This is a genomic window from Chryseobacterium angstadtii (assembly GCF_001045465.1).
GTDB lineage: Bacteria > Bacteroidota > Bacteroidia > Flavobacteriales > Weeksellaceae > Chryseobacterium > Chryseobacterium angstadtii.
In genome coordinates, this window is sequence record NZ_LFND01000002.1 from 403,701 (window position 1) to 518,598 (window position 114,898).

The following is a 114,898-nucleotide window of genomic DNA, read 5'->3' on the forward strand; positions in this document are numbered from 1 at the left end:
ACGAGAAATTAAGGATTATGAAAAATATGAAAGCCTGAGTCTGGAAAAAACCATTGAACTGGCCAAAGCAGAAAAGCTACAGTTTGAACCCGGGACCAATACACTTTATTCCAATGTAGGGTACTTCATTCTTCATTATATCATTGATAAATCTGCTGAAAAGGGTTACCAACACTTCATTGAAAATGAGATTATAAAAAAATACCAACTCAAAAATACGGGAGAATTCAATTCTGCCCATTCGCTATCCAATTTTGCTTACGGGTTTGATCGTGAGGCAGGAAAAATAATACCGATCTCCCAGACCAGTATTAACAGGTTTGAAACGGGTAATTACTATTCCACAACCGCTGATCTTTATTCTTTCAGTAAAAAGCTTCTTTCAGGGGAAAATATGAAGAAGGAACAGGCGCTGAAAATGTTTAAAGACGGTCTTCTTATTCAGGCTGGCGGAAGGCCGGGCTACAGAGCCTATTATTATCAGAACTTAAAATCTAAAATCACTTTTATTTTTACCAGTAATTTTAGTGACATGCCTTTTCAGAAAGTGACAGAAGATGTAATCAGTCTTTTGGAAGACAAACCCTACACTGTTCCTAAAGAAATTAATAAAAAGGCAATAACAGTTTCTGATGATATTTTGAAAAAGTATACCGGACAGTTTACGCTAGATCTTGATCAATCCCAGACATTCACGGTCACTTTAGAAAATCATTTTCTTTACATTACAGATAAAGGTGGAGAAAAAACAAAAATTTACCCTGAATCAGAAACTTCTTTTTTCGATACTCCGGATTCTGAAGACAGTTATACATTTTCCTTGCAAAGCAACGGAACATATGCTCTCACCATTATTTCAACAGGCATTCCCCTAAAAACTACCCGGACAAAATAAGTCATAAAACATTACCGGAAATTGCAAGACAGACAGTAACTTCCAGCCTCTCTCTTCCATTTCCCTGCCCTTCTTAGATTATTTTTTTTTACCAATCACTACAAAGTATAACATAGTAATAATAAATATTTATATCTTTGCATAACAAAATAATAATTATGATTACTCAAAAAACTTCTGTTGCACTGTTATCTATACTCTTTTTTTGCTGTGTTATCAATGCTCAGTCTTATGAAAAGAAAATGGACAGTTTAATTAAAACCGAATTTAATGATCCCGCCGGACCCGGAGGCGTATTTATGGTTTCTCATAAAGGAAAGAATATGTACCGGAAAGCTTTCGGAAAAGCCAATCTTGAACTGGATGCGGCAATGACTCCTGAAAATGTTTTTCAGATCGGATCCATGACCAAACAATTTACGGCAGTTGCCATCCTTATGCTGGAACAACAGGGAAAGCTCAATGTAAACGATCCTATTTCAAAATACATCAAAGATTATCCCTCTGGCGATAAAATAACGATTCATCAATTGCTGACCCATACTTCGGGGATCAAAGATTTTACAAAAATGAAAACCATATCCACCATCGCCCAGAAAGAAATGAAACCGGAAATGATGGTTGATTTTTTCAAAAATGAGCCTGTCGATTTTTCGCCGGGAGACAAATTTGAATACAATAATTCCGGATATGTGGTATTGGGCTACATCATTGAACTGGCTTCCGGACAGACTTATGAAGATTTCATCAAAAAGAATATATTTGAAAAAGCAGGAATGAGCCACTCTTATTATGCTACTGACCGTCAAATTATTCCCAAGAGAGCCTATGGATACCACCAGAAAGAACATGGATTTGTTAATAAAACAGTGATTAGTTTCAGTGTTCCCTTCTCATCCGGTTCTTTAATGTCAACAGCAGATGATATGTTAAAATGGCAGAAGGCTCTGAACCAAAATACCCTTCTTAATCCGGCGGAAACCCAAAAAGCTTTCCGGAAGTATCCATTAAATAACGGAGAAGAATTCAACTACGGTTACGGATGGCACCTGAAAGACATCAATGGAATTCCGGACAGGGAACATGGCGGAAGTATTTTTGGATTTAAAAGTATGGGTGTTTATATTCCAAGCGAAGATATTTACGTTATAGGATTGAGCAACTGCGACTGCCACTCTCCTACAGAAATTGTCAGAAAGTTGGCGAAGATCACATTGGAATCCGTAAAAAAATAATACAGGGAATGAAAATTATAACGCCAAAGGAACGAGCTTTTGAGTTCAGACCGTATGCCGAAATGTGGCAAAGCCTGGAGAATACATCAGAGGTGGGTCTGTCTGAAACCGACAGAACTCCTGTTTTCGCATTTGAAGATTATTTTTACAAAGAATATTCTGGTTCCATAGATTTTGAAGCGTCTCTCGCGCAATTCATTGATCTTTATATTGATAACCGGCAAAGCATTATTACTGAAACGAAAAAAGCTGTTGATCCTCTTATAGAACATAATCATGACTTCGGCCGTAAAGAAATGAATTACATCAATTATTATGTTGAAATTTCAAATCTTAACTCTTATGAATTCAAAATTCATTTTGTATTTATGCACGGCTATGTTTATTATGAGGTTTCGTATCGTTTCCTGTCACCTGAGAATTATCTTATTACAAAAATAGAACGTATTTTAACCAATTAGTTTTTTAATGTGGAAGTTGCTGAAGCTTTTCAGGAATGTATTTTTGGAAAAACGCAAAGGCGCAATTGATCTAAAAAATACGTTTTTAAGGCGCGAAGATTTTATCTCTGATAAAATTGAATACAGGCTATTTCGGAGTAAACTCTTAGCTGAAAATCTTTGATTTTCTTGCGCCTTAAATAATTATATAGCTTAAAGAAACTCTGGAAACAGTAATAGAACAGCATTTGAAATAGTATTGAATTTCAAAAATTAATAACTTACATCTCTCATCTATTACTCCTAAGATTCAAAAACTTTCCGTTTTGTAATGGGAAGGGTATGCTCCGGAATTTTTGCAATAGAAAATAGCACCACAAAAAGACAGATCATATTGACAGCTAATGCCACAGAAAACGCATGATGATAATTTTGGGGTGAAGGTTTTACTCCCAGAGTGTAATAAAAAACACTTCCTACCAAGATAATTCCAACAATGGCTGCTGCCTGCTGAAACGTATTGTACACTCCGGAAGCATTTCCTGCAAGCGTCTGTGGCAACCCGGAAAGAGCAATATTGGCCAACGAGGGAATAATAGATCCCACTCCTAATCCGTGAAAAAAAAGCAAAAGACACAACACAAAAAAGGGAGTTTCCTTATCAAATAAAATGATCTGCAGAATCAGAACAGTCATAATCAACACTAATCCGGTCATTAAAAAACGTTTACCATATCTCAAAATACACTTCGCAGAAAACACAGAAGCCAGAATAAAACCGATCCCTTGAAAAACAATAATTTCTCCTGCTGCCATTGTGCCAATCTGCAACCCATCCTGGAAAAAAAGGGAGAGAATATAGAAGTAAGAATCCAGCATAATAAAGAAAAAGGAAACAGCCAGTATTCCAACATTGAAATTTTTATGGCTGAATAAAGTGAAATCCATCAGATAAGATTTTCCTCGCTTTACCCTTATCTTTTGATTTTTGACAAAATAGATTAACAGAAGGATTGAAATTATGGTCAATGCTATATTTTTGATTTGAATTCCCTGATGTTCAGACATGGTAAGTGAATAGGTAAAACAGAAAAGTCCGGCAGCCAGAATAATCACTCCAAAGAAGTCAAATCTTTTTTTTTCTGCCGAAACTTTAGATTCATTCAATATTTTTTTACTGAAAAACAACGCTGGCAGACCTATCGGAATATTGATCAGAAAAATAAGCCGCCATGATTCTTCCATCCAGGTTACAGATGAAAAATATCCTCCCAAAAACTGCCCCAAAACAGTTCCTAATCCAATGGTTATTCCGTACCAGCCCATTGCCTTTGCCCGTTCTTCATGGGCTGCAAAGAGAATCTGTATCATCGACAGGACCTGAGGAGACATCATCGCCGCACTGATTCCCTGAATGAACCGGGAAACAACAAGCAGGGCTGCTCCGGATGAAATTCCACAGGCCACTGAACTCAGTATAAAAAAAGTGAGTCCGGTCATGAAAACCTTTTTCCTTCCGTACAGATCTCCCAGCCTTCCGCCGGTAATCAGAAACGAAGCAAATCCAATAAGATAGGAAGCAATCATCAGCTGCATTTTGCCATTGGAAGCCGAAAGATCACGCTGAATGGAAGGAATGGACACATTAATAATGAAAATATCCATGATTGTAAGGAATTGACCGGACAATATCACCATCAATTTCAAGTATTTATCATTCATTTTTATATAGACATATCTATTTTTTAAATTTCAAAAAAAATTAAGACATTTGAGTCTCAATCATTTTTTGGATCCTATCAAAAGAATCTGCATTTTTATTGATTGTGGAAGTAACTACAGCTCCTTCTATCAAAAGAAAAATTTGTTCTGTCATTATTTCCGGATCCATATTTTTTATGTTTCCGGCATGTTCATTCACTAATACTCTGATCATTTCTTTCTGCTTTTCTTTGTGATGCTTTGCAAAATCAGAAACTGCCTGACTACTGTCTCCTACTTCTGCAATAATTTTAATGAAAGGACAGCCCCCAAATTTTAAAGATTGCTGAAGCTTTCTCCGATAACTGATGAGAGAAATTATTTTATTTCCGGGTTCTGAAATTTTGGCAGAATGGTCTTCGAATCCTTTAAACCATTCCTGTTCCTGCTTAATGAGATAAGCCATGAGAAGGTCATTTTTAGATGAAAAATGATTGTACAGCGAACCTATGGCAATATCTGCCTCAGCAATAATCTGATTGATCCCAGTTGAATTGAAACCCTGTCTGTAAAACAAATCAGAAGCTACCCTGATAATCCGGTCTCCTACTTTTTCTTTTTTCACCGTAAATTTTTTTACAAATGTATCAAAAAAATAGATAAGTCTATCTATTTATTGGTTTTTTACTTTGCGTATATTTATTCAAAATTAAATAATCAGATCATGGATGCTCTTCGGGGAAATGTAAAATGTATAACGAAATATGGTTCGGGAATCATTCAGAATGAAACCCGGTATTCAGCAGATGGTAATGTTTCCGAAATTAAATTATACAAAAAAGGAGCACTTGTCAGTATTCAGAAAATGTATGAAAAAGACGGCTGGAATATCCGGGAAATCCGGCGTTTGGGAGGCAATACTCCACAAATGATCATCTATCATTATTCGGATTCTTATGGGAACCGCAACAAAACAGAGTTTTATGACGCTGATCATCATCTTCTGGAAAAAAAAGAATTTGGGAAAACCTCCATGGAATACAATGATAAAGGCAAGCTGATCACCTTTTCAAAAAACGGAATTATTCTTTTTCAAAAACAGTTTAACAAAGATAACCGGGCCATTGAAGAGCTCTCATTTTCAGACTCCGGAGATTTAATATATACTGTTAAATGTATCCATCATGGAAATGTAACGGTAAGAAAATCATTTGATGCAGAAAAGCGGTTAGTCAAACTAAGGCATTTGGTTACCGATGAAAAAAACAGGGTTTTACAGAGCTTCAAATTTTCCAGATATCGTATTGAAAATGATTATGATGACTACCATCAGACATTTGATCTGGAATCCTGTTCAAGAATCAAAGAAGAACATCTGAAGAATATTACTTCCGACAGTCTCCCCGGTATTGAAGATTTTCCGCTGGATGAAAATTTTGCTTATATCAGTGAAATTAAAAACCTCCTCAATGAATTCAGGTATGATGAAAATGGCGATCTGATGCCCGGACATTCGTCGATTGATTTTTTTAATGAACTTACAGAGACAAAATATGATCATGCTGGCCGGGAAATATCTAATGAGAAATATGCGTACCAAAGGGATTTCAATGAAAACCTATTAACCATTTTAGAGTACAGCAGCCATGAATACGACAGTAAAAATCTCTTAATATCACATACCTATGGGAAAACTGAAAGAGATCATGATTTTGGCGGAAGTTACACCTACACGTATGAATTCGATTCGGAAAACAGAATTATAAAAAAAATAACAACCGGAGACAGAGAAAGTATTACCCGTATTTCCTATGAAGATGAAAACCGGACTGAAGTTGAAGAATCTGAAAATGAAGATCAGAAACGGACACACATTTATGACAAATACAATAATTTGATTTATTATGAAGACGCTTCAGACAGCAAAAGCTGGAAATGGTCAGAATCTTATGATATTACCTATTATTAAATAAATCTCCGTAATTTTCATATCCATTATTATATTGAATGATGAAAAAAATACTAATCAAAACCAGGAAAACTCTCTTCATCCATTGCTTTTATTTCTTCCTTATATCATTATTAATCATATCTTGTTCACAACCTGAAAAACCCATGAAAACTTACAATCCCGTAGTCTATTTTGAAATTCCTGTTACTGATATGAAGCGTGCAGAACAGTTTTATACCGGCGTCTTCAATTTCAGTTTTGAAAAAGAGGCGATTGACGGTTATGAAATGGCTCTGTTCCCGTTTGAAGAAAAAAACAGCGGAATTACCGGGGCTTTGGCGAAAGGAGATGTATACAAACCCACGAAAGAAGGAATTATTATTTATTTCAAAACAGATGATATTGATAAAACGCTTGCCAAAGTTCTTCAGTATGGCGGAAAAATACTCTATCCCAAAAAGACAGATCAAAAATACGGCTTTGCAGTCGCGGAATTTGAAGACTCAGAAGGAAACAGAATCGCTCTTCATGAAACATTAAAAGATCAATAATGCCAGTTGCTAAGGTTAAATGCTTATTAATTCTGGTTTTTCTGTGCCCTGCAAATTTCTTTTCACAGGTGAATGATGATAAGATCAGAAGTCAGGTTCTTCAAAGAAATATTGTAGGAAAGGAATATACTTTTGGACAATGGTCTGAAAAAGGAGGAACAGAAACCCATTTAAGGTACCTCGGTAAAGTAATAACCGGCAGCGGGACTTATAAAATACTAAATTCAACCTGGATATGGGGACTTTCGCACCGCGCTACGAACCGGATTCTGGTTTTCGATCATGATAATAAATATCTGGGAAATTATTACGTAACTACGGATATGGATCTTCCTGCTGAGCTGAGAAAAGGTTTCTTAATTTTTAAAAATACAGACCGGGACTGTGATTCTAAAATCGTAACCAAAATAGACATGAAAAACGGAATTCCGGCTCAGTTTTTCCGTAAATGCCGGGCAGACTCCGGAGATATTTACAGTTTCAGTAGAATAAATTAATTATCAGTATCAAATCATGTAAAATTTTTCTTTACCTTCGTTAAGAGAAAAGCCCTCCATTTTCTTAAAACAAAGCGTATACAGAGCATTATGGCAGAAGAACTTTATTTCATTAAAACCAATCCTACTATTGCCAAAATCAATTTGTACAATAAACTCACCCGCGAGGAGGAAAAGGTGATTCCTTTTTTGCAGGAAGATTCCAAAGTAAGTCTGGAAATCATTAAAAATAAAGTAAAAGACTCTGTGGAAGAGCTTTCCAGAGAAGAACTGTCTAGCATTTTCACCTGGTTCAGCAATACGTACCCAACCGATAGTGAAGAAGTGAAAACCCAGCTGTTCATCAACGGACTGGATATTTTTTACGAAATCCCCAAAGAACAGAATATACAGTCTTTCAAGGATATTCTTTCTGACTATGAAAAATATGCTCAGCAGCATCTGGACTTCATGGTGAACGCCCAAAATTTCAATCAGTTTCTGGTGTATGGCCTGTTCTTTACAGATATTGCGCTGGAAGAAAAAGGAAGCTGTACGGTACTTTCCCATTATTTAAAGGCTGATCATGCCTCTTTGTATGATCTTGCTGAAGAACATTTCCGAAATAAGGGTTCGGACAGGAATATTGCCTTCGAATTGCAACATTATTTCGGAGAACTTTATGATCTGACAAAGTTTTATAAAGGATCTATTATTCAGCTGTATAGTTGAACTGTCTTAAAAAATAATAATAACCATGCTTTCACGAAAAATAGTCATCCAAAGTGCGTTAATCTGTTCGGCATTCCTGTTTTTTTCCTGCCACAAAAATAACGATCCCGCTTTCTTCAACGGAGAATGGATTTCCGATTCATTGGTTACCCGGCAAAATGATCACTGGAGAGAATTTCTCTATTTTGAGAATGGGCGTGCAGCCCGTACCACTTCATGGGGTAAGAATTATCTGCTCAATAAAAACCTTAGCATAAAAGGATTGGAAATATATGACCGGGACAGTTTATTGTTCCAGATTAAAGTGATAGATTCCAACAAAATCATGGTAAAAGGAAAAGACTATTATGGAAGCTTTTTCAGAGAAGGTTTTGAAAAAAATGAAATGAAAACAGCTGTTTCTATCGCAGAGAAAACAGAGAAACAAAGAAAAAAACTGATAGGAGCCTGGAAGGTGATTACCCATAAAACCATTCCTTTGTCAGCATCACCTGAATCAAAAATGATGGCAGAATATCTTCAAGATGAAAAAATGGCAAATGTACCCTTACAGGATATTAAGTCTATAAGCTTTAATGATAACGAATTCTCTTTTGATTACAATAATAAAACGATTGCTTTTGGATATACTGCAGAACCTGACAAAATAAGCTTCGGATCCGGATGCATTATTTACTCAATGAATTATTATTTTCAGGATGAGAAACTCTTCATTGAATATCAGAGAACTCCGGGCTTTCTACACCGTCTCATTTTTGAAAAGGCCCGGTAATCCGGTTCTCAAAAAGTAATACATCACACCTCCCGTAGAATAAGCGGCTACATCTAAAATATCTCCTGTAAATCTTTCTGAAAACATAGGACATACTACTTCAAACAGCAACGATATATATAAAACGGAGGATAAAATGAATTTAAAATCCGGTTTCCAATAATATCGCAATACACTATTCATTATATATTCTATCAGATAAGCATACATGGGAATGGTGATAAAGTCTGTAACATGATTGCTGATGACAGGGATGAAAATTCCCTTGTGTCTAAGAATAACCATACCTATCCAGACAGCCAGCCCTGCCAAAAACCATAGTGAAATTTTATTTTTCATTACATATGAAGTATAGCCATCACAAGTCCTATAATAACCTGCAGGATTTTCACTAAAGTTTCCTGTATATCATTTCCCTTTTCAGACTCCTTGTTTCCGGCGGTTTCATAATTAAACATTTTTTTTCCTTCCATCCTGAAAATTTTGATAAAGCAAATATACAAAAATTAGAACAATTGTTCTAATTTTGAAATATGATTTAAGTTCGCTTATATTTGAACCATGAAAACCAAAGATAAAATATTATCAAAAGCATTGGAACTCTTTAATGAAAAGGGCTATAATAATGTCACCACCAGGCATATTGCAGCCGACCTGAAGATCAGTCCGGGAAATCTGCACTATCATTATAAACATTCCGAAGACATCATCAAAATTCTTTTTACCGACCTGATTCTTAAAATGGATGTTTTGCTGAATGATCTCCAAAAAAAAGAAAATAAAACTCTTGAAGACCTCTATCATTTTACTTTTTCAACCTATGAAGTCTTCTATTCTTTCCGGTTTATTTTCGTGAATTTCTTTGATATCTTAAAACATATTCCCGTCATAGAAGCTCAGTATGAATCTATCAATATCACCAGAAAAGATGAATTTCAGATTATTTTTAAAGGTTTTCAGGAAAATCATATTTTCAGAAATGATGTTCCGGATTTTATTCTGGAAAGCCTTACCACCCAGCTATTCATCATTGCAGATAACTGGATTATTCACAACAGTCTCTCTTTTAAACTTCCTAAAGATAAGGCGGTAAAACATTATGCACTGATCCAGATGAACCTGTTCTATCCGCTATTGACAAAGGAACAGCAAAAAATCTATGAATCAAAATACATCCATTCATCATGATCATCAGAAAGGGTAACCTCAATGATGTGGCAGAAATACGCAGACTCTTTGCGGATACCATTACTGAAGTCTGCAAAAATGATTACAGTAGCGATCAGATCAATGTCTGGAAATCCGGCGCCGAAAATGAAGAAAGATGGCTGAAAGTCATAGAAAAACAGATCGTATTGATCGCAGAGATCAATGGAAAAACGGTAGGATTCTGCACGCTTGATCAGGGAAATTATATTGATCTGCTGTTTGTTCATCATGATTTTCAACAACAGGGTATTGCACGGAAATTGTATGTTTTAATTGAACAGGAAGCCAGAAATCAGGGAAAAAAGGGACTGAGTGCCGATGTAAGTAGAACAGCCAGATCTTTCTTTGAAAAAATGGGGTTTACCATCATTCAGGAACAGACCGTGAATGTAAAAGGAACTGATCTCATCAATTACAAAATGGAGAAAAAAATAGTTTAAAAAGCATCCAATGCAGGAATTACATCCGGAATACCGCCAGCTTAAAATTTCAGTTCCTCAGGAATTTGAAAACGTATTCACACATTTCTATTATGCGGAAAACGGTTCTCCCGATCCTGTCACTAAAACGCTGCTCCCTTCTTACCAAACCATTATGCTATTCTGTTTTGGAAACTCTGCTTTTATGACCACTCAGAAAGAAAATACGGTTGAAGTAGATCAGTGCATTGTTTTAGGACCTGTACGCCGGGCATTTGATTACACCCTTCCCGCGGGAACTTCTATTTTGGCAGCCAATTTCAAAGACAATGCCTTTTACCGCTTCTTCGGAAAAGCTATGATTTCCAGTCAGGGAACCCATCCCGATAAGCTTTTACAGGAAAACTGCTTTACGGAACTCTGGCATCAGCTCTCAGACTTCGCTTCTGCGCAGGAAAAAACCGATCACATTCTCAAACTTTGTCAGCCTTATCTTCAGGATCAGGATGAAACAAGCCGCCTGCTAAGCAATTTTGACAATAAAAACCTGAACCCTGTTAAAACCATTGCAGAACAGACCCGACAGAGTGAAAGAAATATTCAGCTTAAACAGAAAGAACAGTTTGGCTATTCTTCCAAAGAACTTGCCCGCTACAGCCGTTTTCTACAAGCAATCACCCTTATTGAAAAAGAAATTGAGAATAACAAAAAAGTGGAATGGTTCAGTATTATTGATGAATGCGGTTATTATGACCAAAGCCAGCTTATTAACGATTTTAAACATTTTATGGCTATTTCTCCTTCCCAATATGTAAAATTTCAGGAGGATATATGCCGCTCAGGATCTGACTAGCCGATTTCGTTTTCTTACAATTTTTGCCTTTTCTGCTACTCTACATTTGTCTTATTAATTTAAACAATAAAAACGATGAGACATTTAATCATTTATGCACATCCTAATGAAAACAGTCTGAATCACCATCTGCTTCAAACTGTTATTGAAAGCCTTCAGAAAGAAAATCATGAAATAGAAATAAGAGATCTTAACAAAATAGGTTTCGATCCTGTTTTTTCACTGGAAGACATGCAGGGACAGTATGCAGGAAAAGTTGCTGAGGAAATACAAACGGAACAGGATTATATCTCCCGGGCTGAACACATCACTTTTATTTACCCGATTTGGTGGACCGGAATGCCGGCCATTATGAAAGGGTATATTGACCGGGTTTTCAGTTACGGTTTTGCCTACCGCTGCGATCAGGGTGTTCAGAAGGGACTTTTAAAAGGAAAAAAAGCGGTTATCATCAATACCCACGGAAAATCTCACGAAGAATATGAACGTATGGGAATGGATAGAGCTCTTAGTCTTACTTCTGACAACGGAATTTTTCTGTACAGCGGTTTTGAAATCATACAGCATTTCTTTTTTGACAAAGCCGACAGAGCTTCCCGGGAAGACGTAGAGATCTGGAAAGAACAGATCAGAAATACTTATTCCCATCCTATTCTTAATCTTAATGCAGAAACCCGATAGATTCCTGAAAAATGGGTGATATATCCCGCCGCCATTACAAGTTATAAAAAGGCAACATATATCCATTATTTATAACAATTCTTTATTAAGCATATAAAAAAAAGTGGCATAGAATTAGCTGCAAGAGTGATAAGTAAAATTGTTTTGAAACCTTTATTTTAAACCATTAAGATTAACAAACTGTTAAGAACAGTAAGTTTTTTTTGATAAATCTTTACTGATGTGGAACTTTACAGCCTGCTTAATGGTTTAAATATCGGAACAGAATTCATTTTTTTATACTTTTATCATCAATGAAACATCTCAACAGCATATTGCGTCTTCCTTTTTTCAATGAATATTACTCCCCGGCGAGCCGTTCGGGAAGACTTTCTATATCTGTAATCTAACAAAGAATAACAAACCTACATATAGAGCCCGGACAGCATTGTCCGGGTTTTTTTGTGCTTAAAATCCAATAATTATGATCAGTACATTACACGAAAATGCAGCCATCATTCTTCCGGAAAACGGTCTGGAGCAAAAACTGAAGCAGGCTGAAGAAGAAAAAAGAACATTAACAATCAAGCTCGGATTTGATCCTACGGCGCCGGATCTGCATCTGGGCCATGCTGTTGTGCTTAAAAAACTGAAACAGTTTCAGGATCTGGGTCATCAGATTGTGATTGTAGTCGGAAGTTTTACCGCAAGAATTGGCGATCCTACCGGAAAAAACAAAGCCAGAAAACCTTTGACAGCGGAAGATGTGAATCATAATGCACAGACTTATATCAATCAGCTTTCAAAAATCATTGATGTGGAAAAGACAAAAATTGTGTTTAATTCTGATTGGCTGGATACTCTCGATTTTTCAGAAGTGATTCAGCTGATGTCTAAAGTCACGGTAGCCCAGCTGATGCACAGAAATGATTTCAACAAAAGGTTTACGGAAAATACACCGATTGCGATGCATGAACTGGTGTACCCTATTCTGCAGGGCTTCGATTCTGTACAGATTGCCTGTGATATTGAGATGGGTGGAACAGATCAGCTTTTCAACTGCACAATGGGAAGACAGCTTCAGGAGGCTCACCAAATGCCGCCTCAAGTCGTGATGTGCATGCCTTTACTGAAAGGGCTGGACGGTAAGGAAAAAATGAGCAAATCTCTGAATAATATTATCGGCTTGACCGATGAACCGGATGAAATGTTCGGAAAAACCATGTCTATTCCGGACAGCCTTATTGATGAATTTATTGAGCTGACCTCTGATTTCTCTATTGAAGAAAAGAATGACTTACAATTTAAATTACAAAATGGTGAAAACCCGATGAATATTAAAAAGCTGATCGCTAAAAACATCATTGTTCAATACCATGATCATGAAGCGGCTGAACTGGCAGAAGCTTTTTTCAGTAATCAGTTTCAGAACAGAAATTCAGGGAACAAGGTTTATGAATCTGTTTCTTTGGAGTCTTTTCTTCACGAGGAAAACCGAATCACCTTATTGGAACTTTGCAGTACATTAAAAAATGACCTCAGCAAATCAGCCGTGCGAAGAATGATCCAAAGCGGAGGCATTCAGATCAACAGCATCAAAATAACAGATCCTGATCAGGAAATTGAACTTTTGAAGGAAACCAAAATCAAAATCGGGAAAAGAGATTTTTTTGAACTTGTATAAAATCCCAAGATCAGATGTGTCAATTTTATTTATCTTCGTTCCATTAAAGAAAACCAATGAGCTATTTTATGGTCGATATCGAGTCGGATGGCCCGATTCCCGGAGATTTTTCGATGATCTGTTTTGGAGCCGTTCTTGTGAATGAAGAGCTGGATACTACGTTTTATGGAAAACTGAAACCTATTTCGGAAAAATTCAATCCGGATGCTCTGGCTGTTTCAGGCTTCAGCAGGGAAGAAACGATGCAGTTCGATGATCCGAAAGAGGTTATGCTTGAATTTAACGAATGGATTGAGAAGAACTCTAAAGGAAGACCTATTTTCATCAGTGACAATAATGGCTTCGACTGGATGTTTATCTGCTGGTATTTTCATCATTTCACAGGAAACAATCCATTCGGGTATTCATCAAGAAGACTGTCTGATCTGTATTGCGGACTGGAAAAGGACACGTTTGCCCAATGGAAACATCTCCGTAAAACAGAACATACACATAATCCCGTAGATGATGCCAAAGGAAATGCGGAAGTGCTGCTTCATATGAAAAAGGAAATGGGACTGAAAATAGGGCTGAAATAGGTTAAAACAGAATTACGTGGGAAGAAATACCGAAATTTATATGTTCAATAAGGAAAAGGCTGCGGTTCGTCTTTATGAGGATCTGCAGCACAAAACATTCCATACCAGAACATTTAAAGTCTATCTTCAGGACCGGAAAAAAGAAATAGGCACCTATGATATCACCTTTGAAAAAGTGTTGGAAAAGGTTAAAAATGACATCAATACCCTAACCGCCGATGAACTGTTTGAAATCAATCTTTTTTTCAGTGAAGAGATCCACTCAGCATTTACGGGACGGGATTATTCTGCAAGGGAAAAATATCTCGAGGATTTATATGACCACTATGGAATTATTCTGCTGTATGAACTTCCTACCTCAACAGTCTGTACCAGCTATATGTTTCAATACGCAAACTATACTCATTATTTCCCCATTTACGAGTTAGAAAACTTTGGATTAGAGCATAGTGATGGCGGCATTAATATAGATTCAAAAGATTTTTTAAGATTTAATGACTACATGATCCTGTTGATGAAAATGATTCTGGATAAAAAAATGGATGGTTATGAGTATGAGTTTACAAAAAGTGAGGAGGACATCATCCGGCATATAACGGCAGACAATGAAAATAATCTGATCCTGTTTAAAGAAATTGAAAGTGAATGTGATTTTATCAAAGAGTCTTCATCTGATGAGAAAGGTCCGTATGCACAAACCATCTATTATGCCTACGCTTTTTTTAAACAGTCCATCGAAATGAAACTGAGAATTGACGTAGAAAAAAATCCAAAAATCGTTATCTTAGATTCCTATTAATCCCAAGTGGTTAAAAACAATCCGGATCTCACCAAGAACCTATGAACACCAGCATCACCTATAAAAAAGCTTCTGAAAACGACATGGATTATCTTCTTGATCTAAGAACAAAAACCATGAATCCGCATTACGCTGAATCACATCTTCCGACGGATAGGGAAACAATGCTTCAGAGAATTCTTTACCAGTTTGATAAAGCCCATATCATTCTTTTAAATGATGAACCGGTCGGATTGCTGAAGATCAACAAAACCGGGGATAAAACTGAAGTTCTCCAACTTCAGATTGATCCCGCTCAGCAAGGAAAAGGGCTGGGAAAAACGATCCTCAATGATATTCTGAAGGAATCCTCTGCTGAAGGAAAAACAGTATCGTTAAGCGTCTTAAAAACCAATAAAGCCCAAAATCTGTATTCGGGTTTAGGTTTTAAAATTGTGGATGAGGATGAGTATTCTTTTTTTATGGAATGGCAAGGTGACTTCGGGAGCCTCAGCCACCTTTAGAGGGCACTTATTTTATTATAGTAAAATTGCCCCGCTAAAATCTTTAAATACAAATTTTCCTGGTGGCTGACGGCCTCGAAGCCACCATTCTTAAAACTCTTTCAACCACAAAAGGCACAAAAGTTTTTGAACACTTTAGTTTTTTAAGTGACCTACTGTGTGAATAGAAGTACACATAAGTTTCTAAAAAAATCTATAGATTTCTACGACTGATTGGCCAAAGTAACAAAGACCAACCTTCCTCCTTCTTCCGCAGAAAGCAGGATTTTCTTACCGTCCGTCAGTTCCACCATAGATCCGGGCGGAATTTCTTTCTGCTCAGTGACATCTTTCATAGAGCTCAGACTCTGATTCACCAGTACCCATCTTCCATCGTGGAAAGTGAAATATCCTACAGGCATTTTATCCTGCATAGTCAGATTTTCATTTCTGATCACTTTTCTGGACACATGCCATTTGAATAAATACTGGTTGTTATACACCATCAGTCTGTGATTTTCCGGTTTCCAGACCTCATCGTCAAATTTATAGTACAGATCCAGAACGGGAGGCGTTCCCCGGTGTGAGGTTCCGCAGAAAGGACATTTCGGATGACTGCTGTTATCGAATACGTACCATTTTTCTGTACACTCGGGATTGTGGCAGGGTTGAATAAGATCGGCCGTTTTCAGCAACGCCGTTTCCCATTCATTTGCCGTGGGACGTCTTATAGGATCGTGAAGCCCGTCTATAAATGCTTTGTTAAAAAGCTCAGACAGATAAGGGCCTGAAGCCGTATACGGTATCTTTTGAGGATCGCCCCAGAAGGTATCCCATTTTCTGAGATGATCGGTTTTCACCTGATTGGAAGGATCCCTGAAATGCTCTATGAACAAAGCCTTTTCTCCCATAGAAATAATTTCATCTTTTTCAGAATCGAGATCCCATATTTTTCCTCCTCTCAACGGATGTCTTCTGAACAGATACATATAGATCAGCACTGCCAAAGCATGAAGATCGGTTTTCTGATTCGGCAGATTTCTCTGTGGATCCTGCATGCTCAGATGTTTGGTTTTCAAAACTTCGGGGGCAATAAAATCTGCTGTTCCAATAACTTCCGGCGGAAACAGTTTGGGAACCACCAATCCGTCTATATCAATGATACAGGCGGATTTCGTAACCGGGTCTATCAGAATATTATTATAGGAAAGATCTGAATGTGCCAGTCCCATCTGATGAAGCTTTTTAACCCCTCGGCTGATGTTGATGGTGATCTGAAAATAGCTCAACCAATCTCCCAGTTCTGAATGATCCAGCCTCAAAGGATACTGCTGGTTTCTGAACATCGGAGCGGTAAACCATTTTCCTACTTTATCCTGACCTTGGATATTATCTGAACCCACATAACCTTTCGCAAAAAAGAATTTATTATGGTAAACAGGAACCACAATGCCTGTCAGTTTATCTTTTTCTACAATATCGTAAGGCCATCTGAATATTTCGTTCAGAAAATAATCTGATGAATTTCCATTCTGTATATTTCCAAGATAAGTAGATACAATTCTCATGACACGTTCTTTCTGCCCGGCTTCCAAAGGAGTCCTGTAAAAGGCAACGACATAAGCTCTGTCCGGCGAAAAATAGACATCCTTCACACCGCCCCGAATCGGGCTTTCATCCACAAATTCATAAGATTTTGCCGGATCCAGAATGGAGGCAACTTTAACGTTTTTTTTCATGTTTAATAAATTATGGCAAGTGTTCTGTCATCATGGTTTCCACGGCTCCAGAAATCGGTCCAGGTAAGAAGCTGCGAGGCAATCTGTGAGTCATTGATAAAGTCTACTTTCGTCCGGTCGTCATTGTTTCCGGCCAGATCATCAAAAAAAGCTTTCCAGCTTTCTATATCTTCAAGTTTATTTTCTGTGATGAATTTAGGATCGTAAATGCCATCCGTCATAAGCACAAGGTAAGAGAAATCATTGACGCAGGTTATTCCGAACCGGGAAGCGGTGTCATCATTAAAAATCTCTTTCAATGTAATAAACCGGGTACCTCCGCTAAATTCGCCCACGTCCATTTGATTCAGAAGCTTCACTTCAGAAAAATCAGGATTGATCAGATTAACCGGACAGTCGCCTACTCCAAAAGTGAGAATGACATAACCGAAATCAAACTTTTTGGTTAAAGCAAAAATCAGTGTGGTATGCAGATCTTTTACAGAAAAAGAGTTTTCCGAAGCTGTTTTATCCAAAACATGATGAACATACAGAGCTCCTTCATTCAAAAGCTGAATGACCTTATCTCCGGCTTCGGACTGTCTGTCTTCTGAAGAATGTGAGACATCATAAATAATTTTAATATTTTCCTCAATTTCATTTAAAACATCCTCGCTATCAAAAAAACTATTTGCAGAAACGGCAGCCAATCTTGAACCTTCTCTGGCCATCATCGCAGAGCCTGCTCCATCTGACACGGAAACAATGCACCAATCCCGGGGAAGGGCATTTACTGCAAAATCATCCTCTCTGAATTTTCCTTCGTGGGCATGAGAACGTCCTCTTTTTGAGGCAACAACTATTTTTTTGTCTAAGAATTCTCCCTGATAGATGGCTTCATCAGGTTTATAATAAGCATCTGCTGTATCGCCCGGAATGTTTTTCCAGAGATCTTTGGGATCAGCATTAACGAGCAGGTGAACTTTCTTTATTTCTGTGCTGTTTTCGTCATGGATATGACAGAATTCGATATCAAGGTCGTGAACACTACTGGCATAAGGAATTCCTGAAATCTTATTATTTTCAAAACTAAGCCCTGTCTCTTCAAGATGGATGATATTTTTAATTCTGATATTCGGAAAGTCCGTCATCTCAAAACTGTATTCATAAAACTGTTTTGAACTGGCGTTTTTAAGGACCAGATGAACTTCTTTAAATTCTTCTTTCTCCCTGTAAATAACTGCTTTTTCCATAATCTTTTATTGAACCTTCAAATAGAAGCTTGCGTTATTATCCCAGAGTTCTGTTAATATCAAATCCTTCACTGGAAAACCCGTAATAATCTGAAGTTCCGCACCACGGGCATTTATTGTATCCCTCTCCTTTCAGACAGTGAATTCCACCGCAGGAACAGGTAGCTAAGGCAATAGGATTGGCACAGTGCGGGCAGGAAGTGCCTCCCTGAAGTTCTTCTATTGAAATTCTAAGGTTGTTTTTTTGGGAAGAAGATAGTCTGAGATACGCTTTTTCATCAATTTTATAAGCTCCATCCAGTCTGTAATATCGGGTAGACATTCCCGGTATGCTGGATTCGGCGAATGTTTTTTTAAATTTCATCAGATAAAGCTTTTCCGTCTCCGAACATTTTCCGTTTAAAACCACGAAATTATTGTCAGGAAATCTCTGTTCCATTTCAGGATTTACCTTTTCGAGGATAATAGAATCAATTTTGGAAAGATTGATACCTTCTTTATTGGCTTCCGTCACACTCTGGCTGGTTGTTTTAATGGAATCTGTTACCCATTTGAAAAATTCTTTATAGGAATTCTCATCAGAATTATTGAACAGTAAAACGTTATCAGATAAAGTTCCCAGCAGTTTGTAGTTGGTATTCTCCCCTATAGATACAGCAATGGTATTGGATTTTCCATGGTACTTATTGTTCCATCTTTCGATAGCTTTTGTGGCATCATCGGTAGGAACACCATCTGTAAAAAGAAAAACGATTGGTTTCCAGTCGCCTTTTCTATCGTAAGTGGTTTTCACAATATCCCGGTCAATGCAGTCCATTACTTTGATGAGTCCCTGAGACAGCGATGTACCGCTTCCGATCGGGATTTTCGGAGGATAGAAACTAATAATATCCTGCATGGGTGTAATGACCTCGGCTTCTCCGGCAAAACCTATAATGGAAATATAAACCGTTTCCAGGGAATACGGGTCTTTTTTTAATTCTCTGATGATATTGGCGATACCTTCCTGCACCTGCTCAATAGGTTCTCCAACCATAGATTCGGAAACATCGACTAAGAAATAAATGGGTAATCTTCTCATGGTCTATCGTAAAGGCAAGTGATTAAATAATAATATTAAGTTCTGAAGGCGGAGGCGGCAAGGGAGTACTTTCTCCCGTTCCCTGAGATTTTCCTCCCATCGTAATGGAAGAACTCACCCATTTGAAAAATGAAGAGAGCGTAATAGCATCTGTAGTGTCCAGCTTTACCACATGATCGGTAAGCTCCTTCAGAAACTGCTCATCTGCTTTAGGGCCTGCAGCACAGCCAACGATAGCACCAAATTCCAGGTCTCTGATCACAGGAATCATCTGTCTGTATTTTTGTATATCCGATGGTTTTCCGTCTGTAAATATGAACAGAAGCGGTCTCCAGTCTCCATTTCCGTCTTCAGAGCCTTTTACCAGCTCTTTTTTCACCAGCTCCGAAACCATTTCCAGCGCGGCTCCGGTATGGGTAGGCCCGCTATCCGGGCAGGTAATTTCCATAGGGTAAAAACTGGCCAGATCTGTCAGTGGGATGATGTTTTTCACCTCACGGTCAAAAGTAATCACACTCAGATGCAGACTGTCCATTGCCTGAGGATCTGCGCGGAGCATGCTTATCAGCCCGTTAAATCCATTATTCAGTGCCTGGATAGGTTCTCCGTTCATGGAACCTGAAGTATCCAGTAAAAAGTATGCTAATAATCTCCTGCTCATGGTAAGATGATAGTATTTCTGAAGCCGGCAGCGAAAGTTGAAAACTTTCCTGCCGGCCATTAATATTTTGATAAAAATTCAGACTTAGTTGCTGTATGCGTATTGTTTCAGAATCTCGATAAAATTATCGGTCTGATGCGGTTCTCCTATGGCACGGAATTTCCAGTCTCCGTTGTGGCGGTAAGCTTCTGCAAAGACCATTGCACATTTTCCGTTCATGCTGGCATCTCCGGAAAGGCTGTATTTTGTAATTTCTTTTCCTTTGGCATCTACGGCTCTGATAAAAGCATTCTCTATCATTCCGAAGTGCTGGTTGTTTTGTTTTCCCTGGTAAATAGTCACCAGAAACAGTATTTTCTGATAGCTTTCGTCCAACTGATCCAGTTTAACGATAATCTGCTCATCGTCTCCGTCTCCAGCTCCGGTTCTGTTGTCTCCGGTAAGCCATATATTTCCGCTGGGATGCTGCATAGAATTGAAGAAAACCACATCGCCCTGATAAAGTGCAATCTGTCTTCCATCGTTCGTCTGAACTGTTTTTCCAAGGTTGGCTACTTTACCGTTTCCATCTAAAAGAAATGCAACGGCATCAAGATCATATTCTGCTTCTTTATTGAACAGTTTCCCAAAGAAACCGCCCTGTTTTCTTACATCCCATCCGAGACCGATCGTTACTTTTGAAAGATCGTAAACACTTTCTCCACGGTCATTCTTTCTTAAATCAATCGTCTGACCTTTTTGTAAATTAATTGCCATAGTTATTGTTTTGTGTATTTGAATATAAAATTATTTAATGATCTGTCCTTTGTAGTATTTTTCAAGGAAGAAAGCCAGGTCTGCTCTGTAGCCGATTCCTGAGGCTTCGAATTTCCAGCTTCCGTTTCTTTTGTATAATCTTCCGAATTCCACTCCGGTTTCTATAGAGAAGTCTTCATCCAGTTCGTATTTAGCAATTTCCTGGTTGGTACTGTTGTCTACAATTCTGATGTATGAATTTCTCACCTGCCCGAAGTTCTGCTTTCTTCTTTCAAAATCTTCTATGGTGACTACGAAAAGAATTTCTTCCGCTCTTGGGTCTACTTTTTCAAGATCAACGATAATGGCTTCATCGTCATCTCCATCGCTGTTTTTACCGTTCGGATCATCTCCTGTGTGAGTCAATGCGCCGTCCGGAGACTGTAAATTATTATAAAAAACAAAACATTCTTCAGTGACTAATTTTCTGTCGGAATCAATCATGATAGCAGAGGCATCAAGATCAAAGTCAAAACCTGTTCCTTCATTCGGGTCCCAGCCCAGTCCTATCGTCATTTTTGTAAGTCCAATATCGATCTTTTGTCCTTTCTGTAAATTAATTGCCATAGTGTTTTAGATTATTAATTATTTTTCGTTTAAGATAAATTTGATTTGTGAATTGACCAAATTTATAGATAAAAAAGTAAATGACGCATGATAACTATAGTAAATATTTCATTTTAATAAGGTTTTAACATAAGTCAACAACCTTTAAAAATCAGTACTCTAAGTTGGATAATCTGCATACTCTGCTTTCTTAATTTTCACTCTTGAGAAAAATAGAAGTTTCAGCTTTCCGTCATTCAATATCAACATTAAAAAAGCCCGATTAAAAAACCGGACTTCATATAGATTAAAAAATTTCTTTAAAATTAATTTTTAATTTCCTGATGAGAAACTGCCTTTTCTCTGGCTTTAGCTAACATCGGAATAGAGATTAACCCCATCACCAACATAATCGTAATCTGAAGGGGAAGTGATATAAAGGAATAGGTCAATCCCATTTCACCACCTAATTCCGCACTTTTTCCCATGGAAATAAAGAGGGCCATAAATCCGAACTTCATCGCCAGATTGAATGCCCCGATACCGCCACTTGCAGGAATAATCATTCCCAAAGTACCCACAACGATGATAAAAAATCCATCAGCAATGGTAAAACTGGAGGTTTCAGGAAGGGCAAAACATACGAGATATGCTGCAAAGTAATAAGAAATCCATATTCCTAATGTGTAAAGAATGAATTTCCCTTTTTCTTTTAATTTGAATATGGTTGCCAGTCCTTCAAGAATTCCGTCAATAAAACCCACGATCTTCCCCAAAAACGGAACATCTGCAAGTCTCTTTCTGAATACAAAAAACAGGACACCTCCTATAGCCAATATCAGAAGAGCAAATATTATCTTGTTTGGATTGATCTGAACATCAGAGTTCTCATAAAAAGATAAGATGGCTTCATATTTAAATAATAAGGTAAGCCCCAGAAAACCAAGCATACATATAAGATCTACTACTCTTTCGAGAATAATGGTCCCGAAAGACTTGTCAACCGGAACTTTTTCCACACCATATAAAGCGGTAGCTCTTGCCAGCTCACCACTTCTGGGAATGGTAAGATTCATCAGATATCCGAAAGATATAGACCAAAGTGAGTTTGAATTGGAAATCCTGTGTCCCATAGGTTCCAGCATCAGATTCCAGCGTACTGCCCTGAACCAATAAGCCAGAATACCGAAAACAGAAGCAAAGAGTACCCAGAGATAGTTGGCTTTCGCCAAAGATGCTTTAATCACTTTAAAATCCAGCCCTTTTAAGGCAAGCCATAAAAAAAAGCCTGCAAAAGCAAGCGATATTACTATTGTTAGTATGGATTTTAAAGGATTTTTTGTTTTTTTCTCCATAGATTAAGTCAGGAGATTAGTTTTTTCATCCGGGAATACGATCTTTGGCTGGAAAACTTTAGCTTCTTCAGGTGTCATTTGCGCATAAGCGATGATAATGATGATATCATCTCTCTGCACTTTTCTTGCTGCAGGCCCGTTCAGACATACTTCTCCTGATTTTCTTTTTCCTTTGATCACATAAGTATCAAAGCGCTCCCCGTTATTCACGTTCACGATATAGACTCTTTCTCCCACTACCAGGCCGGCAGCTTCTATAAGATCTTCGTCGATCGTTATACTCCCAATATAATTAAGGTCAGATGCCGTAACCCGTACCCTATGGATCTTAGACTTAAAAACTTCTATTAACATGCTGCAAATTTATTAATAATAATTAATAAATCGGACTTTTGAAATCAATTTAAAACACGCATACAGAGAGGTATTTAATTTTATATTACACAAGCTTTCAGGCCTTTGCTTATAAAATATGCAAACATATCATTAAAAATATTAATAGTTTATACGAAATTCAGGATTTAATAAATACAGGAAATAATATTACCGTTTTGCTAAAGTCAATACACATAAGCATTTGGCATGATTTTAGTGAGCCGTAACGTAGATTTTACGTGAAAAGTGAAATTATCATATTTTAACTGTTTTCACCGAAAAGCAAAAAAATTTTATAAGTTTTAATAAAATAATTGCACAATTAGAAAATAGTATTATATTTGCTATAATTACGAACTAACTTTAATATTAAAAATTATGAACAAGTCTGAATTAATCGACGCAATCGCAAAAGATGCAGGAATCACTAAAGTTGCAGCTAAAGCTGCTTTAGAATCATTCATTGGTAATGTAACTACTACTCTAAAGAAAAAAGACGGAAAAGTTTCTTTAGTAGGTTTCGGTACTTTCTCAGTAGCTGAGAGAGCTGCAAGACAAGGTATCAACCCTGCAACTAAAAAACCAATCAAAATTGCTGCTAAAAAAGTTGCTAAATTCAAAGCAGGAGCTGATTTATCTAATGCAGTTTCTGGTGCTAAGAAAAAATAATCATTCAGATTAGAAAAATTCAAAGGCCGTTTCTTAGGAAGCGGCCTTTTTTTGGGGTATAGGTGGCTTCGAGGACCTCAGCCACCCACAAGTTGTGTCATCAGTAGAATTTGGAAGGTATTACAGGTTCCGGTAGTGTTTTTATTATTTTAGATTTCGGCTAAAGCCAATGCCGTGTTTACATATTAAAAACGGGCTAAAGCCCGCTCCTATTGAATTTTTTATGCCCCCCATTTTATTCATAAAGAATTAGAATCACCCATGTAATTGATTTGTTTCATTGGAAAATGTAAGTTTTCGGCTAAAGCCAATGTCATGTTTACATATTAAAAACGGGCTAAAGCCCGCTCCTATTGAATTTTAACGATACCGTTTTATTCATAAAATTTAGAATCAATCATATTTTAGTAAGAAACGTGTTAAGCTATGATACTTCTACCAAAACTTCCAGCATCCACCTTCTAACCTCTAATTTCTAGCTTCTAATTTCTAATTTCTAATTTCTACGGTGCCAGTCGCGAAATCTTCCAATCCAGTCCTTCCAGCTGATAAATAATTCTGTCGTGTAGACGATTGGGTCTTCCCTGCCAGAATTCTATTTCATAAGGTTTGGCAATATATCCGCCCCAATTGGCAGGTCTTGGCACTTCGCTGCTTTCATATTCTTTTTCAAGTTCTTTCAGTCTTTCTTCAAGGAATTCTTTATTGGGAATCACTTGACTTTGGGGTGAAACAGCTGCTCCCAACTGGCTTCCTTTTGGTCTTGAATGAAAATATCCGTCACTCAGATTTTCGGCAATTTTTTCAAGATCGGCTTTAATAATGATCTGTCTTTCCAGATTCGGCCAGAAGAAATGAAGGCAGGCTTTATGATTCTTTTCTATTGCCTTTCCTTTTCTGCTGTCGTAGTTGGTGTAGAAAATAAATCCTTCATAAGTATATTCTTTAAGGAGAACCATTCTGCTTCTCGGGCAACCATCTTCTTCCAACGTAGAAACCGCCATAGCATTGGCTTCAGAGACTCCGGGACTTGTACTGGCATCCAAAAACCAGTCTCTGAACTGCTCGATTGGATTTTGTTTTATCTCACTTTCAATAAGTTGGGATTTCTCATACACTTTTCTTTTGTCGTGCAGGTTTTCCATAAATATTTTTTATTAAATTTGAGTATGAATTACTCATACAAAGGTAAAATATTAATTTCCACACCTGACATTTCCGGCGATATTTTTTCGAGATCGGTAGTCCTCATTATCGAGCATAATGAAAATGGAGCATTTGGATTGATATTGAACAAAAAAAACAGCCAGATGAGTAATAAGTTCAAAAACTTTTTTGACTTCAAAATAGAGGTTTATGACGGCGGTCCCGTGGAAAACGATAAGGTATTCTTTATTGTTAAAGAAAAGAAGGTAACCGAGATCTATTCTGAGATCAATAAGGATTTCTACATCACGGAAGATATTGAAAGCATTATCAGTGCTGTCCTTAATAAAGAACTGAGTATTCAGGATGTAAAAATCTTTTCAGGATATTCCGGGTGGTCTGCCGAGCAACTGGATGATGAAGTCATGAGAAAGCTTTGGACTGTGGTAGATGTCTATAATTTAGACTATACTCTTCCCAACGATCAGACCCTTTGGAAATCTATTATGCAGAACCTGGGTGGCGAATATTTACTCTGGGCCAACTCTCCTGAAGATATCTCACTTAACTAGCTGTGTTCCTATTCGATACCCTTTAAAAACATTAACAAATTTTAAGATTACGTTAACCAATTTTAAAGAAAGAATTTCCGTTATTTGAAAAACAAAAAATCACTGAAATGAAAGGAATCAAACTACTTGCTCTATCTGCCTTTTCTGCTGCATTTTTATCATTTAACCCTATCCCTAAAAAATACATCGTTATTGATGCCGGACACGGCGGAAACGACAACGGAGTGGTTTATGGGAAATTTTCAGAAAAAGACATTACGGTAAATATTGCTAAAGAGATTCAGAAACTGAATGCCAATCAGGATCAGTATGAGGTGATTTTAACCCGTGATTCTGATGCTTATCCAACGCTTGGGGAAAGAACAGCCATGATCAACAAGCTGAATCCTGAAATCGTTATTTCTCTTCACATCAACAGCAATCCCGAAAAAGAAACGCCAAAACAAGGGACAGAAGTTTATGTTCAGAACAGTGAAAATTCAAAAAATCTGGCTGAAAAAATTTCCAAGAAATTTAATGTTGCTAAAATTGAAGAGCGCAACCTTCATATGCTGAGAGAAACTAAGGCGCCTGCCGTTCTGGTAGAACTTGGTTTTATCAACAATACGCAGGACCGCGAATATGTTACCAGCGAAAAGGGTCAGAAGGAAATCGCACAAAAATTCACAGAAATTATCCGTGAATACTAAATAAAGAAACAATTTCTGATTTAATCAGAATAAAACCCGGTAAAGGACTTGGGTACTTTGTTGTTTACCGGGTTTGTCAACTTAAAAACTTTTTTTCCAGCTTTCCACCATTTCTATAAAGCGGGAGCTTTCAAAAGTCTTATTTCTTATTTTACCTACAGAAAATATGCCTTTCTCGTCTGAGATCATCAAAATTTCTTCTGCTTTTTGAGATTCAAAGGCTATAATTTCGTGCTCCTGAATATCGGCAAGATTATTTTTATGCAGGAAAGTCACAAAATTCTCCATCAACGGCGAAATGTATGCGCCTTCGGACTGTTTGGGAACTTTAATGACATTTCCTTCCAGAAACAGTAAATTCCCGGACGTAGTACGTGCAATTCTTTTATTCGGATTCAACAGGATCACATCATCCAGATCATTTTCTTCTGCATAAATTCCACCGTAGATATTTTCCGGGCAGTGAACTCTGATATTGCTTAATAAATTGCTGTTTACATTGATCTCTTTGGTAAGATCCATTTCAAGCGGTCTCTGATGAACAGCCAGCACATCATCCGATTCAGTTACTTCGTAAAAGTAGGATACTGAAGATTTTGAAACCGTTACAGCATCATTATTTCTGAACACCTGGAAGTTGATAATTCCGTTTTTTATTCCTTTACCATTAATAACATCTTTATGAAAAAGGGTCTGGAAAAATTCCAGAGTATAGGTAAGGGGAATATTCATTCTCATCTTTCTCATGGAAGCCATTAAGAAAAAATAGCATTCTTCATCCATGATCAGTTCTCCGTTTCTCACGAAGAAAGACACCTTCACTGCGTCGCCCAAAAGGAACGCTCTGTTCTTTACATTTAATCCGTCTGATGTAAAATATTGATTTTCCAATTTTTGATGTGATTTATTTATAAAAAAATAATGAACGATAAATCGTTCATCAGTTTTACCATGTAATTTCGTCCGGCTTATGCCGCACCTAATTTTATTCTAAGGTTTTCTATCAGGTTTTCCCAATATAATGCGTTTTCCTGCTCATCGCCTTCTTCACAGAAATCTGTAATGTTCAGAGCCAGATCTTCAGTAATATCATCTATTACGATAGTCATTTCAAAGAAGTTTTTAGTTCCCTCGTCTTCTTCCCATCTGAAACGCACAAATCCTTCAGGCTTATATCTAATCAAAGTGGCCTTTTCGGCAGGCCCTCCGCCCCAGCTAAAAAAGAAATCATCGCCTTTCTCTGTAACCTCATCCGCAAACCATTCAGATAATCCCTCCGCAGTTGCCAGATACTCATATAAAATCTCTGATAAACAATGCATTGGAAATTCGTAATGGACTTTATGTTTCGCCATATAATCTTTGTTTTTATCGTCCCGCAATATATAAATTAATTTTTTTATTACGCAAAAAAGCAATTTTTTTTTTAAAGAATCTTCATGATATTTATCACTGGTTTTAAATCTGTAAGGAATATCATTTTCAGGTTAAAAACTGCCATGCAAGACATAGAAAAATCTCTCCGTTCCGGAAAGATTTTTGTCTTTAATTTTCATTCAGAATATCTATAATAATCTGACAGCCTTTTTTGATTTCTTCCATTGAAATGGTAAGTGGCGGTGAGATTCTCATGTATTCATTTCTGTAAAGCTGCCAAAACACGATAAGACCCTTTTCCATGCACTTTTTAGCCACTTCAAGGGTATATTCAGGAGTTCCGAGATTAACGGCAAGCATCAGACCTTTTCCATTGATGTTTTTAATCTTCGGATGTACCAGCAATTCTCTGAACAGTTTTTCTTTTTCAGCCGTTTCTTCCATCAGACCGCTTTCCAGAACTTCTTTCAATGTAGCGTGGCTGGCTGCTGCAATCAACGGGTTTCCGCCAAAAGTTGTGATATGTCCCAGTTTTGGTGAATGAGAAAGTGTTTCCATGATTTCCCTGGAACTCATAAAAGCTCCTACCGGAACTCCGCCTCCCATTCCTTTTCCCATCACCAGAATATCCGGAACAATCCCAAAATGCTCAAAAGAAAACAACTTCCCTGTTCTTCCGAAGCCCGGCTGAATTTCGTCAAGAATCAAAAGAGCTCCTACTTCTTCACATCTTTTTTTAAGTTTAATCAGATAGTCGCCTTCTGGGACTAAAAATCCTGCTGCTCCCTGAATGGTTTCCAGGATCACACAAGCTGTTTTCTCTGTAATCTGATCCAGATCGTTTTCGTTATTGAATTCAATAAAACTGACCATCGGAAGCAGCGGACGGAATTCTCTTTTATGAGTTTCGTTCCCCGATACGCTTAATGCTCCGTGAGTGTTTCCATGATATGAGTTTTTAAAGGAAACAATTTCCTCCCTTCCTGTATACCTTTTTGCCAGTTTCAGACTTCCATCAATAGCTTCTGCCCCGCTGTTTACCAGATAGGTGATTTCTAAAGGATCCGGAGTAGATTCTGCCAAAAGTTTACAAAGTGCTATAGGTTTTTCCTGGGCATATTCCCCGTACACCATAACGTGAAGGTATTTGTCTGCCTGCTCTTTGATAGCTTCCACCACCTTAGGATGAGAATGTCCTAAAGTATTGGCTGAAACTCCTGCTACAAAATCCAGATATTTTTTTCCGTCTGTTCCGTAAATATAGCTTCCTTCTGCTTTTTCAACTTCGAAACCTGCTGCAAATTTTGTGGTTTGTGCCTGATATATAAAAAAGTCTTTATGCATCTCCATTGTTGCGAAAATTTTCAGCAAAGCTAAAAAAGATTCGGCACATGCCGAAATTATCTACCGGGAATAAAAAAATTACCCCTGATTATCTCAAGGGGTAATTTGGTATAAATAATAAAAAGTTGAAGATTAATTTAAAGTACTTTTTCCACCGTAACAAAGCTGTTATTAATGACGTTATAGGCAGTTGTCCCTCCAATTTCGGAAATTGCTTCCAGAGTTATATACTGTCCCTGAACAATATACACTGAAAAATCTAAACTGATTTTCCGGATGGTACCATCAAAATTCACGGTACTTTCCAGAAGCTGAAATCTCTTGACATCGTTGACATATAAACTGGCTCCTAATCTGCTGCTGAATGTTCCTGCTGCCCCTGTAAAATTTAAACTTACATTCACTCTGTACAATCCGCTCTGACGGATATAAAGCCTGTTCAGGTCTGCACCTGTTGTTGCTGCATTCGTTTTAAGTTTTAAAGGGTCTGCTAAAAAATTAGTCTTATCAATCAAAGGATTAATAGGAAGCATAACAGCGCCTGTACTTGTACTCACCGGATTTATTGAAAATCTGGAAACGTTATCCGATTCTATTTCAAAGGCTTTACTCCAGACGAGCCCGTCAAATACCATTACCTGGCCTGTGCTCTTTACAAACAGGAGCATTCCGCGCAATGCTTCTATTCTGGTTGAAGGGGTATCTACGCCTGTGTTAGGTAAATCCGTAAGCGTTTCAACTGCGGGTAAGCCAAAACCTTTGACGCCTGTAGCTTCGTTTGCATTCGTGATATACATCATTACCTGATCATTACCATTCGCATTGGAATCAGGATTGGGTATATTGGTAAAATTGACTTGTGCACTGTACATAGTGAATGAAACCATGAACAGGCAGAATATGTATTTTTTCATTGTTAGTAGGCTTTAATTAAACGTGCTCCGATATATGAGTTGATAGAGTTGCTATCTGTCCCGTAAGCAGCCATAGATCCTCCTGAACCTCCAACTGTTGTTATTGTAGGAACAACTCTCAGTTCAGCACCTGTGGGTAAGGATATGGTTTGGGCAAAACTGGATGTTTTACTTCCCTGCGTATCTACAATAAATACGAGAGAATAATTCGTCTTGGTTACAATGGTTTCCCAGTCTGAAGCCGGCGTATACTTGACCTGTAATGTTAATTTAAATTCTGTAACACCCACCTGAGCACCCACACTGCCTCCCGTAAAGCCAAGAGCTGCAGCTACATCGTACATTCCATTTTGTTTAATAGTTACAGAGCTTACATTTTTCAGAAGCAGGTTATCCACAAGCACCTGGCTTTTATTGTCCGGGGCAAGATAAACCGGAGCCCCCAGAGAAAGACATATCCCAAGACCAAAAGCAAAACAAGGGATGGTAATTCCCGAAGAAATGCCCAGTCTTGAACCTTTAGGCTGAAAAATACCCTGAATCTGTCTTGCTGGATTCCAGGCAAAACCGTCATACTTATAATATTGGTCATCCGTTTTATTGTAAATAAGACCTCCTACAAGATTGGGATAGTCGCTAAATACATCTGGAGATGATGCATCATACTTTGGAAAAGCAGTATAGGTCGTAGAAAATGGTAAGATTATCCCTTTTGCTCCATCCTTTACTTTCACGATATTCTGATTGCTTACCACATTATCGCCAATCACTACCTGTGCGTTTAAACCATATTGAAATAAAAGCACTACAATTAATATGAACTTTTTCATTTTATTGCATATTTATTTTTTCAACAATAATTTCTGACACCGCATTTCCGGTGGTATTCATTGAAAAAGACAGTACATTCCCTCCAATAACTCCGGTACAAACGCCGGATCCTATGTTCTGATTACCATAAAACCTAAGACGCAAGTTATCTCCGGCTTCAAAGCTTCCTATATAAGTAAGAACCAATGACTGTCCTACATCAATGGCACCCGGCGATAAACTTCCTAAGGATAAGGCCCCACTGGTAGAGCTCGTCGTATTGTTGGTAATAGGTCTCCAGGTAGTCGGAGCGGCCGCAGTACTTGTTTCCATATCTACTTTTGAGTATAGGTTGATTGTTACACCTGCACAGAGAGAGGGTGTCTTCACGTCAATGGCACCACTTTTAAAGGAGACCTTGTACAATCCTCTTGTTTTAATGTTAATGATATTACTGGTAGCAGCGGCAAGCGAAACATCTGCCGTAATATCATTATAACTTGGACTGGCATTGGTAAAAGGGACATCTATTGCTCCGCCTCCAAGTGGACAAAGCCTGTTTACACCTCCACATCCTAATCCGCAGGTTCCACAATCTGCAGTGATGGCGGCGCTTCTTATAAAACGGGCCATTTTGTTGTTTTTCAAAGTCGTTACGATGGGATCTGATATTTTCCAGGTAGTTCCATCGTTTTGTACAATACTTCCGGTTTCCCTGTTGAAAATAATGGAACTCTGGGTACCATTTCCTGTGGTACCTGAAGCAGAGGCTGGCAATGCTAGAGCGGTATTAGACCGGGGCATTCTGGCTGCCGTGTTGTCTTCTTTTACATGCAATAATACCCTGGAATCGGGCTGAAAACCGGGACTTTTAGCTATCCCTACTTGTGCGTTCATCCCTATACAAAATAGTACAGGGAGTAAACGGAAATAATTGTTTTTCATATTGTAATTTTTTATCAATATTTGCTATTTCCAATTTAAAAAATATTATAAATCAAAACAAAATATTAGTAAAAAATATTTATTAAATAAAAAAACTGAATAAAAATGTAGGTTTTAAAGGGGATTGAGAGGTAAATTAAAAATAGTAAAATTGAAAAAAACAACATAATATTTCACTATATGTTGAATTTATTAAATTTTGGAGCTAAAAAAATCACGATTTTCTGTCTCTGAAATCGTGATTTTATATTTTGTTGAAAATTTCTGATACTATTTGCGTACCCTTTTCGGTTTTTTTGCTTCTTCTTTAGCTTTTTCTTTATCTATAGCATCCTGAGCCTGGTTGAAGAGTTCATTATCCGCAGTATACTTTATTTCCTCATAATTTGGGGTATCCACTAAAATATCCTGCCATTTTCTGATCCGGTCTTTGGTATTCCAGTTGAAATCAGAGAATTTTCTTTTGTCAGGTTCTATCTTACTCATCGGATAGGTGTCTGAATTGGCCCCGATGCTGCAGGAAATAATCTGTAAGGTTCTTTCTTCGAATAGAGCTCCAATGATTCCGCATGTAGAAAGGGTAATTCCTATTCTTTCCGGTTTTTTGGTTTCCTGATCCACATCATCCACATAAACGATAGATTGTGCGTTTCCTACTACCCTGGCTTCTTTGATATCGTTATTCTGATAATAAACGGTCATAAATTTACCTTTCACCTGGTTGAATTCATCTTTAAGGTTTAATGAATCCACTTTACTGATAGCCAAAGCATTTCCAATTACTTTAAGTGAATCTATATTTTCCGTTGTCGTATTAAAGTACGCTTCAATTTTATCACCTGTTACCTGTTTTTCTCCGCTCCAAAGAATCGGTTGGGTATACATATGCATAATTCCGTCGGTCTCATTGAACGCAATGGAATCTGCTCTTCCCTGTGCATTTGATTTAAAGATACGTCCTTTTTTATAGGCTCTTAAAAAGCTTTTTTTCACTTTTATATCTGCAGAATCCGGCCGTTGATAAGAAAGTATCTTTTCTGCTGCAAAATAAATGGAATCTTTTTCCATGATTTTTACGGCATAAGGACTTTTAGTCATCATCGCAGAATCTTTTTTCTGGAAAACTTCTCCGTATCCTCCCTTAATATATCTCCTTTCTATTGGATCATCCAGCGTTACATTTCCGGTTGCTTTACCGAAGCCAGTGATATTATTAAAATACATATCATCTCCGGTAAGGATTTTATCGTTGTAAAAGATCTTGGAGTTTTTGTTAAGGAAAGCTTCCTTGGTTTCCATTCTGTAAGTTCCTCTTTCAGTATAAATTCTGTTTTTGGAATTGGCTCTGTTGGTAATGGTAGTGGGCCCAAAAAACTCGGCCACTCTTGTATTCTGATTTTGTTTGATATTGGCCCCCTCTATAATATATTCCGGATTGTCTATTTTCACATTCCCAACAAAATCAATCATTTTGGTGTTGAGGAAATAGGTCGCGGATTTGGTATACATTACATTCTGAGCATCGGAAATTGTACCTCCCGTATTAAAATAGGCCTGATTAGCCAATCTGTCATAATACAGAATATCCGTTTTAATGGTCTGCTTCGGATCGGTAAGTACAACATCTTTTTTGGCCACCCCTTTCTGGGTAACTCCGTTGTACTCCATTTCGTGGGCTGTAATTACGGAACCGTCTGCATTCTGAAGTTTTGCATTCCCAATAGCCTTTACAAGACTCTGGTCATTATACAGAATCACTTCATCAGCATAAAGGATAGATCCCTGATGCTCTATCTGAACATGCCCTACCATATACTGATTGCCTTCGTACTTGGTATCTTTTTTAAATTCGTCGGAATGGATGATTTTTACCTTGTCTTCAGGTCTTACAGGTACTGAAGGTTTTCCTTTGGATTGAATATAAGGATCCATCTGCGTTGTTTTATTCTCCTGTGCGGAGCTGAACGCAGAAATAAAAATTAACAGAAAAAGGATTATTCTCATTGATTAATCATTCTTGGTACCATAGAAATACAGCGAATGCGAATCAATATTTACGCCAAATGCTTCTTCAATTGCTTCTTTAATTCCCTGGATTCTTGGATCGCAGAATTCTATAATTTCTTCAATTTCTTTATCAGAGCCTTTTTTGTAGATCACCAGGTGATCATGTTGTTTATCAAAATAAGACTTTTCGTAAGAGGAAGAGGTCAATGTTTTTTCTCCGAACTGATGCTTACGGATTAACCCTGCATCAAGGAAAATTTCAATAGTGTTGTAAATCGTTGCTTTTGAAACATGATATTTTTTCTGCATCATCAGAAGATACAGATCATCCACATTGAAGTGGTGATCCATATTATAAATTTCTTCTAATATCGTATATCGTTCAGGGGTGTTTCTGAAACCCTTTTCAAGCAGGTAATTTCTTAACACATCCTTAATCAAAGCAATATTCTTTTCTTTTTGTATTGTATCCATCAAAAAAATTATCTACAAATTTATTGATTTTTATTTAAATAGAAGGTATCCTTTAGCACCGGTAGGTTTAGGAATTATGACGGAAGAAGCCGGACTGCTCAATCTTATTGTCATAAATCGTAAGTTCCGTAATAGGTGCAGATTCCACTTCTACGTTGTGTGAAGACACTCCCCATGCTTTGAAATCATCGCTTCCGATATACTTCACAAAGTTGTAGATATTAAGTGTAATCTTCTGTTTAACAGTTAAAAGTATATCGTTGATATATGTATTATCTATAATCACATACTTCAGATCCGGCGGAATATTATGCGCTCTCAAAGATGGATGACTGCTTCTTGAAGGAATGGTTCCGTCTGCCATAAGATCTTTCAGAACCATGTTGAAATAGTCATTGATTCTGCGGTCTACTTTAAATCCAAGCAGGAAATTCACTTTATAAACGGTTCCCGGAAGAATTTCGTCTACCGTATATTTGAAAGTATACGGATCTTCCTGATTCACAATACTTAAAATAAAATAATGATCGGCTCTTTTCGGCTGTTTTTTGATGATGGAATAGATGATTTTTGATTCTACCTCATCATTTCTTTTAGCTCTGCTCAGGTAGGCAAGATTGGTTGCATATTTCGGAATGCTTTCATCCAGCTTCATGTCTTTTATGATGGAAACGTATTTCTCAATTTTCACATACTGGATAAAGTTAGCTTTAATCAGCCTTCCGTTGTACCATGCGTACATACATACTGCAATGAATCCGCCTAATACCATCGTCAGCCATCCTCCGTCAACAAATTTGATGACATTGGCATAGAAGAATCCTGATTCAAGGAAAAGATAAACGATGGCAAATCCTATGATGAAGATTTTGTTAACCCGTGTACGGCTCAGCCAGAACAACAACAGGATCGTTGTCATCAACATGGTAATTGTAATGGTAAGACCGTAAGCGGCTTCCATACGTTCTGATTTCTGGAAAAATATTACAACCACAAAACAGAATGCCATCAGCCCCCAGTTGATTCTCGGAATATACATCTGCCCTTTGATCCCTGAAGGATATTCAATATGCTGGTTCGGCCAGAAAGAGATAGACATCGCTTCGGAGAACATGGTAAATGAACCTGTAATTACGGCCTGACTGGCAATAATAGCTGCTGCCGTAGCCAGAATTACTCCCGGAAGAACAGCCCATTGCGGCATAATTCCAAAGAAAGGATTTACTCCGTTGAATACCTGATGATAGTTGTCAAGAAGCCATGCTCCCTGTCCTAGATAATTCAGAATAAGCATCAGTTTCACAAAAATCCAGCTTATTCTGATGTTTTTTGCTCCACAATGTCCTAAATCTGAGTATAAAGCTTCCGCTCCTGTAGTACAAAGGAAAACAGCTCCCATAATCACAATAGCACTGGAAGAATGGGTAATCAGGTTATAGGCATACATCGGGTTGAAAGCTCTTAAAATTTCGATATGATCAAAAATATGAACGGAACCGAAAATTCCAAGAACCAGGAACCATGTCACCATAATCGGTCCGAAAAACTTTCCGATAGAGGCCGTTCCAAACTGCTGTACCACAAAAACCACAAATAGGATCACAATGGTAATGATTACTACAGGAGTTTCAGGATTGTATATTTTGAGCCCTTCAATAGCAGACATCACCGTTAAGGAAGGAGTGATTACACTGTCTGCAACGAGTGTGGAAGCCCCAATTATGGCGACCACGTAGAGCCATTTTTTCTTGAGTTTCTTTACTAATGAATACAGGGCAAGAATACCACCTTCCCCTTTGTTATCTGCTCGTAAAGCAATGATCACATATTTCAGGGTGGTCTGAAGCGTAAGCGTCCAGATAATACAGGACAATGCACCTTCAATATATTCGTCGAACGGCATAGAGGCACCGTCTTTTCTTGCGTTAACGATCGCCTTCATTACGTAAAGGGGCGACGTACCAATATCACCGAAAACAATCCCGAGAGATACAATAACGCCTACAAATGAGAGTTTATTAAGATCAAAGTGATGACCACCCTCTGTAACATCTGCCATATCAGCCAATTTAATTTTTAAAAGCGCAAATTTATACTAATTTTATGACGTCAAGAATTTTTCTTCATGAATATAATAAATGAAAAAACTTCCTTTCGGAAGTTTTTTTCTATAATAGTTATTTCACGTACATCGCTTTTTTGATCTCCTCTTTCACTTTTTCAAGTTTAGGGAACCATTCTGCAAATAGTGCAGCAGAATAAGGCGCAGGTGCATCAGGAGTTGTAATTCTCTTGATAGGAGCATCAAGATAATCGAAAGCATGCTGCTGTACCATATAAGTAATTTCAGAAGAAATTGAACCGAACGGCCAAGCTTCTTCAAGAATTACCAGTCTGTTTGTTTTTTTAACGGAAGCTAAAACAGTATCAAAGTCAAGAGGACGAACCGTTCTAAGATCAATCACTTCTACAGAGATTCCTTCTTTAGCCATATCTTCAGCTGCCTGTATAGCCAGCTTCATGATCTTACCAAAAGAAACCAAAGTAACGTCTGTACCTTCTCTCTTGATATCTGCTTTACCTATCGGCAGGTAATATTCTTCTTCAGGGATTTCCATTTTATCACCATACATCTGCTCAGATTCCATGAAGATAACAGGGTCATTATCCTGAATAGCTGTTTTCAACAACCCTTTCGCATCGTAAGGATTCGAAGGAACCACTACTTTAAGACCCGGAACATTGGCAAACCAGTTTTCAAAAGCCTGAGAGTGTGTAGCTCCCAATTGTCCTGCAGAAGCAGTAGGCCCTCTGAAAACGATAGGACAGTTCCACTGGCCACCACTCATCTGACGGATCTTCGCTGCATTATTAATAATCTGATCAATACCTACCAAAGAGAAATTGAACGTCATATACTCTACAATAGGTCTGTTACCATTCATTGCAGCTCCTACAGCAATTCCTGTAAAACCAAGCTCAGCAATAGGGGTATCGATTATTCTTTTAGGACCAAATTCATCCAACATTCCTTTTGAAGCTTTGTATGCACCATTGTATTCTGCAACTTCCTCCCCCATTAAAAAGATGGATTCGTCTTTACGCATTTCCTCGCTCATTGCTTGTGCAATTACCTCACGAAAAGTATATTCTGCCATATTTATTTGAAAAATTTAGACTACAAAAATAGTGTTTTTTTATTAGTAACATAACAAAAAAGGCATCGCATTGAATGAGAGGACTTAATATTCTTTGAACCAAAAAGCTATTTCTTCCGTACTGCTCAGCGATCCGTGGCTTTTCCGGGCTCAGACAGAAGTTTATTGTGGATTCTTTTACCAATCACATCTAAAATATAGAATCCCTGCAATCTTTGATTGGGATTAAAAAAATAGAAAAACGGCATCTCATTGCTGAAATGCCGTCCTATCATTTTATTTAAACCGATTAGTTTACTTTATCCCAAACCTGGGTTCTTCCGAACACAGAAACTCCCATATATCCTCTTACATTCAGTTTGTCACCACTTTTTGTGATGGTACACTTGTATGTTTTTCCTGATTTAGGGTCTGTAATGGTTCCTCCTGTAAACTCATCACCTTCTTTTTTAAGACCTCTGATGATTTCTAATCCTAAGATAGGTTTTCCTTTTCTGTCATCCTTACATCCCGTACAGTTTGGATCTGCAGGCTTGATCAGCAATTGGGAAACTTTCCCATAATACTTCCCGTCTGACTTTTTAAAGATCTCCACAATAGATTTTGCCTGCTTCGTTTCGTCATCTATAGTCTTCCATTTCCCTTCAATCTGTGCAAACGAAAGTACACTGAATAGGCAAAGCGCGAATGTTAATAATACTTTTTTCATATTTCTTATAGTTTTAATTCCGATATACGTTTTTTGTTAGCTATCTATTGTTAAAAATAGAAATTAAATTTCAAACAGGCAAAAACTTTTATTATACAGGGCATATGATAGACCGAAGTTCCAGAATTCGGGGTACGAGTTTCGGGGTTTAAATCAGCAGCTCAACTCTAAAACGCTCTCACTCTCCAACTCTAAAACCCTCCAACTCTCCGACTCTAAAACTCGAAACGCAAACTATTTCAGTTTCCTGTTAATCACCCTATCCATATAATCCTGGAACCAGGCTTTTGCCGTCTGCATTCCCTTTTCAATTTCCGGGTTTTTCAGTTTTCCCATCAGGTTTTTTTCAAAGCCCAGGTCTGTTTTATCGTATACGCCGGTAATTTCTTTTCCGTCAAAGCGGTATATGTAGTTTCCGATGATGAACTGCTCCGAGCTTCCATCTGAATTCACAACAATAGAAGGGTATACTTTATCACTTACGAGACTTCTCCCCCAGCTTCTGATAGGCTTATTGTAACCGATAAGATCTGCCAGTGTAGGATAAATATCAATCTGCTGGGCCACTTCCGGATTCACCCCATTAAGATGATAGTCCGGATTGGGGGAATAAAGAATAAGCGGAACGGCAAACCGGTTCATGGCTTTTTCATATTCTCCGTAAGCGATCTGATTGGTATGATCTCCTGTGAAAACAAAGATGGTATTATTGAACCACGGTTCTTTTTTAGCTGTTTCAAAATATTTTTTAATGGCATAATCCGTATACTGGATCGGTTCATGCATTTCTATGGTTCCTTTTTTAAATTTCCCTTTGTATTTCTCAGGAATTTTAAACGGATGGTGAGAGGAAGCGGTAAATACGGTAGACATAAAAGGCTGCTTCTTTCCTACATTCTTTGCAAAATACTGAAGAAACGGCTCATCCCAGATGGCCCACATCCCATCAAAATCCTCATCGTGATTGTATTCATTTTTCCCGAAATAATGTTTAAAGCCCAATATATTTCCAAATCCGAGAAAACCCATAGATCCATTGGGAGCTCCGTGATAGAAAGAGGTATCGTACCCAAGATCATTACAAACCGAAACAATGGACTGTATTTTCTGATTGGAATAGGGTGAACTGGTAAAAGCATCCGTAAGACTCGGAATTCCGGCCAACACACTGCTCATTCCGTGGATGGATTGTCTGCCATTGGCAAAAGTATTGGGAAAAATCAGACTCTTCCCCGCAAGGCTGTCTATAAAAGGGGTATAGGAAACATATCCGTTGATATTTTTGTCTTTATTAAAAGCTCCCGAATATTCTCTTCCGAAAGATTCAACAATAAAAATAACGATATTGGGACGGTTCTCTACTTTCCGGTCATATTCTTTATAAGGCTGAACATTATCCGCAATATATTTTTCATCTACAAAATGAACTTCTTTAAAGTTATTCGTTCCTAAAGTTCTGAAGAATGAAAATGTACTGTTTAAGACTATATTTCCCTGAAGCGGATTCACAACAAAACGGTTCGCATCTACCAAATTGATAGGTCTTGTACTGTGCTTGAAATCTCCACGAATTCCTCCTACTACCAAAACAGCGGTTCCGCAAAGAACCAACACAGACCATATAAAGTACGGGATAAGTTTTAAAGGCTTCTGCTCCGTAATCTTTACTTTTTTATAAAGGAAAACCCAAAGTGCCATTAAAACAACAAACCACATCAGAACAAAAGGATGCTGGCCAATGGAAACCGTGAATACTTTAAAGACATTGGACTCGTGTTTTGCCACTTCCAGTGCTGTAGAAGTAAGTCTTGCCTGGGAAAATTTATAATAAACAAAATCCCCGAAATTCATCGCATAGGCAATTCCGTTGGTAATAAAATACAGCCAGAAAAGAATGGTCTGATAAACTTTCTTCGTATTAATGACAATCGGGACAAGACTCAGCAGAATAAATAAGGCATTGACATATAAAATGGCCGTAGTATCAAAGGCTGTTCCATGAAATGCAAGGTTGAAATAATCTGAAACGGAATCTACTTTAATGAGTTCTTTATTGAAATACCAGAACAAAAGCCTGGCTATCTGATAAAAGACATATGCTAAAAAAATCCGGTACAAAAGCACCAGAACTTCTTGTTTTCTAAATTCTTTAAAAAATTTCATCCGGCAAATTTACATCAAAAACCGATTAATGTATTTTTTCCTTCATAATATTTCAGGATAAACTTTGGAAAAACCGTATTTTTGTTGACATGAATTTCATAAAAAATAATCTTGCCAATCTATTGACGCTTGCCAATTTATTTGCAGGCTGTGTAGGTGCAATCCATCTTATTTTAGGAGATTACCAGACGACGGCAATCTGTATCATTCTTTCTTCTATCTTCGATTTCTTTGACGGGTTTGTGGCCCGGGCAGTAAAATCCAATTCCAATCTGGGTCTTCAGCTGGATTCTCTGGCAGATATGGTGAGCTTCGGATTGATTCCCGGTCTTACGATGTATAAAGCACTGGAGCCGTTCGGAAATGAAATTTTAGGGATGCAGCTTCCTTTTGAGATCAGCTATATCGGTCTTTTAGCAACGATTTTCTCCTGCTTGAGACTTGCTATTTTTAATCTCGATGAAGAGCAGCGTTATTATTTTAAAGGACTCAACACACCAACCAATACGGTATTGCTGTTTGGATTGTATTATGCTTTCAAAGAAATGGGAGCTTTCGGATTCTTATTCGAAAATCCTTTACTTTTAATAGCATTAACAGTGATCACATCATGGCTTCTGATCAGTCCGATTAAAATGATAGCCATGAAATTCAAGTCCAGAAAATTACAGGACAATTATCCGAAAGTTATTTTATTAGGCGGTGGAATTGCCATTCTGATTATATTTCAGATTGTGGGTATTCCTATGCTTGTTATTTATTATATCTTAGTATCGTTGATTTTTCAGAGACAGCTGAAGTAGAAGTTAGAGGCAAGAAGTTAGAAATTAGTATAACAGCGCATCCCCGAATCAGCACATTATCACATTAACCTATTTTCAATTGAACAACATGAATTTAAAACTCCATAAACCGCTTTGTATTTTTGATCTTGAAACAACGGGAACCAATATCGGAAAAGACAGAATTGTTGAAATCTGTATTTTAAAAGTAAACCCGGATGCATCCCGCGAAAGCAAAACATGGCGCGTAAATCCTGAAATGCCTATTCCCAATGAATCCAGTGAGATTCACGGAATTTATGATGAAGATGTAAAGGATGCTCCCACTTTCAGAGACATTGCCCCAAAAGTGATGGAAATGCTTTCAGGAAGTGATCTGGGGGGATTCAATTCCAATAGATTTGATGTTCCGCTTCTGGCAGAAGAACTGCTGAGAGTAGAAATAGATTTTGATCTGAGTAAATTCAGGCTTGTAGATGCACAGACCATTTTCCACAAAAAAGAACCGAGAAACTTAGGAGCTGCTTATCAGTTCTACTGTGGCAAAGTTTTGGAAAATGCCCATTCGGCCGAAGCTGATGTGATGGCGACTTTTGAGGTGCTGGATGCACAGGTTGGAAAATATGACGATATCCCGAATGAGATTGCTCCTTTAAGTGAATTCACCTTCCATAATAAGAATGCAGATCTTGCAGGATTTATAGGATACAATGATAAAACGGAAGCTGTTTTCAATTTCGGAAAATATAAAGGGCAAGTGGTAAAAGCTGTGTTCCAAAAGGATCTTGGCTATTACGGATGGCTTCAGAATGCGGATTTCCCGCTGTACACCAAAAAGGTATTTACAAAAATTCAACTTACAGGTAAATTTTAGACAATGTCGAATCTGGTCCGCTTTAAATTTTACGAAACAGCTCTTGAAGCCAACAGGGACAAACAAATTCTTGCAGAAAACGGCGTGAATGGTTTTATTGCCAACGAACAGCTCATTCAGTCGGATTGGCTGCTTTCACAGGCTGTGGGCGGCATCCAATTACAGGTTTTTGAAGAAGATGTAGAAAAAGCTAAACAGATTCTTCAGGATTATAATGACAATGAAGCGTATTCACTGGAAGTAGAACATACCATAAAGGATCCTGCATTTGATTTTGTATGCCCGAAGTGTGGTTCAAATCATATTTACAGGGACGATAGAGCGACGAGCTTTTTTGGAATCTCCATTTTGTCAAGCCAGAAATTTGTCTGTTATTATTGCGGGAACGAGTTTACGCATTGATATCAGTTTTCATAAAGAGAAATAATAAAAAAGCATACGTGATATGAAAATCATTTGTATAGGAAGAAACTACAGCGAGCATGCTAAAGAATTAGGAAACGAAATCCCTGAAAAACCGGTTATTTTCATGAAACCTGACACAGCCGTTTTAAAGGGAAATGATTTTTATATCCCTGAATTCTCCGAAGATATTCATTATGAGCTGGAAGTGGTTCTAAAAATCTCAAAAGGAGGGAAATATATTCAGAAGGAAACAGCGCATAAACATTATGAAGAAATCAGTTTAGGAATAGATTTTACGGCCAGAGATCTTCAGAGCGAACTTAAATCCAAAGGTCTTCCCTGGGAGCTTGCCAAAGGTTTTGACGGTTCTGCAGTGGTAGGAAATTTCTTCAGCAAAGAAAATTTTGATCTTGAAGGACTGCCGTTTTCATTATTACAGAATAAAGAAAAAGTTCAGGACGGAAATACCAAAGACATGATCTTCAGCTTTGATGATATCATTGCTTTCGCTTCTCAATACTTTACTTTAAGAGTAGGTGATCTTATTTTTACAGGGACACCAAAAGGCGTTGGAAAGGTAAATGAAAACGATGTTCTGGAAGCGTATCTGAAAGATGACAAAATCCTTGATATCCGAATATTATAAGTATTTAACATAAAAATCCGGCTTTTTTTTCTTATCTTTAGGATACAAAATTAGAGGTCATGATAAATATTGTACTACCCGTAGATTTTGGGGACAAAACAGAACAGCTTGTAGATGGAGCCGTAAAATTTGCAAAACAGCTCAACGGCAGAATCTTTCTGATTCATGTGGCACCGGCAGATATTGGTTTTGCCATCGGTGATATGGGATATCAATATTTTCCTGAAGTAGAAGCCAATGAGATTAGAAGCGAGCTGGTAGAACTGAATAAGATTGAACAAAGAATCATCGCCCATGATGTAGACTGCGAGCACCTTTTAAAACAAGGAATTGCCAAAGAGATCATTCTGGATTATGCCAAAGCAAAAAATGCAGATTATATTGTAATGGGATCGCATGGAAGAAGCGGAATTTATGATGTATTTGTAGGAAGCTTAACCAAAGGGCTTACTAAAGATTCTCCTGTTCCGGTACTTGTACTTCCGATTCACGAATAGAAATTGAATTTTAATCGTTAATAAAAAAACCGATCAGACTAAAGTCCGATCGGTTTTTTACTATATAACCAATTAATTAACCTTCTTTTTTAAAGATCTTAGGATCGTAGTAAGGGTTTTTACCCTCAGTCGGAGAATAATAGTCTTTGTCTTTATCACCACCAAGTGTTACTACTAATACATAGCACCAATAAGTAAACAGTACACAGCAAACGATAAATAAAATCCAGTTTAAAACATTTCCAAATGTATCAAAAAAACCGAAACTAAATTTGAAAACTTTACTTAAGAATAACCAGAAAGACGTCATTATTTTCCTTTTTTAAATTAACTTTGTACAAATTTATAAAAAATGTTTAAATTACTTTCAAAAGAAAGCAATATTTTTTCAATTCCTGTGTATATTGGTTTTCTTCTATTAGTAGTTATAATATTCAACATCCTGAATTTCAACACTTATGAAGCAATCATTGCCGGAATAACTTTCCTGGGAATTGCTTTGGGATATTTTTGTTTCCACAGCATTGCTCTTAATTATCAGACGCATCTGCCGTTATTTTTATATACCTTCTTTATTTTCGGACTGTATCCCGGAAATCTGGACATTGGAGTTGCGGTAGCTCTGCTTACCAATTCCTTTTTGCTCCTGCTGCTCACCAGTGCAGACGAAGACATCAGAAAAAAATCTTATGTTCTGGTAGGCGCCATTGTTGCCCTGAATTTTATTTTTCTTCCGACAACGTGGCCCATGGCTCTTTTCGTGATTGTTCACGTCATCGCTACCTCTCAAAAAATCAGTTTAAATCTCTTCAGATTTCTTTTGGGAACTATAATGATTGCCTTCAGTTATTTCTCTGTCATGTTTTTTTTCCATTTCACCACCTGGAATCTCGATTATTTTCCTTTTGGAAAAATGAAGCCAATGACAGATTATACGGATCTCGTTCCTTTGGTTCCGATTGTACTGATGCTTATTTATGCTGTATACGACCATTTTACAAACTATAACAAAAAAAGCCCGATCAGCAGATATAAATACACTTTTCTGCTTGTCTTTTCGCTGGCCCAGCTGGTCACTATTATTCTGTATATGAATAAAAGCTACGAATATTTACTGCTTCTGGCATTTCCATCGAGCATTATCCTGAGCAGGATGATGAGATTTTTACCCAAATACTGGATGCAGGAGGTAAGCTTATGGCTTATCATCATAAGTTTGATTACTTTTAAAGCAGGTACGTATTTTGATTTATTTTAAAGATTATGATTCAGATAGACGATAAATTGATTTCAGAGGATATATTTTCCGAAGAATTTGTTTGCAACCTTACGAAATGTAAAGGTGCATGCTGTGTGGAAGGAGATGTAGGCGCTCCGCTAGATAAGGATGAACTTGAAATTTTAGACAGTATTTTTGATAAAATAAAACCTTATCTTACACAGGAAGGCATCAAAGCCCTTGAAGAACAGGGTACATGGACTACCGATCCTCAGGACGGTATGTATGTAACCCCTATGGTAGAAGACCGAGAATGTGCTTACGTCACATTCGACGAGAAAGGAATTACGAAATGTGGTATTGAAAAAGCATATGAAGACGGCGCTGTTGACTGGCAGAAACCTATCTCCTGCCACCTCTACCCAATCCGTATCACCGAATATTCTACATTTACAGCCCTGAACTACCACGAATGGAGCGTGTGCAGCGATGCCTGTGCACTGGGAAAAGAACTGCAGGTTCCTATCTATAAATTCCTGAAAACTCCGCTCACCAGAAAGTACGGTGAAGATTTCTACGGCGTTCTGAGTGAAGCTGCCGACGAATGGAAAAAAGCCTATGGCTCTTAAAACTATAAAACCGTGGAAAACTCTACGGTTTTTTTTATTGATTCCGAGCCTGTTTATTTCTTATTTTTTTAAACGTAAGGGAAAACAAAGAATTGAATTGAATTGAATATTCCTTTATTTTAAGATAAACAAAGGTGTAAACTTATATAAGTAATACCCTATTTTTGCTTTAATTTTTTTTGTCAACAAATATTTTTGATTAATTAAAAACACCTGAAAAGATCATCTGCATCATGATTACAGAGCATTTTTTAAAAACTTGGATAAGGATTTTAAGAATACAATTTAAATTCGCATTTTTGTAAAAAAACCGGCTATGCAAAAAGAAAAATTACGTGCAATAAGAAAACAGAAAGGCTATACCCAACAGCAGATCGCCGACATCATAGCCACTGATGTATCCAACTACAGCAGAAAAGAAAGCGGCGATGTAAGGATTTTCAGGGATGAATGGGAAAAAATCTCCCGTTTTCTGGACCTTCCCATTGAGGAAATTTATGAGGACGATGAAGTGAAAACTATTATCCAGAATCCGGTATTCCACGACAGTCCGGGATCTTATGCCATGGGACATGTCACTAATTTTAACAATGAAATGAGTCTTGCCATTATAAAGAATCTTCAGGAATATATAGAGCTTCTGAAAGATGAAGTGAAAAGGCTGAAGGAAGGGAAGAAATAACACCATAAAAAAACCGCAGACTGCTCTGCGGTTTTTCTTTTATTCATGATTCTGAATACTCTTATTTTACAACGGATGCACTGGTCACAGCTGATTTGGCATCTGTCTTTTTATTATTTTCCCAACCGTCTTCCGGCATTAGTGTCGCTGTAATTTTTCCTTTGCTAAGGTATTTTTTAGCAACATCCTGAAGATCTTTTACCGTTAATGCTTTTACTTTTTCCTGATAATTCAGAATATCATATTTATCGCTTCCGTCCAGTTGGTTTTTAGCAAGAGAACTCAGCCAGAACATATTATCTTTAAGTTCTGTTTTGTTATCGTTGTATTCTCCTTCTTTGTATTTGTCAAGGTCTTTCTGTTCAGGGCCTTTGTCAATTAGCTTCTGAAGTTCCGTCACCGCACTTTTGGTCAGTTTTTCCGCATTTTCAGGACCGCAAGGGAAACTGATGCTGAAATTGTAGTTGCTGTAAGGAATCTTGCTCATACTTCCTCTGGCACCTCCGCCGTAAATACCGCTTTCGTCTTCTCTCAGCTTCTCAATAACCTTGATGGTAGCTACCTCTCCAAGGGCTGCAAGCGCTAAAGCTTCTTTTTCACTGTAAGGCGTTTCTCCGCTGTAGGATATGGTTACCAGACTCTTAGGATCTTTTCCTTTTTTGTATACTTTCGAATAATCTCCGGTCAGCTGTCTGTACCCCGTATCTTTGAATGTCGTGGATTTTCCAGAGGTAGGAAGTCCTCCGATATACTGAAGGACCTGCTCTTTAAGCTTTGCTTCGTCTATATTTCCCACAAAATAAAACTGGAAGTTTCCGGCATTGGCAAATTTCTCTTTGTAGATATCGTATGCTTTTTTATAATCGGTATTGGCCCAGTCTTTTTCCATCGGGAATAATCCGATAAATCTTGGGTTCTTTTGGTTCATGAATTTCGCATGCTCATTGGAGAAATAAGCCTGAGGATTGGACAAAAGATTATCCAGCATCGCAGACTGTTTTTCTTTGTAAGCATTGAATGCTGCAGGATTGTAATTTAAACCTGTAAAATAAGCATAGGTAAGCTCCATAGCTGTTCCTAAATCTTTTTGGGTGGTTCTTCCTGAAATTCCTTCAAAGTAAGGCCCAATCATAGGGTTTACACTCACCTGCTTTCCTGCAAGGTAATTGGTAAGATCTGCTTTTGAGAATCCTCCAACTCCCGCTTCAGATAATGCACCGAAAGCAAATTGAGTTTTAATAAAATCGGCATCAGAGATCAGTGAGTTTCCGCCTAAGCTTCTTGCGGAAAACAAAATTTCGTCATCTTTGAAATCCGTCTTTTTGAAAGTTACTTTCGCTCCGTTGCTTAAAGTCCAGGTTGTGGTTCCCAGTTTGGCATCGGTTTCGGTTTTTGCTATTTTTCCTTCAGATTTGAAAGGTTTTATCAGGTTTTTGATGGTTGCTTTCTCTTCGTAAGGTTTTAGGTCTGCCATTTTTACGGCTTCGAACGTATTCATCACCATAGCTTCCGTAGGCATGGTAACGTTGTCTTTCTTAGGGCCGGTTATCACGACCACTCTGCTGTCGTCTTTCACCATTTTTTTGATGATATCATTGGTTTGCGCCAAAGTAACGGTAGGCAGGAATGATTTTGTATCTTCATATTCCCAGGCAATTCCTGGCATAGGTTCCTGTTCCAGGAAATTTCTTACATATTCGTCTACCAGTCTGTCGCTTTCCGTCTTATCACGGTTGTTGTAAGATCTTTCAAGATTGGAAAGCATTTGAGATTTTGCTCTGTCGAGTTCAGACTGTGTAAACCCGAATCTTTTCGCTCTTTCCACTTCTTCCAGTAAAACTTTCAGTGCATTCAGCTGGTTTCCTTCTTTTACCATAGCAAATCCCTGAAAAGCTTCTTTGGTTCTTGCGTATGTTCCTCCATGATATACCGATCCGAAGGTAAAAGGTGGATTGTTTGAGTTGATCAGCTCTCTAAGTCTGTTGTTCAGCATCGTGGTAGAAAGACTTTCAATAACACTTTGATTGTATTGCTCCACCGTTACATCCGGCTGATACGCTTCAGCATCTTTCATGATAAACTGAACCATAGAATTGGTAGCATCCGGATCTGTTTCAATGGCTACAAGTGTTTCCTTATGATTGGGCAGGTCAAATACTTTTCTTTCTCTTGGTTTGGAAGGATTTTTATATTTGCTGAAATTATCTTTAATTTTTTTCTCAACTTCATCTACGTTGATGTCTCCTACTACCACAATAGCCATCAGATCCGGTCTGTACCACTCCTGATGAAACTTTCTGATAACATCCGGTTTAAAGTTTTCAAGTACTTCTTTTTTCCCGATCGGAAGGCGTTCTGCGTATTGGGATTTGTATAATAGTTTAGGAAGATATTTATCCGCCATTCTTTTGTCTGCTCCAAGACCGAGTCTCAGTTCTTCAAGAACAACTCCTCTTTCTTTGTTGATCTGTTCATCGGAAAGGGTGGCATTAAAGGCCCAGTCTTCCATTACTTTCAGCCCCGCATCCAGATTTCCTGCTTTATCCAATGGAACAGGAAGCATATATACTGTTTCGTCAAAGCTTGTATAAGCATTCAGGTGTTGTCCGAATTTCACACCGATCGACTGCAGGAAGTCTACCAGTTTGTTATCCGGGAAATTCTTGGTTCCGTTGAAGTTCATATGCTCCATAAAGTGAGCTAAACCTCTCTGGTTTTCATCTTCAAGAATAGATCCGGCATTAATAGCCAAACGGAAGTCTACTTTCTTTTCAGGTAATGTGTTTTTTTTGATATAGTACTTCATTCCGTTGGAGAGGGTACCGATTCTCACAGAAGAATCCACAGGGATGTTCTGGCCGAAAACATTTGAGGACATCAGGAAAATGACCGCAAATGAGGATAAAACTTTCTTCATATAATTTGATTTTATTTTCAAACTAAAAATATCAATTATTCATAACCTGAAGAAGGAATAAATTTCACATCATAGTTAAATTTGAGTTAAAATTATAAATACAACAAAAAAGCCGGATATTTTCCGGCTTTTATCTCATAAAATGATTGATTTTTATTTAAAATCGGCATCAGAAACACCTGTATTTAAAACAATTTTAGTGGTTTTAATGGTTACTTTCTGACCCTTACCATCAATCTCTACTTCTGAAGGGAATTTCAATCCTTCTACCGTCATATAATTTTTTACGGTAACCGTTCCTTCTCCTACGGTAGATTTGTAAAGAAGTCCTGTAGCGGCATCAAAATAGAACTTTCCTTTTTCTGAAGCCAATACGTTATAATCTTTATTGTCCACCTTCTCTACAGTGGATGTTTTAAAGCTGGAAGGATCAAAGGCCAAAGCTTCCACCGTGGTTCCTTTTTTCAGTTCAGCAATATTTTCTGCCGGAAAATCGGTTTTCTGTCCTGCTCTTTCTATATATCCTTTTTCGCCGTCAAAAACCTGGCTTATTTTCTGTCCCATAGCAGTCTGTACAGACTTGAATTTATTTCCCTGCTTTATGGTACTCATGGTAATATCCATTCCCTGAACACTAAGGGTATTATCAATCACTGTAGATTTTACGGCTTCCAGTTTAGCTTTTCCTCCTAAGGCCTTGAAATAATTATCAATCACTTCTTTAGGGGTAAGTTTGGATTTTATAACTTCCGTTTTCACAGAAGCGGCACTAGCCTGCTGAGCGGCTGCCGGAGCCGAGAACAGTACAGCACAGAAAAACGGAATGATGATCTTTTTCATATCTATAATAAGTTTAGGGTGTAAATATATGAATAATGACCTCAACAAATAAGCCAAAGAATACTTATCCATGATACATTATAATACCTATAAGAATACTTTAAGCTTTTTTAAGAAAATAAGCTTGTGAAAAGTTGATGCGAAATAGAATCACAGGGTGGCGAAAATTGGAATTTTACTGAAAGCTAGAATGTCCTTTTGTGCCTTGTAGTAACCATGTCAAGGTTTTGAACCTTGACATGGTTAACAGAACCGCTCAAATCCGGATAGCCTCTAACTTTCTTATCCTCATTAAAACAAAAAGCTATTATCCGGCATTCGGGTTAAATAAATAAAAACACCTTTAAACCGGACATAAAAAAAACCTCTGATTTCTCAAAGGTTTTCAAATATTTATATCTTAAATAAATTATTTTTTAAGTTCTTCTAAAAACTCGTCGTGAGAGATTTTAGTTTCCTTTTTAGAAGCTTTTTCAAGAATAACATCTTTCAGTTTAGCCATAGCTACTTCAGAAGAAATTTGTCTTACCTGCTCCTGGTCTTTCAACATCTCAACAGCATATTTCTGGATTTCTTCGTCTCCTAAGTGGTGAATTCCGTAGATAGCCAATTGGTTTCTTACCAACTGCTCAGCCTGTGCCAATACATCAGCATAGTCTAACTGGATTTCGTTATCCGTCATTAATTTACCTTCAATGATCTGGTATCTTAACTGGCTCTTCTCTGCATTAAGGATTTCTTTTGCCTGTTCTTCAGACTGGATATTCTGGTTAGAGAATAATAACCATTTTACTAAGAAATCTTCAGGAAGTTTTACTTCTTCTTTTTCAGTAACCTGCTCCAATACTTTATTCACATAGTGAACGTCTGCATTCTGCTGGAAGTACTCATCCAACTCAGATTTTACTTTTTCTTTAAGCTCTTCTTCAGAAGTAATGGTTCCTTCTCCGTACACTTTGTCGAATAGATCCTGGTTTAGCTCAGCCAAGTTCAGTGAATAGAAGTCTTTTACTTTTACTTCTACTTCAGCATGGTGTAAATGCTCTACTTCTTCTTTAGTGAATCCTAATTCTTTAGCCAATTCTTCATCACCTGCAAGAGTTTCTTTAGATACTTTTACAGAACCGTCCATCTTCAATGCTTTTACCAATTTGAAAGCTTCTTTGTTTTCAGCAGTAATGGTAGCATTTTTTGGGTGGTGGTTGTGCTCTCCTTCAGCATCTTCTTCTACAACCTGAGAAATTTCTAAAGCTACATAAGAATCTTTAGTGATTTTATCCTGAGGAACCTGCTCTGCAAAACGTCTCTGCATGTTCTCAATGCTCTTTGTAATTTCTTTGTCGGAAGCTTCTACTTTATAATGAGGAGCTTCATATTTAGCTAAATCTATAGTGAATTCAGGCTCATATCCTACTTCGAAAGCAACTTCAATTTTATCAGCATTGTAATCCAATTGGTTTACGGGCTGAGGAACAGGCTGACCAACTAATCTTAACTTGTTTTCGTTAACATAGCCGTTCAATGCGTCAGAAACCTGTTTGTTGATTTCTTCGAATGCAATACCTGCTTCATATTGTTTTTTAACCATACTCAAAGGCACTTTCCCTTTTCTGAAACCAGGAACTTGCGCATTTTTAGCATAATTAATCAACTGCTTTTCTACTTTTTCTTTGTAGTCAGATTTTTCCAATGTCACTGTAAGTAATGCACTTACGTCATCATGGTTTTGTGCGGTAACCTTCATTATTGATTAAAATTTTAGGTTGCAAAAATATGAATTTTTTATGAAAATCACCCACTTAAAGTCAACTTATAACGCCAAAAATTGTTAAATAAAAAACCACCGGGAATTCCAGTGGTTTTTTGTCAACAAGATTAAAGGTTCTATTCATTAACCTGATTTCGGGATAAAAAGATTTCAGATCTCCAGGCTAAGGTTGAGATTTAGAAAGATCAATCGTTAATTTTGCTACGCAAGTGAAATGTGAAGGTCCTCCAACTCCAAGATACACCCCAAATAACCCATCACTTCCCAAAACTCTCAAATCCTCCGACTCTCAAACCCGCATCCCGCATCTCGAGTCCCGGACCCTAAAACCCGAACTCCGGTTAATTAATAATGTTATAATTCGCCTGTGCGTCTGTTTCCCCTCCCGTATGAGTTCCATAAATAACGCCGTTTCCACTTACTGCAGAAGCTTCAGAAACTGTTACCGGCTCATGGAATAAGGTAAGCACCAACTGGCTGGTAGCAGCAGGATTTTTTACAGCCGCATTGACTACCCATTTTGTTTTCAGTCCAACACGGTTTCCGTCATCTCTTGTCGAGCCGGCCTCATCTGTACGGGTTAAAGTAATATCAGAGTTTGGAAAGTTATATACCAGGAAATGTTCATTTTTAGCTTCTATAATTTCCTGCGTTGCATCTTCATTCCCATTTTTGAAAATTACTTCTACATTATAGGTATGACCGTTGATCAGTTTAACATTCGGATTCGTGGTACTGTTCACCTGGTAATCATACACTACAGGAGTTCCCGTAGCTTCATCCGTTACTCTTAGAAGGACATCCGAAAGTTCTTCCTGAGGAAGATCGTCCGCTTCATCGTCGCTTCTGTTACATGATGTTAAACTGAAAGAAACGGTTAAGAATAAAAGTCCTAAGATAAGTGTCGTATTTCTAAAGATATTTTTCATTTTTTTGATTTTAAGTAATTAAAACTGATATTTAAGAGTTAAAATAAAGTTTCTTCCCATTTCGCTGGAAAAGAAACGAAGTCTGTTCAGATAATCCCTGTAAGACGTATTGAATACATTGCGGACTGAAAAATCAATTCCGAAATTTTTAGACAGATTTACCCCTGTCTGAAGGTTCCAAAGTGAATATCCATTCGGAGGTGTAGAAATATCTACTTCCTGGTTGTAAGCATTTCCATCTGAATCAAACAATCGGATGGGAACGTTATAAACCGGGAATCTCGTTTGTTTCAGATAAGTATTGTTACTTACTGAAAAATAAAAGTTCTTCCATTCTTTCTTATTGAATTCCAATGAATTATTAAAATTCGGAGGCATCATGAGAATAAGCGGTACATCATGCGTTGTATCCTGCCCATACACGTAGGAACCGCTTCCTTTGTAGGTAAGGTTATTTGTAATTTTAAGCTGAACATCAAGATCTAATCCATACATTTTCGCATTGATCTGCTGATAATTATAGACTACGAAAGCTCCGCCCCACTGTGTATTCTGATATCCCGTAGGAATCTGGTTGATAAAATTCTGAGTATAAAAGAAGTACGGGTTCACTGAAATATTCAATCCTTTTAAAACATTGGCTTTTACATCAGCCACTAAATTAAACTGGTTTCCCGTTTCACTTTTCATTCTCATATCTCCTCTTTCAATAATAGCTGCGGAATGGTGAAGTCCGTCTGCAAAAAGCTCTGCAACGTTCGGAGATCTTGAAACTCTGGCATAATTGAATTTCAAATTAAAGTATTCTGATGGATGATAAACAATTCCTCCGTTTGCTGAAATATTATTATAGCTTAAAGATGGGTTTGTAAGAATTCTGTTTTGGTTGATTCTTACTACAAAATCCGAATAATCCGCGGCATACATCTTATTCCAGTCACTCAGATCATACCATTTTGTGACTTCATAACGGTCATAATCATATCTTCCTCCCAGTTCAAGATCCAATTCGGGTGTAATTTTATATTTGAATACAGAATAAATTCCTGCATAATACCGGTCATAGTTCGGGACAAGACGTCTTGCTTCTGTCTGCGTATTGGAATAATTGTTTTGATACCCTGCATTAATCCCTGTTTCAAGATTCCATTTTGCTCTTTCGATCAGGTGATTTACATTCAGATCATTGGTAATCAGTTCAAGATCCAAGGCCGGTTTTTTGCTGAGTTCTTCCGTACGTCTGATGTCATATTCTTTTCTATGATTGTACTGAAAGCTGTAAGTCGCCGTAATCTTTCCAAAATTTTCAAACCTTTTGTAAGCAGAAACTTTAGCAATATGATGCTCTATTTCCTGTCTCGGGTTATCAATATCATAACTGAAATCCCTTTGGTAAATAGGTTCAGGAGCTGTAAGAGCATTGCGAAGGTCTTCAGAATTTCCTACATGAGAACTTCTGAGAATTCCTATCGTACTCTTCGTCAGATAATAATCAAAAGAAAAACCTTTTTCAAATGTCATCTTCTGAACTCCAAAATTAAATCCGGAGCTTTCCAGTCCTGTATTCATCAAACCATAATCCGGCGCTTCAAGATCACCCAGTTTTTTATAGCTTCCATTGGTTTTCACAGCCCAGCCATTTTCCCAGGTCTTTGCCAGTTTTACATTAAGATCAGCTCCTCTTCCGTTGGAAATTCCGGAAAGAGCAACACTTCCCATTATGGTATCTTTCTTAGGCAAAACCTGAGGCTGTAAAACCACGACTCCCCCAACAGCTCCGCCGCCATATTTCAGGGCAGACGCTCCTTTTATAACATCAATATGTTCAAAATTATTGACATCCACGTTGGGTGCATGCTCTACTCCCCATTCCTGTTCGGCCAGTTTTACCCCATCATTAAGAATAGAAACCCGGCTACCGTAAAGCCCATGAATAATAGGTTTTGTGATATTATTTCCCGTTTTGAGAACGTTAACTCCGGAAATGTTTGTTAATAGATTTCCCAGATTTTCGCTCACGTTTCTTGAAATCATGGATTTATCAATGGTTTTCACAACCATGCTTCCATTGTTCTTGTGACTTCCGTGAACCGTAACTGTCTCAATGTCTTTTATATGATGCTCCAGAGTAATTACCAAGTGTAGGTCCCGATCAACTGCTATATTTTCAGTATAATCGTCACAATCGGGATGCCTGGCAACGAGCACATATTTTCCTGCGGGAATTTTATTGAACGTAAAATTACCTTTAGTATCTGTTTTAGCTGTAAATCCGCCGATATTAACGACAGCATTTTCCAGCAAGGTTTTATCATGAAAATCCTGAACAGTTCCTTGTACTGTAAATGTTTTTTGTGCACTTATCAATGTCAGCCCACAAAGGACCAACATCAGGCTATATATCAATTTCATTGTCTATAGATTGATTGTGTACCGTTTCAGGTACATTTTTTTTGCGTAAAAATGTGGTATGGGTTGTTTCAGATGTCAGATTTTTGTTGGTGTCAGACAGGAGATGGTCTCCGGAAGGGTTGAAACAAAAACAAAACAGTTAATCCTGTTCAGCCCGGCTGTAGAAACTTTTTCTATGCAAGACCAACAGAAACTCCCGGTTTCCATCTTCCCGATCTGAATATGGTAAATATCTGAACCCTGAGCAGTATCTGTAAACCGCAACGTTACATCGTTCATAACGACATCCGTTTTCCGGAACCAGCCACTGCCAACTGCTTACTAAAAACAGCAGTAAAACCCAAATAAAGAATCTATGATTTATGAAACTGCGGGAGGGCCCCGAAGCTGAAAAGTGAATTTGGTCTGAGACCATATTTTTTCCTGAACTGCAATAGTCTGCATGACCTCATGACCGAAATGATCAAAAGTAAAGCTGAATTCTTCAGGAATTAAAGTATTTCCGGTAGCTAAAAAATGACATGCCAGACAGTCGCCCGGCTTTTCTTTAGCGGTAGTTTTAGCAATGGTATTTTCTGTTTTTTTAAGATTGAAGTTCTTAAAATAGTCAACAGTATCGTGATGGTGAAAACTTTGAGAAAACAGCGCAATGAAGTAAATTCCAAACAAAAGCCTGGAAATAAAACGCTTCATAGTTCTGTTGTCTTTAAAAACCATATTTCAAAAGTATGAAAATAATTTAAGTTTTATGATGAAGGATGTAAAAACTATTCAATAGGTCGTTGAAAGGGAGAGCTTGTTACAGGAGTTGATGATAGAACTGAGAGACAAGAATCAAGAGACAAGAACCAAGAACCAAGACATCAGATACCAGACATCAGATTCTAGACATGAGACTTTTTTGGGTAAATTTTAGTTTCCGAATCCGGGTTACGAAGATCGAACCCGCAACTACCAACAATCAAAATCTCTATACTCATATACTCTCCAACCCTAATACTCTCCAACTCCCAAACCCGTAACTCCTAGCTCAGTTGAGAACCCAAATGTTCCCATTCCTGTAAAGCTACTTCCAGTTCTTCTTTCGTTTTATTATATTTTTCTAAAGTTTCTTCAGACGGATTTTCCTTCGTAAAAGAAGCTTCGAATGTTTCGATTTCTGCTTCAAGTTCGGAAATTCTTTCTTCTACTTTCTTTAATTTATTTTGAATATTTTTTTGCTCTTTGCTTACGATGGTTGATGATTTCTCTTCCACCTTCACTTCTTTCGGAGCCAGTTTCACCTCTACTTTCACTTCTTCGCCGTGAAGTTTTGCTTTTTCGGCAGAAATTTCTCTGAGTGTTTCTTTTTGTCTGTATTCCAGATATTCTCCTACACTTCCCAGGAATTCTTTCATTCTTCCGTCGCGGAATTCATAAATTTTATCACAAAGTCCGTCCAGGAATTCTCTGTCGTGAGAAATCACGATCAGTGTTCCTTCAAAATTCTGCAGAGCCAGCTTGATGATCTCCTTAGACTGAATGTCCAAGTGGTTCGTAGGCTCATCCATAATCAACGTGTTGAAAGGACGAAGTAATAATTTACAAAGTGCCAGACGGTTTCTTTCTCCTCCGGAAAGTACTTTTGTCTTTTTGGAAACTGCTTCACCCTGGAAAAGGAAAGATCCTAAAAGATCTCTTACTCTAGGTCTTGTTTCTTCCGTTGCAGCATCTTCCGCTTCTTCTAAAACCGTTTTATTGGGAGTCAGAACTTCTTCCTGGTTTTGGGCGAAGTATCCAATGTTCACATTGTGTCCCAGGTTCCAGGTTCCTGAATAATCTTTAATATCTCCGGCCAGAATTTTTGCCAATGTGGTTTTTCCCTGTCCGTTTTGTCCTAAAAGAGCAATTCTGTCTCCTCTCTGAACAATAAAGTCTACGTCATCAAAAATCTGCTTGTTTCCGTATGCCTTTCCTAAGTGATCTGCCTCAAAAATAACTTTTCCGGGAACCATAGACTGTACAAAACGGATATTGAATTTTGAAACGTCTTCATTATCAATTTCAATACGCTCAATTTTATCCAGTTTTTTAATCAGTGACTGTGCAAAAGATGCTTTGGTAGCACTTGCACGGAACTTATTGATGTTGTCCTCCATCTGCTTGATCTCCGCATCCTGATTCTTTTTAGCATTGATCAGCTTTTCACGGCGCTCTTCACGCATCACCAGATATTTGGAGTAGTTGGCTTTATAATCGTCTACTTTCTTATTATTGATATCAAAAGTTCTGTTGCACACCGCCGTCATGAACTGCTTGTCGTGACTTACCAGAACAATAGCACCGGGATAATCTTTCAGGAAGTTTTCCAGCCAGATGATGGATTCCATATCCAGGTGGTTGGTAGGCTCATCGAGAAGCATGATGTCATTTTTCTGAAGCAGCAGTTTTGCCAGTTCAATTCTCATTCTCCAGCCTCCGGAAAACTCGTCGGTAATTTTGCGGAAATCATCTGCTTTGAATCCTAAACCGAACAGTACTTTCTCCATATCGCCTTCAAGATTGTAGGCATCATGGTTCATCAGAAGATCGTTCAGCTCTGTCATTTTATTGATCAGTTCAGAATAAGCATCACTTTCATAGTCTGTTCTTACAGCCATCTGGTGATTCACCTCTTCCAGTTCATTTTTCCATGCATTGATCTGCTCAAAAGCCTGCATGGTTTCATCCCAAACCGTTCTTCCTTTTACAAAATCAAGATCCTGTTTCAGGAACCCGATAGTAACACTTCCTTCACGGACTACGTTTCCTTCATAGAAATTAATTTCCCCTGAAAGCATTTTTAATAAAGTAGATTTTCCTGCTCCATTTTTTCCTACGAGCCCTACTTTATCATCCTTTTTAATGGTGAAATTGGTGTTTTGAAACAGATAGTTTCCTGAATGATGTAATCCTAAACCTTGAACCGAAAGCATTTGTTTAAATAAAAATTAATGATGAATAATGAATTTCCGGGTGCAAAAGTACGGAAAAAGAAATGAATTGCCGAGAAATAATAACATTCTGGTTCACAATAGATTTATTCATTGACGCAAAAAGGGATGTCCTGCCAGACACCCCTTCGTAACCTAAATTTAAAACTGAAAAGTACTAACGTTTGTATCTAATTCTGTTCTGCCGCCATGGATCTTATCTCAATAGTACGGCTCCAGATATCATTATTCGGAACATTGGTCCCATACAGGAAGTCAGCCACAAAGCTGTCTTCGGGAAGATGCAGATCTGTCACCAGTTTGGTATGGATTCCTCTTTCTATGGATGTACTGCTGGGTACATTCAGACCGTTGTTGATCAATTCTGCCTCAATTTCATCATCTGATTTACCGGAAACATCTCTAATCGTTCCAAAATTGGCTGAAATATGGGTATAATCTGCAAGAGCTGTATAATCATATTTTGGTTTCAAAGCAGGTAAAAAGCTTTCAACATAAGCCGCTAGGTCTGTATAAAAATCTGAGAGGAAAGCATCATTTTCGATATCAAGTCCCACACTGGCAAGGTCTGTACTGAATATTCCAGATACCGCATTATTGGTTTCCTCCAGCATAATTCTTCCGTACACAAACGGAAGGGTATTCAGCACCAAATCTCTGGAAACATAGGCCTGAGACAAGACAACTCCTCTTTCAATCTGAAAACCAGAAAGCAGAGCGTCCCATATCTTATTTCCTTCAGCATCCGTTTTTGCATTTCTTACATCCGAAACATAGTCATTCAGATCTTTGACATTAATAAAATCCGTGGAAATGTATACGGAATGCCCTGCCGGAAGATAACCGCCGCCTACATCAGCATGGGCTCCGGGAACGAAAATTTCTTTCCATACGGAACCGGCAGTCTCGGTTTTGGTATCCTGCATATTTCTTGAATTCTCAAAGAAACCGGTTAATGGAAAAAAGAACCTGCATTCGTTCACAGCACATATATGAAGGGCATTTTCTACCTGCTGCGGCAGTCCCATATCATAGGTATTGAATGGTTTGGATTCCACCGTATCAAAAACACCCAGAAATTTTATGCTTACATTTCCTGAAGGATACTGGGTTGCAAGCAGGTTGCAGAATTCCCTTGCCAGCATACTTCCCCTGCTGAATCCGTATACATAAAAATGGTAGTCTATATTTTTATTATTGATCAGATTCCGGGTAAACGTAACTGCTTTCTGCAATTTGTCATCAGAAGAATATCCTTGTGCATCCGGAGGATTGGCGCATGTTGCCATAGCAAAATTGCTGTCTTCTTCTCCTGTAAATGTACCTATCCCTTCTACGTATATTTTATTACTTCCGTAAAATAAGTTGAATAATTTATAAATATTGGTGGGTGCGCCTTTATAGCTTTCATTGTTCACTGAAGGTCTTTTTCCTGCCGCCGCATTGATCCCATTATTTCCTGTTCCGTCAAAAAAGATCCCGACAGACATGGCTGTATCGTTTTCCATCGCTGTGTTTTATTTTAATTGTTAAAAGTTTTTCCTCAACATTTCCATAATATGATTCTGTTTTAAATCCCGTTAAACTTATTTTTCAAATTAACGGAAGAAGGAAAAGCGATACTAGCGTGAAAAATACCAAATAAAAAATTCCGTATTTCTACGGAATTACATTTTGTCGAGAGAATATATATTGTTCACAACGGCATAAATTACGATACCTACCGTGTTCTTGGCTCCGATTTTTTCAAGAATCCGCTGGCGGTGGCTTTCTACTGTTCTGGGGCTTATGAAGAGTTTTTCACCGATCTCATTATTGGTATACTCCTGACAGATCAGTTTTACGACATCTTTTTCCCGCTCAGAGAGTTCGTCCTCCATTTCAAATAAGGATTTCTTTTTTGCGGAACTGTTCATGTAGGTGAAGAGCATCTGATGGTCTTCTGCCGTAAAGAATACGCCGTTTTTATACACCATTGTAATGGCATCAATAAATGTTTTCTTATCCGAATTTTTGGGTAAAAACGCAGAAACCCCCAATTTGACCATATACCCAAGTATAGAAGTTTTGTAATGCGAAGAGAGGATGATGATTCTGAGCTCAGGGTATTTTTCTTTAAGGATTTCTACCAGTTCAAAACCGTTCATGGGCTGCATCTGTACATCCACCAGTGCAATATGTGGAAATTCTTCTTCCGGAAGACTTCCTAATTTCTCAATAAAATCCGGGCCGTTATTGGATGTAAGACATACGGAAATATTCTTTTCATTCGAAAGCAGCATTTTTACCCCTTCCAGGATCAGCTGTTCGTCATCAATTAAGGCTATTTTGATTTGGGAATTCATTGTTTTTTGGAATTATAATGATTAAACGGGTTCCTTTATTTAAAGTACTTTTCCATTTATGGGCAGCATTCATGGATTTTATCCGGGATTCAATATTTTTGATTCCCATTCCTTTTTTCACCAGATTATAATCAAATCCCTGTCCGTTATCAGTAATGATCACCGACATATTCTGAGGATAATCTTTGATATAGATCCAAATATCCGAGGCCGTAGAATGTTTGATCACATTGGTGGTAAATTCCTGGATAATTCTGTACAGCTGTACTTCTACAAAGATATCTTTTTTCCCATATCCGGGCATTACCTGCATGGAAATATTGATCTTGTGCGAGAGGTTGGCTATCAATTCTTCCACATAAAGAACAAACCCCACCGATTCGAGGTTGACAGGATATAATGAATGGGAAATACTTCTGGCCGCATCAATAAGGGATGCCATCTGGCTGTAAATGTTTTTTTTGATAATCTCATCTCCTTTGGTATCCAGATTGTTCATCCAAAGTGAAAGAATATTCAGGCGGTTTCCTATATCATCATGGATCATGACGGCTATTCTTTTTCGTTCTTCCTCCTGAGCTTTGATATTTTCAAGTACGAGTTTTTTCTGGTGAAGAACTTCCGCTTCATGCTGGACATTCTTTTCCTTAATGATCCGGCTTATAAAAGACCGGTAAGCAAGGAGAATAAAGGACACTATAACGGTTATGGTAACAATTATAAGGACGAGAAGGCTGATATTTAAGGTTACTTCTTTAATTTGATGAAGGTATATAAAAATGAACAGTATAAAATACTCGACAAAATATTATTCACGCTCAGAATAATATAATAATCGTTTTCTGATAAATTGGCCAGCTGATGCTGAATAATAAAAATAAAAACCGAAACGGAATAGTAGAAAAAAATACTGGCATCTACAAGCAGGAAACGGTTTTGTGTGGAAGTATCTCTGATCTCACGGATCAGGGCAAATCCCGAAAGACAGATGATGATAATATTTGAAATCACCTTTACAATATCGCTGTTAGAAGGCCAGTCCACAGTATATTTTGATCCCATGAACCCTAAGGCCAGTATTCCTGTAATCATCAGGATATATTTCGGGAGCTCCAGCTTTCTTATGAATAAAGCGGTGACCAGAAAAAATTCACCTGCTATATAAAGCGGATACAGAAATGAGGTATCATTGAGGTTGAAAACATAAGGCAGAACCAGGTTCAGGAGTTCAATAAAAAAAAGAAAAGCAATACAATGAAAATATTGCTTTTCTTTATGATTTAATATACGGTATTTTGCTGCTCCCAACAGTATGATGGACAGGAGCAGACCATAGTTTAGGAATAAAATAGCTTTAAAAAAATCGGTCATTCCTATCTCTATACGTATTTAATTTTAAGATCCAAGTTCAGGAATACGGCATACAGGCGGACATGGTTTTGCCCAGTCGTAGGTATTTGAAACCATTTCAGTACTTTCTCCCTGCTGTAAAAGTTCATGAGAAGAAATAAAGATCAATGTTACCAGCATTCTCTGGTAGATATCATTGTGTCTTAATCCGAATGAGCATTTAACGCTTGCTACCTTTGGAATAGGGTGGCAAAGGTCTGCCTCAGGAATATAAAATCTTCTGAAGACTCTTTCTCCTTTGAATTCATTACATTCACGGAAGAACCACTCCATCCCTTCGTTTCTCCAACGCTCAATAGCTTCTACGGCTATATCCTGATCAAGAACCGGCTGGCTGGATACCGGGAAATTGGTATTCATATTATCATCTACTTTAGTAAGATTACTGGAAATAACAGCATTCTTAACGATGGTAAACTCTTTTGTTTCCTGCAGTCTTAAATCGTGTTTAAGTGGACCCAGAACTGTGTACTGGTATTCGGTAACTCCTTTTTCTCTATGCCCCTGTTCGTCCAGTGGAACAAAAATAAGATACATTTGGTTATCCAACACCCCTATTTCGGCACACAGATCCACATATTTGTTGGCATCTTTGATTTTTGTAATCTGATCTGAAGACAGATCAAAAACGTAATTGGTAGGGATCAGATTAGAGATCAGGTAATAATTTTGTAAATAACGATTCCATTCAGAGATGGCCGTTAAGTAATCTTTTTCGTTCATAAGTTCATGGTTTGTTTAGTCGCATAAAATTATACAAACTAAACATCCTGCACAAATAATCTCATCATAAATTTATTATTCGTAAAACAAATTTAATTTTCACCTATAAAAGATATTCATCAATGAAAAAAAATCAGTAGTTCCTTACGGTAATATGATAACAGCTTTGCTGTCTTTCTTTGATGTAGTAAATCCGGCCTGCATCCGCATAATATTTTAAAACTTTCTCCAGGGCCACTTCCATTTTCGGATTGTATTTCAGTACATCATTGAAACGTATGTAAGAAATATCAAAAGAATTTCCGTAATTGTGGGAGCTGATTCCCAGTGATGCATTGGAATTCACTCTTCTCAATCTGCACTGATCTTCAAGAGTTCGTGTAATGGATGAAACGGTGAAAGTATGTCCTTTGGTTTCTTTGCTAAATCTGGATCCCATTTTTTCCAGAGTCGCTTTTGCTTTGGAAACCATATAAGCCCGGCTGTAATCCAGTTTCTGAATGCGGTACCCTTTTCCTGTTTTCTTTATTTTGTGAAACTTTCCGCTGCTGATGTATTTCTGTACGGTTTTGGAATCTTTCAGAAGCTTCACCCCAAAACTTTTTGAGGCATCCAGATGTGCTTTGTACAGAGGCGTAGGTTCTACTTTCAGAACAGATTCAAGATCATAACAGGGAAGCGTTTTTTTTGCTTTCTGAGAATAATAAAAGCTATACATAAAAGGCAATAAAGCCACACAAAAAAACTTTCTCATTAACCATGCTTTTAAATTACTAAACGAAAGATAAACATTTATGCCATACCATTCAAGCGCATTATAATGTTACCCTGAAAAGATTCCCAACAAACATCAAACCAAATTATTAAATACATAATTTTAAGTTATAAAAAGTTAATTTTTTTTTACATTTTAACTTTTTATTTTAAAATTTAAATTTTACATTTGAGATACATTTATAAAATAAACAACATGATAAAAAAACTTTTTGCTGAATTTTTCGGCACATTTTGGCTTGTTTTCGGTGGTTGCGGAAGTGCTGTTTTCGCTGCCGGAGTTCCCGACATTGGCATTGGACTTCTAGGCGTATCTTTAGCCTTTGGTCTTACGGTTCTTACCATGGCTTATGCTGTAGGCCATATTTCCGGTGGGCATTTCAATCCCGCTGTATCTTTCGGACTTTTAGCCGGAGGCCGGTTTTCGGCAAAGGATCTTATTCCTTATGTTGTAGCGCAGTGTCTTGGTGCATTGGCTGCTGCAGGATGTCTTTATGTTATCCTTAACGGATCAGGAGCGGTAGATTTCTCAAAACCCGGGGCTTTTGCTACCAATTTCTACGGAGAAGCGGTTTACAACGGAAAAGCATTCAGTATGGGAGCTGCATTCCTTGCCGAGTTTTTACTTACTGCATTCTTCCTGATTGTTATTATGGGAGCAACAGATAAGTGGGCTAACGGAAAATTTGCAGGTATCGCTATTGGTCTGGCTTTAACATTAATTCACCTTATTTCTATTCCAATCACCAATACTTCTGTAAACCCGGCGAGATCACTTTCGCAGGCGGTATTTACGGGCGGACTTGCTATGTCTCAGCTCTGGCTGTTCTGGGCAGCGCCTATTATGGGAGGAGTTGTCGGAGGATTGATCTACAAGTTCTTACTTCAGAGAGATTCAACTGAGGTTGTAGCAGATTAGTACAAATCAATATAAAAAATATAGGCTGTCAGTTTCTGGCGGCCTATATTTTTTGGGTTGAAAGTTACGGGTTTCGAGTTCGAATCACGGAACCCGTATCCCGAAACTCTATTATCCCCATTAATTATTTCACCTTCTTAATATCAAAAGGATTTTTAAAAATAAGCTCTTCCTGTTTTCCTTTGATCTCCATTTTCCGCTGCAATAAGTTCAGAGCCATTTTCCGGATAAAAAGGTCTTTATCGTTCAGTTTCCAATAAGAATCTTCATGTACTTTTTTCGGGCTTCGTATGGGATAAAATTCTGTTTCCCAGGTGTCTTCATTGTGATAGAATTCAATAATTCCGCAATGTCCGGGAATAGCAGTATGCTCTATCATTCCCATCGGAAGCAGAAAGCTGAAGGTATTGCACATATAATCGCCACAGGAGATTTTATCATGTTTCAGGAATTTCTCCCCTGTATCTTTATTTAAGTATGATTTTTTGAAATCGTTTTTAAAATCGCTTTTTGAAAGTTTAATTTCAATTTCATGGCTGAAACCTTCGGCATCTATGAACAGGATATCCGCTTCCCAGTCGGCCTGGAAATAATTCGTGAGTACAATTTCTTTTTCAAAATCGCAGTGGGCATGGATATAAGCGTGAACAAGTTCTTCGATCTTCAACATTTATTGGATTTTAGAAGTTAGAAGTTAGAAGTTAGAGGTTAGAGTTTTAATTTTTTTTGGATTTTTCTCAAAAGTATTTAAAATCAGCTTACCAGCAAACTGCAGCCGCGGATATCGGAGTGATCTATTCTTCCCAAAACCTGAAAGCGTTCTCCCGGAAGGATTTTACCCAAATCCTGTGTTGCAATAAAACAGCAGGAATGGATATTGGCCAAATCAATGATATTAATCGCTCCGGTTCTCCCTTCCTGCTCATAGGAAAAAGGATCTTCCGCATTTCTAACCAATATTTTCATCCAATTGGGACATTCATATTCATTATTTCCAAGTGAATATGCCTGTGAAAGCAGCTCAGTCATTGAATATTCCGAGTAAATCCTATCTGTTTTCAAGCCATTCTGAAGAATTTTTAAAAGCTCGTCCTTTGTCATTTCTTCTTTTCTGCCTTTCATTCCCCCGGTTTCAATAACGGTCAAATTTTGAGACCCTGAAATAGAAAAACCAAGATTTTCAATGGAATCCAGGAAATCCAGCAAGGCAAATGATACTCCGAAAAGAATGACTTTTTTATCTTTCAAGCCATTTAAAAGCTCAAAAAGTTCAGCATGATTATAAAGAAAATAGCCATTTTCCGGCTTTCCGGACTTTTTCATCAGATAGTCTACCATATAGATCAGGGAAGAATTCTGTTTTTCCAGATAGCTTGGAAGGAGCCCTAGAAAAATAAAATCTTCTGGTTTCCCTATAAACTGTTCAAAACTTTTGTAAATGCTTTCTTCATATTTATTGGGATCTGCGATGAAATGTTTGGAAAGATTCATCTGAGTAGTTCCTGAACTTTGAAAAAATAGATCAGCTGATGCATTTTTATCCAGAATCTGATGGTTTTTGAACATCTCAATCGGAAGGAAAGGTATTTTTGCCAGGCTTTTGACTTCTTCAGGACGTATGTTCAGAAAATCTACAAATTTTCTATAGATCTCAACATTCTCATACTGGTAATGAAAAGCAGCTAATGATGCATGGAGAAAATCCTGTTCCGTTTCTATATTGAATATATTTTCCAATTTTTTACAATTATTTTCAAATTTATTATCCACTCACAATGAATGGATTACAAAACAAATTAAAATTTTTGAAATATTTTTTAACAGGAGGATTACACTTTGGTAAACTTCTTGCAATTACGTAATCGGAATATGGATTAAAAACAAGAGTGAGTTTCGATTCATTCGGAAATTACCTCTCTCTCAGGGGTAATTTTTTTTTGTTCCATCCTTAAAAGTTTTCAGCTCAAAATCCTTTTCGAAAACCCCGTAAGTAAAATAGGAGATCCAGTCTCCCAAATTGATGTATTTTGCCTTTTGATCCAGCTCCAGCACCATAGGAAGGTGGCGGTGGCCATAAATAAAGTAATCGAATTTATCTTTTTTTAGTTTTTCCTTCGAATAGATGATCAGGAACTCTTTATCTTCTCCCAGAAAGGCTTTATCTTCTTCTCCGGAAATCATTTTATTTTTCTGAGAAAGATACAAAGCTATTTTCATGGCAATATCCGGATGAAGCCATTTGAAAAACCACTGAGCAACAGGATTTGTAAACAGTTTTTTCATCCTTTTATATCCTTTGTCACCAGGTCCGAGGCCATCTCCATGAGCCAGCAGAAACTGTTTTCCGCCCATCTCAAAATACTGTTTCTGATAAAAAACCGTACACCCAATCTCTTCTTCAAGGTAGTCTTTCATCCACAGGTCGTGGTTTCCCACAAAGAAATAAATATGAATTCCTCTGTCTTTAAGCTCGGCTATTTTTCCGAGAACACGTACATATCCTTTTGGAATTACATGTTTCCACTCATGCCAGAAATCAAAAAGATCTCCCATTAAAAACAAAACCTGAGCATCTTCCTTGATCTCATCCATCCAACGGATAAATTTCTCTTCGCGCACCTTACTTTCTTTAGGGGTAGGTGCACCAAAATGCTGATCTGAAGCAAAATATACTTTTTTTCCAGGTTCTAAATTAATGATTGTTTTTAACACCAGTCTGAGGTTTTAATGAATAAATTACTGTTACTTATTGTCTTCTGCGAACCATTCTCCGTAAGAGTTTTCGGTTTCGTGAAGTTTAAGATAGGCCAGAGAAACCTCAGCCGGAAGTTTTGATTTTATTTTGGCTGCAATAGCATACAGCATATTCTCACAGGTAGGCTGAAAACTGCAATAGATCACTTTATGTCCCTTGCTCTCAAGATCTTCACCCAATTCTTTATGAGGAGACAGTGCATTCACGAGAACGGCATGATCCCATACATCTACAATCTCAGATTTTACGATACTTTTAATATCCCCAAAATCCACTACCATCCCGTTTTTGGAATTTTCCAAATCATTAATCACCTTTCCTTTTACCGTTACAAACAGTTTGTAGGAATGTCCGTGCATATTTTTACATTTCCCATCGTAGTTGTACAGCACGTGAGCTGTCTCGAATGTGAAAATTTTTGTAATACGTATCATACTGCAAAGATATGACAAAACATAATTATAAGCCGTGTATTCAATTTGGAAAAAATAATCTCATTATTATTCTCCGGACATTAAAATTATTTAACATAACCAGGATAATACTCCTCGTCTATTTAAGCTGATCCAGCCACGTATGTTCCAGTCTTTTAATTTTTCTGGTTTCTTTATCAAAAAGCACCCATAAAGTATGTGAATCTACTACCAGCTGTTCATTACAGTAAAATTCAACTTTTCTGGGCTGTCTGATCCCCTCAGGCTCTTTCGGATAGGTCTTAACGATGATTACATCTCCCAGATAAACCTGCTTTTTATACTGAATATGGTGATCTACCAGCATCCATACATCTTCCGGATAATCTGTTTTTTCCTTCACCGTTTCCCAGTGTTCTGCAGCCATTTCTTCTACCCAATGCACATACTGCACATTATTGACATGATTATTCTGGTCTATATGCTCTTTTGTTACTTCTATTTTCTTTTCATATACTAAATTCATAATACCTCATTCTAATTACATTACATCAAAGGTATGAACTTTCTTCAGGGGTCTTTATTTCAAAATCTTTAAATATGCTGATTATTCAAAAAAAGATAAACAAAAAAAGATGAAGCAGGCCAGCACAAAGGCACATACTTCATCAGCATCATTTGTGTTTTTAGAATCTACTTATTCTCTCATTAGATTATTACTGTTTCATATAAAATTTTAATATTAAATTTCTTTTCTGAAATTTTTTTTCATTTTTACATTTGTTTTCAAATATTTCAATCTGCTTATTCGACAATAATCTGTGCCTGGTCTAAAGTGAGAATAATGTGGGTGGCATACATTGCTGTATACACTGTTGTGTTTTTTTAATGGAATGAATTTGTGTTTTTAATAATTAATCGTTCTGTAATTTTTGTCAGTGATCATTCCTGACATTTCAAAACTAATACAATTCGGAAAACACAAAAACAGATTAGTCGGGAGGTTAACAATTTTTTAAATTAACAACCTGATTATCAATTAAAAAATAGAATTAGGTTAACATGTTTTTTTCAGTTATATAATACTTTTTTAACAAAAACACGGCTTCATTTGAGAACAAAAAGATGAAAAATTAAATCAAAATAATCGATTTCATAAAAATGTTATACAAAAAGACATTTAAAAGTGGATATAATTATAGTACCACAAATAGTACAACGTTAATCTTACACAAATGTCCGATTTCAATTTTTATGACAATATTTTCTCATTCTATTTTTTATTTTCTTAATACTTCTAAATCAAAAAAACCTTCTCAAAGCAGAGAAGGTTATATGGAAAAAATAGGAAAAAATGATTAATGAAATTGTGCCGTTTCTGTAGAATCTTTCATAGCCACTGTTGCAGAAGAACCATTAGTTACCACATTCTGAATTTCATCAAAATATCCTGTTCCTACAAAAGACTGATGTTTTACGGCTCTGAATCCTTTTTGCTGTAAAGCAAATTCACGTTCCTGAAGTTCAGAATATCCGGCCATTCCTCTTTCTTTATAAGCCAATGCGAGTTCAAACATAGCGGTATTCAGCGCATGGAAGCCTGCCAGTGTGATAAACTGGAATTTATATCCCATTTTCGCAAGCTCTTCACGGAAATTAGCCATCTCTTCCACACTTAATCTCGCCGCCCAGTTGAAAGATGGCGAACAGTTATAAGCCAGCATTTTTCCGGGAAACTGTGCATGTATTCCTTCTGCAAACTGTCTGGCCTGTTCCAGATCAGGATTAGAAGTTTCCATCCAGATAAGATCTGCATAAGGAGCATAAGATAAGCCACGGTCTATCCCCTGTTCTACTCCGTTTTTCACCACATAAAAACCTTCGGAAGTTCTTTCGCCTGTAACAAATTTCTTATCTCTGTCATCGATATCTGAAGTTAAAAGATCCGCTGCATCTGCATCTGTCCTTGCGATAATAATGCTCGGTACACCCAATACATCTGAAGCCAGACGGGCTGCAACCAGTTTATTGATCGCTTCCTGAGTGGGAACTAAAACCTTGCCTCCCAGATGCCCACATTTTTTTGCTGATGAAAGCTGATCTTCAAAATGAACGGCCGCTGCTCCCGCTTCAATCATCTGTTTCATCAGTTCGAAAGCATTCAGGTTTCCTCCAAATCCCGCTTCTGCATCTGCAATAATAGGAACCAGATATTCTCTATCTCCGCTTCCGCTTACAGACTGAATCTGATCCGCTCTCAGTAAAGCGTTATTAATTTTTTTCACTACAGACGGCACTGAATTCGCCGGATAAAGTGACTGGTCGGGATACATTTCCCCTGAAAGATTGGCATCAGCAGCTACCTGCCAGCCTGAAAGATAGATGGCTTCCAGTCCGGCGTCTACTTCCTGAACAGCCTGATTTCCGGTTAATGCGCCAAGTCCGGCTACATAATCCTGGTTATTCAGCTTATCCCAGAATTTTTTAGACATTTCTGTCGCAATGGTGTAATCTATCTGATAAGAACCGCGAAGTTTTAATACTTCTTCAGCAGTATAGGTTCTTTTTACTCCTTTCCAGCGGGGATTGTTCAGCCAGTCCTGCTCTATCGCATGGATTTGTTCTTGTCTTGTTTTCATAATATTTGGATTTATTGTTTGTTCGGGTTTCGAGGTGCGGGTTTTGTGATTCGGGATCATAGATCTTAACAGGATCACTTCTCTTTTAAAATTCTTAGGTCCAAAAAATATTTATTTAATGAATGGGTAGGCTTTCAGAGTCAGGAATTCTTCGAATTTTTCCGAAAAAACCAGTTCATTGAATAGTTCTTTCGCCAGATTGAATTTACCATTGCTGAATCTTTCCCCACCCACATATTTTTCGATATGATCCATTTCTTCAGTTTCCCACTGCAGAATCATCTCCCGGGTCAATGAAAGGCCGTTATCAAGCTTAGCTTCATTTTTCAGCCATTGCCACAGCTGGGTTCTTGAGATTTCTGCGGTAGCCGCATCTTCCATCAGATTGTAAATAGCCGCTGCGCCAATTCCCATCAGCCAGCTTTCTATATATAAGATACCTACATTGATATTTTTTCTCACTCCTTTTTCAGTGATCTCACCTTTCGGAACTTCCAGAAGATCCGCTGCTGTGATATGATACCCCGGTTTTTTATCAATCTGATTTTTATCCGGCATGTATGTGTCAAAAATAACTTTAGCTACGGAAACTAAGGCAGGGTGAGCTACCCAGGTTCCATCGTGACCGTTTTTAACCTCACGTTCTTTATCTTTTCTTACTTTTTCAAAAGCTGCATGATTGGCTTCATCATCATTTTTTACGGGAATCTGTGCAGCCATTCCTCCAATGGCGTGAACGTTTCTTTTATGACAAATTTCTATCACTCTTTTAGAATAAGCACTCATAAACGGAGACGTCATAGTGACCTGATCTCTGTCCGGAACCATAAATTCAGGCAGGTTTCTGAATTTTTTGATGAATGAGAAAATGTAATCCCATCTTCCGCAATTCAGCCCTGCACTGTGCTCTTTCAGCTCAAATAAAATTTCATCAATTTGAAATGAAGCAGTAATGGTTTCAATCAAAACGGTTGCTTTGATTTTTCCGGCAGGTATTCCCAGATAATTCTGAGCAAAGACAAAAACATCATTCCACCAGCGGGCTTCTTTATAATGCTCTAATTTCGGAAGGTAAAAATAGGGACCGCTTCCGTTTTCCAATAGATACTCTGCATTGTTGAAAAAGTAAATTCCAAAATCAGTCAGTGAACCTGAAGCTTCTTCACCATTGATTTCAATATGCTTTTCCGGTAAATGCAAACCTCTCGGACGCACCTGAAGAACAGCTGTTTTCTCATTCAATTGGTAGGATTTTCCATTGTCAGCAGTAAAATCTATGTTACGTCTTATGGCATCCGATAAATTAATTTGTCCCTGAATACAGTTTTCCCAGGTGGGTGCATTACTATCTTCAAAATCTGCCATAAAAGTCAGCGCTCCTGAATTAAGCGCGTTGATAATCATTTTGCGGTCTACTGGCCCTGTGATCTCCACTCTCCTATCCAGCAGATCAGCGGGAAGCGGTGCACAGATCCAGTCTCCGGTTCTGGTCTCATGGGTTTCCGGCAAAAAATCCGGCAGATTTCCTGAGTCAAAAGACTGCTGTGTTTTTTTCCTTTCTTCTAAAAGCTCTAATCTTTCTGTGTTGAAATTCTGATGAAGTGCAATAAGAAAATCGGTAAGCCCGAGAGTAAAAACCCCTTCAAACTGTTTCTGTGTTTTTATTTTCAATTGAGTTTTAGTTTCCATAACTTATTGATTTTGTGATTTGATGTTACAAACATAAATAAAAATTTTCACAAACAGCGAACGTTCGCTAATTATTTTTAAAATTTATTATGCAGATAATCGCAGCTAATTATTTATATTTGAGTATGAATTCAGAAAGTGATTTTATCAAAACAGTTTTCGGACTGAAGCTTAAACAGCTCAGACAAAAGAAAAACTGGTCTCTGCAGGATCTTGCAGTAAAGACCGGATTGTCTAAATCTTACCTCAACGAAATTGAGAATGGAAAAAAATATCCTAAACATGATAAGATTATTCAGCTTTCGGAATCTCTGAACTCTACATTTGACGAACTGGTCTCTACAAAACTGGATAAAAGCTTAGCTCCGTTCAATGATATCCTGCAATCGGATTTTTTTAAAGAAATACCTCTGGATCTTTTCGGCATCAGCAAAAACAACCTTATCAGTATCATCAGTGATGCGCCCAAAAAAGTAACCGCTTTCATCAATGCCCTTATTGAAATCTCCCAAAATTATAATTTGGGAAAAGAGCGTTTTTATTTTGCAGTCCTCCGATCTTTTCAGGAGCTTTATGATAATTACTTCCCTGAAATTGAAGAAAAAGCTGTGGAATTCAGTAAAGAAAACAAGATGAATATCGGGAAGGATTTAAGAGCTTATGTCCTGGAAAATATACTTACGGACAACTTTCACTACACCATAAGATCGGAGAATTTTGAATCTTTTGGAACTCTTGATAATTTGCGTTCTCTTTTTATTCCAGAACAAAAACTGCTGCTTTTGAACCGTAAACTTGAAAAGGATCAGAAAACATTTATTCTGGCCAAAGAAATAGGATTTAATGTTTTGGAATTAAAAAACCGTCCCAATACTTACTCCTGGCTTGATTTCGGAAGTTTTGAAGAGATTCTGAATAATTTTTACGCTTCTTATTTCGCCGGAGCTTTACTCATCTCAAAAGAACAGACGCTTGAAAGAACTTCAGATTTTTTCCTGCAGCATACATGGGAACCCAAAAGTTTTGAAGAGTTAATTGAAAACTTTACAGATTCTCCGGAAACTTTTTATTACAGACTTACCAATTTGCTGTCTTCCGAATTGGGGATTAAAGACTTGTTTTATCTATGTCTGGTTAAGAAAAAGAATTCAGATAAAATTCAGATCTTAAAGGAACTTCACCTCAATCACCAGCAGGCCCCGCACGCCAATGCGATGAATGAACATTACTGCCGAAGATGGATCGCCGTAAAAAACCTCCATCATTTAAAGGAAAATGAAACGCTTACGGACGCCCAGATTTCGCATTATAAAGATCAGGGAGTAAGTTATCTCGTTATCTCTACATCCCAGAAAAATCCGTTTTCAGATGGCAGCAACAGAAGCTACTGTCTCGGAATTCTGCTGAATTCTCAAACCATTAAAAAAATTGGCTTTATAAAATCCCCAACTTTAAAAACCATCAATGTAGGAGTCACGTGTGAATCCTGCAGCATTGCGGACTGTGAAGTAAGACAGGCACCTCCTCTAAGGCTGGAAAAGGAACAATTCAACCTCAGTATGAAAAACGCGATTGAAAAGATGAGGAAGATATCGATAGCTGATGAATGATGAATGATGAATGATGAATGATGAATGATGAATGATGAATGATGAATGATGAATGATGAATATCAAAATTAAAATTTTCATTTATAATTTTCCATAAAAAAACACATTTCATGATATTAGATTTATTTTTCCCAAACCGATGCATTCATTGCAGCCGGATCATTGATGCAGATCTTTTGGTGTGTGGTTCATGCTTTGAACATATTCATTTTACTCATTTTGAGTATGGCGACAAAAACAGCATTTCAGAAAAATGTAAACTTCTGTTTCCTGTTGAAAATACCTACGCTCTGATGAAATTTGAACAAGACGGTCTAAGTCAGAAAATTATCCATGAACTAAAATACAAAAGCAGAGAAGTTGTGGGCAAAACCTTAGCTGACTGGACTACAGAACGTCTTGATTTCAAGAATGAACAACCTGATTTTCTGGTATCGGTTCCTCTTTATCCCAAAAAACTAAAGGAAAGAGGCTATAATCAACTACATTTATTTACGGAAACTTTGTCGAAATTTTACAGTATCCGGTTTGATCATCAATTAATTCAAAGAAATCAGTATTCAAAAGCTCAGGCTTTCAAAGATAAAAAACACCGTTTGGAAACAGTGAATCCTTTTTCTCTTTCAAAACCTGTTTCCGGAAAGCATATCCTTTTAATTGATGATGTTTTCACAACAGGAAATACGGTAGCCTCTATTGCCTGGGAGATTTTAAATGCAGGAGACAACAGGGTGAGTGTTTTGGTGATGGCGGTGGATGTGTAGTGGGTTTCGGGTTACGTGATGCGAGGTTCGGGGTGTGGGGTTTATGGATTTGAGGAATAGCCTAATGAGGCATACTTGGAGACCTATCATTTAAATTCTCAAAACTCAATTCTTTTTCCTAATTTTCGGGGAAACTATTAGATTATGAAAAATCTGCTTTTACTGCATGGAGCATTGGGACACCGGGATATTTTTAAACCTTATGAAAAGGAACTGTCAAAATATTTCAACATCCATACGCTTTTATTTTCCGGACATGGAAACACAGAACTTCCGGAAAACGGTATCAGCATTGAAAAATATACTGACGAAATAAGAAGTTACTTAGAAAAAGAAGATTTAATAGACGTCTGTATTTTTGGCCACAGCATGGGAGGTTATGCCGCACTTTGCTGTGCTTTACGACATCCGGAAAGGATAAATTCCATCATGACTCTGGGAACCAAATTCAACTGGACAGAAGAACAGGCTTTAAAAGAAAGTAAAATGCTTGATCCTGAATCCATTATTTTGAAAGTTCCGAAATATGCAGAACAGCTGGAAAATCAGCATGCCCCTCAATGGAAACAGTTACTGCCCGCCATTGCAGAAATGATGATTGCACTGGGCAAAAATCCTCCTCTGAATGAAAGCAGCCTCTGGGCTATTGCCATTCCGGTACAAATCATGGTCGGAGACAAGGACAATATGGTGAGCATTGTAGAAAGCGTCAATGCTTACCGCAGTATCCCAAATGCAAAATTGGCCATACTCCCGGATACAAAACATCCTATGGAAAAAGTACGGCCTAATTTATTATTGGATCTGATGAAAGATTTCTGGAATCTTTCTTAGTATTTATCGTTGTAATTTTTCACCATAGCTCAGATCTCCGGCATCCCCGAGTCCTGGCGTGATGTATCCTTTGGAAGTAAGATCTTCATCAATGGCTCCTACCCATATTTTTGCATCAGGGTAAGCTTTCTCGATGGTTTCAACGCCTTGTCTGGAAGCTATTGCAGCCACAATATGCAGCTGGGTTGGAGTTCCATTAGTCAGAAGGTCTTTAATCGCTTCAATTAATGACGCACCTGTTGCCAGCATTGGATCAGCTACAATCAAAGGTCTTCCTTCAATATTCGGGCAGGTAAGATAATCCTGTTTAATCGAGAAGTAGTCGTTGGCATCATGCTTTCTGTAAGCAGCAACGAAACCACAATCTGCTCTATCCAGATAGCTCAAAATTCCTTCAAATAAAGGAACTCCGGCTCTCAAAATAGTTGTAATCACCGGCTGAACTGCAATTTCCTGAACTTTAATTTTATCCAAAGGAGTCTGAATCTCCACTTCTTTATATTCCAGTCCTTTACTGATTTCAAAAGCAGCAATTTCACCTATACGTTCCATATTTCTACGGAATCTCATTCGGTCATGCTGGATATCTACATTCCTAAGCTCGTTGATCCAGGAGTTTATTAAAGAAAATTGTTTTGAAAGTTCTGTTACCATAGTCAATTTGATAATATAATGATGTGATGATTTGGTAATATGATGATGTGTTGATTATTGAGTCTATTCATATTTTCTGGCAGTTGAAATGATTTTAGACAATAATTTCTGAATACTTAATAACTGTATTTTTAAAGCCGGGTCAAAATTATAATTTTCAGAATTTTTCACAAAGCAACAGCCAGTACTCCGTTTCTTTCGCTTCTTTATCTGCAATTTTCAGTTTGTGGATAAAATCAGCTCTGCTTTCAGCACTCTGCGCTTCAAAAATATTAGCTCCAATTGATGTTCCTGATTTCATAAGCTGGTTTGCAATGACAAACTTCCTCCTACTCTCAAGTGACTCAGTATATTTAATGATGTCTAATGAAAACCTGATACTTAAATCTAAAATTTCGTTCTTCTTTTCCATATCTTAATTAACATTAGCACATCAGTAAATTATCTCATCAGCAAATCATCTTATTTTTGTCTGAAATACACTTCAATAGGAACTCCGGTGAAACCGAATTCTTTTCTCAGCTGGTTTTCAGTAAATCTTTTGTAGGGTTCTTTTACATACTGAGGCAGGTTGCAGAAAAATACAAACTGCGGAGACGGCGTCGGAAGCTGTACACAGTATTTAATTTTAATGTATTTTCCTTTGTTGGCCGGTGGCGGAGTCTGCTCGAAAATAGGAAGCATCACTTCATTTAATTTTGAAGTTTTGATCTTCTTCTTACGGTCTTCATATACTTCCATAGCCACCTCCACTGCTTTCAGGATTCTCTGTTTCGTTAGAGCTGATATAAAAAGAATTGGAATATCATGAAACTGCCCGATTTTATCTTTAATGGCTTTCTCAAAATCACGCATGGTGTTGGTTTGCTTGTCTTCCACAAGGTCCCATTTATTCACCAGGATCACAATTCCTTTTCTGTTTTTCTGTGCCAGTCCGAAGATATTCATATCCTGAGATTCCCATCCCAGCGTAGCATCTACCATAACGATTACTACATCAGAATATTCGATGGAACGGATGGATCTCATTACAGAATAGAATTCCAAATCTTCATTTACTTTAGATTTTCTTCTCATTCCTGCGGTATCTACCAACACAAACTCATGACCGAATTTATTGTAAAGCGTCTGAATACTGTCTCTTGTAGTTCCTGCAATATCAGTAACAATATTTCTTTCCACATCCAGCAAGGCATTCGTCAAAGTAGATTTCCCTACATTTGGACGTCCTGCAATGGTAATTTTAGGCAGACCCTCAAACGGATCTTTATATTCTGTTGTTGGAAAATCTTTAACGATATCATCAAGAAGATCCCCGGTTCCTGAACCTGTGGCAGAAGAAAGAGTATAATATTTATCTATTCCTAACTGGTAGAATTCTGTAGCAGGAAGTTCCTCTTTTGAGGAATCCACTTTATTGATGACAATGTAGATCGGCTTATTTGATCTTCTCAGAAGACGGTAAATCTCGTAATCGGTATCGGTAAGACCTTCTTCCACATTCATCATAAAAATAATGGATGTAGCTTCATCTACGGCCAGCTGAACCTGTTTGCGGATCTCTTCTTCAAAAATATCATCCGTTCCTACATCATATCCGCCGGTATCAATAACTGTAAAATCAACACCGTTCCAGTCAGATTTTCCATAATGACGGTCTCTTGTAACACCAGCCGTAGAATCTACGATGGCTTCTCTTCTTTCCAGTAAACGGTTAAAAAGTGTGGATTTTCCTACGTTGGGACGCCCAACGATTGCGACAATATTTGACATAAAAATGTTTAATAAATGAAATTATTAATGGGTATCTCCAACTTTTGGAGCCCAATTTTTTGCAAAGATAAGGTTTTATTATTTAGATATTTAAAAAGTACTCGTTTTAAATAATTTCTGAATCAACAAAAGCCCAACCTATCAAATTAACAATCAAACCATTACAAATAAACGCGGTATTTCTTAATATTGATCTCGAAAAAATATTTTTTCTATTGAATAATTTTTATAATTTTGCACCACCAAAAAATAAGGCAGACCTATAGTGTAACGGTAGCACTCCGGTTTTTGGTACCGTCAGTCGGGGTTCGAATCCCTGTGGGTCTACATAAAAAATAACCGCTTGAATTCAAGCGGTTATTTATTTTTCATCAAATGTGTTTTTAACTCTCCAGAATTTTTTTAAGCTTCCCAACCTGTCATAAAAAATTCTATTGATTTCTAAAAAATATTATCCAGCGCCAAATAAATAATTATCGAAATAAGCGCTACATAAAAAATAAATTCAAATTTTTTCAGCTTTTTTACTAATCTGCAATTTTTGTTAATTTTCTCCAATTCATCTTCCGTGTAATTTTCCATTTGTGTTGTGTTTTATTTTTCGAAATAATTAAGACAAAACTATATTATGCAGCCATAAAAAACATCATCCGAAGCGCTACTTATTGTTAACTACAAATGAATAACACGTTAAAAAATAGTTAACAATAAATTCATAACAACCAACAAACCAGTTTATTATAATTTAAATTCAATATTTTAAATTAAACACGCTTTCATTGCAAAACGATTCAAAAAATAGAAAAGATTTTACAGATTATAGACAAAAACAACTAACAGGAAGTTTAGAAATTAAGAATTTTAATCATTGACATCTGATTTAAATATTTTTTAAATACGTATTCAAATCTGATTCTTTCCCTATATCCATCTTGGTTTTTATTTTCGTTTTATACACCCTTGCACTACCCTCCGTAATATTTTCCAACAACGAAATTTCTTTGGACGACAACTCAAGCTTATAATAAACACAAAACTTCAGCTCATTATTGGTTAAAGAAGGAAATCTTTCAGAGAGCTTTTGAATAAACTGTCTATTCTCCAGAGAACTTTCATTAATAAGGTCATAATTCTTCTTATCAATCTGGATCAGATTATTGATTTTAAGAAAAAGATCAGTAATCATCTGTTCTGCATCAATATTCTTAGATTTTTTCATCTTCCTGATATTTTCCAGAAAGGTTTTTTCGGTTTCTATTTTCAGATTAAGATTAAGATGCAGATTGGTAATCTTTTCTTCCTGACGCTTTAAATCCTGTTCCAGAATCTTCTTATTTTTTGTCAGGATAATCTTCTCTTTCTCTACAATCTCCTTCTCTTTTTTACTGATATTCTTTATAATACAAATGATAATTCCAAAAATGAAAACTACGACACACACCGCGATAAGCATTAATGTGTTTTTTAATTTCTGGCTGGCTATTTTTTCTTTATGCTTCTTGATCAACGCTTTTGATAATAAAGCTATTTAAGGTATCAGAAATGTACATCAGCTTATCATTTGTTTTCTCATTACTCTGGTCTCGTAATAATTTCAATTTTTTACATAACCCCTTCACCCCTGTATTATTATTCATTTTCAATTCATAGGATTGAAGCATCTCATTAATCTGAATTTTATCTTGAATATCAGTTGTTTTACCTTCCAGAAACAGTCCATAATTAATCATTTCTTTCATTTTATCATTCTCATTAGTTTCGTTATAAAGATCAAACTGCCTTTCCATATTCATCACAGCCAAATGATAAAACTCTACTTTCCCTTTATAATAATTCATTTCCTCCTTCATAAGCAACTCTGCCTCAGCATATTTCTTACTCTGATAATAATAAAACCCTAGATTTCCTTTTACACTTACAAAGAAGTCTTCCTCTTCCGCAGTCATATCTTTTATCTGCTCTAGTATCACAATTGCTTTTTTCGTTTCTTCAGTTGCAAGATTAAGGTTTCCCATTTTTTCATATGAAAGACCAAAGTTATTATGCATGGAAGCAATATAAAGAAGGTTTTTACGGTCTTTAGGGAGATTTTGCAAGCATTTATTAAAGTAAAAAAGGGCTTGTTTATATTGTTTTTCATTGTAATAAATCCTTCCCTTCAGGTGATAAAGGTGAGGCAGAAAATATTTCTGACCATCTTTATCATCTAATTTAATAGCTTCATTAAGAAACTGCATCGACAGTTTGGGAGATCTGTGTTCGAACTGATGAGCCAAATTGAAATTACAGGCAATGCTGATATAATCATATTCATTATTATTCAAAATCAGTAATTCATAAACAACTGGGATTGTTTTGATTAAAAGTTCATCATCTTTACTGTCAGCATCATTAAAAAGTTCTACATACTTACTGCTTATCAGAAATTTACGATCATTAGTTTCTCTGTTCTTTTCTAATTCTCTGTTCTTTAAAGCAATAATTTTTTCAGGCCGATGCCTTACTGCAGCAGCCTCATGACCAATTTTATCAAAGTAGTGATTGGCCTCATCTTTAGTCGAACTGCTACAAGAAATAATATTTAATATTAAGAGTAAAACAGCTAAAATTTTAATAACATCTTTTTTCATCAATTCATTTTTTTCATATTATTTCCAATCAAACAACAATAATATTCATATAAATATTTTTTTTTCGCATCATAATTAAATAATATTAACTAATATATAATTGCTCTTTCAAAAATAGCGCCGAATTACCATTCTCTTATGCGTGACATTTTATTTATAAAAAATTAACACTAAAAAACATTATAAGTATTTAATAATCAAATATTTAATACATTCAATTTTAACATTTTTTTTCACAAAAACATATATCACTAACAATCAGTTAACACCAACATTACACATTTTATGCTTCAGAAAACTAATTTTGCCAAAGAATCTAGTTCAAAAACACAAATTTTCAGATTCAATCAAAACCCATATAAAAAAACCTTTTTAACGTATGAAAATTTATTTTACCAATGCAGATCACTGTATCAACATCTATTTCAGATGACAAGCGCTCAGGTGGGAATAAGGACATTTCAATTAACCTTGTTCTGAAAGTATTTTCCTGAAATAAAAATACAGATACCCGATGATGAGAATGTTTTAAGACAGTGTACAGGACATTATTAACCAAGTTATTTTGACATATCCAAACACATCTCATCATTCCAGATTCACAAATGACATAGTCATTTAAAACATATTATTTATTTACTATCAATATTCACCTTTAGCTAAGCACACCTATTTCCCTGTTTAGTTCTACTCTTACGCTTAGTTAAAGGTTTTTAAACCGCAAAACAATAAAAACCTATAATCTATTTTGGTACATAATTTTAAGGAAATAAAAATAGGATCACTGATCAAACAAAAGGTTACGGAACTGGGTATTGAAATGACCCGAATCTGCAATTTCTTCACATGTACTGAAGAGGAAATAAAAAAAATGTATGAATCTGAAAACATTCAGACTGAAGCTCTTCTTCGTTGGAGTAAGCTTCTGGAATATGATTTTTTCAGAATTTACTCACATCATTTGATCTTATATGCTCCCCCGAGCTCTCATATCAAGGAGAAAAAAAAATCTCATCTCCCTGAGTTTAGAAAAAATGTTTATACCATTGAGATTATCAATTTTATCCTTGAATTACTGGAACAGGATAAAAAAACACGGGCCCAGATTATTGAAGAGTACAGAATCCCTAAGACAACCTTATATAAATGGATTAAAAAATATAAAAACAAATAGTCTCTACAATGAATGATTAATACACAAATGATGAAAAAGAACAACCCACACTCAGAGTTGATAGGACTAACCAAAAAAGAACTGATTCTAAGATTCGGAGATGAATTTAATTTTTACCCGGATGATCTCTGGATCTACCTTATCAACAAAAACTTTCTGGGAAAAAAAACTTTTCTTGTTGTCCTGTTTAAGGACAATATGGTAATTAATGTTAATATCACAAAAACATATGGAAAATTTAAAAAAACCGGATTATAAAAGAATATACACTGATCTTCTGAGCCTGAAATTTCCTGAGAAGCAAAATTCCTGCGAACATATTCTATCTAAAACAGAGCTTATGGTAAAAGATGTACTTCTTCTCAACAAGATTATTTTCCCACAGGATGACAAAAAAGATTTCAGTCTTAATCAGAAGCACCGTTCCTACGATAGAATTTCAATTATGGAAATATTGGATTATCAGAAGTGCCACCAGCTTAATAACAGTCAGCTGGCCAATCATTTCAAAATAAGCAGAAACAGTGTCACTAAATGGAAAAAACATTTTCAAAACAATTAGATACCGGAGAAGATACCAAGTGTATTTTCCCTCTTTTTATAAGTTTATTTTATTCTTGTTTATTTTTTTAGTTTAAAGGTCTGAAAAAGTTTTCTCTAAAAGCAGTGTCGATATGTTGGCTATACACTTTTCAAATTCTGTACATCCCCAGAATCGGCACCTATCTGCTTTTCCCTATCAATGACTTTTAAGCAAAACAGTCCCGGCCAAATGGCCGGGACTGTTATTTATTTTATCGGATATTTTTATAACCTTTTTATTTCAGATCAAATCTGTCTAAGTTCATGATCTTAGTCCAAACCCTTATAAAATCCTTTACAAATTTTTCCTGAGCATCACTGCTTGCATACACCTCAGCAATTGCTCTCAATTCAGAATTGGAGCCAAAAACAAGATCAGCACGGGTAGCCGTCCATTTCTTTTCGCCTGTTGAGCGGTTGCTTCCTTCGTACAATTGATTATCCGGTGAAACCGACTTCCATTGGGTATTCATATCCAAAAGATTAACAAAGAAATCATTAGTAAGCACTCCCGGACGATTCGTAAATACACCATGTGCAGATCCGTCGAAATTAGTGTTTAGCGCACGCATTCCACCTATCAGAACAGTTAGTTCGGGAGCGGTAAGCGTTAAAAGCTGTGCTTTATCAATCAGTAAAGATTCCGTAGATACACTGAACTTTCTTTTTTGATAATTTCTAAATCCGTCTGCGGCAGGCTCCATATATCCCATAGATTCTACGTCCGTCTGTTCCTGTGAAGCATCCATTCTTCCGGGTGCAAATGGCACTTTAAGATTATGTCCGGCTGCATTTGCTGCTTTTTCGACCCCTACATTTCCGGCAAGAACAATTATATCCGCTATTGAGATTTGTTTTCCATTGCTTTGAGAATCATTAAAATCTTTTCTGATTCCTTCCAGTCCGTCCAAAACTTTCTGAAGTTGTGTAGGGTTGTTGACAGCCCAGTATTTTTGCGGAGCCAGTCTGATTCTCGCTCCATTGGCACCACCACGCTTATCACTTCCTCTAAATGTAGAAGCAGAAGCCCAGGCCGTAGATACCAGTTCGGAAATACTCAGTCCGGAGTTAGCTATCTTTTCTTTCAATCCGTCAACATCTGCATCATTCACCAGCTCATGATTCACTTCAGGAATAGGATCCTGCCAGATCAGTTCTTCCTGAGGCACATCCGGTCCTAAATATCTTGCTTTAGGCCCCATATCCCTGTGAGTAAGTTTAAACCATGCTCTTGAAAAGGCATCAGCAAAGGCTTCAGGGTTCTCATAAAAATGTCTTGATATTTTCTCGTATACAGGATCCAATCGTAAAGAAAGATCTGTAGTTAACATTGTAGGTCTGTGTTTTTTGGTAGGATCGAATGCATCAGGAATGATTTCAGCACCGTTTTTGGCTACCCACTGATGAGCTCCGGCAGGGCTTTTCGTAAGCTCCCATTCGTTTTCAAACAGGTTCTTAAAGAAATAGTTGCTCCATTCGGTAGGAGTTTCTGTCCAGGTTACTTCCAGACCGCTGGAAATTGCATCAGTACCTTTCCCTGATTTATAATTACTACTCCATCCTAGTCCCTGAAGTTCTATTCCGGCTGCTTCAGGCTCTTTTCCTACGTGATCAGCAGGTCCTGCACCGTGGGTTTTACCGAAAGTATGTCCTCCCGCAATTAAAGCTACCGTTTCTTCATCATTCATTGCCATACGTCCAAAAGTATCGCGGATATCTTTAGCCGCAGCAATAGGATCAGGATTACCATCCGGACCTTCAGGATTTACGTATATAAGTCCCATTTGTACGGCAGCAAGAGGTTTTTCAAGGTCTCTGGAGTGAATATCTCCGTCTGCATTGTCATCTACAGGAAGTACGCCGTGCTTTTCAGCCACTCCTTCTGAACCGTGAGCATAACGTAAATCGCCCCCCAGCCATGTTTTTTCAGAACCCCAGTAAACATCCATATCGGGTTCCCAGACATCTTCACGCCCTCCTGCAAAACCGAATGTTTTAAAGCCCATAGATTCAAGGGCAATATTTCCGGTAAGGATCAAAAGGTCGGCCCAGGAGATTTTATTTCCATATTTCTGTTTGATAGGCCATAATAATCTTCTGGCTTTATCTAAACTTACATTATCCGGCCAACTGTTTAATGGTGCAAAGCGTTGCTGTCCCGCACCTGCTCCACCTCTTCCGTCTCCTACACGATAGGTTCCGGCACTGTGCCACGCCATTCTGATAAAAAGAGGACCATAATGGCCAAAGTCGGCAGGCCACCAATCCTGGGAATCTGTCATCAATGCATGCAGGTCTTTTTTTACCGCTTCAAGGTCCAGACTTTTAAATGCCTCAGCATAATCAAAATCTTTATCCATAGGATCTGAAAGTGATGAATGCTGGCGCAGGATATCTACTCTCAGCTGTTCCGGCCACCAATCCAGATTCTTGGTTCCTCCGCCTGCTACGGCATCTTTTTTCATTGTTCCGTTATGAAACGGGCATTTACTGATGTCATTCAAATCATTTTCCATTGTCGTTTATATTTATGTTGATTAATACAGTTTGTTTTAAATACATGACAAACTTACAAAGCTTATTAAATAAATACAATCTATTAATTTTAATTAAAACAATAGTTAAAAACTATAACTCGTTTGATTTTACAAATTCATCGACAGCATGTGAGTAAAGGACTTAATAATGCAATTAAGTTAGGAAAAAATCGAGAACATCTATATAAAAAGCAAAGACAAAGCGTCATATTTAGAATGATTCAAATGAGCATCATACAATTTGATAATCAGCTCATTCTATTTGATAAAATTTGATTATTTTTATAATTACCTTAGAAAATTGATATGAAAAAAATAGTGGTTATTCTTCTTGTTGCTTTTATCATTATACAGTTTTTCCCCATCGATAAAACCAATCCTCCCCCAACTCCCGGGATGGATTTTCTGAAGATTAAAAATACCCCGGAACCTATTGCCAAGATCATCAAAACCTCATGTTATGACTGCCATTCCAATGAGACCCGATATCCGTGGTATTCCAGTATTTCACCCGCTTCCTGGTTTGTTAAAAATCATATAGATGAAGGCAGAAAGCATCTTAATTTCTCTACCTTTGCTGTATACGAACCGAAGAGACAGGCTCATAAGCTGGAAGAATGTATAGAAATGATTGAAAAAGAGGAAATGCCTCTGGAATCTTATTATGTAGGGCATCAGGCTGCCAAGCTTACTTCCGCGCAGTGCAAAGAATTGGTTCAGTATTTCAAAAAAGAAAAAGAAGATACCGAAAGGAAAATGTCATTTTAAAAACCAACATGATGCAGGAGAACTGGGAAAATAAGCATATTGTATTTTTTGACGGTGAATGCGGCGTCTGCAATTTCTGGGTACAATGGATTCTGGAACGGGATAAGAATGACCGGTTTCTGTTTGCTTCCCTTCAGTCTGATTTCGGACAGAAATTTTTATCCGAAAGAGGCCTGGAAACAAAAGTTTTCAATACCCTGTACCTATGGAGACCGGGACAATATTATTATGTAAAATCCCGCGCGGTGCTACAGATCGCCAATATACTGGGTGGTGTTTACAAACTGTCCGCGGCAGGAAAAATATTCCCTGCCTTTTTAAGTGACCAGGTGTATGATCTTGTTTCAAGAAACAGAATGAAACTGGCCAATCAGAAGTGTTTTCTTCCGGATCGGGAGCAAAAGAAGAAATTTATTGAGGTCTGAATTTTTAATTTAGATAAACGGGCTGAAGCCGGTTCCTATTGAATACCTTATCTATCATAAATAAAAAGCAAGGACGATTGATCCTTGCTTCTTTTTTACATTATTATCAATTTTATTGGTTCAATGACCATATTGAGTAGCTGTTTGGCGGGCACTGGATTTTCACCCATTTATCTCCCTGTGTTGTAGGATACCAGCTTGAACCGCCTGTAAAATCTTTGATCTGCTTACTGCTCCAATTGGTTTCAACCCATCTTTCCTGCCAGTTTGATGAAGTATTGATATAAACAACAAGTCCCGGATTTCCGTTGTAGCCGTTACGTCTTGCAATATATTCATCATTATCTGTGTACAGGATTGAAGTGGTTCCGGTGGCCTTATTGTTATGAATCCAGATCAGATTGTTCAGTCTTTCTTTGTTCAGCCATTCTTCATAATCACGGTAGAAAATGGTTGGGTAACCTTCATGAGTTAAAATATAGGCATAGGCCGGCATTTTGTTGTAGATCACATCCGTATCATGGTTAGCAACAAAAGTTACTGCTTTATAAGGATTTCTTTTCCACATCATATCGTCGTTCAGGGCATTGAGGTTTCCGTTATCAAAAGCTTCATCCATTTTATAATAGGCTGCAAAATCAAACACGGAGCTGTTGGCATTATTAGCCCACCATTCTAAGGTATTCACGTTGGAATCCCAAAGTTCCCCCACGGAAAATCCTCCTACATTGGAATTCCATGAATTCACGACCCAGGGTCCGAAACCTTTTACATAATCAAACCTCCAACCGTCGAATTTCATGACGTTTTTATAATATTTTCCTACAGAATCATCTCTTCCCCATAACCAGTCCTGTACATAAGGATTAGCATGGCAGAGATCCGGAAATCCTCCGAATGCTCCTTCATCATTATTTCCGTAAGAATTTTTATAAAAGTCATTATAACTTCGCTGGAATTTGCCGGAGGCTACTCCTGAAAAATCAGTCCAGGTATTGGTTCCTGTAAAAGGATTAGCCTGAGACTGTCCGCCACTGTTATGATTGATAACAATATCGGCATACACCTGCATATTTTCGGTGTGAGCTTTGGTGATTAAAGCTTCCAGTTCTGTTCTGGATCCAAAACGGGTTTCTATACTTCCATTCTGATTAAAATTTCCGAAATCATAATAATCTGTAGGATCATATCCCATAGAATAAGCTCCGTTCTGAGCTTTTGATGCGGGAGGAAGCCATACAGCCCCAATTCCTGAATCGGACCACGCCGTCAGTTTATCTTTCACCGTATTCCACCATGTACCTCCTTCAGGAACATCCCAATAAAACCCCTGCATAAGAACACTACCTCCGGGACCGGCTACAAATTTCCCGGCTACGGATCCACTTCCGTTTCCGGTACTGAAAGGGCGGCCGTCATGATTGGTAACATTTACCGTTTTGTTGTGAACTTCCTGCTGGCGAGGAGTTTCATTATCGTTTTCATCATTACTGCGGCAGCCGCTAAAAATGACTAAAGCCAGCATTGAAACTAAGAAATGTGTTTTTTTCATACTAAAATATTAATTATTAATTCATTAACTAAATTACAATTTTATTAAAACAAAGTCTAAAAAACGTGAAATATTTTAATTTTCCACAAAAGATCTATGGAAAAGACTGCATAAAATTTTCATTAAAAAATCATAAACTTTTAATATTTTCAAAACAATTTTTCTTTTAATCCATATATTTGCATACTATGGAATACAATACCCAAAAAACTCAGCTTCATATGCCGGAATACGGCAGAATCATACAACAGCTGGTTGAACGCTGCAAAGAGCTCGCTACCAAAGAGGAAAGGAGCGAAATGGCTATGGCCATTATTGATTTTATGGGTCAGAGAAACCCTCAACTTCGGGACGAAGAAAATTATAAACATAAACTTTGGGATCATCTTTATATTTTATCTGAATATGATCTGGATGTAGACTCACCCTATCCTTTTCCAACCAGAGAACAACTGGCAGAAAAGCCTAAAAAAATGGAGTATCCTAAACTTCAGGGAGATTTCAAATTCTACGGAAAAAGTATTCTTCAACTGATTGAAAAAGCAATAGAACTGGAACCGGGCGACGAAAAAGAAGCACTGATTGAGGTAATTGCGAACAATATGAAGAAGTCGTACAATGTATATAATAAGGAACATGTAACAGATGATGTGATTTTCCGTCACCTGAAAGAACTGTCTGAAAACAGGCTGGATCTTACTGGAATAGAATCTCTTGAAAAAAGTAAGATTTACTACACCGGCAATAACAACAACCGCAATAATAACAACAGCGGAAGAAATAACAACAGTAATAATAACAACAAGAATAACCAGACCAACAAAAGAAGGCACAACAACAACCATAAAAACAGAAAATAATGAGTGGAACATTTCAGATAAGAGGAGGAAAAAGACTGCATGGGGAAATCACTCCACAAGGGGCTAAAAATGAAGCTTTACAAATTTTGTGTGCCGTTTTGTTAACTGATGAGGAAGTAAGAATTAAAAATATTCCGGATATTCATGATGTCAACAGGCTGATTGAAATTCTTGGTGATTTCGGCGTGAAAGTAACCAAGAACGGTCAGGGTGATTTTACATTCAAAGCAGATCAGGTTAATTTTGATTATATAAAATCTAACGAATTCAAAAAAGACGGGGCTAAACTGAGAGGTTCCATTATGCTTATGGGTCCTATGCTTGCCCGCTATGGTGAGGCTTATATGCCAACGCCGGGAGGTGACAAGATCGGAAGAAGAAGACTGGACACCCACTTTCAGGGGCTTGTAGAGCTTGGTGCCGAATTCAATTATGATGAAGATGAGTATTTCTATTCATTAAAAGCCAAAGAACTGAGAGGAAAATTCATTCTCCTTGAAGAAGCTTCTGTAACAGGAACCGCAAACATCGTGATGGCTGCTGCCCTTGCCAAAGGAAAAACAAGAATTTATAACGCTGCATGCGAACCTTACCTTCAGCAGCTTTGTAAAATGCTGAACAGAATGGGAGCCAATATTTCAGGAATAGGTTCCAACCTTCTTACAATTGAAGGGGTAGATTATCTACGCGGTACAGAACATACAATGCTTCCGGATATGGTGGAGATCGGATCATGGATTGGTCTTGCTGCCATGACTAAATCTGAGATCACCATCAAAAATGTAAACTGGAACCAGCTGGGTGTTATTCCCAATACTTTCAGAAAATTAGGAATTGAACTGGAGCAGAGCAATGATGATATTTTTATTCCTGCTCAGGAAAACTATAAGATCCAGAAATTTATCGACGGATCTATTCTTACCATTTCAGATGCTCCATGGCCGGGATTCACACCGGATTTATTATCCATTATTCTGGTAGTGGCTACTCAGGCAAAAGGAAGTCTTTTGGTTCATCAGAAAATGTTTGAATCCAGATTATTCTTTGTAGATAAACTGATCGATATGGGTGCGCAAATTATTCTTTGCGATCCGCACAGAGCTACGGTAATAGGAATGAACCAGGAAACTCCGTTAAGAGGAACCACTATGGTTTCCCCGGATATCAGAGCCGGAAACGCTCTTCTTATTGCTGCTCTTTCTGCAGAAGGAAAATCCATCATCCACAATATTGAGCAAATCGACAGAGGTTACGAAAATATTGACGGAAGACTGAAGGCAATTGGTGCTGACATTGAAAGAATCTAGAAACAGAATTTATTTCCATAAAAAAGCGTTCAAATTAAGTTTTGAACGCTTTTGTTTTTTCAGTGTGAACAGGGCTACCAGCCACCACCACCGCCTCCGCCACCTCCACCGCCGGAGAATCCGCCGCCTCCGGAACCACTGCTGGAGCTGGAAGGCTGCGTAGATGCAGACTGTATGGATTGGGTAAGGCTTGAATTCAATGTACTGGCGAATGCATAATGATTTATTGGTCCGCCATAATACCAGCTGCTGTTATATTCTGTGGCTGTTTTTTTCAGCAAATTATCAAATTTCTCACCCCAGATCTGATCTACTCCCATGACCATTGCGAAAGGAAGTAATGTTTCGAAAACCTGCGGAGTCATCTGAGGAGGATTGTGAAACTTCAGCTGTTCGTTTTCGGCGGCTCCCATATACATTTTGAAACCGTCTATCAGTGATTTTTTTCTCAGTTTTTCTTTTGTCGGCTGCTTGATTAAGTATTGATAAATTACCATTATTAAAAATGCCAGCACATAAAAAATATAGCACGCGCTGAAATTGATTGTTTCAACATTATCTCCATTGGCAACTATGATTCCTCCCAATCCGATCACTACAAAGATGGAAAGCGGAATCAAAATTTTCCAGGAAACATTTTTAAAAAGAAATGTTATTAAAACAAATGCGAGAAAAAGAATAATATATAAAAGACCTCCGACAAATACTCTTTCAAATTCAGGAAGCAGATTATAACTTACAAATAAGCCTAATCCATATACAAGGGTAATGATCAGCCAGGGTAAAACAAGTTTCTTCGTATTGTTTCCTTCGTTTAAAAAGTTATCATGCTGAAAACTTAAAGCTCCTTTGAAACTCTGAACTGCTTTTTCAATTTTTGAATTGTATTTCCCGTCAAATTTAACAGAATCTTCATCCTTAGAAAACAGGCTGTTCATAAGATTGATCTCTTCTTTTGACAAAGTTTCATCTGCCGGTTTCAGTTTTTTCAGAATAAAAACTTTGGTACTGAAAAATCCCAGCACACCGGAATCCTCACTTTCTATGATTTTCACATAGCCTTTTACAGCGAGGTTAACAATGGAAGCCGTCAGGTATTTATTTTTAAAACTTTCAGAATTGATATAGCCTAGGGAAGCGGGTGAAAGATTTTCCGGAGCATTGAACTGCGGATAAACCGTTGGAGTCTCCGGATCTATGCCGTATTTTCTCCATGTAGAATAGAGATACGTGATCAGTCCCAATAATATAATGCACACACTGATCAGAATCCCGTACTTTTCTGAAAAAGTTGGCGGTGGCGGAGGTACCATAACTCCCTTTTGAAAACCTACAGCAATCGTAAGGCCTTCATTAGGTTTAAGCCCCGAAGCACTCCATTCAACCGAATGATCTGAAAGCACTTTTACCGTACAGTTCTGGTTGGTGCTGCCATAAGCTCCTGTATAGCATGAATTTTGAATAATTCCGGCACCTGCGGGAAGAGTTACTCTTGCAGAAATGGTATCTACGTCAAAATCCCAGTAAGTTCCGTTTACATTCCAGTAAAATTCATCATACTTGTCAAAGAACCCGATCTGGTTTCCTGTTTTATATTTTATTTCATAATCATAGGTTCCGGGATTCAGGATCACATCTTTGTTTCCTGCATATATTTTAAGGTATCCGTCTTCTGTTTTTTCGTGATAATCTTCATCTTCTCCGTTCTTTTTTACGGAAAGAATATCATACCTTACTTTCTGCGTTTTATGGTTCAGATCTCTGGACAAAGGGAGAGCCCGGAAAATTCCCCTCTTGATGTTTTCGCCCAGACTGTATACCTTGATATGCTCTGTAACGGTAATCCCGGAATTTTTATCCACTTCAATATCCGAATGAAAGGAAATGATTTTTTCATTTTCGATAGTGAATGACTCTTCTGCCCCTTCATTCTGGGCAAAAGCCATACAAAAAAGCTGAAGAAAGAAAAAAAGCAGCCACTTTTTCATTCCTTAGAATTTTACGGTTGGAACTTCTCTGTCAGCTATATTTTCAAGTTCGAAGAAAGGTGATTTTTCAAACTTGTACATGTTGGCAACGATGTTACTTGGGAAAGATTCAATCAGGGTATTGTTCTCACGAACGGTACCGTTATAATATCTTCTGGACTTTTCCACATCATTTTCTATGGAAGTAAGCTCACTCTGCAACTGTTGAAAGTTGGCATTAGCTTTCAGATCCGGATACTGCTCAGCTACCGCAAAAAGATTCATCATAGCCTGATTCAGATTTTTCTCTGCCGCTTCTTTGGCCTGAACAGAATCCGCCCCTACAGCCTGAGTTCTTGCTCTGATAACACTGTCCAGGGTTTCACGCTCATGCGTTGCGTAGCCTTTTACCGTTTCCACAAGATTGGGAATAAGATCATGTCTTTTTTTGAGCATTACATCAATACTGCTCCAAGCCTCCTGAACTAAATTTTTCAGTTTTACAAGACGGTTATAAATGGATATCCCGTAAAAAATACATGCTGCAATTAAAGCAATAATAACTATGGTCATATTTTCTCGTTTTTTCTTCTTTAAAAATAGTGTTTTTTTGAATCGGAAAGAGAAATTAAGAAAATGTAACAGGGTTATTTGTATAAAACATAAAAAAAGCACCCGGAAATCGGATACTTTCTGTAATTAAACTATATGAATCTCACCTAAAAATACTTCCGGCAGTTATACTCCACCGTGGTACTTAAAAGTTTATTTTTATTCAGATAGAATTCCAGCTGTTGGTAATCTTCTGAAGTGACATTAATGTATAACTGTACCGAACCAAAACTGTTTCCATTTACATATTCCACATTAGCAGACAACACTCTGTGACAGATCCCAAACTGATTGTAAATGGTATTCATTAAATGCTCAAATTTCATTTTGCCATTCAAATCTATTTCCAGTATCAGTTCTTTTTTGTGCAGATTAATTGTGTTATTAGGTATTATCTGCAGTGTAGGATTGGGTGTAATCATCACTAAACAATTTTTTGGTTAAACATTTTCTAGATCATGGTTGCTTTCTTGCGTTAAATCTTTGACAAAAATATAAAAAATTATTAGTCCACCAAATTAGTAGACTAATAATTTTTAATTTTAACATTTATTTTTTTCTTCCTTGAATTTGGTTTAGGTAATTAATATACCCATGCAGCTGAGAAAAGAAAATTAAGAACTATAGCTATCGTTGCAAATCCTTGTCAAGGTTTTGAACCTTGACAAGGATGAAACCTTAACAGATTAAACATAGGATACATATAAAAAAACACCCCTAAAGATTATCCACATCTTTAAGGGTATTATTATTTCTGAAATATGATTTACAACTCTCCTACTCTTTCCAGTTTGTCCGAAGCAGCCAGTCCATTGGGGTTACATCCGGGTTCACCTTCCGGAACTGGCAGATTTTTCTTTTTATAAAACTCCGTCCAGAATTCGTTGGTTTTTCCTGTTTTTGGATCAACAAACGTCATAGGTTCCAGTTTAAAGATACTGCTTTCCCGGAATGACCTTTCTATATAATCTGAGCAATAGTAAGAATTTTCATCTAAAATATAATTGAAGTTATAAGGCTTTCCAAGCATGGATTCTGCTTTTTTGAGTGCCTGTGGAATGGATTTCTGATATTCAGGCTTCAGTCGGTAAATGATTACTTTCTGCCCGTCATCAGACTGATCTTTAAGAAAGGAAGCAAGCTCCTGTTTTTGGGAACCTCCTTTGGGTGCAGCATGCAATACATACCAGTGACTGCCCTGCTTCTCTGTAATTCCGATATGATCAAATGAAGCTTCTTTCTGTTTTTGGGTTACATTATTAATCGCTCCGGAAAGCCCTGTTTCTTTTGCAGTAACAAAAAGCAGGTCACCATTTTTTAATGATGTGGCTCCAGGTTGAGAAGTACAGTTCTGAACCAAAAGTAGCACAACAAATAAAATAATAAAGGTAAAAATTTTTCCGGTGTTCAAAAACAGACTGCTTTTTATTTTAATCATAATTCGTTTATCATTAAGCATCCAAATTTACAAATTGCATTCCTTATATGAATAGGAAAATACTTACTACCTTTGCAGAACAGCAATAAAACCCAACTTCTATGCCTCACATTCTGTTAGTTGAAGATGATAAAAGACTTTCGCAGCTCATTGCGAGGGGACTGATGGAAAATGACATGGAAGTAAACACTGCTGCCGACGGTGAGACGGCCTTAAAACTTACCGGATTACTGAATTTCGACCTCATCATTACAGATATTATCCTTCCGGTGAAAAACGGGCTGGAATTCTGCAAAGAGATCAAAATCCTCAAACCTGAGATTCCGGTCATTATGCTGACAGCACTGGGAACTACCGATGATAAGCTGGAAGGCTTTGATTCCGGAGCTGATGATTATCTCACGAAACCTTTTGAAATGCGGGAACTGATCGCGAGAATTAAGGTTTTGCTTAAAAGATATTCTTCGTATCGTCCGGAAGCACCATCAATACTGCGTTATGAAGACATTGAGATGGATCTGAAACTGAAAACCGTCTCCCGTTCCGGAAATCTGATCAAACTTACCCCAAAAGAATTCAACCTTATGAAGTTTCTGCTTGAAAATCCTGAAAGGGTACTTTCCCGCCATGAAATTGCAGAAAATGTGTGGGAAACTCATTTTGATACGGGTACGAACTTCATTGATGTGTATATTAATTATATCCGGAAAAAAATAGACCGTGATTTTGAAACCAAGCTTATCCATACAAAATCCGGGATGGGTTTTATTTTAAAAAAGGATTACGAAAACAGTTCCAACCCATAAAAAACAAGGATGAAAGTTAGAACCAGGCTTACTTTACTGTTTACCCTCGTGACTGCTATGCTTATTAGTTTTTATGCGGTTGCCATCTATTATTCCTCAAAAGAAGCCAGGGAAATTTCGTTTTATACTGAACTTAAAAGTGAAGCTGTTGCCAAAGCCAATCTTTTTTTCGAAGGTGCATTAACCGAAAAGGAAATGCATCGGCTTTACAAAACCAATACACAAACATTAAGCGAGGTTCAGGTGGCTATTTATGATTCCGGATTTAATCTTGTTTATCATGATGATTCCAAAGTGGATTATGTGAAAGAAAATTCCGAGATGCTTTCAAAGATCTTTAAAAAAAAGCAGCTCTTCTTTTTTCTGGATGATTTTCAGGTGACAGGAATTGTGTATTCTCATAACGGAAAACAGTATGCTGTTACAGCCGCAGCTTATGACCAGTACGGATATAATTCAATTAATCATTTATTGACCATCAGCATTATTTCGTTTATCATTATTCTGGTCCTTATTTATCTGGCCGGTCTTTTCCTTTCGAAAAAAGCACTGAGTCCTGCGGTGAGAATGGTAGAGCAGATCAAAAGAATTAATGCAGGAAAATTACAGCTCAGACTTGATGAATCTGAAGAAAAAGGAGAATTTCATGAACTGGAAAAGAATTTTAACCAGATGCTGGAAAGGCTTGAGCATTCATTTACCACCCAAAAACATTTTGTTTCCAATATTTCGCATGAGCTGAATACGCCGCTGGCCTCTATGACGGCTGAACTGGAACTTGCTCTGCAAAAAAATTATACTCAGAATGAATATCAGACCATTATTCTGAATGCATTAGCTGATGTAAAAAATATGAGCAGGCTTTCCGGAAGTCTGATGGATCTTGCCAAAGCCAGCTATGATCCTACGGAAATAAGTTTTTCTGAGGTCCGGATAGATGAAATCCTGATGGATTCTTATGCTAAAATCAGAAAAGAAAATCCTCAATACAAAATCCAGCTCAATGTAGATCTTGAAATTGAGGAGTCTCAGCTTTTACACAGAGGAAATCCTTATCTTCTTATGGTGGCCTTCAACAATCTGATAGATAATACCTGTAAATATGCATCAGATAACACTTGTTTGGTGAATGCCTCTCTAATCTCCGAACGTCTTTCCATTGAATTTACCAACAAAGGAATCCCTGTTTCGGAAAAAGACCTTCATCATATATTCAAACCTTTCTACAGAGCCGAAAATTCCTTTGATCAAAAAGGATACGGAATAGGTCTGTATCTTACCCAAAAGATTGTTGATCTTCACCATGCACAAATCCATGTTTCTTCCGGGGAAAACACTACCAACTTTCAGATTATTTTTGAATGAAAAATGAAAAGTGAAGAGTGAAAAATAATGAATGATGAATGGTGAACCTTATCTCTACAATTCATCGCGCCACTTCTAACTTCTAACTTCTAACTTCTAACTTCTCTAATAGAATTCTAATCATTTTCTAAAACATCTCTAACGACTTCCCACAGCCGTTACATTTACCTTTGCAGCAAAATAATTCAAACTATGGATTCAGATCCTTCACATTCTTACCAATCATAGGGCTTTTCTGAGCATGCTTATTCTGTATGCCTGATAAAGGCCTGCAAAAAAGAAAAAGTTATGACTACATTAGAATTTGCGATCCGCTTATCTACCGCTCTTGTTTTGGGTACAGCTATTGGTTTTGAAAGACAGTGGCATCAGAAAAATGCGGGCCTAAGAACCAATACACTGGTCTGCTTAGGATCGGCAGCATTTGTTTTATTATCTCTCAAAATCGGGGGCGACGCTACAGGAAGAATAGCATCATACATTGTCAGCGGCATCGGTTTCCTCGGCGGCGGTGTTATTATGAAAGACGGTCTTACTGTTCGCGGGCTGAATACTGCTGCAACTTTATGGTGTTCTGCGTCTGTAGGTTCACTGGCTGCATTGGGTTTTGTAACCGAAGCGGGATTGACAGCAGGGCTTATTATCTTAACCCACACCGTGCTGCGTCCTTTGGGGAAAACATTGGGTTCACCTACCATCCGCACCAGCACTTCCGAATATCTTATCACTATTAAATGCAGGACTGAAATTGAAAATCACGCAAGAGTATTGCTGATGCAGTCTTTCAATTCTACAGACCAGATTCTTTTGAAATCCCTTACCAGCGACGATACTGAAACCCCGGAAAATATTGTGATTTCTGCAGAAGTATATTCCTCTTCACCACAGGACAGCATGATAGAGAAAGCCGTCAGCAGGCTTACCCTTGAAGATAAAATCACTAAGGTAAGCTGGGAAATCATCGGAAGTGAAAACGATTTATAAACTTAAAAATCCAAGTAAAATGACTCTCAAAAACAAACTTATCCTTACTCATATGTGCTGTATGAAAACCTTCTTCATATTACCTTTCTTTTTATCATGTCACGAGAAGAAAACAGAACCTCAGCAGAAAGAGACGTTCATCATCCGGAAAAACCATGTTATCATAGCAGACAACGACCCTGTATTAAAAAAAATCATTACAGAAACCGTTTCGGAGCAGGAATACAGCAACAGCATTATCTCAGCCGGGACCATAGAAACCATTCCCAATAATTATGCGGAAATAGCCAGTCCGTTTTCCGGAAGAGTGATCAGGTCTTTTGTGAATATCGGGCAGAGCGTAAAAGCAGGAAGTCCTGTTTTCGAAATCCTTTCTCCCGGATATTCTTCTGTTCAGAAAGAGTATTCTGATGCTTTAAATGATGCCCGGCTTGCCGAAAAAAACTATAAACGCCAGCAGGATCTCGTAAAACATGGGGTCGGTATTCAAAAAGAGCTGGAAGAAACCGAAACCGAATATAAAAATAAAAAGACCTCTCTCGCCAATGCCGCTTCTACTTTAAATGCTTATAACAGTAAAGGTTCAGGAGGCACCTATATTATTAAAGCGCCAATCAGTGGAGAAATTATTTCCAACAGAATTGTTAGCGGACAATATCTGAAAGAAGATTCGGAGCCGGTAGTCATCATCGCTGAACTTTCAAAAGTCTGGATCACAGGTGCCGTGAAAGAAAAAGACATCCGGTTTATAAGTCCGGGAGATCCTGTATCCGTAAAAGTAAATACCTATCCGGATATGGAAATTACCGGGAAAGTATACCATATCAGTGAGCTTGTGGATGAAGAAACCCGAAGCATAAAAGTTCTTATCCAGTGTGACAATCCGCAAAGAAAATTAAAACCAGGAATGTTTGCTGCCGTTACTTATTCCGCAGGCACAGAAAAAGCAGTGGTTATTCCTTCTGGCGCATTGATGCAGGAAGGAGATCATCAGTATGTCTGGATAAAAACGGGTAGGAATGAATTTGTAAAACAGATCGTCAGCCCCGGCAGTACTTACGAGAAAACAATCAGAATCACTTCAGGGCTCAAACCGGGAGATATCATTATGACCCAGGGTGGAATTTATATGCCTGACACAAAATAATAAGCTTTCAAAAATCCGGAATAGATCAACAGCTAAGAACATTTCCGGACCATTAAATCAATCTTATGAAAAAATTACTCACACTCTCTATACAGAAGAGATGGCTTATGCTTGCCCTTTTCTTACTCTTAGGCATTTTCGGATATTATTCCTGGACAAAACTTTCCGTGGAAGCCTATCCGGATATTGCCGATACCACTTCACAGGTAGTAACTCAGGTTCCGGGACTGGCTACCGAAGAAGTAGAGCAACAAATAACGATTCCTTTGGAAAGATCACTCAACGGCCTTCCGGGAATGCATATTATGCGAAGTAAAAGTACCTTCGGACTCTCCATGATCACTATGGTGTTTGATGATGGTGTTGATGATTACTGGGCAAGACAGCGTATTCAGGAAAGACTTTCAGAAGCTGAGCTTCCTTATAATGCACAGCCCGGCCTCGATCCTTTAACCTCTCCGGTGGGAGAAATCTACCGCTATATCATTGAAGGCAACGGACAAAGCCTGAGAGAACTTACAGATCTGCAGAATTTCGTTATTATCCCAAGAATCAAGCAAGTGACAGGCATTGCGGATGTGACAAACTTTGGAGGAATTACCACCCAGTTTCAGATTGAACTGGATCCTCAAAAGCTGGATCAGTATGGATTGTCTTTATCTGAAGTCACGGAAACCATCACCAAAAACAACAGTAATGCCGGAGGAAGTATGCTCCCACGGGGTGATCTTGCTTACGTAGTGCGTGGAATCGGGTTGATCAAAGATCTGGATGATCTGGGCAAAATTGTGATTAAAACCGAAAAAGGAGTTCCTGTATTTTTACATGATGTAGGTACCCTGAAATACGGAAATCTTGAAAGAAAGGGAATTCTGGGTTATACTGACAGAAACCGGAATTATAATGAAAGCACCGGAGGCATTGTTCTTCTCTTAAAAGGGCAGAATCCTTCTGTGGTTTTAAAGGATGTTCATCAAGCCATTGAAGAACTGAACAGCCACATTCTTCCTGCCGGGGTAAAAATTCATCCTTATCTGGACCGGACCGATCTGGTCAATACAACCCTGACTACGGTAACCCATACTTTAACGGAAGGCATTGTTTTGGTCATTATTATTCTGATTGTATTTCTGGGAAGCTGGAGAGGAGCACTGCTTGTAGCGATCACCATTCCTTTGTCCCTGCTTATTGCATTTATTCTGATGCATTTTACCCATATTCCTGCCAATCTGCTTTCATTAGGAGCCATAGACTTCGGAATTATTGTAGACGGATCCATCGTCATGCTGGAAGGTATTTTAAAAAAGAGAGAAGAGCATCCTGAAAAGGAGCTGGAAGAAAAAAGCATCATTCAGAGAGCCACTGAAATAGCGAAACCTATTTTCTTTTCCACCATTATTATCATTACGGCTTATCTTCCGCTGTTCGCTTTTGAAAGGGTAGAAAAAAAGCTTTTTACGCCAATGGCTTTTACGATCGGGTACGCGCTACTGGGCGCATTGGCTGCGGCATTGATCTTAATTCCCGGGCTGGCTTATGTGATTTATAAAAAGCCTCAGAAAATATTCCATAACCGATGGCTGGAAAGAATAAGTGATTTTTATGGTAAAAGAATTAATAAAATCATTCAAGCTCCCAAGAAAGTACTCCTTCCTGCCGGCATTATTCTTTTTTCTGCCGGATTGTTTTCCTATTTCGTGGGAAAAGATTTCCTGCCGGAGCTGGATGAGGGTTCTATATGGCTTCAGGTACAGCTTCCTCCCGGAATTTCATTAGACAAAGCAAAGGAAATGAGCAATTCTCTGCGTGCACAGACCATGAAACACTCTGAAATCACTTACGTTATGGTGCAGGCCGGAAGAAATGACGACGGTACCGATCCGTGGACCGCTTCCCATTTTGAGGTTTCTGTCGGGATAAAACCTTACAAAGAATGGGCATCCGGAAAAACCAAAGCCGATCTTATCAGAGAGCTTGCCGATGATTATAAAAATATGCCCGGATTTTCGGTAGGGTTTTCCCAGCCGATGATTGACGGAGTGATGGACAAAATCTCGGGAGCTCACAGTGAGCTTGTGGTAAAAGTATACGGCGATGATTTTAAAGGAACCAGAAAAATTGCAGAACAGATTCTTTCCACTTTAAAAACCATTCCGGGATCTACTGATCTTGCCATTGACCAGGAACCGCCTCTTCCTCAACTGCAGATTATTGCAGACCGGGATAAGATCGCCCAGTACGGACTGAATGTTGCCGATGTGGCGGATCTCATTGAAACCGCTTTGGGTGGAAAGGCTATTTCACAGATTTTCATCGGGAATAAGGTGTATGATATTTCCTGCCGGTATGCAGAAAACAGCCGCAATACTCCGGATAAGGTAGGAAATCTAATGCTGACTTCAGCTTCAGGAGCTAAAATACCTCTTTCCCAAGTTGCCGAAATTAAATTGAGTACCGGAGAAAGTACCATTACCCGCGAAATGAATAAAAGACACCTTACCGTAAAACTGAATTTGAGAGACCGGGATCTTTCTTCGTTTCTGAAGGAAGCCCAGGATACGATTGAAAAAGATATCCGCTACGATCATCAAAAATACCAGATTAAATGGGGCGGACAGTTTGAAAATAAAAACAGGGCTTATTCCCGGTTGGCTTTTATCGTTCCTCTGGCATTGTCTGCCATGTTTCTCCTGCTTTACGGAGCCTTCGGAAATTTCAGACAGGCACTGGTTCTGATGAGCATTATTCCTCTTGCTTTATTCGGGGGGATGCTAGCATTGAATGTCCGGGGTATGACTTTAAATGTTTCTTCTGCAGTAGGTTTTATTGCGCTTTTCGGAGTAGCCGTGCAGAACGGAGTCATTATGGTGTCTCATATGAATACACTCAGAAAAGAAGGTTTCGATCTAAAAACTTCGGTGATCAAAGGAGCAGAAGACCGCTTCAGACCTGTACTGATGACTGCTTCTGTTGCCGTGATAGGGTTATTCCCTGCTTCATTAGCCACCGGAATCGGGTCTGATGTACAGAGACCTTTAGCGACTGTAATTGTGTACGGTCTCATGTTCTCTACCCTTCTTACCTTATTTATCCTTCCCGCGATCTATTATCTCGCAGAATATCGTTTTGACCAAAAAAAATTAACATCAGATGAAATTTAAAATCATTTTTATCCTATTCACGGCTGTATCTTTTCATTGTACTTTAAAAGCCCAGGAAAAGGAATCATTAAGTTTTTCCTCCTATCTCAATCAGGTTCGGGAAAAAAATCTCAGTTATACAGCTCAGAAGTATAATGTGAACATGGCTGATGCAGCTATACTTACTGCTGGAATTTTTCCTGATCCGCAAATTGAAATGGAAACTTCCGACAATGGTGTTTCAAAAAAAATGGGGTATACAATAGGAACTTCATTAAGCTGGACTCTCGAACTGGGAAAGAAAAGAAAAGCCAGAATAGGAGTAGCAAAACAACAGGCTGAATACACACAACTTCAGTTGCAGGACTTTCTCAGAAATCTGATTGCAGATGCTTCTCTGAGTTATATTGAGGCTTTAAAAACAAAATCTCTTGCGGAAGTTCAGAGGGATTCTTACCTCAGTATGGATCGGCTCGCCAAATCCGACAGCATCAGATACAGACTGGGAGCTATTTCACTTGTCACTTCCAAACAGAGCAGGCTGGAAGCTTCTTCTTTACTTAATGACCTTTATGTGGCGGAAAGCAGCAGCAGACAAGCATTTTCCGCACTTTCTATTTTTTTGGGAACCGATCCGGAGGAAAGTGATATCAGCGGTGATTTCAAAGCTTTCAACAGAGATTTCAGTTTTGAGGATCTTATTATACAGGCCGTTAACCACAGAACAGATCTTCTTGCCTCAAAGCAAAATATTCATACGGCAGCCAGTCTTGTACAGCTTGAAAAAGCCAAGCGGGTTATAGACCTCGGGCTGAGCGCGGGAGCTGAACACAATACATGGGCCACCAACGAAATTGCACCGTCACCAGCTGTGAATGCCGTAAAATTGGGAGCCAGTATTCCTCTGAAATTTTCGAACCGAAGAAATGCAGATCTGAAAATAGCAGAAATAGGGCGCATGCAGGCCGAAACTGAATATAAACAGATTGAAAACAGCGTCCGGACAGAAGTTACACAAGCCTATCAGCAGTATGAGGCTACACAGAAACAGCTGAAGCAGTTTGACAACGGAATGCTTTCAGAGGCTAAAAGTATTCTTGAGGGCATCAGTTACAGTTATCAAAGAGGGGAAAGTTCTATTCTGGAGGTCTTGAATGCACAGAGAACTTATAATGATATCAGACAGCGTTATATTGAGGTGCTGGCTGACAATGCGGTGGCTCTTGTAGAGCTGGAGAGGAAAACGGGTATGTGGGATATTGATTTCTGATGGAGGTTTTTCTAATTTTTTAATATTTGTGCAAATGATTGTGTATCCTTTTTTGGTTGGATTTTTTTTAACCACGAATTTCACGGATGAGCACAGATGATTGTGGATAATATTATAATGTCTTGATAGAGTCTATTTCTTTTTTGAGGTAGGCTCTTTTTGCTTTTTAAACTGAGATTCATAGATACTGATCCAGTTTTCTACTGTCATTTTTTTACTGACTTCGGCAATAAGTTCAAAAGGAATATCATCTATTTTTTTGAACCGGACACAAGATTTTCCCATATCCAGTTTTCTTTTTGAGTGTTTCGGATATTCTGCAACAAACCATTCCAGTAATTCAGGATCCGCATACATCCCCATATGATAAAGTGCTATAAAGTTCTTTTGTGAAGCCAGCCCCATAAATGGCAGCGGTGATCCCGGCGTACAGTGATAGCCAGCGGGATACGTTTCCAGGGGAACATCCCATCCTACCATGCCATAACTGACACCTTCCTGAAAGCCTTTCGGGAGACTTTTCGTAACGGTATCAAACAGTTTTCTGAATACTTCCTGTCTTTCCTCAGGAATTTTTGAGATATAATCGGCAACGGAGTCAGCTGGAATTTGCATGTTCGGTCAATTTTTATTTCTTCCAAAATAATAAATTTTACGGATATTTTCATTTAAAATTTTATCCATAAAAAAGCAGCAGTACAAAAATGTACTGCCGCCCAACTTTATTGTCGTTAAAAAAATTATTTTTTGACTGTTTTCACAGTAGACTGTGATCCGTCTTTGAAATAAATGGTTACAAAATATAAACCTGCATTCAATGTACTCAGATTAAGTTCTTTCGTATCTCCGGTAAAGGTTTTCACTATTCTGCCGGAAACTTCACTTACAGATACCGATTTCACTTCTCTAGTGTCCGAAATATACAGGATATCTTTGAACGGGTTTGGATGAACGGTTACTTTTTTCGCTTCTTTTTTCACTTCTGAAGTGCTCAACTGAGAACTTTCAACCGTAAAATTGTCTACATAAAAGTTATAATCAGGATCATCGTTTACGGCCCCGTCGCTTCCATAGAAAGCAAATACGGTATTCGCACTGTTGTACCCCGTTAAATTATAAACATATTGGGTGGATGTATTCGTAGGAGCATTGCCCTGATTCCATGTTTGCAGGATGGTCCAGGTAGTTCCTCCGTCATTGGAAACTAAAAAGTGAACAACATCATCAGATCCCATTGCTGAAGCATTGGTGCTCAGATAAGCGGCTACCCCGTAATCAAATTTCACTCTGTATGAACCTGCAGAAAGATTAAATGCGGATGTTTTAAGCCAGCCTGCTCTGTTGGTGGAATATAGGTTGATGGTAGCAGATCCGCTGGATCCGGTTCCTAAAAACCCTCCTGCTCCCCAATAAGCTGTAGTTCCGGAAGGGCCTGTAGCCGGAGTTCCTCCTGAGAGTCCTGCTGCCCAGCATGTACCCGGAAAACTGGCGAAGTTATTGGTGTATGATGGAACTATAGTCCCGCACAAAGTGGTAAATGTTCCGGAGAACGACCAACCGCTCTGAGCCGTTGCCGTACTACAGTTGCTTCTTACCCAATAATAATATACGGTGCTTGGTGATAAACCTGGAATGGTGAATGATGTTCCTGTAACTCCGGGATGGTTGGGAGTTGTTGTAGCTGTAGGTGCCGTATTGCTTGTACTGTAGTAAATATCATAGCTTGCCGCCTGAACACTGGCTGGGACTGTCCATGATACCTGAGCAGAACTTGAAGTCACCGTCCCTACAGGCTGAAGTGTAGGTGCTACACAATCTGTATAAACATCAGCTGAAAAAGCAAAAATATTAGCAATTCCGGTTCCGCTTACTTTGGCTACCGAAATACTTTGAATGGCTTTCGTCTGATTGGCCGCATCAATATTTAAAGCAGTCTGATACAATCTGGGATTGGTAGAATTCGGTTCTAGGGTATTATTCGTTCTATTGATTCTTCCGATTCCCTGAATAGCATAACTACTTCCGCCGTACCAGTCAGAAATACTCACTCCTGAAAACACCTGAGAAGTATTATCTGTAAAATTGACTGTTACATTCACTGTACATGCTCCACTTCCTCCTGTAGAAAGCATATATACTTTAAAAGCAGAAACAGGGGTCACAAAAGACAGAGTTCCTGTATTGCTGCCTGCCGTATTGCTGGAAATTTTTAGAGAGTTGTTTCCATACAGATCTCCCAATTTAAAACTCAGTCCCGGAGTAGAAGCTACTGCAGAATTAATAATTCCGTTAGCCGGAAGACCGTAAGTAAGAGCTGTACTGCTGGCGGTAAGTTTAAAATCCCGAGCTACAAAAGCGAAAGACACGCCGTCAACATCTTCTGTGGTAGATGATAATGCCGAACCTACATCATTAGCAATAACGTCTGCTGTGTATCCGGACTGTACCGGCATGGTCTGAAAATTTTGAGCACCCATTAATGAGGCTGCAAGAAGAGCTATACCAGGTAGAACTCTCAATGGTAATTTTGTTTTCATAATTATTTTCTATTAGCGTCGAAATTTAATAAAAAATACAATATAAAACAGATATTTTTATTAAATAATTAAACATTTATCAAAAACATTAAATTATCAACACATTTATCCATATTGAAAATTTATTTTCTGGCCAAATATTTTATTCACATTTTAATGTATTATTTTAACAATTTCGATCATTTTAACGTATCATCAATCTCGAATAGCTGGTATTCTTCAACAATCTGACGGCCAGAATAAAGCATAAATAAAAATGAATAGGTTTGCCATCAAAAGAATAGTTAACAATCAATTTTAATTTGCTGATTTTCCAAACAATTAAAAAGCACTCAAAATGCATATCAGGTTATTTTATTATTGAGAAATTAAATCCTATTTTTGCCTTACAAATTTTTTGAACAATGCCGAATATTTCAAACAGAGCACAGCATATGCCGCCATCGCCGGTAAGAAAACTGGTTCCTTACGCTTTAAAAGCTAAACAACAGGGAATAAAAGTATATCACCTCAATATCGGACAGCCTGATATTGAAACACCGGAAACCGCTTTAAATGCTTTAAAGAACATTGATCTTAAAGTATTAGAATATGCACTTTCTGAAGGTAATATAGAATACAGAAAGGCCCTTACAGAGTATTATCACACACTGGGTTTCTCAGACTTAACACCTGATAACTTCATTGTAACCAACGGAGGCTCCGAAGCGTTGAACTTTGCGATTTCCACTTTGTGTGACGACGGCGACGAGGTAATTATCCCTGAGCCTTACTATGCAAACTACAACGGGTTCACCAGTACATTCAACGTACATGTGGTAGCGGTTCCGTCTACTATTGATACAGGTTTTGCTCTACCTCCGATTGAAGAATTTGAGAAAAAAATTACAGAAAAAACCAGAGCGATTGTGATCTGTAACCCTGGTAACCCTACCGGATATCTTTATACCCGTGAGGAGCTTCAGCAGCTGGCAGAAATCGCTTTGAAATACGATATCGTTATTATTTCAGACGAAGTATACAGAGAATATGTTTATGACGGAAAGCAGCAGGTATCTATGCTTGACTTCCCTGAACTGAGCAACAACTGTATCATCATTGATTCGGAATCCAAGCGTTATTCTATGTGCGGAGTAAGAATCGGATGTATGGTGACCCGTTCTAAAAAAATTCATGATGCAGCTATGCTTTTTGCACAGGCAAGACTGAGCCCGGTTCTTCTAGGCCAGATTGCAGCAACAGCGGCACACCAGAATGACGGAGCCTACATCAGAGCCGTAAGAGAAGAATATACACACAGAAGAAATATACTGGTAGATCTTCTTAATGCTATTCCGGGGGTAATCTGCCCTAAGCCTAGAGGAGCTTTCTACTGCGTAGCTGAGCTTCCGGTAGATGATACTGAGAAATTTGCACAATGGCTTCTGGAAAAATACGCTCTTAACAAGGAAACGATCATGGTAGCTCCTGCAGGAGGTTTCTACAGCGATCCTGAATTAGGAAAAAAACAGGTAAGAATTGCGTATGTATTGAAAGAGGAAGATTTGAAAAGAAGTACAGAGATTCTTAAGGATGCTCTTAAAAAATACAGAGAAGAATTCAGTCTATAAAATACAACCTATGATGCCGGCAATAAAAAACACTCACCTGAAAATTCTGTTTTCTATGTTTTTGCTGCCGGCATTTTTTTCCTGTGACGGAAAAAAGGAACCCGATCCTAATACCCGTCCCAACTCCAATGAGATCACTTTTATCAGTTTATCGAATATAGGAGGCGAGCAGGGAGATTATAAAATCATCAAAGTCACAAAGGATTCCATCCATGCCGAACAGGGCGTTGCGGATCGCCGGACTCACAAAGAATGGCACTCCGCCATCAGCCCACAAACCTGGAAAAATCTGATCTCTCCGATTAAAATCAAAGATCTTGATGAAATCCAAAGTTCTCCGAGCAAGCAGTCTGTAGATGGCATTGACGAGACTTTCCAGATCAGGACTCCTAAAAAGTCTCATATTTACGTAAATTCATATGCGGACACGCTGCGTTACGGGCAACTGAAGCAGTTTAAAGAACAACTCAACCTTATTCTTCCAACAGAATATCAATAATATTATGCAAGAAAATTTTTCCTTAAAGCCTTACAATACATTTGGTGTTGATGCCAAAGCAAAATATTTTACTGAAGTACAAACGATTGAGGAACTGAAGAATGCCATCAGCTATTCTAAAGAGCACAGTCTTTCGGTTTTATTTTTGGGCGGCGGAAGCAATATCCTTCTGACAAAAGACTTTGACGGACTTGTTATTAAACTCAGCTTAAAAGGAATTGAGGAAAAAGATCTTAATGAAAATGAGGTTCTGGTAACGGCAAAAGCAGGAGAAAACTGGCATGAATTTGTGATGTACAGTCTGCAGAAAAATTATGGCGGACTGGAAAATCTTTCTTTAATTCCGGGAAATGTAGGGACTTCGCCGATGCAGAATATCGGAGCGTACGGAACTGAGATCAAAGATATTTTTGTAAGCTGTATGGTTTTAGACCTTGAAAATCTGGAGATTGGAACATTCAGTCTTGAAGAGTGCCATTTCGGCTATAGGGATTCTATTTTCAAGCAGAAAGGGAAAGGAAGATATGTTATTTTGGAAGTCAGTTTTAAATTGACAAAAAAGGATCACCTCATCAAAACGGAATACGGAGCGATAAAAGCTGAACTGGAAAACTCGGGAATTACCCACCCTACTATTCAGGATGTTTCCAAAGCAGTCATCAGCATCAGACAGAGCAAACTGCCGGATCCCAAAGAAACCGGAAATGCGGGAAGTTTTTTTAAAAACCCTACAATCCCTTTGGTACAGTTTGAAGAATTAAAAAAGAAATTTGAAAATATCCCCGGATATCCCAACGGAGACTGGGTAAAAGTACCTGCGGGATGGCTGATCGAGCAATGCGGATGGAAAGGAAAACAATTGGGCAACGTCGCTTCACATCGACTTCAGGCACTGGTCATCGTGAATGCCACTGGAAATGCCACCGGAAAAGAAATTTTCGATTTTTCCACTGAAATTATTCATTCCGTAAAAGAAAAGTTCGGAATAGAGCTTGAACGGGAAGTGAATATTTTATAAATTTAATAGGACATGGGAAAAGATTTAACTGAAAAAGCATTTAAAAATCTTATTCAAAAACATATCAAGAATACTAGTTTTGTTAAGATCACTCTTGATAACGATTCTGCAATATTCGGATTTCCGGTTAAATTATCTGACGATTTCCTGATGATTGAAGAAACGTATGACTTTTCATTGGCAGGCATCAAAATAGTTCCCTATAAAAAAGTAAGAAGTGTTCGTCACAATAAGTATGACAAGGTTTCCAAAGCCATTTATCTGGATGAGGATCTGGTTCATTTTAATCAGGATATTATTGACAAAACCAGTTTAGAAAGTGCGGAATCTCTTTTTAAATCAATTAAAAAGCAAAACTTCCACTGTATTGTTGAAAGTAAAAAAAATAAAGAAGACTTATTTTCAATTGGCGAGATCTTAGAAGTTAATGAAAAATCGGTGATGATCAACAACTACGATCCCGCGGGCAGAATCAATAAAAAACCCAGAAAAATATCTTTTAAAAATATAGATCTGATCAACTTTAATGATAACTACAGTAAAGTTTTCAGAAAGTACGCGAAATAAAAACTACCAATGCACAAACACAAGCAAATATGAAAATAGCTATTCTCGGAGCCGGTAATATGGGGCTTTCTTTTTCAAAATCATTTTTAAAATATGAGCTGATCAAACCGGAGCATCTTCATCTGATCACACGAAGCGAGTCTAAAATATCCAAAATAGCAGAAGAGTTTCCCAAATCCAGAATTTCTACGTTTGAAGAAACCAAAGAACTGGATGCTGATCTTATCATTATTGCTGTAAAGCCCCAGGACTTCCAGCATTTTACTCAGAATTTCGAATTTACAATCAGGGAAAACCAGATGATTCTGTCTATTATGGCCGGAATTAAGATTGAAAAAATTCAAAACCTCCTGAACCATCCGCTTGTGGTGAGAGCTATGCCGAACTCTCCTACTCTTCTGGGAATGGGAATTACGGGTTACACTGCTGCCGAAGGTATTTCTTTCAGCCAGCTGATCAGTATTGAAAGATTATTGAACAGCACGGGAAGGTCTGTTTATCTTGAAAACGAAGATCTTCTGGACGGCGTTACCGCACTTTCCGGAAGCGGACCGGCCTATTTCTATTATATTGTGGACGCCATGATAAAAGCAGGCGTAGAAATGGGTATCGAAGAAAATCTGTCTAAACTTTTTGTACAGCAGACCATGCTGGGAGCGTATCACCTGATTAACAATTCTGAAAAAAGTCTTGAAGACCTGATCAAGGATGTCGCTTCCAAAGGCGGAACTACGGAAGCTGCCTTAAAAACATTTGAAGACAACCGTTTTAAAGAGATTTTAAAAAGCGGAATTTTAAATGCAGAAAAGCGGGCTAAAGAACTAAATGGCTAAACCTTTTTTCTATAAATCTACGGAACAGCCACCCCAGACAAACCCCGAAGGTATTAAGGAGAATATCGTCTACTTCAAATATGCCCATTCGTGTAAAATACTGAAGAGCTTCAACGATAACAATTGAAGAAACAAAGGTATACAGTAGGATTTTCAACTCTTTAAGCTGAGGAAAAATCCAGCCCAGAAAGCCAAAAGGAATAAACATGATGATGTTTCCCAAAACAATGATTACAATATCTTTCCACCCGATTGTATTATGAATAAACTGTATGGTAGACAAGATGGGTTCTACAGTAATCAGGTTATCTTCATACTGAAACCTGCCCATTCCCAAAAACATTAGGTAAAGCAGAAATAAGGTATACGGGACAATCAGGAGTTTGTATAATTTCTTTAACATCAGCTACAAATTTATTCAAAAACATGAAACCGGACGTTGATTTAATTCAGATATTCAAAAAATTACAGAGCATAAAAAAGAGAGTCATTCCGGCTCTCTTTTTATATATGTATCCTTTGATTATTTCCGGACCATCGGAATCTGCAGGTTTGCAGGTCTGTTTTCTTCCGTATCGAAACCTCTGCCGTCTACATGCCTTGCTCCCCAGAACATCATATCATTAAAAATATAAATCAGATCATATTCTTTAAAAATCTGACCTTCTGCCAAACCAAAAGGAAGGAATTTTTTCTTTAAAATACTTTGTGATTTTCCGGTTTCCCAGTGTTCAAAACCCTCTTTGGCTGCGGTATTCAAAAGATCTGCAAACCCCTGATATAACGGCATCACCTCATAAAATTCATCTGCAATAAAATCTGCCTTATACGCTCCTTCCGCAACAGAATGTGTACCCTGCCACTCTATGCGCCCGCCTATAAGCATTTTAGCTAAAGGAACATTTGCATAAGGATCTGCATAATTGATAATCTCCAGTTCAAATTGGTTTTCCGGAAGAAAAGTAAACGATCTTTTTAAATAAAACGGTTTTAAAGTTCCGTCCTCATTCCTGAAAGAACCCGGTCGAACTTCTACAGCCATACTTTCCCAATTTCCCAGCGAATTTTGTTTGATCTGCTCCAACATACTATTTATTTTATTTTCAACTTATTGAATTGGGAACATGGCATTTCCATTCGCAGAATTTTCAGCAGTCACTTCTTCCTGCATGACATCCCAGTGCTCCGTAATTTTTCCATTCTCTACCTTAAAGATGTCTACTGCAATCATATTTTTGCCGTTCCAGTTTTCATACCTTCCATGAATCATTACAATATTTCCGTTTTCCGTAAGAATTCCGGGTTCATAATTAAAGTTTTCAGGAAGTGTAGGGACAAACTGTTTCAAAACATCAGTCCCATTAGGAATACCTGGGTTATGTTGAATATAATTATCGCTGAAATACTGATCGAATGCGGTAATATCCCGGTTCACAAATACGGCTGTAATAGCCTCTAGTACCAATTCTTTATTGTTCATATTTTGTTGTTTTTATATCCACGAAGTTATTACATTTGTATGATAAACCATACTAGTCTTATTTATTGGATCTAGTATATTTTTTTAGACCAATGGAAAATAAAAGAAAAAATAAAGAATTCAATCCCAACAACTGCCCGGTTACCCATTTTTACAATAAAGTGGGTGGAAAATGGAAAACCGTTATTATGTATGGGATAAGCATTGATGTAAACCGTTTCAGCCTTCTTCAGAAAGCTATCCCGATGATCAGCAAACAAATGCTCGTCAATCAGTTGAGAGAAATGGAAGAAGATGAAATTATCGAAAGAACCATTTACGCAGAAATTCCGCCAAGAGTAGAATACAAACTTACAGAATACGGAAAAACTTTTATGCCTGTACTTATGACGATTCAGGATTGGGGACTCAAGGATATGGCTTTGAAAAATTAACGTTTTAATAATTCTTTTTGCCTTTGAGTTTCTTCTTACAAACCTTATTTTTGCATTATATTTTGTTTCAATGAAATACATCTTACTTACCCTTATTTCAGCAATGCTGCTGTCTGTTTCCTGGCCAACTTACGGAGTTCCGTTCTTCATATTTTTTGCTCTTGTTCCTCTTTTGATGATGGAACACGGAATATCTAAATTTTCCACTTACAAAAGAAAAAGCTGGATGGTTTTTGGGCTTTCCTACCTTTGTTTTGTGATCTGGAATATTGTGACCACCGGATGGCTTTACGGATCTAAAAACCCAGACGGAAGCCACTCTATGATGGCCGTTGTATTCCCCGTACTTGTCAATTCTCTTCTGTATTCACTTGTATTCCAATGTTATCATTGGTACAAAAATGCTCAGGGAACTTATTGGGGCTTAGCATTCCTGATCGCCATATGGATGAGTTTCGAAAAATTCCACCTGAACTGGGAACTCACATGGCCATGGCTGAATCTGGGAAATGTATTTTCAGATTATCCTAAACTTATACAATGGTATGACACCCTGGGAGCTACCGGCGGAAGCTTCTGGATATTGCTCATCAATGTTTTAATTTTCTATACTTTAAGAATCTGGGAAGCCGGAAGAAAAAGGAAAGACCTTATCAAAAACACTTCTATTGTAGCTGCTTTAATCGTTCTTCCGATGATTATTTCATTAGTCAAATACAATAATTTCGATGAAAAACCTTCCGGACAGGTCAATGTTCTGATGCTGCAGCCCGATCTTGATCCATATGCTGAAAAATATTCCAAAGACAGCCTTACCATTGAAAACGATCTTTTAAGTTTAGCAGAAAATAATTCAAAAGGAAAAATTGATTATTATATTGCTCCGGAAACGGCACTTCCGGGAAGAGGATCTATCTCGGAGACCGCTTTTGAAAAAAGTCTGCTTTTAAATAACATCAAAGGATTCTTATCAAAACATCCCGGATCTGTTTTTGCAACAGGAATTTCTTCACACCGTTTCTATAAAAATCAGGAAAATATTCCGAAAGAAGCTTACCAAATCAATCCCGAACTTTGGGTTGAAAGTTACAATACCGCTATTCAGATTGCACCCCAGGAAAAAGTTCAGGTATACCATAAAGGAAAACTGGTTCCCGGTGTAGAAATCTTCCCCTATATGAGTGTTTTAAAACCTCTTTTGGGAGATGCTATGATAAATCTGGGCGGAACGGTTGCTTCTTTAGGAGTTGATAAAGAAAGAAAATCATTTTCAAATCCTTACAACAAAGGCCGCATGGCACCCATCATCTGCTACGAAAGCATCTATGGTGAATTTACTACGGAATACGTAAAAAAAGGAGCTAATTTCTTCGGTATCATGACCAACGATTCCTGGTGGGGCGTAACCGAAGGACACAAACAGCTTCTATCTTATGCAAAACTGAGAGCCATTGAAAGCCGAAGAGAAATTGCCCGTGCTGCCAACAGCGGTATTTCAGCGCACATCAATGCAAAAGGAGAAGTGACCGCCGATACTTTCTACGGTGACCAGACCACTCTGTTTGCAAAAGTGAATCTGTATGAAACCATGACTTTCTACACAAGAGCCGGAGATATTTTATCGAGATTCTCTATTTTCTCACTAGGATTTTTGCTGTTTTACTTTTTAATTGAAAAGTTCAGAAGCAAAATGAAGAAATCATAATTTTTTTTGAGATAAACAACACCCATTATTGACCCCAATACTATCCGCAAACATCTGTGTACACCTGTGAAATCCGTGGTTAAAAAATTTCAACCACAAAAGTCACAAAAGCTTTTTGAGTATTTTAGTTTTTTAAGTTAAATGCTGAATGCGAAAAGACCACACAAGTTTAAAAAAAATCAGAGATTTTTAATGCGTACAATAAGTCTAAGATAATTAGGTACAATTACCAATAGTGATTGGCCCACCAAACATTCCACTCCGCTGGAGGGGGTGGCGAAAATTCAAAGAATTTTTGACGGGGTGGTTCAGCATAAAACAAAGAAAAGCCAGCTGGACGGCTGGCTTTTTCACTAACTAATAGAACGTCTCAGTATTATTTAATCATGAGTTTGTGAGTAGTTATCTCGTTTTTAATTTTCAGTTTCAGCATATAAACTCCTTTCGGAATCTGAGATACATTGACAGACTGGTCGTTATTTAAAACAACATTCAGCTTTCTGCCATCCATAGAATACATTTCAACATCAGACACTTTTTCTCCTTTAATGAATACTTTCTCGGAAGCAGGATTCGGATAAATTGAAATCTGGCTCTTAACAGCTACATCCCGTGTGCTTAATGTATTTTGAACAGAAGCATCAGAAAATGCCTTTGAAGCATCTATTGATTTCACACTCCAATACACATTTTGGATGGAAGGATCAAGATCCAGGAACCATGAAGGTGTTGTTACTACATATTTAGCAATATTGGCTGCTCCGGGAGTAGAACCTACTGTGATTTCGTAGCGTAAAGCATTGACCGGGGTTTTATCATCAGAGGCGCCGCTCCATGAAAATTTAAAACGGTTTCCGGTCTTAGTAACATTAAGGACTGTTGGAGGTACGGGTTTCAGATTAACTTCAGGAGAAGTATTTTTGAAAATTTTGGTAAGTGAAGGTAGGCCCGGATCTGCCCAATCAAATCCGGCCAATAAAACATCCAGACGGTGGTTATTGTCAAAGTCAAATAAATTCACAAAACCCGGACCTCCTAAATTATGCAGTCCTGTAAGTATATTTTCAGTAAAAGTTTGAGTTGAAGGATTGTATAAAAACGCTTTTACAACAGCATCATGATTTTCATCATTTCCGGAAACAATAAAATCATAATAACCGTCATTATTCAAATCACCCGTTGTTACAGCCGGGTCGGCAATCTCGGGAACATTAATCTGCTGTGCATTCAGGTGACCTGTTCCATCATTCATCAGAACAGCGAAGTACCCAACATAGTTATTATCAGCCCCGGAAATAACGATATCCTGGTAACCGTCCGCATTAAAATCTGCAAAATCCATTTTCCCGCTTGTCAGGGAAGCCAGATCCTGCGAAAATGTTAGAGTTCCGCCCTGATTCAGATAGACTTTCCCCGTAGGAACATCATTAGCCGCTACGCCTAAAACAATAAGATCCAAAAGGTTATCATTATTAAGGTCTACCAACTTAAAGCTTCCGTTTTGGGTTCCCGGCATCCATTCTCTGAAATATTCGAAATCGGTTCCGATATTTTTGTAAAAATCCAGATTGTTTACAAAGCCAACTCCATCCACATACTGCGTTCCGTTGATAGCATAATCCAGCTTACCATCGTTATTGAAATCAAAAGCTTCCAGAGATCCGTAAATTTTTCCGGCAAGATCTGCATCCTTTACGAAGCCGGTTCCTGTATTGCGGAATCTGTAGTGTTTATAATTAACTATGTCATTATAGCTTAATCCTGTGGAAATAATATCCAGAAGACCATCATTATTAAAATCCATGAATTTGATATCTCCCAGATGGGTTGCATCAACTCCGAGGTTAGCATAAGGCACCAGAGAAGTCCCGTCATTTTTGTATACTTCGTTAAAAGAGACATCCGAGCTTCCATCTCCATCACTGTCAATCGCTCCGTTGATCACTACATCCAGCTTTCCATCGCCATCCATATCTGCAGCATCAGCGGCACCGTAATAAAAATTTTTCATACCAGTCTGGATTTCAGAATAGTCCTGAGCCATCAGCCCTACAGGAAGCATAGATAAAAGAATACAAATCCTCTTCATTTTATTTTTATTTAGATTAATTAAAAACAAAGATACTGTATTCAGATTTTCTCCGGGCTGAAATTGTACATGAAATATATCAGTCACTTGCCTGAGCCCGTTTTAGGATTTATTTTATTTTAAAAAATCATGATTATTAATCAACCAGTTATTTGCAAATATTTTCCAAAAGATTTGTCTATCTAAAAAATTCTTCGTTATTTTGCACTCTCAAATATTATACAAATAAGAACATCGAGATATGTCAAGAATTTGCCAAATAACAGGAAAGCGTGCAATGGTTGGTAACAACGTTTCTCACGCTAATAACAAAACGAAGCGTCGTTTTGAAATTAACTTATTAGAGAAGAAATTTTACCTTCCGGAGCAAGATAAGCACGTAACACTGAAAGTATCAGCTCATGGATTGAGAGTGATTAACAAGATTGGAATCGAGGAAGCTATTGAAAGAGCTACTAGAAACGGATTGATTAAAAAGAATTAATAAATC

General features: G+C 37.7%; 116 protein-coding genes and 1 tRNA gene (1 of these 117 running past the window's edge). 53 read left to right on the forward strand and 64 right to left on the reverse strand.

The window, feature by feature from the left end; genetic code table 11:
- From ACM46_RS07130 to ACM46_RS07140, 3 genes are all read left to right on the forward strand, one after another.
- Window positions 1–895, forward strand: the 3' portion of a protein-coding gene (locus ACM46_RS07130) for a serine hydrolase domain-containing protein (RefSeq protein ID WP_048505947.1). The gene continues 395 nt to the left of window position 1, outside the view; only the last 895 of its 1,290 coding nucleotides appear in the window; its start codon lies beyond the left edge, outside the window; the stop codon is at window positions 893–895.
- Window positions 896–1,053: 158 nt separating this feature from the next.
- Window positions 1,054–2,130 carry a serine hydrolase domain-containing protein gene (locus tag ACM46_RS07135; protein ID WP_048505948.1) on the forward strand — a complete coding sequence of 359 codons (1,077 nt, stop codon included), beginning with the start codon at window positions 1,054–1,056 and terminating at the stop codon, window positions 2,128–2,130.
- A gap of 8 nt (window positions 2,131–2,138) precedes the next feature.
- A complete protein-coding gene (locus ACM46_RS07140; protein WP_131707555.1) occupies window positions 2,139–2,591 on the forward strand; it encodes a hypothetical protein in 453 nt (150 codons plus the stop codon).
- A gap of 282 nt (window positions 2,592–2,873) precedes the next feature.
- On the opposite strand, the gene ACM46_RS07145 is transcribed toward ACM46_RS07140, so the two are convergent.
- Window positions 2,874–4,292 carry an MFS transporter gene (locus tag ACM46_RS07145; protein WP_048505950.1) on the reverse strand — a complete coding sequence of 473 codons (1,419 nt, stop codon included), beginning with the start codon at window positions 4,290–4,292 and terminating at the stop codon, window positions 2,874–2,876.
- Between the two features lie 40 nt (window positions 4,293–4,332).
- Window positions 4,333–4,896, reverse strand: a complete 564-nt coding sequence (locus ACM46_RS07150) for a TetR/AcrR family transcriptional regulator (protein ID WP_048505951.1) — start codon at window positions 4,894–4,896, stop codon at window positions 4,333–4,335.
- A 99-nt stretch (window positions 4,897–4,995) separates the two neighbouring features.
- Here ACM46_RS07150 and ACM46_RS07155 point away from each other — a divergent pair, with 99 nt between their 5' ends.
- The 5 genes from ACM46_RS07155 to ACM46_RS07175 all read left to right on the forward strand — a co-directional run bounded on the left by ACM46_RS07155 (window position 4,996) and on the right by ACM46_RS07175 (window position 8,753).
- Entirely contained in the window at window positions 4,996–6,240 is a 1,245-nt protein-coding gene (locus tag ACM46_RS07155) for a hypothetical protein (protein ID WP_048505952.1), read from the forward strand.
- A 146-nt stretch (window positions 6,241–6,386) separates the two neighbouring features.
- On the forward strand, window positions 6,387–6,773 hold the full coding sequence (locus ACM46_RS07160; protein ID WP_048505953.1) for a VOC family protein: 387 nt from the start codon (window positions 6,387–6,389) through the stop codon (window positions 6,771–6,773).
- Window positions 6,773–7,270: a hypothetical protein gene (locus ACM46_RS07165; protein WP_048505954.1), complete on the forward strand. Its 498-nt coding sequence runs from the start codon at window positions 6,773–6,775 to the stop codon at window positions 7,268–7,270. The genes ACM46_RS07160 and ACM46_RS07165 overlap by 1 nt, the downstream gene beginning before the upstream one ends.
- A gap of 90 nt (window positions 7,271–7,360) precedes the next feature.
- Window positions 7,361–7,981, forward strand: coding sequence for a hypothetical protein (locus tag ACM46_RS07170; protein ID WP_048505955.1), 621 nt, complete (start codon window positions 7,361–7,363; stop codon window positions 7,979–7,981).
- Between the two features lie 25 nt (window positions 7,982–8,006).
- Window positions 8,007–8,753, forward strand: a complete 747-nt coding sequence (locus ACM46_RS07175; protein WP_048505956.1) for a hypothetical protein — start codon at window positions 8,007–8,009, stop codon at window positions 8,751–8,753.
- Here ACM46_RS07175 and ACM46_RS07180 read toward each other — a convergent pair.
- Together ACM46_RS07180 and ACM46_RS23790 are read right to left on the reverse strand one after the other, a co-directional pair.
- Complete coding sequence (locus tag ACM46_RS07180) at window positions 8,721–9,092, reverse strand: hypothetical protein (protein WP_048505957.1); 372 nt, start codon at window positions 9,090–9,092, stop codon at window positions 8,721–8,723. The genes ACM46_RS07175 and ACM46_RS07180 overlap by 33 nt on opposite strands.
- The gene (locus tag ACM46_RS23790; protein WP_277619845.1) at window positions 9,092–9,226 is read right to left on the reverse strand and encodes a hypothetical protein; all 135 of its coding nucleotides are present in this window, start codon (window positions 9,224–9,226) and stop codon (window positions 9,092–9,094) included. Before ACM46_RS23790 ends, ACM46_RS07180 begins: the two co-directional genes overlap by 1 nt.
- 88 nt (window positions 9,227–9,314) lie before the next feature.
- Here ACM46_RS23790 and ACM46_RS07185 point away from each other — a divergent pair, with 88 nt between their 5' ends.
- The 8 genes from ACM46_RS07185 (at window position 9,315) to ACM46_RS07220 (ending at window position 15,458) form a co-directional block, all read left to right on the forward strand.
- Complete coding sequence (locus tag ACM46_RS07185; protein ID WP_048505958.1) at window positions 9,315–9,941, forward strand: TetR/AcrR family transcriptional regulator; 627 nt, start codon at window positions 9,315–9,317, stop codon at window positions 9,939–9,941.
- On the forward strand, window positions 9,938–10,402 hold the full coding sequence (locus ACM46_RS07190; RefSeq protein WP_048505959.1) for a GNAT family N-acetyltransferase: 465 nt from the start codon (window positions 9,938–9,940) through the stop codon (window positions 10,400–10,402). The genes ACM46_RS07185 and ACM46_RS07190 overlap by 4 nt, the downstream gene beginning before the upstream one ends.
- 10 nt (window positions 10,403–10,412) lie before the next feature.
- Window positions 10,413–11,234 (forward strand): helix-turn-helix domain-containing protein, encoded by an 822-nt coding sequence (locus ACM46_RS07195; protein WP_048505960.1) that lies wholly within the window; start codon window positions 10,413–10,415, stop codon window positions 11,232–11,234.
- 75 nt (window positions 11,235–11,309) lie between these two features.
- Window positions 11,310–11,915, forward strand: coding sequence for an NAD(P)H-dependent oxidoreductase (locus tag ACM46_RS07200; RefSeq protein ID WP_048505961.1), 606 nt, complete (start codon window positions 11,310–11,312; stop codon window positions 11,913–11,915).
- Between the two features lie 463 nt (window positions 11,916–12,378).
- Window positions 12,379–13,578, forward strand: coding sequence for a tyrosine--tRNA ligase (tyrS, locus tag ACM46_RS07205; RefSeq protein WP_048505962.1), 1,200 nt, complete (start codon window positions 12,379–12,381; stop codon window positions 13,576–13,578).
- Window positions 13,579–13,634: 56 nt separating this feature from the next.
- Window positions 13,635–14,156: a 3'-5' exonuclease gene (locus ACM46_RS07210; RefSeq protein WP_048505963.1), complete on the forward strand. Its 522-nt coding sequence runs from the start codon at window positions 13,635–13,637 to the stop codon at window positions 14,154–14,156.
- Between the two features lie 16 nt (window positions 14,157–14,172).
- A complete protein-coding gene (locus ACM46_RS07215; protein ID WP_131707556.1) occupies window positions 14,173–14,955 on the forward strand; it encodes a hypothetical protein in 783 nt (260 codons plus the stop codon).
- 41 nt (window positions 14,956–14,996) lie between these two features.
- A complete protein-coding gene (locus ACM46_RS07220; protein WP_048505965.1) occupies window positions 14,997–15,458 on the forward strand; it encodes a GNAT family N-acetyltransferase in 462 nt (153 codons plus the stop codon).
- Window positions 15,459–15,661: 203 nt separating this feature from the next.
- Here the strand turns inward: ACM46_RS07220 and ACM46_RS07225 are convergent, their stop codons facing one another.
- The 8 genes from ACM46_RS07225 to panD all read right to left on the reverse strand — a co-directional run bounded on the left by ACM46_RS07225 (window position 15,662) and on the right by panD (window position 23,200).
- Window positions 15,662–17,176 carry a helix-hairpin-helix domain-containing protein gene (locus tag ACM46_RS07225; RefSeq protein ID WP_048505966.1) on the reverse strand — a complete coding sequence of 505 codons (1,515 nt, stop codon included), beginning with the start codon at window positions 17,174–17,176 and terminating at the stop codon, window positions 15,662–15,664.
- Window positions 17,177–17,178: 2 nt separating this feature from the next.
- The gene (locus tag ACM46_RS07230) at window positions 17,179–18,408 is read right to left on the reverse strand and encodes a PP2C family serine/threonine-protein phosphatase (protein ID WP_048505967.1); all 1,230 of its coding nucleotides are present in this window, start codon (window positions 18,406–18,408) and stop codon (window positions 17,179–17,181) included.
- Window positions 18,409–18,445: 37 nt separating this feature from the next.
- Window positions 18,446–19,489 (reverse strand): TerY-C metal binding domain-containing protein, encoded by a 1,044-nt coding sequence (locus ACM46_RS07235; RefSeq protein ID WP_048505968.1) that lies wholly within the window; start codon window positions 19,487–19,489, stop codon window positions 18,446–18,448.
- A 22-nt stretch (window positions 19,490–19,511) separates the two neighbouring features.
- Window positions 19,512–20,150 carry a vWA domain-containing protein gene (locus tag ACM46_RS07240; RefSeq protein WP_048506154.1) on the reverse strand — a complete coding sequence of 213 codons (639 nt, stop codon included), beginning with the start codon at window positions 20,148–20,150 and terminating at the stop codon, window positions 19,512–19,514.
- Window positions 20,151–20,234: 84 nt separating this feature from the next.
- On the reverse strand, window positions 20,235–20,906 hold the full coding sequence (locus tag ACM46_RS07245; protein ID WP_048505969.1) for a TerD family protein: 672 nt from the start codon (window positions 20,904–20,906) through the stop codon (window positions 20,235–20,237).
- Between the two features lie 30 nt (window positions 20,907–20,936).
- Entirely contained in the window at window positions 20,937–21,512 is a 576-nt protein-coding gene (locus ACM46_RS07250) for a TerD family protein (protein ID WP_048505970.1), read from the reverse strand.
- Window positions 21,513–21,817: 305 nt separating this feature from the next.
- On the reverse strand, window positions 21,818–22,846 hold the full coding sequence (locus tag ACM46_RS07255) for a lysylphosphatidylglycerol synthase transmembrane domain-containing protein (protein WP_048505971.1): 1,029 nt from the start codon (window positions 22,844–22,846) through the stop codon (window positions 21,818–21,820).
- A 3-nt stretch (window positions 22,847–22,849) separates the two neighbouring features.
- Entirely contained in the window at window positions 22,850–23,200 is a 351-nt protein-coding gene (gene panD, locus ACM46_RS07260; RefSeq protein ID WP_034706528.1) for an aspartate 1-decarboxylase, read from the reverse strand.
- A gap of 399 nt (window positions 23,201–23,599) precedes the next feature.
- On the opposite strand from panD, the gene ACM46_RS07265 reads away from it, so the two are divergent.
- On the forward strand, window positions 23,600–23,890 hold the full coding sequence (locus ACM46_RS07265; RefSeq protein ID WP_002976900.1) for an HU family DNA-binding protein: 291 nt from the start codon (window positions 23,600–23,602) through the stop codon (window positions 23,888–23,890).
- 503 nt (window positions 23,891–24,393) lie between these two features.
- Here ACM46_RS07265 and pdxH read toward each other — a convergent pair.
- On the reverse strand, window positions 24,394–25,035 hold the full coding sequence (gene pdxH, locus ACM46_RS07270) for a pyridoxamine 5'-phosphate oxidase (protein WP_048505972.1): 642 nt from the start codon (window positions 25,033–25,035) through the stop codon (window positions 24,394–24,396).
- A gap of 24 nt (window positions 25,036–25,059) precedes the next feature.
- Between pdxH and ACM46_RS07275 the strand changes: the two genes are divergently transcribed.
- The gene (locus ACM46_RS07275; protein ID WP_048505973.1) at window positions 25,060–25,608 is read left to right on the forward strand and encodes a YqgE/AlgH family protein; all 549 of its coding nucleotides are present in this window, start codon (window positions 25,060–25,062) and stop codon (window positions 25,606–25,608) included.
- A 107-nt stretch (window positions 25,609–25,715) separates the two neighbouring features.
- Window positions 25,716–26,297 (forward strand): N-acetylmuramoyl-L-alanine amidase family protein, encoded by a 582-nt coding sequence (locus ACM46_RS07280; protein WP_048505974.1) that lies wholly within the window; start codon window positions 25,716–25,718, stop codon window positions 26,295–26,297.
- Between the two features lie 81 nt (window positions 26,298–26,378).
- Here the strand turns inward: ACM46_RS07280 and ACM46_RS07285 are convergent, their stop codons facing one another.
- The 12 genes from ACM46_RS07285 to ACM46_RS07340 all read right to left on the reverse strand — a co-directional run bounded on the left by ACM46_RS07285 (window position 26,379) and on the right by ACM46_RS07340 (window position 40,198).
- On the reverse strand, window positions 26,379–27,188 hold the full coding sequence (locus ACM46_RS07285) for an aminotransferase class IV (RefSeq protein ID WP_048505975.1): 810 nt from the start codon (window positions 27,186–27,188) through the stop codon (window positions 26,379–26,381).
- Window positions 27,189–27,265: 77 nt separating this feature from the next.
- Complete coding sequence (locus ACM46_RS07290; protein ID WP_048506155.1) at window positions 27,266–27,652, reverse strand: START-like domain-containing protein; 387 nt, start codon at window positions 27,650–27,652, stop codon at window positions 27,266–27,268.
- 190 nt (window positions 27,653–27,842) lie between these two features.
- Window positions 27,843–29,018, reverse strand: a complete 1,176-nt coding sequence (locus tag ACM46_RS07295) for an aspartate aminotransferase family protein (protein WP_048506156.1) — start codon at window positions 29,016–29,018, stop codon at window positions 27,843–27,845.
- Window positions 29,019–29,155: 137 nt separating this feature from the next.
- A complete protein-coding gene (locus tag ACM46_RS07300; RefSeq protein WP_048505976.1) occupies window positions 29,156–29,932 on the reverse strand; it encodes a hypothetical protein in 777 nt (258 codons plus the stop codon).
- Window positions 29,933–29,934: 2 nt separating this feature from the next.
- Complete coding sequence (locus ACM46_RS07305) at window positions 29,935–30,762, reverse strand: hypothetical protein (RefSeq protein ID WP_048505977.1); 828 nt, start codon at window positions 30,760–30,762, stop codon at window positions 29,935–29,937.
- A gap of 1 nt (window position 30,763) precedes the next feature.
- Window positions 30,764–31,687 (reverse strand): hypothetical protein, encoded by a 924-nt coding sequence (locus tag ACM46_RS07310; protein ID WP_131707557.1) that lies wholly within the window; start codon window positions 31,685–31,687, stop codon window positions 30,764–30,766.
- Between the two features lie 270 nt (window positions 31,688–31,957).
- Window positions 31,958–33,691, reverse strand: a complete 1,734-nt coding sequence (locus ACM46_RS07315; protein ID WP_048505979.1) for an OstA-like protein — start codon at window positions 33,689–33,691, stop codon at window positions 31,958–31,960.
- 3 nt (window positions 33,692–33,694) lie between these two features.
- Window positions 33,695–34,168: a Fur family transcriptional regulator gene (locus tag ACM46_RS07320; protein ID WP_034731532.1), complete on the reverse strand. Its 474-nt coding sequence runs from the start codon at window positions 34,166–34,168 to the stop codon at window positions 33,695–33,697.
- Between the two features lie 67 nt (window positions 34,169–34,235).
- The gene (locus ACM46_RS07325) at window positions 34,236–36,227 is read right to left on the reverse strand and encodes a KUP/HAK/KT family potassium transporter (RefSeq protein ID WP_048505980.1); all 1,992 of its coding nucleotides are present in this window, start codon (window positions 36,225–36,227) and stop codon (window positions 34,236–34,238) included.
- 118 nt (window positions 36,228–36,345) lie between these two features.
- A complete protein-coding gene (locus tag ACM46_RS07330) occupies window positions 36,346–37,326 on the reverse strand; it encodes a pyruvate dehydrogenase complex E1 component subunit beta (protein ID WP_048505981.1) in 981 nt (326 codons plus the stop codon).
- A gap of 289 nt (window positions 37,327–37,615) precedes the next feature.
- Window positions 37,616–38,035, reverse strand: a complete 420-nt coding sequence (locus ACM46_RS07335) for a DUF2147 domain-containing protein (protein ID WP_048505982.1) — start codon at window positions 38,033–38,035, stop codon at window positions 37,616–37,618.
- 234 nt (window positions 38,036–38,269) lie between these two features.
- A complete protein-coding gene (locus ACM46_RS07340) occupies window positions 38,270–40,198 on the reverse strand; it encodes an LTA synthase family protein (RefSeq protein WP_048505983.1) in 1,929 nt (642 codons plus the stop codon).
- Window positions 40,199–40,287: 89 nt separating this feature from the next.
- Between ACM46_RS07340 and ACM46_RS07345 the strand changes: the two genes are divergently transcribed.
- From ACM46_RS07345 to ACM46_RS07365, 5 genes are all read left to right on the forward strand, one after another.
- Window positions 40,288–41,001 carry a CDP-alcohol phosphatidyltransferase family protein gene (locus ACM46_RS07345; RefSeq protein ID WP_048505984.1) on the forward strand — a complete coding sequence of 238 codons (714 nt, stop codon included), beginning with the start codon at window positions 40,288–40,290 and terminating at the stop codon, window positions 40,999–41,001.
- Window positions 41,002–41,089: 88 nt separating this feature from the next.
- On the forward strand, window positions 41,090–41,854 hold the full coding sequence (locus ACM46_RS07350) for a 3'-5' exonuclease (RefSeq protein WP_048505985.1): 765 nt from the start codon (window positions 41,090–41,092) through the stop codon (window positions 41,852–41,854).
- 3 nt (window positions 41,855–41,857) lie between these two features.
- Entirely contained in the window at window positions 41,858–42,256 is a 399-nt protein-coding gene (locus ACM46_RS07355; protein ID WP_048505986.1) for a putative signal transducing protein, read from the forward strand.
- A gap of 43 nt (window positions 42,257–42,299) precedes the next feature.
- Entirely contained in the window at window positions 42,300–42,905 is a 606-nt protein-coding gene (locus tag ACM46_RS07360) for a fumarylacetoacetate hydrolase family protein (protein ID WP_048505987.1), read from the forward strand.
- A 59-nt stretch (window positions 42,906–42,964) separates the two neighbouring features.
- Window positions 42,965–43,402, forward strand: a complete 438-nt coding sequence (locus ACM46_RS07365) for a universal stress protein (RefSeq protein ID WP_048505988.1) — start codon at window positions 42,965–42,967, stop codon at window positions 43,400–43,402.
- A 76-nt stretch (window positions 43,403–43,478) separates the two neighbouring features.
- On the opposite strand, the gene ACM46_RS07370 is transcribed toward ACM46_RS07365, so the two are convergent.
- A complete protein-coding gene (locus ACM46_RS07370) occupies window positions 43,479–43,712 on the reverse strand; it encodes a DUF6341 family protein (RefSeq protein ID WP_048505989.1) in 234 nt (77 codons plus the stop codon).
- A gap of 42 nt (window positions 43,713–43,754) precedes the next feature.
- Here ACM46_RS07370 and ACM46_RS07375 point away from each other — a divergent pair, with 42 nt between their 5' ends.
- The 3 genes from ACM46_RS07375 to ACM46_RS07385 all read left to right on the forward strand — a co-directional run bounded on the left by ACM46_RS07375 (window position 43,755) and on the right by ACM46_RS07385 (window position 45,932).
- Window positions 43,755–44,660 carry a DUF6427 family protein gene (locus ACM46_RS07375; protein WP_048505990.1) on the forward strand — a complete coding sequence of 302 codons (906 nt, stop codon included), beginning with the start codon at window positions 43,755–43,757 and terminating at the stop codon, window positions 44,658–44,660.
- A gap of 5 nt (window positions 44,661–44,665) precedes the next feature.
- Entirely contained in the window at window positions 44,666–45,250 is a 585-nt protein-coding gene (locus tag ACM46_RS07380; protein WP_048505991.1) for a DUF3109 family protein, read from the forward strand.
- Between the two features lie 316 nt (window positions 45,251–45,566).
- Window positions 45,567–45,932: a helix-turn-helix transcriptional regulator gene (locus ACM46_RS07385; protein WP_048505992.1), complete on the forward strand. Its 366-nt coding sequence runs from the start codon at window positions 45,567–45,569 to the stop codon at window positions 45,930–45,932.
- Window positions 45,933–45,993: 61 nt separating this feature from the next.
- Here ACM46_RS07385 and ACM46_RS07390 read toward each other — a convergent pair whose 3' ends face one another.
- The 14 genes from ACM46_RS07390 to ACM46_RS07450 form a co-directional block, all read right to left on the reverse strand.
- On the reverse strand, window positions 45,994–48,849 hold the full coding sequence (locus tag ACM46_RS07390) for a M16 family metallopeptidase (protein ID WP_048505993.1): 2,856 nt from the start codon (window positions 48,847–48,849) through the stop codon (window positions 45,994–45,996).
- Between the two features lie 153 nt (window positions 48,850–49,002).
- Entirely contained in the window at window positions 49,003–49,689 is a 687-nt protein-coding gene (locus tag ACM46_RS07395; protein ID WP_048505994.1) for a hypothetical protein, read from the reverse strand.
- 409 nt (window positions 49,690–50,098) lie between these two features.
- On the reverse strand, window positions 50,099–51,433 hold the full coding sequence (locus tag ACM46_RS07400; RefSeq protein ID WP_048505995.1) for a trigger factor: 1,335 nt from the start codon (window positions 51,431–51,433) through the stop codon (window positions 50,099–50,101).
- Window positions 51,434–51,798: 365 nt separating this feature from the next.
- Window positions 51,799–52,386 carry a hypothetical protein gene (locus ACM46_RS07405; RefSeq protein ID WP_048505996.1) on the reverse strand — a complete coding sequence of 196 codons (588 nt, stop codon included), beginning with the start codon at window positions 52,384–52,386 and terminating at the stop codon, window positions 51,799–51,801.
- 18 nt (window positions 52,387–52,404) lie between these two features.
- The gene (locus ACM46_RS07410; protein ID WP_048505997.1) at window positions 52,405–54,798 is read right to left on the reverse strand and encodes a TonB-dependent receptor; all 2,394 of its coding nucleotides are present in this window, start codon (window positions 54,796–54,798) and stop codon (window positions 52,405–52,407) included.
- 75 nt (window positions 54,799–54,873) lie between these two features.
- Window positions 54,874–55,077 (reverse strand): hypothetical protein, encoded by a 204-nt coding sequence (locus ACM46_RS23185; RefSeq protein WP_131707558.1) that lies wholly within the window; start codon window positions 55,075–55,077, stop codon window positions 54,874–54,876.
- An 81-nt stretch (window positions 55,078–55,158) separates the two neighbouring features.
- Window positions 55,159–55,491: a hypothetical protein gene (locus ACM46_RS07415; RefSeq protein ID WP_241485976.1), complete on the reverse strand. Its 333-nt coding sequence runs from the start codon at window positions 55,489–55,491 to the stop codon at window positions 55,159–55,161.
- A gap of 332 nt (window positions 55,492–55,823) precedes the next feature.
- On the reverse strand, window positions 55,824–57,752 hold the full coding sequence (locus ACM46_RS07420) for an ABC-F family ATP-binding cassette domain-containing protein (protein ID WP_048505999.1): 1,929 nt from the start codon (window positions 57,750–57,752) through the stop codon (window positions 55,824–55,826).
- A 188-nt stretch (window positions 57,753–57,940) separates the two neighbouring features.
- Window positions 57,941–59,278 carry a T6SS phospholipase effector Tle1-like catalytic domain-containing protein gene (locus ACM46_RS07425; RefSeq protein ID WP_048506000.1) on the reverse strand — a complete coding sequence of 446 codons (1,338 nt, stop codon included), beginning with the start codon at window positions 59,276–59,278 and terminating at the stop codon, window positions 57,941–57,943.
- A gap of 159 nt (window positions 59,279–59,437) precedes the next feature.
- Window positions 59,438–60,115 carry a response regulator transcription factor gene (locus tag ACM46_RS07430; protein WP_048506001.1) on the reverse strand — a complete coding sequence of 226 codons (678 nt, stop codon included), beginning with the start codon at window positions 60,113–60,115 and terminating at the stop codon, window positions 59,438–59,440.
- Window positions 60,084–60,812 (reverse strand): sensor histidine kinase, encoded by a 729-nt coding sequence (locus tag ACM46_RS07435; RefSeq protein WP_241485977.1) that lies wholly within the window; start codon window positions 60,810–60,812, stop codon window positions 60,084–60,086. Before ACM46_RS07435 ends, ACM46_RS07430 begins: the two co-directional genes overlap by 32 nt.
- 50 nt (window positions 60,813–60,862) lie before the next feature.
- Complete coding sequence (locus tag ACM46_RS07440; RefSeq protein WP_048506002.1) at window positions 60,863–61,486, reverse strand: hypothetical protein; 624 nt, start codon at window positions 61,484–61,486, stop codon at window positions 60,863–60,865.
- A 24-nt stretch (window positions 61,487–61,510) separates the two neighbouring features.
- Window positions 61,511–62,248 carry a hypothetical protein gene (locus tag ACM46_RS07445; RefSeq protein WP_048506003.1) on the reverse strand — a complete coding sequence of 246 codons (738 nt, stop codon included), beginning with the start codon at window positions 62,246–62,248 and terminating at the stop codon, window positions 61,511–61,513.
- Window positions 62,249–62,381: 133 nt separating this feature from the next.
- On the reverse strand, window positions 62,382–63,002 hold the full coding sequence (locus ACM46_RS07450) for a DUF5715 family protein (protein WP_048506004.1): 621 nt from the start codon (window positions 63,000–63,002) through the stop codon (window positions 62,382–62,384).
- Between the two features lie 219 nt (window positions 63,003–63,221).
- Between ACM46_RS07450 and aqpZ the strand changes: the two genes are divergently transcribed.
- Window positions 63,222–63,941, forward strand: a complete 720-nt coding sequence (aqpZ, locus tag ACM46_RS07455) for an aquaporin Z (protein WP_048506158.1) — start codon at window positions 63,222–63,224, stop codon at window positions 63,939–63,941.
- 124 nt (window positions 63,942–64,065) lie between these two features.
- Here the strand turns inward: aqpZ and ACM46_RS07460 are convergent, their stop codons facing one another.
- From ACM46_RS07460 to aceB, 7 genes are all read right to left on the reverse strand, one after another.
- A complete protein-coding gene (locus ACM46_RS07460; RefSeq protein WP_048506005.1) occupies window positions 64,066–64,611 on the reverse strand; it encodes a hypothetical protein in 546 nt (181 codons plus the stop codon).
- Between the two features lie 83 nt (window positions 64,612–64,694).
- Window positions 64,695–65,678: a LuxE/PaaK family acyltransferase gene (locus ACM46_RS07465; RefSeq protein WP_048506159.1), complete on the reverse strand. Its 984-nt coding sequence runs from the start codon at window positions 65,676–65,678 to the stop codon at window positions 64,695–64,697.
- A 183-nt stretch (window positions 65,679–65,861) separates the two neighbouring features.
- Window positions 65,862–66,653: a UDP-2,3-diacylglucosamine diphosphatase gene (locus tag ACM46_RS07470; RefSeq protein ID WP_083997357.1), complete on the reverse strand. Its 792-nt coding sequence runs from the start codon at window positions 66,651–66,653 to the stop codon at window positions 65,862–65,864.
- 30 nt (window positions 66,654–66,683) lie between these two features.
- Entirely contained in the window at window positions 66,684–67,130 is a 447-nt protein-coding gene (queD, locus tag ACM46_RS07475; RefSeq protein ID WP_048506006.1) for a 6-carboxytetrahydropterin synthase QueD, read from the reverse strand.
- 118 nt (window positions 67,131–67,248) lie between these two features.
- Window positions 67,249–67,635 (reverse strand): acyl-CoA thioesterase, encoded by a 387-nt coding sequence (locus ACM46_RS07480; RefSeq protein WP_048506007.1) that lies wholly within the window; start codon window positions 67,633–67,635, stop codon window positions 67,249–67,251.
- 832 nt (window positions 67,636–68,467) lie between these two features.
- A complete protein-coding gene (aceA, locus tag ACM46_RS07485; protein WP_048506161.1) occupies window positions 68,468–69,748 on the reverse strand; it encodes an isocitrate lyase in 1,281 nt (426 codons plus the stop codon).
- Between the two features lie 111 nt (window positions 69,749–69,859).
- The gene (gene aceB, locus ACM46_RS07490; RefSeq protein ID WP_048506008.1) at window positions 69,860–71,437 is read right to left on the reverse strand and encodes a malate synthase A; all 1,578 of its coding nucleotides are present in this window, start codon (window positions 71,435–71,437) and stop codon (window positions 69,860–69,862) included.
- A gap of 125 nt (window positions 71,438–71,562) precedes the next feature.
- Between aceB and ACM46_RS07495 the strand changes: the two genes are divergently transcribed.
- The 3 genes from ACM46_RS07495 (at window position 71,563) to ACM46_RS07505 (ending at window position 74,645) form a co-directional block, all read left to right on the forward strand.
- Window positions 71,563–73,047: a helix-turn-helix domain-containing protein gene (locus ACM46_RS07495; protein ID WP_083997358.1), complete on the forward strand. Its 1,485-nt coding sequence runs from the start codon at window positions 71,563–71,565 to the stop codon at window positions 73,045–73,047.
- Window positions 73,048–73,157: 110 nt separating this feature from the next.
- Window positions 73,158–73,811 (forward strand): ComF family protein, encoded by a 654-nt coding sequence (locus tag ACM46_RS07500; RefSeq protein ID WP_048506010.1) that lies wholly within the window; start codon window positions 73,158–73,160, stop codon window positions 73,809–73,811.
- A gap of 144 nt (window positions 73,812–73,955) precedes the next feature.
- The gene (locus ACM46_RS07505; RefSeq protein ID WP_048506011.1) at window positions 73,956–74,645 is read left to right on the forward strand and encodes an alpha/beta fold hydrolase; all 690 of its coding nucleotides are present in this window, start codon (window positions 73,956–73,958) and stop codon (window positions 74,643–74,645) included.
- Window positions 74,646–74,648: 3 nt separating this feature from the next.
- Here the strand turns inward: ACM46_RS07505 and upp are convergent, their stop codons facing one another.
- From upp to der, 3 genes are all read right to left on the reverse strand, one after another.
- Entirely contained in the window at window positions 74,649–75,299 is a 651-nt protein-coding gene (upp, locus tag ACM46_RS07510) for a uracil phosphoribosyltransferase (RefSeq protein WP_048506012.1), read from the reverse strand.
- A gap of 157 nt (window positions 75,300–75,456) precedes the next feature.
- Window positions 75,457–75,711, reverse strand: coding sequence for a four helix bundle protein (locus tag ACM46_RS07515; RefSeq protein ID WP_338151988.1), 255 nt, complete (start codon window positions 75,709–75,711; stop codon window positions 75,457–75,459).
- Between the two features lie 50 nt (window positions 75,712–75,761).
- Window positions 75,762–77,072: a ribosome biogenesis GTPase Der gene (gene der / locus ACM46_RS07520; protein ID WP_048506013.1), complete on the reverse strand. Its 1,311-nt coding sequence runs from the start codon at window positions 77,070–77,072 to the stop codon at window positions 75,762–75,764.
- Between the two features lie 256 nt (window positions 77,073–77,328).
- Between der and ACM46_RS07525 the strand changes: the two genes are divergently transcribed.
- Window positions 77,329–77,399 (forward strand) — tRNA-Gln (locus tag ACM46_RS07525).
- A gap of 553 nt (window positions 77,400–77,952) precedes the next feature.
- Here ACM46_RS07525 and ACM46_RS07530 read toward each other — a convergent pair.
- Together ACM46_RS07530 and ACM46_RS07535 are read right to left on the reverse strand one after the other, a co-directional pair.
- Entirely contained in the window at window positions 77,953–78,525 is a 573-nt protein-coding gene (locus ACM46_RS07530; RefSeq protein ID WP_131707559.1) for a helix-turn-helix transcriptional regulator, read from the reverse strand.
- A 37-nt stretch (window positions 78,526–78,562) separates the two neighbouring features.
- The gene (locus tag ACM46_RS07535; protein WP_048506015.1) at window positions 78,563–79,702 is read right to left on the reverse strand and encodes a tetratricopeptide repeat protein; all 1,140 of its coding nucleotides are present in this window, start codon (window positions 79,700–79,702) and stop codon (window positions 78,563–78,565) included.
- Between the two features lie 748 nt (window positions 79,703–80,450).
- Between ACM46_RS07535 and ACM46_RS07540 the strand changes: the two genes are divergently transcribed.
- Genes ACM46_RS07540 through ACM46_RS07550 form a run of 3 tightly spaced genes read left to right on the forward strand, consistent with a single transcriptional unit; the run spans window position 80,451 to window position 81,438 of the window.
- Window positions 80,451–80,876: a transposase gene (locus ACM46_RS07540; RefSeq protein ID WP_048506016.1), complete on the forward strand. Its 426-nt coding sequence runs from the start codon at window positions 80,451–80,453 to the stop codon at window positions 80,874–80,876.
- Between the two features lie 12 nt (window positions 80,877–80,888).
- Complete coding sequence (locus tag ACM46_RS07545) at window positions 80,889–81,134, forward strand: hypothetical protein (protein ID WP_048506017.1); 246 nt, start codon at window positions 80,889–80,891, stop codon at window positions 81,132–81,134.
- Entirely contained in the window at window positions 81,106–81,438 is a 333-nt protein-coding gene (locus tag ACM46_RS07550) for a hypothetical protein (protein WP_048506018.1), read from the forward strand. The genes ACM46_RS07545 and ACM46_RS07550 overlap by 29 nt, the downstream gene beginning before the upstream one ends.
- 256 nt (window positions 81,439–81,694) lie before the next feature.
- Here the strand turns inward: ACM46_RS07550 and katG are convergent, their stop codons facing one another.
- Entirely contained in the window at window positions 81,695–83,974 is a 2,280-nt protein-coding gene (gene katG / locus ACM46_RS07555; protein ID WP_048506019.1) for a catalase/peroxidase HPI, read from the reverse strand.
- Window positions 83,975–84,301: 327 nt separating this feature from the next.
- Between katG and ACM46_RS07560 the strand changes: the two genes are divergently transcribed.
- Window positions 84,302–84,763, forward strand: a complete 462-nt coding sequence (locus ACM46_RS07560; protein WP_048506020.1) for a heme-binding domain-containing protein — start codon at window positions 84,302–84,304, stop codon at window positions 84,761–84,763.
- Window positions 84,764–84,774: 11 nt separating this feature from the next.
- Complete coding sequence (locus tag ACM46_RS07565; RefSeq protein ID WP_048506021.1) at window positions 84,775–85,188, forward strand: thiol-disulfide oxidoreductase DCC family protein; 414 nt, start codon at window positions 84,775–84,777, stop codon at window positions 85,186–85,188.
- A 112-nt stretch (window positions 85,189–85,300) separates the two neighbouring features.
- Here ACM46_RS07565 and ACM46_RS07570 read toward each other — a convergent pair whose 3' ends face one another.
- On the reverse strand, window positions 85,301–86,740 hold the full coding sequence (locus ACM46_RS07570; RefSeq protein ID WP_048506022.1) for an alpha-amylase: 1,440 nt from the start codon (window positions 86,738–86,740) through the stop codon (window positions 85,301–85,303).
- 188 nt (window positions 86,741–86,928) lie between these two features.
- Here ACM46_RS07570 and ACM46_RS07575 point away from each other — a divergent pair, with 188 nt between their 5' ends.
- Both ACM46_RS07575 and murA read left to right on the forward strand, forming a co-directional pair.
- Entirely contained in the window at window positions 86,929–87,600 is a 672-nt protein-coding gene (locus ACM46_RS07575) for a DUF4290 domain-containing protein (RefSeq protein ID WP_048506023.1), read from the forward strand.
- A complete protein-coding gene (gene murA, locus ACM46_RS07580; RefSeq protein WP_048506024.1) occupies window positions 87,600–88,907 on the forward strand; it encodes a UDP-N-acetylglucosamine 1-carboxyvinyltransferase in 1,308 nt (435 codons plus the stop codon). Before ACM46_RS07575 ends, murA begins: the two co-directional genes overlap by 1 nt.
- A 74-nt stretch (window positions 88,908–88,981) precedes the next feature.
- Here murA and ACM46_RS07585 read toward each other — a convergent pair whose 3' ends face one another.
- The 4 genes from ACM46_RS07585 to ACM46_RS07600 form a co-directional block, all read right to left on the reverse strand.
- Window positions 88,982–90,895 (reverse strand): DUF2207 domain-containing protein, encoded by a 1,914-nt coding sequence (locus tag ACM46_RS07585; RefSeq protein ID WP_053082683.1) that lies wholly within the window; start codon window positions 90,893–90,895, stop codon window positions 88,982–88,984.
- Between the two features lie 3 nt (window positions 90,896–90,898).
- Window positions 90,899–91,447: a LemA family protein gene (locus ACM46_RS07590; RefSeq protein ID WP_048506025.1), complete on the reverse strand. Its 549-nt coding sequence runs from the start codon at window positions 91,445–91,447 to the stop codon at window positions 90,899–90,901.
- Between the two features lie 146 nt (window positions 91,448–91,593).
- The gene (locus tag ACM46_RS07595; RefSeq protein WP_048506026.1) at window positions 91,594–91,908 is read right to left on the reverse strand and encodes an NIL domain-containing protein; all 315 of its coding nucleotides are present in this window, start codon (window positions 91,906–91,908) and stop codon (window positions 91,594–91,596) included.
- A 344-nt stretch (window positions 91,909–92,252) separates the two neighbouring features.
- Entirely contained in the window at window positions 92,253–92,924 is a 672-nt protein-coding gene (locus ACM46_RS07600; RefSeq protein WP_083997359.1) for a YiiX/YebB-like N1pC/P60 family cysteine hydrolase, read from the reverse strand.
- A gap of 101 nt (window positions 92,925–93,025) precedes the next feature.
- On the opposite strand from ACM46_RS07600, the gene ACM46_RS07605 reads away from it, so the two are divergent.
- The 6 genes from ACM46_RS07605 to ACM46_RS07630 all read left to right on the forward strand — a co-directional run bounded on the left by ACM46_RS07605 (window position 93,026) and on the right by ACM46_RS07630 (window position 101,636).
- A complete protein-coding gene (locus tag ACM46_RS07605) occupies window positions 93,026–93,730 on the forward strand; it encodes a response regulator transcription factor (RefSeq protein WP_048506027.1) in 705 nt (234 codons plus the stop codon).
- Between the two features lie 9 nt (window positions 93,731–93,739).
- Window positions 93,740–95,095, forward strand: a complete 1,356-nt coding sequence (locus ACM46_RS07610; protein ID WP_048506028.1) for a HAMP domain-containing sensor histidine kinase — start codon at window positions 93,740–93,742, stop codon at window positions 95,093–95,095.
- A 288-nt stretch (window positions 95,096–95,383) separates the two neighbouring features.
- Complete coding sequence (locus ACM46_RS07615; protein ID WP_048506029.1) at window positions 95,384–96,079, forward strand: MgtC/SapB family protein; 696 nt, start codon at window positions 95,384–95,386, stop codon at window positions 96,077–96,079.
- Window positions 96,080–96,098: 19 nt separating this feature from the next.
- Window positions 96,099–97,226: an efflux RND transporter periplasmic adaptor subunit gene (locus ACM46_RS07620; protein WP_241485978.1), complete on the forward strand. Its 1,128-nt coding sequence runs from the start codon at window positions 96,099–96,101 to the stop codon at window positions 97,224–97,226.
- Between the two features lie 65 nt (window positions 97,227–97,291).
- Window positions 97,292–100,387, forward strand: coding sequence for an efflux RND transporter permease subunit (locus ACM46_RS07625; RefSeq protein WP_048506030.1), 3,096 nt, complete (start codon window positions 97,292–97,294; stop codon window positions 100,385–100,387).
- Entirely contained in the window at window positions 100,377–101,636 is a 1,260-nt protein-coding gene (locus tag ACM46_RS07630; protein WP_048506031.1) for a TolC family protein, read from the forward strand. Before ACM46_RS07625 ends, ACM46_RS07630 begins: the two co-directional genes overlap by 11 nt.
- A 132-nt stretch (window positions 101,637–101,768) precedes the next feature.
- On the opposite strand, the gene ACM46_RS07635 is transcribed toward ACM46_RS07630, so the two are convergent.
- Complete coding sequence (locus ACM46_RS07635) at window positions 101,769–102,251, reverse strand: DUF1801 domain-containing protein (RefSeq protein WP_048506032.1); 483 nt, start codon at window positions 102,249–102,251, stop codon at window positions 101,769–101,771.
- 125 nt (window positions 102,252–102,376) lie between these two features.
- Window positions 102,377–104,173 (reverse strand): T9SS type A sorting domain-containing protein, encoded by a 1,797-nt coding sequence (locus ACM46_RS07640; RefSeq protein ID WP_048506033.1) that lies wholly within the window; start codon window positions 104,171–104,173, stop codon window positions 102,377–102,379.
- Window positions 104,174–104,577: 404 nt separating this feature from the next.
- On the opposite strand from ACM46_RS07640, the gene ACM46_RS07645 reads away from it, so the two are divergent.
- From ACM46_RS07645 to proC, 5 genes are read left to right on the forward strand one after another with little or no spacing between them, the layout of a single operon-like run.
- On the forward strand, window positions 104,578–105,783 hold the full coding sequence (locus ACM46_RS07645; RefSeq protein WP_048506034.1) for a pyridoxal phosphate-dependent aminotransferase: 1,206 nt from the start codon (window positions 104,578–104,580) through the stop codon (window positions 105,781–105,783).
- Window positions 105,784–105,793: 10 nt separating this feature from the next.
- Window positions 105,794–106,282 carry a hypothetical protein gene (locus ACM46_RS07650; protein WP_241485979.1) on the forward strand — a complete coding sequence of 163 codons (489 nt, stop codon included), beginning with the start codon at window positions 105,794–105,796 and terminating at the stop codon, window positions 106,280–106,282.
- Between the two features lie 4 nt (window positions 106,283–106,286).
- Window positions 106,287–107,300, forward strand: coding sequence for a UDP-N-acetylmuramate dehydrogenase (murB, locus tag ACM46_RS07655; RefSeq protein WP_048506035.1), 1,014 nt, complete (start codon window positions 106,287–106,289; stop codon window positions 107,298–107,300).
- 12 nt (window positions 107,301–107,312) lie between these two features.
- Window positions 107,313–107,867: a hypothetical protein gene (locus ACM46_RS07660; protein WP_048506036.1), complete on the forward strand. Its 555-nt coding sequence runs from the start codon at window positions 107,313–107,315 to the stop codon at window positions 107,865–107,867.
- A gap of 29 nt (window positions 107,868–107,896) precedes the next feature.
- The gene (proC, locus tag ACM46_RS07665) at window positions 107,897–108,700 is read left to right on the forward strand and encodes a pyrroline-5-carboxylate reductase (protein ID WP_048506037.1); all 804 of its coding nucleotides are present in this window, start codon (window positions 107,897–107,899) and stop codon (window positions 108,698–108,700) included.
- On the opposite strand, the gene ACM46_RS07670 is transcribed toward proC, so the two are convergent.
- The 3 genes from ACM46_RS07670 to ACM46_RS07680 form a co-directional block, all read right to left on the reverse strand.
- Entirely contained in the window at window positions 108,681–109,103 is a 423-nt protein-coding gene (locus ACM46_RS07670) for a VanZ family protein (RefSeq protein ID WP_048506038.1), read from the reverse strand. The genes proC and ACM46_RS07670 overlap by 20 nt on opposite strands.
- Before the next feature lie 120 nt (window positions 109,104–109,223).
- A complete protein-coding gene (locus ACM46_RS07675) occupies window positions 109,224–109,787 on the reverse strand; it encodes a hypothetical protein (RefSeq protein WP_048506039.1) in 564 nt (187 codons plus the stop codon).
- A gap of 21 nt (window positions 109,788–109,808) precedes the next feature.
- Window positions 109,809–110,180, reverse strand: a complete 372-nt coding sequence (locus ACM46_RS07680; protein ID WP_048506040.1) for a nuclear transport factor 2 family protein — start codon at window positions 110,178–110,180, stop codon at window positions 109,809–109,811.
- 92 nt (window positions 110,181–110,272) lie between these two features.
- Between ACM46_RS07680 and ACM46_RS07685 the strand changes: the two genes are divergently transcribed.
- Both ACM46_RS07685 and lnt read left to right on the forward strand, forming a co-directional pair.
- Window positions 110,273–110,614 (forward strand): winged helix-turn-helix transcriptional regulator, encoded by a 342-nt coding sequence (locus tag ACM46_RS07685; RefSeq protein WP_048506041.1) that lies wholly within the window; start codon window positions 110,273–110,275, stop codon window positions 110,612–110,614.
- Between the two features lie 70 nt (window positions 110,615–110,684).
- Window positions 110,685–112,319: an apolipoprotein N-acyltransferase gene (lnt, locus tag ACM46_RS07690; protein WP_048506042.1), complete on the forward strand. Its 1,635-nt coding sequence runs from the start codon at window positions 110,685–110,687 to the stop codon at window positions 112,317–112,319.
- Window positions 112,320–112,695: 376 nt separating this feature from the next.
- On the opposite strand, the gene ACM46_RS07695 is transcribed toward lnt, so the two are convergent.
- Window positions 112,696–114,408: a T9SS type A sorting domain-containing protein gene (locus ACM46_RS07695; protein WP_048506166.1), complete on the reverse strand. Its 1,713-nt coding sequence runs from the start codon at window positions 114,406–114,408 to the stop codon at window positions 112,696–112,698.
- 241 nt (window positions 114,409–114,649) lie between these two features.
- On the opposite strand from ACM46_RS07695, the gene rpmB reads away from it, so the two are divergent.
- A complete protein-coding gene (rpmB, locus tag ACM46_RS07700; RefSeq protein ID WP_002976757.1) occupies window positions 114,650–114,892 on the forward strand; it encodes a 50S ribosomal protein L28 in 243 nt (80 codons plus the stop codon).
- Window positions 114,893–114,898 lie beyond the last annotated feature (6 nt).

What these genes read in the sequence shown, in the direction of transcription:
- ACM46_RS07550 (WP_048506018.1), top strand. Translation starts at nt 81,106, where the DNA reads ATGGAAAATTTAAAAAAACCGGATTATAAAAGAATATACACTGATCTT.
- ACM46_RS07560 (WP_048506020.1), top strand. Translation starts at nt 84,302, where the DNA reads ATGAAAAAAATAGTGGTTATTCTTCTTGTTGCTTTTATCATTATACAG.
- lnt (WP_048506042.1), top strand. Translation starts at nt 110,685, where the DNA reads ATGAAATACATCTTACTTACCCTTATTTCAGCAATGCTGCTGTCTGTT.
- ACM46_RS07410 (WP_048505997.1), bottom strand. Translation starts at nt 54,798, where the DNA reads ATGAAATTGATATATAGCCTGATGTTGGTCCTTTGTGGGCTGACATTG.
- ACM46_RS07340 (WP_048505983.1), bottom strand. Translation starts at nt 40,198, where the DNA reads ATGAAATTTTTTAAAGAATTTAGAAAACAAGAAGTTCTGGTGCTTTTG.
- ACM46_RS07605 (WP_048506027.1), top strand. Translation starts at nt 93,026, where the DNA reads ATGCCTCACATTCTGTTAGTTGAAGATGATAAAAGACTTTCGCAGCTC.
- katG (WP_048506019.1), bottom strand. Translation starts at nt 83,974, where the DNA reads ATGGAAAATGATTTGAATGACATCAGTAAATGCCCGTTTCATAACGGA.
- ACM46_RS07240 (WP_048506154.1), bottom strand. Translation starts at nt 20,150, where the DNA reads ATGAGCAGGAGATTATTAGCATACTTTTTACTGGATACTTCAGGTTCC.
- ACM46_RS07305 (WP_048505977.1), bottom strand. Translation starts at nt 30,762, where the DNA reads ATGAAAAAGTTCATATTAATTGTAGTGCTTTTATTTCAATATGGTTTA.
- ACM46_RS07600 (WP_083997359.1), bottom strand. Translation starts at nt 92,924, where the DNA reads ATGATTAAAATAAAAAGCAGTCTGTTTTTGAACACCGGAAAAATTTTT.
- ACM46_RS07450 (WP_048506004.1), bottom strand. Translation starts at nt 63,002, where the DNA reads ATGAGAAAGTTTTTTTGTGTGGCTTTATTGCCTTTTATGTATAGCTTT.
- ACM46_RS07160 (WP_048505953.1), top strand. Translation starts at nt 6,387, where the DNA reads ATGAAAACTTACAATCCCGTAGTCTATTTTGAAATTCCTGTTACTGAT.
- ACM46_RS07175 (WP_048505956.1), top strand. Translation starts at nt 8,007, where the DNA reads ATGCTTTCACGAAAAATAGTCATCCAAAGTGCGTTAATCTGTTCGGCA.
- murB (WP_048506035.1), top strand. Translation starts at nt 106,287, where the DNA reads ATGCAAGAAAATTTTTCCTTAAAGCCTTACAATACATTTGGTGTTGAT.
- ACM46_RS07685 (WP_048506041.1), top strand. Translation starts at nt 110,273, where the DNA reads ATGGAAAATAAAAGAAAAAATAAAGAATTCAATCCCAACAACTGCCCG.
- ACM46_RS07420 (WP_048505999.1), bottom strand. Translation starts at nt 57,752, where the DNA reads ATGCTTTCGGTTCAAGGTTTAGGATTACATCATTCAGGAAACTATCTG.
- ACM46_RS07625 (WP_048506030.1), top strand. Translation starts at nt 97,292, where the DNA reads ATGAAAAAATTACTCACACTCTCTATACAGAAGAGATGGCTTATGCTT.
- ACM46_RS07145 (WP_048505950.1), bottom strand. Translation starts at nt 4,292, where the DNA reads ATGAATGATAAATACTTGAAATTGATGGTGATATTGTCCGGTCAATTC.
- ACM46_RS07280 (WP_048505974.1), top strand. Translation starts at nt 25,716, where the DNA reads ATGAAAGGAATCAAACTACTTGCTCTATCTGCCTTTTCTGCTGCATTT.
- upp (WP_048506012.1), bottom strand. Translation starts at nt 75,299, where the DNA reads ATGGTAACAGAACTTTCAAAACAATTTTCTTTAATAAACTCCTGGATC.
- ACM46_RS07250 (WP_048505970.1), bottom strand. Translation starts at nt 21,512, where the DNA reads ATGGCAATTAATTTACAGAAAGGACAAAAGATCGATATTGGACTTACA.
- ACM46_RS07255 (WP_048505971.1), bottom strand. Translation starts at nt 22,846, where the DNA reads ATGGAGAAAAAAACAAAAAATCCTTTAAAATCCATACTAACAATAGTA.
- ACM46_RS07570 (WP_048506022.1), bottom strand. Translation starts at nt 86,740, where the DNA reads ATGAAAAAAACACATTTCTTAGTTTCAATGCTGGCTTTAGTCATTTTT.
- ACM46_RS07355 (WP_048505986.1), top strand. Translation starts at nt 41,858, where the DNA reads ATGTCGAATCTGGTCCGCTTTAAATTTTACGAAACAGCTCTTGAAGCC.
- ACM46_RS07295 (WP_048506156.1), bottom strand. Translation starts at nt 29,018, where the DNA reads ATGCATAAAGACTTTTTTATATATCAGGCACAAACCACAAAATTTGCA.
- ACM46_RS07425 (WP_048506000.1), bottom strand. Translation starts at nt 59,278, where the DNA reads ATGGAAAACGATACAGCCATGTCTGTCGGGATCTTTTTTGACGGAACA.
- ACM46_RS07635 (WP_048506032.1), bottom strand. Translation starts at nt 102,251, where the DNA reads ATGCAAATTCCAGCTGACTCCGTTGCCGATTATATCTCAAAAATTCCT.
- ACM46_RS07565 (WP_048506021.1), top strand. Translation starts at nt 84,775, where the DNA reads ATGCAGGAGAACTGGGAAAATAAGCATATTGTATTTTTTGACGGTGAA.
- ACM46_RS07310 (WP_131707557.1), bottom strand. Translation starts at nt 31,687, where the DNA reads ATGAAAAACAATTATTTCCGTTTACTCCCTGTACTATTTTGTATAGGG.
- ACM46_RS07430 (WP_048506001.1), bottom strand. Translation starts at nt 60,115, where the DNA reads ATGAATTCCCAAATCAAAATAGCCTTAATTGATGACGAACAGCTGATC.
- ACM46_RS07365 (WP_048505988.1), top strand. Translation starts at nt 42,965, where the DNA reads ATGATAAATATTGTACTACCCGTAGATTTTGGGGACAAAACAGAACAG.
- ACM46_RS07645 (WP_048506034.1), top strand. Translation starts at nt 104,578, where the DNA reads ATGCCGAATATTTCAAACAGAGCACAGCATATGCCGCCATCGCCGGTA.
- ACM46_RS07495 (WP_083997358.1), top strand. Translation starts at nt 71,563, where the DNA reads ATGAATTCAGAAAGTGATTTTATCAAAACAGTTTTCGGACTGAAGCTT.
- ACM46_RS07375 (WP_048505990.1), top strand. Translation starts at nt 43,755, where the DNA reads ATGTTTAAATTACTTTCAAAAGAAAGCAATATTTTTTCAATTCCTGTG.
- ACM46_RS07675 (WP_048506039.1), bottom strand. Translation starts at nt 109,787, where the DNA reads ATGTTGGAGCAGATCAAACAAAATTCGCTGGGAAATTGGGAAAGTATG.
- ACM46_RS07640 (WP_048506033.1), bottom strand. Translation starts at nt 104,173, where the DNA reads ATGAAAACAAAATTACCATTGAGAGTTCTACCTGGTATAGCTCTTCTT.
- ACM46_RS07345 (WP_048505984.1), top strand. Translation starts at nt 40,288, where the DNA reads ATGAATTTCATAAAAAATAATCTTGCCAATCTATTGACGCTTGCCAAT.
- ACM46_RS07515 (WP_338151988.1), bottom strand. Translation starts at nt 75,711, where the DNA reads ATGGAAAAGAAGAACGAAATTTTAGATTTAAGTATCAGGTTTTCATTA.
- ACM46_RS07135 (WP_048505948.1), top strand. Translation starts at nt 1,054, where the DNA reads ATGATTACTCAAAAAACTTCTGTTGCACTGTTATCTATACTCTTTTTT.
- ACM46_RS07590 (WP_048506025.1), bottom strand. Translation starts at nt 91,447, where the DNA reads ATGACCATAGTTATTATTGCTTTAATTGCAGCATGTATTTTTTACGGG.
- ACM46_RS07440 (WP_048506002.1), bottom strand. Translation starts at nt 61,486, where the DNA reads ATGACCGATTTTTTTAAAGCTATTTTATTCCTAAACTATGGTCTGCTC.
- ACM46_RS07220 (WP_048505965.1), top strand. Translation starts at nt 14,997, where the DNA reads ATGAACACCAGCATCACCTATAAAAAAGCTTCTGAAAACGACATGGAT.
- ACM46_RS07390 (WP_048505993.1), bottom strand. Translation starts at nt 48,849, where the DNA reads ATGAAGAAAGTTTTATCCTCATTTGCGGTCATTTTCCTGATGTCCTCA.
- ACM46_RS07650 (WP_241485979.1), top strand. Translation starts at nt 105,794, where the DNA reads ATGATGCCGGCAATAAAAAACACTCACCTGAAAATTCTGTTTTCTATG.
- ACM46_RS07400 (WP_048505995.1), bottom strand. Translation starts at nt 51,433, where the DNA reads ATGAAGGTTACCGCACAAAACCATGATGACGTAAGTGCATTACTTACA.
- ACM46_RS07530 (WP_131707559.1), bottom strand. Translation starts at nt 78,525, where the DNA reads ATGCTTATCGCGGTGTGTGTCGTAGTTTTCATTTTTGGAATTATCATT.
- ACM46_RS07595 (WP_048506026.1), bottom strand. Translation starts at nt 91,908, where the DNA reads ATGATTACACCCAATCCTACACTGCAGATAATACCTAATAACACAATT.
- ACM46_RS07330 (WP_048505981.1), bottom strand. Translation starts at nt 37,326, where the DNA reads ATGGCAGAATATACTTTTCGTGAGGTAATTGCACAAGCAATGAGCGAG.
- ACM46_RS07405 (WP_048505996.1), bottom strand. Translation starts at nt 52,386, where the DNA reads ATGAAAAATATCTTTAGAAATACGACACTTATCTTAGGACTTTTATTC.
- ACM46_RS07415 (WP_241485976.1), bottom strand. Translation starts at nt 55,491, where the DNA reads ATGAAGCGTTTTATTTCCAGGCTTTTGTTTGGAATTTACTTCATTGCG.
- ACM46_RS07615 (WP_048506029.1), top strand. Translation starts at nt 95,384, where the DNA reads ATGACTACATTAGAATTTGCGATCCGCTTATCTACCGCTCTTGTTTTG.
- tyrS (WP_048505962.1), top strand. Translation starts at nt 12,379, where the DNA reads ATGATCAGTACATTACACGAAAATGCAGCCATCATTCTTCCGGAAAAC.
- ACM46_RS07230 (WP_048505967.1), bottom strand. Translation starts at nt 18,408, where the DNA reads ATGGAAAAAGCAGTTATTTACAGGGAGAAAGAAGAATTTAAAGAAGTT.
- ACM46_RS07155 (WP_048505952.1), top strand. Translation starts at nt 4,996, where the DNA reads ATGGATGCTCTTCGGGGAAATGTAAAATGTATAACGAAATATGGTTCG.
- ACM46_RS07630 (WP_048506031.1), top strand. Translation starts at nt 100,377, where the DNA reads ATGAAATTTAAAATCATTTTTATCCTATTCACGGCTGTATCTTTTCAT.
- ACM46_RS07335 (WP_048505982.1), bottom strand. Translation starts at nt 38,035, where the DNA reads ATGAAAAAAGTATTATTAACATTCGCGCTTTGCCTATTCAGTGTACTT.
- queD (WP_048506006.1), bottom strand. Translation starts at nt 67,130, where the DNA reads ATGATACGTATTACAAAAATTTTCACATTCGAGACAGCTCACGTGCTG.
- aceB (WP_048506008.1), bottom strand. Translation starts at nt 71,437, where the DNA reads ATGGAAACTAAAACTCAATTGAAAATAAAAACACAGAAACAGTTTGAA.
- ACM46_RS07535 (WP_048506015.1), bottom strand. Translation starts at nt 79,702, where the DNA reads ATGAAAAAAGATGTTATTAAAATTTTAGCTGTTTTACTCTTAATATTA.
- ACM46_RS07320 (WP_034731532.1), bottom strand. Translation starts at nt 34,168, where the DNA reads ATGGATACAATACAAAAAGAAAAGAATATTGCTTTGATTAAGGATGTG.
- ACM46_RS07275 (WP_048505973.1), top strand. Translation starts at nt 25,060, where the DNA reads ATGAATTACTCATACAAAGGTAAAATATTAATTTCCACACCTGACATT.
- aceA (WP_048506161.1), bottom strand. Translation starts at nt 69,748, where the DNA reads ATGAAAACAAGACAAGAACAAATCCATGCGATAGAGCAGGACTGGCTG.
- ACM46_RS07300 (WP_048505976.1), bottom strand. Translation starts at nt 29,932, where the DNA reads ATGAAAAAATACATATTCTGCCTGTTCATGGTTTCATTCACTATGTAC.
- ACM46_RS07265 (WP_002976900.1), top strand. Translation starts at nt 23,600, where the DNA reads ATGAACAAGTCTGAATTAATCGACGCAATCGCAAAAGATGCAGGAATC.
- ACM46_RS07545 (WP_048506017.1), top strand. Translation starts at nt 80,889, where the DNA reads ATGATTAATACACAAATGATGAAAAAGAACAACCCACACTCAGAGTTG.
- rpmB (WP_002976757.1), top strand. Translation starts at nt 114,650, where the DNA reads ATGTCAAGAATTTGCCAAATAACAGGAAAGCGTGCAATGGTTGGTAAC.
- ACM46_RS23790 (WP_277619845.1), bottom strand. Translation starts at nt 9,226, where the DNA reads ATGGAAGGAAAAAAAATGTTTAATTATGAAACCGCCGGAAACAAGGAG.
- ACM46_RS07480 (WP_048506007.1), bottom strand. Translation starts at nt 67,635, where the DNA reads ATGAATTTAGTATATGAAAAGAAAATAGAAGTAACAAAAGAGCATATA.
- ACM46_RS07395 (WP_048505994.1), bottom strand. Translation starts at nt 49,689, where the DNA reads ATGAAAAAGATCATCATTCCGTTTTTCTGTGCTGTACTGTTCTCGGCT.
- ACM46_RS07670 (WP_048506038.1), bottom strand. Translation starts at nt 109,103, where the DNA reads ATGTTAAAGAAATTATACAAACTCCTGATTGTCCCGTATACCTTATTT.
- ACM46_RS07185 (WP_048505958.1), top strand. Translation starts at nt 9,315, where the DNA reads ATGAAAACCAAAGATAAAATATTATCAAAAGCATTGGAACTCTTTAAT.
- ACM46_RS07180 (WP_048505957.1), bottom strand. Translation starts at nt 9,092, where the DNA reads ATGAAAAATAAAATTTCACTATGGTTTTTGGCAGGGCTGGCTGTCTGG.
- pdxH (WP_048505972.1), bottom strand. Translation starts at nt 25,035, where the DNA reads ATGGAAAACCTGCACGACAAAAGAAAAGTGTATGAGAAATCCCAACTT.
- ACM46_RS07350 (WP_048505985.1), top strand. Translation starts at nt 41,090, where the DNA reads ATGAATTTAAAACTCCATAAACCGCTTTGTATTTTTGATCTTGAAACA.
- ACM46_RS07660 (WP_048506036.1), top strand. Translation starts at nt 107,313, where the DNA reads ATGGGAAAAGATTTAACTGAAAAAGCATTTAAAAATCTTATTCAAAAA.
- ACM46_RS07575 (WP_048506023.1), top strand. Translation starts at nt 86,929, where the DNA reads ATGGAATACAATACCCAAAAAACTCAGCTTCATATGCCGGAATACGGC.
- ACM46_RS07360 (WP_048505987.1), top strand. Translation starts at nt 42,300, where the DNA reads ATGAAAATCATTTGTATAGGAAGAAACTACAGCGAGCATGCTAAAGAA.
- ACM46_RS07460 (WP_048506005.1), bottom strand. Translation starts at nt 64,611, where the DNA reads ATGTTGAAGATCGAAGAACTTGTTCACGCTTATATCCATGCCCACTGC.
- ACM46_RS07505 (WP_048506011.1), top strand. Translation starts at nt 73,956, where the DNA reads ATGAAAAATCTGCTTTTACTGCATGGAGCATTGGGACACCGGGATATT.
- ACM46_RS07190 (WP_048505959.1), top strand. Translation starts at nt 9,938, where the DNA reads ATGATCATCAGAAAGGGTAACCTCAATGATGTGGCAGAAATACGCAGA.
- ACM46_RS07680 (WP_048506040.1), bottom strand. Translation starts at nt 110,180, where the DNA reads ATGAACAATAAAGAATTGGTACTAGAGGCTATTACAGCCGTATTTGTG.
- der (WP_048506013.1), bottom strand. Translation starts at nt 77,072, where the DNA reads ATGTCAAATATTGTCGCAATCGTTGGGCGTCCCAACGTAGGAAAATCC.
- ACM46_RS07585 (WP_053082683.1), bottom strand. Translation starts at nt 90,895, where the DNA reads ATGAAAAAGTGGCTGCTTTTTTTCTTTCTTCAGCTTTTTTGTATGGCT.
- ACM46_RS23185 (WP_131707558.1), bottom strand. Translation starts at nt 55,077, where the DNA reads ATGAACGATGTAACGTTGCGGTTTACAGATACTGCTCAGGGTTCAGAT.
- ACM46_RS07445 (WP_048506003.1), bottom strand. Translation starts at nt 62,248, where the DNA reads ATGAACGAAAAAGATTACTTAACGGCCATCTCTGAATGGAATCGTTAT.
- ACM46_RS07200 (WP_048505961.1), top strand. Translation starts at nt 11,310, where the DNA reads ATGAGACATTTAATCATTTATGCACATCCTAATGAAAACAGTCTGAAT.
- panD (WP_034706528.1), bottom strand. Translation starts at nt 23,200, where the DNA reads ATGTTAATAGAAGTTTTTAAGTCTAAGATCCATAGGGTACGGGTTACG.
- ACM46_RS07290 (WP_048506155.1), bottom strand. Translation starts at nt 27,652, where the DNA reads ATGGCGAAACATAAAGTCCATTACGAATTTCCAATGCATTGTTTATCA.
- ACM46_RS07235 (WP_048505968.1), bottom strand. Translation starts at nt 19,489, where the DNA reads ATGAGAAGATTACCCATTTATTTCTTAGTCGATGTTTCCGAATCTATG.
- ACM46_RS07245 (WP_048505969.1), bottom strand. Translation starts at nt 20,906, where the DNA reads ATGGCAATTAATTTACAAAAAGGTCAGACGATTGATTTAAGAAAGAAT.
- ACM46_RS07140 (WP_131707555.1), top strand. Translation starts at nt 2,139, where the DNA reads ATGAAAATTATAACGCCAAAGGAACGAGCTTTTGAGTTCAGACCGTAT.
- ACM46_RS07620 (WP_241485978.1), top strand. Translation starts at nt 96,099, where the DNA reads ATGACTCTCAAAAACAAACTTATCCTTACTCATATGTGCTGTATGAAA.
- ACM46_RS07210 (WP_048505963.1), top strand. Translation starts at nt 13,635, where the DNA reads ATGAGCTATTTTATGGTCGATATCGAGTCGGATGGCCCGATTCCCGGA.
- ACM46_RS07165 (WP_048505954.1), top strand. Translation starts at nt 6,773, where the DNA reads ATGCCAGTTGCTAAGGTTAAATGCTTATTAATTCTGGTTTTTCTGTGC.
- ACM46_RS07195 (WP_048505960.1), top strand. Translation starts at nt 10,413, where the DNA reads ATGCAGGAATTACATCCGGAATACCGCCAGCTTAAAATTTCAGTTCCT.
- ACM46_RS07500 (WP_048506010.1), top strand. Translation starts at nt 73,158, where the DNA reads ATGATATTAGATTTATTTTTCCCAAACCGATGCATTCATTGCAGCCGG.
- ACM46_RS07695 (WP_048506166.1), bottom strand. Translation starts at nt 114,408, where the DNA reads ATGAAGAGGATTTGTATTCTTTTATCTATGCTTCCTGTAGGGCTGATG.
- ACM46_RS07385 (WP_048505992.1), top strand. Translation starts at nt 45,567, where the DNA reads ATGCAAAAAGAAAAATTACGTGCAATAAGAAAACAGAAAGGCTATACC.
- ACM46_RS07325 (WP_048505980.1), bottom strand. Translation starts at nt 36,227, where the DNA reads ATGGCAGATGTTACAGAGGGTGGTCATCACTTTGATCTTAATAAACTC.
- murA (WP_048506024.1), top strand. Translation starts at nt 87,600, where the DNA reads ATGAGTGGAACATTTCAGATAAGAGGAGGAAAAAGACTGCATGGGGAA.
- proC (WP_048506037.1), top strand. Translation starts at nt 107,897, where the DNA reads ATGAAAATAGCTATTCTCGGAGCCGGTAATATGGGGCTTTCTTTTTCA.
- ACM46_RS07370 (WP_048505989.1), bottom strand. Translation starts at nt 43,712, where the DNA reads ATGACGTCTTTCTGGTTATTCTTAAGTAAAGTTTTCAAATTTAGTTTC.
- ACM46_RS07225 (WP_048505966.1), bottom strand. Translation starts at nt 17,176, where the DNA reads ATGAAAAAAAACGTTAAAGTTGCCTCCATTCTGGATCCGGCAAAATCT.
- ACM46_RS07315 (WP_048505979.1), bottom strand. Translation starts at nt 33,691, where the DNA reads ATGAGAATAATCCTTTTTCTGTTAATTTTTATTTCTGCGTTCAGCTCC.
- ACM46_RS07380 (WP_048505991.1), top strand. Translation starts at nt 44,666, where the DNA reads ATGATTCAGATAGACGATAAATTGATTTCAGAGGATATATTTTCCGAA.
- ACM46_RS07610 (WP_048506028.1), top strand. Translation starts at nt 93,740, where the DNA reads ATGAAAGTTAGAACCAGGCTTACTTTACTGTTTACCCTCGTGACTGCT.
- ACM46_RS07170 (WP_048505955.1), top strand. Translation starts at nt 7,361, where the DNA reads ATGGCAGAAGAACTTTATTTCATTAAAACCAATCCTACTATTGCCAAA.